Genomic DNA, 109,154 nt, shown 5'->3' with positions numbered 1-109,154 from the left:
GCCGAGGTGGTCAGCCTGATCCTGGCCGAGGTGACGCGCCTGTCTGCGGAACAGGCTACGGCGGATGAGCTGGCTCCGCGCCGGGCGACCTTGGTGGGTGGCTATGCGCGCTCGCTGGAGACGGTGGACGGTCTGGGAGGCGCGGTGGCCAATCTGGCCAACAACGGCCTGCCGATCTCGGAAATGGCCGACTATGCGGACCGGGTGCGCGGGGTTAGTGCCGCCGATATCCAGCGCGTCGCAGCCGCCGAGCTCGACCCGGCGTTGTTCTCGATCGTGGTCGTGGGCGACGCGGCCCAGTTCATCGACCAGCTCCGCGCTGCGCACCCCAATGTCGAGGTGATCCCGCTGACGGAACTGGATCTGGACAGCGCGGCGCTGCGCTAGGGACGACCGGCGGGGCATACGCGCTTTTCGACGAAAAGCCTGTGTGCCCCGCGACGTCGGTTTGCGCCCCTCTCGTCACCCTCAGGCCAAGACCCACGGCTGCCCAGGCCGCCCCGACAGGCCGCTCAATCCGACGCCCGCTCCTCGGGCCTTGGCCCGAGGATGACGCGGCGGTGAGGCCAGCCCGCGCCGTGCGCGCCGACAGACCTGAACCCGCCGCAAACGCGTCGCCGATGGGGACGGATACACCCGACTTTCGACCGTGTAATCGCGCCCTTCTCGATACAGATTTGAAGCATCGGGCCTGACCCTTCTCCTCGTCGCCTTGGGGTCCAGTAGGATGGGAGACAGGTCAGGCTGAACCTTTGGCCTGCCCTGGTGGTCTTTGCCATTGTCGTCGTTTGCAGGCCGCGCCGTTCGCGGTTCGCAATTGCCCCGCTATCGCGACCTTGTCCGCATATCCGAACCTGTGGACACCGGACTTTTCCGTCCACCGTGGAATGTCGCCCCCTTGTCCGCCTCAAGCCGCCGACAAACAGACGACCTGGGCGACCCTCAGGTCGCGTCTCAACCCATCGGCCACGGTGCCGTAGTTGTGGGTGTTGATGACGGCGCCGGGGGCATACTGGCCGGTCTGATCCACCGATTGGGTGGCCGCCGCCATGCTTTCTGCCGCGGTCGTATAGATGCGACCTCGACGGGGTGCCTCGGCGATAGTCACGGCGATGACCCTGCCTTGACTGTCCAGGGCCGGCCCTCCCGACAGACCGGACAGGGTTCCGTGAAGCCCCTCCGTCCGCCCGATCTCGGCCCAGGCCAGGACGGGCTCGTCCCTTTGGCCTCGCCCGCGAAAACGCAGGGTTTCGCGTCCGATCAGCCTGGAAGCGGCTTCGCCGGGCCGTCCCTGCGGATAGCCGGGGTGATAGGCATGGCGACCGACTCTCAAACGCTCTCGTGCCGGGCCCACGGGCAGGGCGTTCGGCCCGCCGTCCGTCGTGAGCAGGGCGATGTCGGAGTCCCTGGCCAGCTGAATGTCGGCAGCCACCGCACGGTCACCGCCGACGATCAGCGCGGCCTCTCGACAGCCTTCGACGACATGGCGGGCCGTCAGCCATTGACCCTCACCGGACACGGCAAAGGCGGTGCCGCTGGTCAGTTGGCGACGGGCATCGGGGGCCTGGACCACGACGGTCGGATCAAAGGGCGTGGCCGGCCCGAGGACGCCACCCAGTTCGTCCTCGCCGGCGACCGGAGGCGCCGGGGGCGCATCGGCGGACCGAAAGGCCAGCGACAGGGCCACGGCCCCCGCGACGAGCCCTCCATAGACCAACCAGTCCAGATGCCGTGCCATGGATCAGACAGTCACCGCCGCCGCCAGGATCAGCGCCACCGAGAGCTTGGCCGCGACCAGAAGAACGGCCGCCGATATTTCGCCGTCCCGAATTCGGTCAGGTAGCCCGGCCAGCACCATGTCGGTCATGCGGAAGGCCAGCAGTTGAACGATCACCGTCGCAAGGCCCCAGATGATAATCTCAATGGTCGAGTTGGACGCCGACAGCGACGCCGCCAACGGGATGGCCAACCCGGCCAGGACCCCGCCAAAAGCGACGGCCGCGGCAGAATTTCCGTTACGGATCAACGAGATTTCTTTCCAGGGGGTCAGGATCGCATACAGGGTCGCGCCCAGCATGAGCATGACCACCGTCACGCCGACGTGGGCCATTAGCACGGGGAATCCGGCCATGAAGGCCTGAAGCTCGGCGGCGTTGAAAAGCGACAGCAGCTGGGACTGATCCATGGGCACTACGGGTTGGCAAACGACCCAAATGGTCGCGGGACAAGCCTCCGATGCAAGCTGTGCGCCAAGCTGGTGTCCCGAAACGAAAACGCCCGACCGCTGATGCGGCCGGGCGTCCTGTGCACAGGCGGGAAAACCCGCTTATGCGAACTCAGGCTAGTCGATCGCCTTGAGATTGACGGCCGCTTCCTTGCCCGAACGCTTGTCGGCCTGAAGTTCGAACTCGACCTTCTGACCTTCGTTCAGGCTCCGCATGCCGGACGCCTCGACGGCGGTCGCATGGACAAAGGCGTCCTTGCCGCCCCCATCAGGTTGAATAAAGCCGTAGCCTTTAGTGGTGTTATACCATTTGACGGTGCCGGTAGCCATGGCAGCCTCCGATGTAGGTTGCCTCCGAAAACCGCTCCCGGAGGCTGTCGGACCTGCTGAACTTAGGCTTGGGCCAGCCAAGGCTGGACCGTCGGCATAGGCGTGGACAGTCGACGGGCGAAGATGTGACGGAAATCCACTCGCCATGCAAGCGAACGTGCGGTCTTGCAGGTTGAAGCTGGCTCGCTTTCGGCTAGTGTCCGGGGTCCAAAGATGTTGAACGGGCGCGCGAGTCGCGCTTGACGGACGAACAAGAATGCAACTGACCATCGAACGCGCTGCACTCCTCAAGGCCCTCGGGCATGTCCAGAGTGTGGTTGAGCGGCGAAACACCATCCCGATCCTGTCCAACGTGCTTTTGTCGGCCGGACGGGATCGCCTGAGCTTCGCCGCGACGGACCTGGACATGGAGATGGTCGACGAGGCCGACGCTAACGTCAGTCAGGAAGGCCAGATTACCGCCCCGGCCCATACGCTGTTCGATATCGTCAGAAAGCTGCCCGAGGGTGCCGAGGTCGAACTGAGCTATTCGGGCGACGATCCGCGCCTGACCGTCTCGGCGGGCCGTTCGCGCTTCAACCTGCCGGTCCTGCCGGCGGGCGACTTCCCGGTGATGTCGACCGAAAGCACCGGGGCCCGCTTTACCTTGCTCAAGGACGATCTGGTTCGGCTGATCGACAAGACCCGCTTCGCCGTCTCAACCGAAGAGACGCGCTATTACCTCAACGGTCTGTATCTTCACACGGTGTCCGAGGGTGGCCAGGCCCTGCTGCGTGGTGTGGCCACCGACGGCCATCGCCTGGCCCTGGCCGAGACGCCCGCGCCCGAAGGCGCCGCGGGCGGCCCCGGCGTCATCGTCCCGCGCAAGACGATCGATCAGGTTCGCCGTCTGCTCGACGCGGGCTCCGGTCCGGTCGAAATCCAGATCAGCCCCCAGAAGATCCGTTTTGAATTCGACAAGGCGTCCCTGACGTCCAAGGTCATCGACGGTTCCTTCCCCGACTATGTGCGGGTCATTCCCAAGGGCAATGACAAGCTGGCGGTGCTGGACAACGCTGTTTTTGCCCAGGCGGTCGACCGGGTTTCGACCATCTCGGCTGAGAAATCGCGCTCGGTGAAAATGGCCCTGGATCAGGGCAAGGTGACGCTGACGGTCCGCAATATGGAGGCCGGTCAGGCCACCGAAGAAGTCGAGATCGACTATAACGACGAGGGCTTCGAGATCGGCTTCAATGCCCGCTATCTGATGGACATCGCCGGCCAGATCACCGGCGACGAGGCCCACTATCGCTTCGCCGACCCGGCCAGCCCGACGCTCGTGCTCGATCCGGCGGACCCGGGGGTCCAGTACGTGCTGATGCCGCTGAGGGTTTAGGCCGTCAGTATCGCCCGCTGCCCTGAAGCCAGGCGATCCGGTCTTCATAGGTGGCGACCAGACATGAGACTGTCGTGCAGCGATTGCGATCCGCGATCCAGAGGCGCTGATTCTCGCGTAGCCGCACGCGCTCCGAAGCCGAAATCCGCCGCTGGAAGGCCCCGTATTCATGGGCCATTTCCCGGTCGAGCTGGCTGAGATAGGCATCGCCGCAAATCAGGTGCTCTACCCGTGTCCCGGCGCGTCGGCAGTTGAAGCTGGGTTGGTTTTGCTTGGTCAGCTGGCCGACATCACGGGTCGGCGCGGCGGCGGCCGGGGCCACTAGGGCGGTAGCCATCAGGCCGATCAGAAGGGGCGCGTATTTCATCCTAGCCTCACATCTCGCATTTGCCGTGCGGACCCATTAGCGCCCCGGAACATCGTTCTGGCAATCGGGCAATGACGAATGTGATCGGCGGGTGTGCGCCGGTGCGCCATCCTGCTAGGTCGGTCAGGTGATCACCTCTGTCACCCTCACGGACTTCCGCTCCTACGAAACGGCCAGGCTGGAACCTGGTGCCGGGATCACTGTGCTTCACGGGCCGAACGGGGCGGGCAAGACCAATGTGCTGGAGGCGCTCAGCTTCCTGACGCCCGGCAAGGGCCTGCGCGGTGCGGGGACCGCCGAGGTCGGGCGACGCGAGCCGGGCGAGGCCGCGGGCCGGGCCTGGGCGGTCGCGGCGGTGCTGGGCGACGACGAGCGACGCCTCGGCACCGGCATTCAGGCCCCAGGCGGTGCCCGGCGCATCGTCCGTATCGACGGCGAGCCGGCTCAGCCGGGCGACCTGCTCGACCACATTCGCCCGATCTGGGCGACGCCGGATCAGGATCGTCTGTTCTCGGACAGTCGGGCCGAGCGGCTGAAGTTCTTCGACCGGCTGGTCTTCGCCGCGCGGCCCAGTCATGCCCATGCCGTCGCGGCCTATGAAAAGGCCCTCAGGGAGCGGTTACGCCTGTTGTCGGATGCGGCGGATCGGGATGGGGTCGCCGATCCGATGTGGCTCGATGCCCTGGAGGCGCGGCTGGCTGAGCATGGGGCGTCGGCGGCGATAAACCGGTTCGAAGCCTTGGCAGAGCTGCAGGCGGCGATCGACGCCCGGACCGCGACAGCGTTTCCCCAGGGGGACCTGTCCCTGGCCGGCGAAGCGGAGGCACGGGCCGCCGATGGAGCCGGACAGGACGACATTTCAGGCTTCCTTGTCGAAGGTTTCCAACGCGCTCGGGGGCGTGACGGGGCGACCGGTCGCTCGCTCTTCGGCCCGCACCGAACCGACCTGACGGCCTTGCATCGTGAGAAAGGTCGCTCGGCCTCCGAGGGGTCGTCTGGCGAACAGAAGGCGCTGGTCCTGAACCTGATCCTCGCCCAGCTCTCGCGCCTTGCTGATGACGAGTCGAGGCCGATCCTGCTCCTCGATGAGGCCCCGGCACACCTCGACGACCGGCGGCGTGCGGCTCTGTTCGACGAGATCCAGGCCCTGGGCCTCCAGGCGGTGATGACCGGGACCGAGCGCGGCCTGTTCGCAGCCCTGGAGGGTCAAGCGACCTTCGTGCGTGTAAGCGGCGGCGGGTTCGACCCGGCTTAGCCCAACAGCCTGATGATGATGACAGCCATCAACAGGGCCAGTATGGCAAGGCCTGACAGCATCTTGGCGTTCTTCGAAGATCGCACTGTGCCCTCCATTGGTGAGTGGGCCGAGACAGGGATTCAATCGACGTAACGAAGGCGCGCGGAGAGCAAGCTGCGTCTCTCACACCGCCAGCTTGAACGACCCTTGGTTTGTGTCAATGTCGGACCCACTACGGGTTGTTGTTTTCGCCGAGTTTCCCTCGCTTTCTGAGGGTGAATCCCTATATATTCATCGTCTCGCGCGGCGCGGATTCGCTGACTGTGCACCTGACATTCTCCAGCCCCCCGACCGGGCCTTTCCGACAGATCGAATGACCGACGAAAACGACACGCCGCAGTCTGAATACGGCGCGGATTCCATCAAGGTTCTCAAGGGGCTGGATGCTGTTCGCAAGCGCCCCGGCATGTACATCGGTGACACCGATGACGGTTCGGGCCTGCATCACATGGTCTATGAGGTGGTGGACAACGCCATCGATGAGGCCCTGGCCGGGCACGCCGATCTTGTTCAGGTGATCCTGAACGAGGACGGCTCGGTCACGGTCACCGACAACGGTCGCGGCATCCCCACCGCCATCCACGAGGGCGAGGGTGTCTCGGCCGCCGAAGTCATCATGACCCAGCTGCATGCCGGCGGTAAGTTCGACCAGAATTCCTACAAGGTTTCCGGGGGTCTGCACGGCGTCGGCGTCTCGGTGGTCAATGCCCTGTCGGACTGGCTGGAGCTGGTCATCTATCGCGACGGCAAGAAACACCAGATGCGCTTTGAGCGCGGTGATACGGTCACCTCGCTGAAGGTCGTCGGCGAGGCCCCGATCCGCACCGAGGGTGAAAAGGCCGGTCAGCTGCTGACCGGCACCGAGGTCACCTTCTTCCCGTCGATGACGACCTTCAGCCATATCGATTTCGACCTGAAGACGCTGGAGCACCGCCTGCGTGAGCTGGCCTTCCTGAACTCCGGCGTGGTCATCAAGCTGAAGGACCTGCGCGGGGCCGAACCCTTCGAAGAGACGCTGCACTATGAGGGCGGCGTCGAAGCCTTCGTGCGCCACCTGGACAAGTCCAAGACGCCGCTGCTGAAGGACGTCATCGTCGTGCGCGGCAAGAAGGACGGGATCGAACTGGACCTCGCCCTGTGGTGGAACGACAGCTACCACGAGACGATGCTGTGCTTCACCAACAACATCCCCCAGCGGGATGGCGGCACGCACCTGTCGGCCTTCCGTGCGTCCCTGACGCGGGTGATGAGCGGCTATATCGAACAGGCCGGCGCGGCCAAGAAGGAAAAGGTCTCTGTCTCGGGCGAAGACGCCCGCGAAGGCCTCACCTGTGTCCTGTCGGTCAAGGTGCCGGACCCCAAGTTCAGTTCCCAGACCAAGGACAAACTGGTGTCGTCGGAGGTCCGCCCCGCCGTCGAAAGTCTGTGTACGGAAGGTCTGTCGGAGTGGTTCGAGGAACACCCGACCGAGGCCCGTCAGATCGTGGCCAAGATCGTCGAAGCCGCTGCTGCCCGCGAGGCCGCCCGCAAGGCCCGCGAACTGACCCGTCGCAAGTCGGCGCTCGACATCTCATCGCTGCCCGGCAAGCTGGCCGACTGTCAGGAGCGCGACCCGGCCAAGTCCGAACTGTTCATCGTCGAGGGCGACTCGGCCGGTGGCTCGGCCAAACAGGGGCGCAACCGTGAGAACCAGGCGGTCCTCCCCCTGCGCGGAAAGGTGCTGAACGTCGAGCGCGCCCGCTTCGACAAGATGCTGTCCTCAGATCAGATCGGGACCCTGATCCTGGCGCTCGGGGCCGGAATTGGGCGCGACGAATTCGACATCAACAAGCTGCGCTACCACAAGATCATCATCATGACCGATGCGGATGTGGACGGCGCGCATATCCGCACCCTGCTGCTGACCTTCTTCTATCGTCAGATGCCCGAGCTGATCGAGCAGGGGTATCTCTATATCGCCCAGCCGCCCCTTTATAAGGCCTCCAAGGGCAAGAGCTTCCGTTACCTCAAGGACGACGCCGAGATGAACACCTTCCTGGTCGAGGAGGGGGTAAACGAGGCTGAGCTGGATCTGGCCAACGGCGAGCGCCTGACCGGCGCGGATCTGCGCCGCCTGGTCGACGAAGCTCGCACGTTCCGCGCTCTCGTCGAACGTCTGGCCCAGCGGGCCCCGGCCTTCGCTGTCGAACAGGCGGCTCTGGGAGGGCTGTTCGCAGACGGCGGGTCGGTCGAGACGGCGGCACCGCGGTTGAACCTCTACAATGAGGAGGGCGATGGTCGCTGGTCGGGTACGCGCGGCGATGCCGGAGCCAGCGTCTTCTCGCGCGTGCGTCGGGCTGTGTCCGAACAGATTGTGCTCGAAGAGGCCCTGGTCCGATCCATGGACGCCCGTCGACTGGGCGAGCGCGCCGTCAGCCTGGCCGAAGCCTTCGCCACGCCGGCGGTCTTCCGCCGCAAGGACAGGTCGACGACCATTCGCGGGCCGCTGGATCTGGTTCAGGCGGTCATGGACGCCGGCAAGAAGGGGCTGTCGATCCAGCGTTACAAGGGCCTCGGCGAAATGAACGCCGACCAGCTCTGGGACACGACGCTGGATGCCAATGCACGCACCCTGCTCAAGGTCCGCGTGGAGCACGCCGACGATGCCGACGACCTGTTCGCCAAGCTGATGGGTGACGTCGTCGAGCCGCGCCGCGAGTTCATCCAGGACAACGCCCTGGACGCCGAGGTTGACGTCTAAGATGGATATCTATCTCCCATTCGAACTTCTTGGACTGCTTCTATCGATCCTTTCCATGGCTTCTGCCTTGGTGATTGGTTTTTCGTGGTACCGTCGCCAAGATGATCGCTGGCAATTTCAGGTACTTCTGTCGCTTCGAGATAGCATGGCCTTGCCTAGCTGGTTTTTTGAAAACATTGATACAGTCCGCATCTCATCTATAATGTTTCCGCCTTCATCGGACGTAACGGAAATAGACGGCAAGAAGAAGGTCGAACTTCTATCTTTTATGAATACGATGGAGGCCATTTCACTTGGAATAAATTCCGGAACTCTATCCGAGCGACTTTGGCATAGATATAATCGATCTTTCTTTATCAAGACATTCTCTCGTCTATCGCCGCTTATTTATGAAATAAGAAATAGTTATGGAAATAATAGATCGTATATAGAATACGAGACGCTAGTTGTTCGATGGTCCGGGGAGGGGGGTAAAAAATGACCGCTCCCTCAGGAGACGCACTCAACCGAATCCGTCAGTTTTGCCAGGCGAAGAACGCTCCTGAATCCACACAAGGGGTGATGATTTCGATATTCAGCAAGAGGCTTGAGGAGGCGATGGCCCAGCCGGGCGCCGCGCAACCAGCTTGTGAAAATACGCTCCTGACGGATGCAGGCAAAGAGGCCTTGTTTCAGTTGGCAGAGTCAAAGTTTAATGCCGACTCAAAGACTCATCGGCAAGGCCTTGGTGAACTGTGGTCGTTGCCAAATATCACTTTTGCAGTCGTGATGAATTGGGCGGCCGCAGTCCTAGCCTTTATTGTGTTGTCGATCTTAGCGTTTACATTTGACGACTTGCTTGCTCGAAACCTAGCCCGTCTAGCTGAGAAAGTTGAGACGCAGCGGAGTGCCGGTAGCGGAGATTCAACCCCCGACGCGACGTCATAAAATAAACCGCGACAGATCCGCGTCCTTGGCCAGGGCGTCGATCCGGTCGCGCACCAGCTCGGCGGTGATTTCGACCGTCTCGCCATCGTGGCTGTCGGCCTTGAAGCTCAGCTCTTCCAGCGTCTTTTCGACCACGGTCTGCAGGCGGCGCGCGCCGATGTTTTCGACGGCACCGTTCACCGCCACCGCCGCGTCAGCCAGGGCCTCGATCGCATCGTCCGTGAACTGAAGATCCACGCCCTCGGTCGCCATCAGCGCCACCTGCTGGGCAATCAGATTGGCTTCCGGCTCAGTCAGGATGCGGCGGAAGTCGTCGCGGGTCAGGGCCTTCAGCTCCACCCGGATCGGCAGGCGCCCTTGAAGCTCGGGCAACAGGTCCGACGGCTTGGCCACATGGAAGGCGCCCGACGCGATGAACAGCACATGGTCGGTCTTCACCGCCCCATGCTTGGTCGACACCGTCGTGCCCTCGATCAGCGGTAGCAGGTCGCGCTGGACCCCCTCACGCGACACATCCGCCCCGCGCGCCTCTGAGCGGGCGGCGACCTTGTCGATCTCGTCGATGAAGACGATGCCCTCACTCTCGGCCAGCCGCACGGCCTCCTGGATCAGGCTTTCCTCGTCCAGCAGTTTGTCGCTCTCTTCCGCAATTAGCGGGGTCCAGGCGTCCTTCACGGTGGTCTTGAAGGTCTTGGTCCGCTGTGGCCCCAGCTTGCCCAGCATCTCACCCAGGTTCAGCACCCCGACATTGCCGCCGGGCATGTCCAGCCCCTGCAGGGGCGTGCGCGTGTCGTTGAGCTGCAGCTCGATGTCCTTGTCGTCCATCTCGCCGGCCCGCAGCTTCTTGCGGAAGGCCTCCTTGGTCGCCTCGCCGGAGCCGGCCCCGACCAGGGCGTCGATGATACGGTTCTCAGCGGCCTGCTCAGCCTTGGCGCGCACGCCGGCCCGGCCAGTTTCGCGCACCATCAGGATCGCCGCCTCGACCAGGTCGCGCATGATCTGATCGACGTCGCGACCGACATAGCCGACCTCGGTGAACTTGGTCGCCTCGACCTTCAAGAACGGGGCGTTGGCCAACCTCGCCAGTCTGCGCGCGATCTCGGTCTTGCCGACGCCTGTCGGCCCGATCATCAGGATGTTCTTGGGCGTGATCTCGTCGCGGATGCCCTCATCCGTCCGCTTGCGCCGCCAACGGTTGCGCAGGGCCACAGCGACGGCCTTCTTGGCGTCGGCCTGGCCGACAATGAAGCGGTCCAGCTCGGAAACGATTTCGCGGGGGGAAAGGTCGGTCATTTGGGTTTGTCCGGGGAGAAATCTCGGTTCATCACGAAGCGCACGAAGCAGTCACGAAGACCACAACGGGTCAGAGAACCAGTCGGCGAAGGCCCTGTTTGAGCAGGACCGTGTTGAAGTTGATCAGGTAGCCCAACCTGACGTCTGAAAAACGCAGGTAGGTCAGGACTTGCGCTGTATGGATGGGCGCAAGCGCCTCAATGGATTTGATCTCCACAACCACAGCGCCCTCGACCAGCAGATCAAGCCGATAGCCCACTTCCAATCGCGCCTCGCCATAGAGGACCGGCACGCCGACCTGTCTCTCGACCTTCAGACCGCGCTGCTTCAGCTCTTCGGCGAGACAGGTCTCGTAAACGCTCTCAAGCAACCCCGGTCCCAACGCCTTGTGGACCGCGAAAGCCGCATCCATCACAGCACGTCCGATCCGTTCAACGTGGGCCGGAATAGGCTCGATCCCGTCGTGACCTTCGTGGGTTCTTTCTGCGCTTTGTGATGAACCCGCTTCGCCGCTCAACCCAGCGTCTCCACCGTGAGGTTTCCGTTCGTATAGACGCAGATCTCGGCGGCGATCTTCATAGCCTCACGAGCCAGCATCTCCGCGTCCATGTCGGAATGATCCAGCAAGGCCCGCGCCGCCGCCAGGGCGAAATTGCCGCCCGAGCCGACGGCGGCGACGCCGTATTCCGGCTCCAGAACATCACCGACGCCGGTGACCGTCAGAATCTGGTCCTTGTCGGCGACCAGCAGCATGGCCTCCAGCCGACGCAGGTAGCGGTCGGTCCGCCAGTCCTTGGCCAGGTCGACACAGGCGCGCGCCAGTTGATCGGGATATTGCTCCAGCTTGCCTTCCAGCCGCTCGATCAGGGTGAAGGCGTCGGCCGTGGCCCCGGCGAAGCCGGCCAGCACCTTTCCGCCGGCCAGGGTTCGCACCTTGCGGGCCGCCCCCTTGACGATGGTGGGGCCCATGGACACCTGACCGTCACCGGCGATGACGGTCTTGCCGTTCTTGCGCACAGCGAGGATGGTTGTGCCGTGCCAGTCGGGGAAGCTGTTCTGGTTCATGCTGCACAGGTGGCGGCGCACGAGGGATTTCGCAAGCCGTATGGCCTTTTCCGACGAAGAAGTTGAACGCTACGCTCGCCAACTGGTGCTGGCCGAACTCGGCGGGCCGGGACAACAAAAGCTCCAGGCGGCCAAGGTGCTGATCGTCGGCTGCGGCGGTGTCGGTGGGCCGGTGGCCTTGTATCTGGCCGCGGCTGGCGTGGGTCAGATCACTCTGATCGACCCGGATCGGGTGGCCCTGTCGAATCTGCATCGCCAGATCCAGTTCGCCACCGCCGAAATCGGCGACGAAAAAACTGAGGCGACGGCGGGGGCGATGAAGGCCATCAATCCGAATGTGCGGGTCTTTCAGATCTTCGCCGCGCTCGACGCCGACAACGCGCCGACCTGGATCGGGCAGAGTGATCTGGTCATCGACGGCACGGATGATTTTGCCACGCGGCTGCTGGTGTCTGACACCTGCACCATGCTCGACAAGCCGCTGGTGTCGGGCGCGCTCGGTCGCTGGACCGGCCAGGTCGGCGTCTTCACCGGAAAGCCCTGCTATCGCTGTCTGGTGCCGGATGTCCCGCCCGAGGCCGAGACCTGCCAGAGGGTCGGTGTCGTCGGGGCGCTGGCCGGTGTCGTCGGTTCGATGGCCGCGCTGGAGGCCATCAAGCTGATCATCGGCGCAGGCCAGCCGTTGGCCGGGCGGCTGCTGATCTATGACGGCCTCAAAGGCGAGGCGCGGACGGTCCAGGTGACCGCAGACCCGACCTGTCGCGCCTGTGGGGGTTAGGCGAAGGCGCGCTGAAGAAACTCGACGTAGCGGCGCCAGAGTTCGACATCGACGTCATCGACCCAATCGCCGTGACCGGCGTTTCGGACTCGAACGAAGTCCACTGACTTGCCGGCACCGTTCAGCGCGCTCTCCATCCGCTCGCTCTGGCTGATCGGAACGATCTGGTCCCATTCGCCGTGTACCAGAAGAACCGGGCATTGGATCTCGTTCACCCGCCGACGCGGAGAGGCTGCCTCGATCAGGGCGCGGTCGCGCTGCAGGTCGCCGATCCGGTTGGACCAGACGCCGTAGACGAAGTTGTCCGGGGTATCGTCCGTATCGCGCTCGTGCTCGAGCAGGCGGACCAGGTCGTAGTCGCCGGCGATGCCGATCGCGGCCTTGTAGAGGTCAGGGCGCAGTACGGCTCCCATCAGGGCCGCGTAGCCGCCGTAAGACGCCCCCATGATGGCGACCTTTGACGTATCCAGCCCCTTGAGCTGGATCGCGCGAGCGACTGCGTCCTCGACGTCGGTTTGCATCTTGCCGCCCCATTCGCGCCAGCCGGCTTGCGCGAAGGCCTGTCCATAGCCGCCTGAGCCGCGGAAATTGGGTTGCAGCACCCACCATCCCTGGGCCGCCAGGACCTGAACCTGACGATCCCATTCCAGAGCATCCCGGATCTCCGGCCCGCCATGAAGCAGAACGACCAGTGGCGCGGGTCGTCCGTGCAGAGGGCCGGTCAGATAGGCCCGGATGGTCCGGCCATCGCGCGTGGACACATCGATGGCTTCGGTGGGGGACAGGCGCGACACTTCAAGCGGGATACGCGCGCCCAGGGCCTCCACATGACGGCCCGCCACATCGTACAGATGCCAGGACCCGGGATCCTGGGGGCCGCTTACCCGGAGTAGCAGCCGGTTGTGATCCCGGCTGACATCCCAGAAATGGACATTGCTGTTTCCGCCAAAATAGCCGTTCAGGGCCCGATGCTGGGCCCCCAAAGGCCCGGCGATCTCATACTCCAGTCGATCAGCGTAGAAAGCCGCGCCGAGATATCGACCGGTGTCGTCAAGAACGCCGTATGACACATCGCGGTCCCGCCGCGCGGTCAACGGCGGACCGTAGGTCATAGACGTCAGATCCAGGGTGCGCACGGAGGAGGTGTCCTCTCCGTCGCGTCGCGCTGCGACCAGGATCACATTGGGGCGATCTCCGTTGGAAATGTATTCGAATTCCGGGGTTTCGGTCACCCGCCGACGGGTGAGCAGACGCCAATCGCTTGTGCCTTCGACCCGGGCGTACAAGGTCTCGTAGGTGCCTCGGGGGCTGATATCGACGCGAATGACCGGCACACCTGCGTGCGTCCGCCAACCGATCGTCTGGTCGGTCCCGGCTTCGATCCGTTCGGCATCGCCGGTGTTCACGTTCACTCGGTAGAGGGCCTGGCGCCCGGATGATGCGGGAATCCAGTAGCCCGACTGCCGCTGCCCCTCGCGCGACATCATCAGGATGTGGTCAGGGTCGCTGGGCAGGAGATCAACAACCCGTCCCAGGTCGATGGAATGGGTGAGGGCACCCGGCTGGTTCTCGAACAGGACGACCGCCCCTCCGTTGACCGTATCCAGCGAAATCATGCGCCGGCTGACGTGGGTAACCTGTTCGTCGGTGATCGTGGACCGATCGCTTCGGACACGCGCGTCGCGAGAGACGATCTGGATCAATCCGATCAGAAGTCGCTCATCGTTGGCCCAATCCATCTGATCGGCCTGGAAATCCCCGAGCCGGCTGCGACTGGTGGCCTGGCTCAGATTGTTGACAGAAAACACGTCAACCAGGGCCAGCCGCTCGCCGTTCTCGCGCGTTTCCTTGAGCAAGGCGATCTTCTCGCCGGAAGGAGACAGGGCCACGCTGATGAGGCGATCGTACTGGAAGAACTCGACGAGACTGTGGGGCGTGGCCGTCTGCGCCATGGCAGAAGGCGCGACGGTCGCCATCAGGCCCGCCGATCCAGCGACGGCGAACAGTTGGCGCCGGTCCAATCCACGCGGGCGCATACTCTTCTGATCGGTCATGGCAGCTCCTCCCAACTGATCCGCGAAACAGACAATCTGCTCGCCCTAAGGTCAAGTCAGGCCGTGCGATTCCGCCGTTCGCAAAGAGGAGGGGGTGCCTACCGCGTCCCGAATAGCCGGTCGCCGGCGTCGCCCAGACCCGGTGCGATATAGCCGTGCTCATTCAGCCCGCGGTCGATGGCGGCGGTCCAGATTGGCACATCCGGGTGATAGGCCCTCAGCCGCTCGATCCCCTCGGGTGAAGCGACCAGACAGACGAATCTCAGGTCGGTGACGCCCCGCTCCTTCAGCCGCTCCAGCGCCGCCACCGCCGTATTGGCTGTGGCCAGCATCGGGTCGACGACGATCACCAGCCGCTCGGCGATGTCGTCCGGGGCTTTGAAATAGTATTCCACCGCCACCAGGGTTTCGGGGTCACGATAGAGGCCGATGTGGGCCACGCGCGCCGCCGGGATCAGGTCCAGCATCCCGTCCATCAGGCCCACGCCCGCGCGCAGGATCGGCGCCAGCACCAGCTTCTTGCCGGCCAGCCGCACCGCCTCGGTCCGCTCAACCGGGGTCTCGATCTGGATGGTTTCCAGCGGCAGATCGCGCGTGACCTCATAGCAGAGCAGGGTCGAAATCTCGCGCAGCAGCCGCCGGAACTGGGCGGTCGAGGTGTCCTTGTTGCGCATCAGGCTCAGCTTGTGCTGGACCAGCGGGTGGTCGATCACCGTCACGCCTTGGATCGTGGTCGTCATCAGAAGACAGTCCCATCTGAGAGAATGGTCAGGGGCGGTCCGCCGCCCTCGCGTTTTGTCGCGGCGATGCGCCGACCGGCGGCCCAGGTGCCGCCCTCCAGCACGCTGGCCAGCGGCATCTCGTCGGGCGTCACGCCCAGTTCGTCTCGCACCAGCGGCGCGATCCGGTCCAGCAGCGCCACCGTCATCGACCGCCACGCCACGATCATCGGATCGGATACCGGCCAGGACTTCTCGCCGTCGGCCGGATCGGTCAGGGCGACGACGCCCATGTCCAGAAAAAGCCCGCCGTTCCGGTATTCCGCCAGGCCCGTCAGGCCGTCCAGGTCGGTGACCTCAAGCCCGGCGTCCATCAGCGGCTCGACCAGCGAATAGCTGAGCCACTGGCTGAGCTTGTGGATCGGAACCAGCCCATCGGTGGCGTCGTCGCGCTTCAGCGCCGGATGCCGCCAGGTGTCGCCCAGATCGACCCCGCCCAGCGTCAGCCGATCCTGCCAGACCGGCCCGAGCGCCTCCAGCAGCACCTCCAGGATCACGGGCGCAGCCAGTCGTCCGTCTACGGAGCATTTGCGAATTGCGTCATAGAGGCCGCCGGGTCTGGGACTGTCGGCCATCGCGAACAGGTCAGGCCGCGCCACCGCCTGCGCGCCCAGCCGGTTGAGGAGTGAGGCCCGCCCCTCTAGCCCCGCCAGCGGATTGTCGTCCGCGACCTGGAACCCTTCGGCCAGGGCGGCGGCGCTCAGTTCGATCAATCCGGCGGCGTCGGCGCGCAACGGCTGGTCGTCCCGGTCGGAGAAGGCCCCGGCCTCGAACATCCGCAAGGACGCCAGCGCCAGCCCCTCCGAACGGGTCGCCTCGATCCCCAGTGGCGCGTCGCGATAGCGCCAGCCTGGCCCGGATCCCGCGTCCAGCAACACCGACACGATGGCCAGATCAAACGCCGCCCGTGCCCGCGCATCCGCGTCGTCAAGGCGGGCTGACATCTCGGCCCACAGGTCGCGGCCCTGAAACACGAAGTGTCGCCAGCGCGCGTGGAACGGCACCTTCAGGTCCGGGTACTGGTCGCGAATGACTCCGGCCGCGAACCGCGCCGTGTCCGGCAGCCGATCCAGATCGACGCGCCAGCCCTGAACCTGACCGGCCAGGGCCAGGTCCAGCATCTCGTGGGCGCGTTCGCGCACCGCCGCCGCGTTCAACAGGCCGCGCGCGGCCTCCGTCTCAGAACTTGCCAAGATCGCGACCCACCACCTTGGTCAGATCTTCCGCGCTGGGTGGCGCGTCGGGGGTGAAATAGCCGGCGGCCTTCTTGGCCTCCATCTCCACCGAGGCGTCGTCCGGGATCAGGTCGTCGGGGATCGGCACCCGCTCACCGATCTCGATACCGGAGCCGGTCAGGGCGTCGTGCTTCATGTTCGACATGGAGACGAACCGGTCGATCCGCTCAATTCCCAGCCAGTGCAGCACATCCGGCATCAACTGCTGGAAGCGGGCATCCTGCACGCCCGCCACGCACTCCGTCCGCTCGAAATAGGTCGCCGCCTGGTCGCCGCCCGGTTGGCGCTTCCGGGCATTGTAGACGAGGAACTTGGTCACCTCGCCGAGCGCCCTGCCTTCCTTGCGGTTATAGACGATCAGGCCTGCCCCGCCGCTCTGGGCCTCGCGCACGCACTCTTCGATGCCGTGCGTCAGATAGGGCCGACAGGTGCAGATGTCCGAGCCGAACACGTCCGAACCGTTGCACTCGTCATGCACCCGGCAAGTCAGCCGCTGGGTCGGATCGCCGATCTTGGCCGGGTCGCCGAACATATAGAGGGTGATTCCCCCGATCGGCGGCAGAAAGACCTTGATGTCCGGGCGCGTCACCAGATCGGCGTACATGCCGCCCGTCTCTTCAAACAGGGTCCGCCGCAGCGCCGTCTCCGTCACCCCGAACCGCTCGGCGATGCCCGGCAGCCACCAGACCGGATCGACCGCCGCCTTGGTCACGGCCACGTCGCGGGTTTCGTGAACGATGGTTCCGTCGATGTTCAGGCGTCCGGCGTCGATGGCCTGGCTGATCTCCGGCAGGGTCAGGCGCGCCTTGGTGACGGCGATGGTCGGGCGGATATCGACGCCTTCGCGAATCTCTTCGGCGAAAGCATCAGCCACCAGATGGCCCCACGGGTCGAGCGAGACGATCTTCTCGGCATTCTTCCACTGGGGAAAGGGACCGAACGAAAACGTCGGCTGGGTATTGGTCAGGTCCGGCCGCGATCCTGCCGGCATCGCGCCCGATGAAATCGCCAGGGCGCGGTACAGGGAATAGGCTCCGCCATGGGCCCCGATAGCATTGCGATCTGCGCCGGCATGGGCCGAGCCGATGACCGGGCCTCGCTCGCGTGCCGTGGGCGCTCCCCAATGGATCGGAAAGCGTCCGGCAGCTCCGCCGCCGGGGTGGGAGTTCAGGCGAATATGCCCGCTGCGATTGGACGACATTGTTTTGATGGTTCTTGTTGTTGTTTCCTCACCCCGACACAGCCGGGGAATCTGACAGTGAGACACCGCGTGGAATGACTGTCCAGCGTGATTTCACGTCACCCCAGATTGGCTCTGACGGAATCGCTCCTTTCGGCTAAACCCAGACCATGGCCTCCTCCGCCGGACCCGAGATCGAACGCCTCATCGGCCTGTTGTCAAAGCTGCCCGGTATGGGGCCGCGGTCGGCCCGCCGCGCGACCCTGGCCCTGCTGAAAAAGCGGGAACAATTGATGCAGCCACTGGCCGATTCCCTGGCCGAGACGGCGGCCAAGGTGCGGCCCTGTTCAGTCTGTGCGGCACCCGATACGCGCGACCCCTGTTCGATCTGTTCGGATGCGAGCCGCGATTCCTCCCTGATCTGCGTGGTCGAGGAGGCCGGGGCCCTGTGGGCTATGGAGCGGGTCGGGGCCTATCGAGGGCGCTACCATGTGCTGGGCGGCTTGCTGTCGGCGCTGGACGGCGTAGGCCCGGACGCCATTCGGGCCGGTGAACTGGTCCAGCGGGTGGGGGAGGGCCTTGTCAGCGAAGTCATCCTCGCCCTGCCGGCGACGGTCGATGGCCAGACCACGGCGCACTATCTGGCGGAGCGGTTGGCAAACACAGGCGTGTCGGTGACATCCCTGGCGCGCGGCGTTCCCGTCGGCGGCGAGCTCGACTGGCTGGATGACGGCACCATCGCCCAGGCTTTGCGCGCGCGTCGCCCGGCCTGAGCCGTTCCTCAGGGCCGGGTCACGAACCGCAGCCGCAAGGCGTTGTCCTCAGTGCTGCTTTCCCGCAGGTCGCCAGGGTCGAACCTCAGGTCGAGATTGCCGCTGGAGGTACAGTGCAGCTGGCCGCTGAACACCAACCACTGATGGCCGGCCGGCAGTGGCGTGCCCTCGATATTGGGTGTTCCCAGCGCATCGCCTGTCGCCCACAGCGACCCGCCCCGCGTATCCACGTAGCGCGGCGTGCTCAGACCCCGGGTGCCGGGCCCCGAGGCCGAGAAGTGCGCGGCCGGGTCATCGACCATGAAGGCGTCGATCGCAACGGCGAACTCCATCTGGGGCGCGTAGGTGTCGCCGGCATCGCAAAGACGGACGCCCCGAAACTGGATGACGTTGGATCGATCTCTCGGAAGCTCCAGAACTAGGGGTGCGTTGAAGGAGTAGGTGATCCGGGGGGGTGTGGGTCGGCCCGCAACGCCGATCCGGTTGTCGATCCGCCGTACAGCCACATAGACCGGCGCGCTGAAGGCCAGGTTCGGTCGCGTCGCGACGCCGGGCTGGTGTTCGGTCACGCTCGGCCGCAGCGTCGCGCAGGAATGCGGGGCCGAGATCGGGGCGCTGCGCACCGCTCCGTTCAGGACAAAGACGATCTGATGGTCCGCCGAGGCTCCACCGGTCACATTCACCCGGCGGGAGAAGGTCACATAGCCGTCTCTGGCCGTCAGGGTCATGCTTCCCGCCGAAACTCCATCCACGAGGATTTCGATATCGGCCTGGTTGCTGCGCACCGGATCGGTCTGGATCGGCAGGCGGGCGCTGATGTTGTAGCTGGCGCTCGACAGGTCAGCTGAGCAACGCAGGTCGCGGGTTGTAAAGCTCTCGACTCTCAGCTCGGTCTGGGTGGGGAGGGGGCGGAGCTGTCCGTCATTGTTCCGGGGCGTAATCGGCTGGCTCGGCTGCGTCGGCAGCGGACGGCCGGTGAATGGTCCGGGGCCCGGCGGCAGGGGCTGCGACTGCGCGGCAGCGATGGACCCGGTGGCGAGCGCCACCACTAGGGTTGCGCCAAGCAGGATCGATTTAACCGCCATCTTCGTCTCCCGGCCTTGCGGATCACGCGTGATCCCCGTTCCGGCAATCAGACCCGCAGATCGGCGTTCGTCAAGATGAGCAATCCTGACGCGGCCATCACGGGTCTAGCCGCCCGGTGTGTCCTCATTGACGATCTGGCAGGTCGTGGGGCGTCCGCCGACGTGAAAGCGATACTGGGCATTGGCCGGGACCTGAACGAAGCGGGTCTGATCGCCCTCGATTTCGTAGCGGATGACCAGATCATTGGGGCGACGGCACGGGCGCATCGACGAGCGATAGGATGCACAGTGCACGACGCCCGGCCCGAAGGTCAGATCGACCATCCCCGAACTGTGGATCACCGCATCACCGCGCGCGGCACCGGCGGCGAGAGCCGCGTCGAACGCGGCCTCGGTGATCTCGGGACACGGTCGCGAGGGGGCGTTGACCGGGGCGTAGGACGGCCCGCAGCCGACCATGACGACCAGAACGAGAAGAGGACAGGCGCGCATCAGAAAATTTGCGACCACCGCCATGACACTGATCAACGCAAACATCTGGGGCTCCGCACCTGCAGGGATTCGGGCAAGATAACACGGATAGGCGATACGCCCCGTCAAGGCGTCGCGCCCTGACGATTGCATCCGGCTCAGGAGTGGCCCCGTATAGGCAGACATGACCCAGAGCTTTCATCGTCGCGGCCTCCTGCTCACCGGAGCCGCCTTTCTCACCGCCGCCTGTACGGGTGGCCGCGCCGAGGCCCAGAGCAGCGGGGCCGAAGCGGCCTACGCCAATTCGCCGTTCCGGCGCGTCACCGATGCCCAGTGGCGGGCCCGTCTTTCGCCGCTGGCCTTTCAGGTGCTCCGCCACGAGGGGACCGAGCGGCCCGGCACCAGCGCGCTGAACGACGAGCATCGACGCGGCGTCTTTCACTGCCGGGGGTGTGACCTGCCGCTGTTTCGATCCCAGTGGAAGTTCGACAGCGGCACCGGTTGGCCGAGCTTCTATCGGGTGATCGACGGTGCCATCGGAACCCGCGCTGATTTCGCCATCGGTGTGCGCCGCACCGAATACCATTGCGCCCGCTGTCTGGGGCATCACGGCCACGTCTTCGAAGACGGGCCGCGCCCGACGGGCCTCAGATACTGCAACAATGGCGTCGCCCTGAGCTTCCGGCCGGCCTGATATGACCCTGATCCTGATCGCCTATCTCGGCGGGGTGCTGACCATTCTGTCGCCCTGCATTCTGCCGGTTCTGCCCTTCGTGTTTGCGCGAGCGGGGCGGCCGTTTCTGACCTCGACCCTGCCGATGATGGCGGGGCTGGCGCTGATGTTCGCTGGCGTGGCCACTCTGGCGGCGATCGGTGGGGCCTGGGCGGTGCAGGCCAATCAGTGGGGCCGGTGGATCGCCATCGTCCTGCTGGCGGCGTTCGGCCTGATGATGCTGTTCCCCGCCTTCGGCGACCGGGTGATGACGCCGCTGCAATCGCTCGGCGCGCGGCTGAGCGAACGGGTCCGGCCCGGCGGGTCTGAGGGACTGAACGAGGTCGGCGGCTCGCTCATCCTGGGGCTGGCGACGGGGCTTCTGTGGGCACCGTGCGCGGGGCCGATCCTGGGGCTGATCCTGACCGGGGCGGCGCTGAATGGAGCCAGTGCGTCCACCAGCCTGTTGCTGCTCGCCTATGCGCTGGGCGCGGCCACCTCGATGGCCCTGGCTCTGCTGGTCGGCGGGCGGGTTTTGAAAGCCATGAAGGGCTATTTGAAGCACGAGCGGGTCGTGCGCCGGGTGCTTGGGGCTTTGGTTCTGGTCGGGGTGGCGGCGATTGCTTTGGGGCTGGATCGGGGTGTGCTGGCGCAGGTGTCCGCGGCCTCGACCGAACGCATTGAACAGGGCCTCCTGGGCACCGGCGGCATGGGCCATACGGAGCCGGAGGCCGAGGCCAACGACTTCCGCGACTATGGTGTCGCGCCGCCCATCGACGGCGTCACCGAATGGCTCCAGGGCGAGCCGACCACCCTGGAGGACCTGCGCGGCAAGGTCGTGTTGATCGACTTCTGGACCTACTCCTGCATCAACTGCATCCGCACCCTGCCTCATCTGATCGAGTGGGATCGGCTCTATCGCGAGCACGGCCTGGTGGTCATCGGCATGCACGCGCCGGAGTTCGCCTTCGAGCGGGATCCGAATAACGTCCGCCGCGCGGTTGAGGATCTCGGCATCCCCTATCCGGTCGCTTTGGACAATGAGTTCAACGTCTGGCGCGCCTATCAGAACCGCTTCTGGCCGGCCCACTATTTCATCGACGCCAACGGCCACCTGCGCCACGTCCGCTTCGGCGAGGGCGACTATGAGCGTTCCGAGGCCATCATCCGCACCCTGTTGATGGAGGCCGGTGCCACCAACCTGCCGCCGCCCGCCGGCGGGACCGAGGCCGAGGGCGCCATGGCCCCCGACAGCGGCGCCGACCGCTCGCCGGAGACGTATCTGGGCACGGACCGGGGCATGAACTTCGTCACCGGCTCCGGCCCGCTCCAGCCTGACCACTGGGCCCTCGACGGCGCCTGGACCCGCGAAGGCCAGCGCGCCGTCCTCACCGGCCCGAGCGGCACCGTCCGCTATCAGTTCCGCGGCCGCGACGTGCACCTGGTCCTGGCCTCGACCACTGACCGCCCGGTTCGCTTCCGCATTACGATCAACGGCCAGCCCCCGGGGGACGCCGCCGGCACCGACGTCTCCCCCTCCGGTGACGGCGTCATCCGCGACCAGCGCCTCTACCAGCTCGTCCGCCTCCCCAACCCCGGCGGCGGCGAACTCCGCATCGAATTCCTCGACCCCGGCGCGGCGGCGTACGCCTTCACCTTCGGCTAGGTGCGACCGCCTCTGGCGCACCCGCCATTCAGGTTGGAGCCTGGCGGGACTCTGACTAGGGTTGGATCATGGACGAACAGGCATGGATGATCGCCGCGATGGCGGCGGGGGCGTTTTCGGTGCTGGCGCTGGTGTGGGCGGTGCTGGAGCGTCGGCGGGCGTCGGCGGCGGAGGCGCGGGCCTGGTCGCTGAGCGAGGAGCACGGCCGGGCGCTGGCCCGGGCCGAGGTCATGGAGGACGCGGCCGCCACCAACGCCGAGCTGGTCCGCGCCCAGGCCGCGCAGTCCGCGCAACAGGTGGCTGAGGCCCTGCTGAAACAGGCCGATGAGCGTTTCGCCTCGCGCGATCAGCTGTCCCACGCCCGGCTGGAGGCCCAGCTCAAGCCCGTGGCCGACACCCTGACCAAGTTCGAGGCCCAGGTTCAGGCGTTGGAAAAATCGCGGGCCGAAGAAACCGGCGGGCTGAAGGCCCAGATCACCGCCCTGATGGAGGCCTCGGTGGCCACCCAGGGCGAGGCCCGCAAACTGTCGGCGGCACTCCGGCGCGGGGCCGGTGTCCAGGGTCGCTGGGGCGAACAGACCCTTCGCAACGTGTTGGAAGCCGCGGGTCTGAACAATCGCTTCGATTTCGAGGAGCAGTTCACCGTCGAAACCGACGAGGGCCGCCGCCGCCCCGACGTCAAGGTGCGGATGCCCGGCGGCGGCGTCTTCGCCATCGACGCCAAGGTCTCGCTGAACGCCTTTCTCGAGGCGCAGGAGACGGCGGACGAACAGGCGCGCGAACAGGCCCTGATCCGCCACGGCCAGAGCCTGAAGGCGCATATGCAGGGCCTGTCGGCCAAGGCCTATTGGGACCAGTTCAAGGACGAGGGGTCGCCTGACTTCGTGGCCATGTTCGTGCCCGGCGACGGTTTCCTGGCCGCCGCCCTGGAGCGCCAGCCCGACCTGATGACCGAGGCGATGGACAAGCGCGTCCTTATCGTCACCCCGACCACCTTGTTCGCCCTGTGCAAGGCCGTCGCCTACGGCTGGCGGGCGGAGGAGCAGGGGGCCAATGCGGCCAAGATCGCGGCGCTCGGCAAGGAGCTCTACAAGCGCCTGTCGGTTATGGGCGGCCACGCCGCCTCGGTCGGCAAGGCGCTCGACGCCGCCGTCGGTCGGTACAACCAGTTCGTCGGCTCGCTGGAGAGCCAGGTCATGGTCCAGGCCCGCCGCTTCGAGGACCTGGCCGTTGATCACGAGGGCAAGGACATCCCCGAGATCGCCCCCGTCGAGGCCGCGCCGCGCGCGCTCAGCCGACCGGAGCTGGTGGAACAGGCGCGTGACAAGGAAGCCGCCGAATGAACGGCTGGGTCTGGACGGCGATCCTGCTGACGATCTCGAACGCCTTCATGACCCTGGCCTGGTACGGCCATCTGAAGTTCCCGGCCAAGGCCTTGTGGCTGGTGGTCCTGGCCTCGTGGGGCATCGCCTTTTTCGAATACTGGTTCGTCATCCCGGCCAACCGCATCGGCTATGCGTCCGGGCTGAACCTGGCCCAGCTCAAGATCATGCAGGAGGTGATCACGCTTCTGGTCTTCGCCGCCTTCATGGTGCTGGTCATGGGCGAGCGGCTGAAATGGAACCACGCGGCGGCGTTCCTGTGCATGATCGCGGCGGTGGCCTTCGTTTTTCTGGACAAGCTGCGCCCGGTGTGATGCCTCAGCCGAATGACTGACGAAGACCGCAACGGCCCGCCCGACACCACCCCCCAGATCCGCGTCATCGCCATGCCCTCGGACACCAATCCCAATGGCGACATCTTCGGCGGCTGGCTGCTGTCGCAGATGGACCAGGCGGCGGCGTCGGCGGCCTATGAGGCGGCGCAGGGGCGCTGCGTGACCGTGGCCGTCGACGCCATGGTGTTTCACCATCCCGTCTATGTCGGCGATGTCGTCAGCCTGTTTGCCAAGGTGGTGCGGCGTGGGCGGACCTCGGTGGGCGTCTTCGTCGAGGCCTGGCGCAGCCCGCGCGAGCGCGAAGCCTATGAGAAGGTGACCGAGGGCGTGTTCACCTTCGTCGCCATCGACGAGAACAAGCGCCCGCGCGTGCTGCCGGACGCGTAGGAGGCCTGATGCGTCCCCCCCGCCCGCCGCCTACGGCGACAGGGAGGAGACATTGCGGTCGCCACTGGAACCCCGCCCCCGCCATCGCTATCTTTCCTCCGATGATCGACGCCCTCTACAGCGACCGGATCCTGAAGCTCGCGGCCAATATGCCGCGGGCCGGGCGGTTGGCTGCGCCGCAAGGGACGGCCGAGGGGGTCGCCAAGCTGTGCGGCTCGACGGTGGTCGTCGATGTGGTTCTGGATGATCAGGGGCGGGTCGCGGACTTTGCCCAGGACGTCCGGGCCTGTGCGCTGGGTCAGGCCTGCGCCGCCATCGTCGGTGAAAGCGTGATCGGCGCGACGATCGAGGAACTGGAAACGGCGCGCGATCAGCTCAAGGCCATGCTGAAAGAGGCCGGTCCCGCGCCGACCGGGCGCTTTGCCGGCCTGGCCATTCTGGAGACGGTGCGGGACTATCCGGCGCGCCACGCCTCGACGATGATCCCGATCGAGGCTGCGGCGGCTGCAGCACGCCAGGCGCTGGATCGAACTAGGATCGCCGGCGCGGCTTGATCCAACCATTTCGCAGGTGCGATAAGCCCGCGAACTGCTTCGTGAAATGAAACGCGCCGGCATGGGCATCTATGAATCCAGCGTCCGTGGGGCCCATCGGGCCTACAAGCTGACGCTCTCGCCGTTGATTGGAAATCAGTGCCGCTTCCTGCCGACCTGTTCGGATTATGGAGCCCAGGCGCTGATTGATCACGGGCCGGTTCGCGGCGGCTGGTTGACCCTGCGCCGCGTCTGCCGGTGCACACCATGGGGCGGATCGGGCTATGACCCGGTGCCGCCCAAGAAAGACTGAGACGATGATCGACCTGATCTTCCCCGATGGAAACAGCCGCCAGTATCCGGACGGCACGACGGCCTTTGAGGTGGCCAAGTCCATCGCGCCGTCGCTGGCCAAACGCGCCGTGCTGGCCGAGCTGGACGGTGAGTTGCGCGATCTGCACCGCGAGATCGAAAAGGGCGGGGCCTTCCGCCTGATCACGCGTGACGATCCCGAGGCGTTGGAGACGATCCGCCACGACACCGCCCACGTCCTGGCCGAGGCCGTTCAGGAGCTGTTCCCCGGCACCCAGGTGACCATCGGCCCGGCCATCGAGGACGGCTTCTACTACGACTTCGCCCGCGACGAGCCGTTTTCGACGGACGACTTCGAGAAGATCGAAGCCAAGATGCGCGAGATCGTTGATCGCGACGCCCCCATCGTGCGTGAGGTCTGGGACCGCGAGGTCGCCATCAAACATTTCGAGGATGTGGGTGAGGCCTACAAGGCCGAGATCATCCGTGATCTTCCGGCCGGCGAACCGATCACGATCTACAAACAGGGCGACTGGGCTGACCTTTGCCGGGGCCCGCACTTCCCCTCGACCAAGTCGGTCGGCAAGGCGTTCAAACTGACCAAGCTGGCCGGAGCCTATTGGCGCGGCGATCACCGCAATGCCCAGCTCCAGCGGATGTACGGCACGGCCTGGGCCAGCGAGGCGGACCTCAACGCCTACCTCGAACGCATCGAGGAAGCCGAGAAGCGCGACCACCGCAAGCTCGGCAAGCAGATGGGCCTGTTCCATATGCAGGAAGAGGGCCGCGGCATGGTCTTCTGGCATCCCAAGGGCTGGCGTCTGTGGCGCACGCTGGAAGCCTATATGCGCCGCCGCCTGGATGCCGCCGGCTATGTTGAGGTCAAGACGCCTCAGGTGCTGGACCGGTCTTTCTGGGAGAAATCCGGCCACTGGGACAAGTACCGCGAAAACATGTTCGTTTGCGAGACGGTCGAGGGCGAGACGCTTTCGCTCAAGCCGATGAACTGCCCCGGCCACGTCCAGATATTCAACGTCGGTCAGCGGTCGTATCGGGAACTGCCGATCCGCATGGCCGAGATGGGCTCATGTCATCGGTATGAGCCGTCCGGCTCATTGCACGGTCTGATGCGCGTGCGCGCCTTCACCCAGGACGACGCTCACATCTTCTGTCGCGAGGATCAGATCGAGGGCGAAACGGCGCGGTTCATCGAACTATGCCGGTCAATCCACGCCGACCTGGGCCTGGAGGCGGAATATATCTCACTGGGCACCCGGCCTGAGCTGCGGGCCGGTACCGATGAATTCTGGGACAAGGCTGAGGGCCAGATGCTGGCGGCGGCTCGCCAGGCCGGGGTTGAGCCGGTGATCACCGAGGGCGACGGGGCCTTCTATGCGCCCAAGCTGGACTTCGTCATTCGTGACGCCATCGGTCGCCAGTGGACCTGTGGCACCATCCAGCTCGACTATGTGCTGCCCGAGCGCCTGGACGCGGAGTATGTCGGCGAGGATGGTGGCAAGCACCGACCGGTCATGCTGCACCGAGCGATCCTCGGCTCGTTCGAACGGTTCCTCGGTATACTGATCGAGCACTATGCGGGGGCGTTCCCCCTGTGGCTGGCCCCGACCCAGGTGGTTGTCGCGACCATCACCTCGGACGCGGACGACTATGCCCGCCAGGTCGCAGAGCGTCTGAGCGCCGCGGGCCTTCGGGTCGAGACGGATCTCCGCAACGAAAAGATCAACTACAAGATCCGAGAGCATTCCTTGGCCAAGGCCCCCATCATTGCCGTGGTCGGGCGCAAGGAGGCCGAGGACGGAACCGTCGCCCTGCGTCGTCTGGGCACAGGGAACGCCCAGGAGTTGATTTCGCTCGACGAAGCTGTTCAGACGCTGACGATGGAAGCCACTCCTCCCGACCTGCGGTAGTCGGTTCGGGGGTGTTATGGGTCGAGACGAAGCGTACAGCCGTTGCCGGTGTGTTGGAGGCGGGAGCCACAGTGAACAAGCTCGTTCCAGTTCGGAACTTTCCCCATTTCGAGCTTGAGGACCCGTCTGCCGAAGTCTCGGTGATCATGGTCGTCTATATGACGGGCCCGGCCTTGTTCACGTCGATCGCGCGGGTTCTGGCCGATCCAGACGTCGATGATTTCGTCATCGTCGACAACGGCTCGTCCGAACCGGATCAGGCGCGGCTGTTCGCCATCAGCCAGACGGATGATCGTGTTCGTCTTCTCCAGGGGCATGGCAATATCGGCTTTGCCAAGGGTGCCAACCTGGGGGCCTCAGCCGCGCGCGGGCGCTTTCTGGTATTCCTGAACCCGGACGCCTTCCTTGAGCCCGGCTGCGTTCGTGCCCTGGTGGACTCCACCAAAGGTCAGCCCAGTCCCTGTATCGTCGGGGCACGGGTGCTGAATGAAGATCGGACCGAACAGCGGGGAGCCCGCCGCTATGAGGTGACGCCGGTAACCACGCTGCTCAGCTTTACGCGCCTGGCGGAGATGGTGCCGGCCTTGCGCAAGTTCGAGATCCACCTTGAGAGCGAGCCCCTTCCTGAAGGCCCGCTTCCGGTGCCGACCATCTCGGGGGCCTGTTTCGCCGTCGGCCGGGCCGATTTCCGATCTCTGCGCGGCTTTGACGGAGACTTCTTCCTGCACGTTGAAGACGTCGACCTGTGCTGGCGGGCGCGCAAGATGGGCGGAGCGGTCCTGTTCCATCCAAGGGCAGAGGTCGTTCACCTGGGCCACACGAGCCTGGTGGAACCCCTCTTCGTTGAGTGGTTCAAGGGGCTGGGTCTGGCCCGCTATTTCGTCAAGCGGGCCGATAGCTGGCCGCGCCGCCTGCTGGCCTACGGGCTATCGCCCCTGATCGTTGTGGCGTCGGTCAGCCGCCCGCTGCTGCGCCGTTTGACCGGGCGCAGCTAGCGGGACCGGGCGAAATCAGGCGGCGGCTTCGCCACCATCCCCCTTGCCGCCGTACCAGTCGATATTGCGGGTGAACCACATCACCGCGGCGATGGCGGCGAAGCTGGCCAGGGCACCGACGAGCAGGGCGTAATCCTCCAGCCGCATCAGGACGTAAATCAGCCCATAGAGGAAGGTGAAAGCCACCAGTGCGCGCACCCCTTGCGCCCGACTCTTGAAGGTCCAGCCCGCATAGGCGGAAATCAGCGCCACGGTGGCCGTCGCGGCGATGCCGAAGGCGATGTCGAAGCCCGTGTGCTCGGCGATCGACAGCAGCAGCATATAGAAGATCACCTGGGCCAGGCCGACCAGGATGTACTGCGCCGGGTGGACCCGCTTGCCGGTCGTCGTTTCGAACAGGAAATAGGCCAGAAACACCAGGCCGATGAACATCGGCGCGTACTTCAGGCTGCGGCTGACCGACTGATACGGATTGGCTGGTTCGATGAAGCTGACGGCCAGTTCGTTGGTGCCCAGGCGCGACAGGGTGTCGGTGCCGCCCTCTGCCGGCACGCCGCGCGCGACATAGGGGATCGACCATGCCGCCTCGAAACCGGGGCCTTGCGCTGCCGGACCCTGATCGGTCGGCAGGAAGCCGCCGCCATAGGACGGATGGGGCCAGTCGCCGGAAACGGCGGCCGTTGTTGTCCGGGCGAACGCGAGAATGGCCAGCCGCTGTGCGCCGGAGAAGTTGGCCTCACCACGCACTTCGACTGGGCCGGCGGCCCGATCCACCTCACCGAGAGGCGTCGAGAACAGGCCCAGGGTCGGTGCCCCGGCACCGCGGACCTCGGGGCTGGAATAGTTGCCGTCCGACCCGTCCAGGGAGATGTTCGACAACAGATTGGCCGGCTCAAGGGCGACCGGCTCGCCGCCGCCGACCGCGAGGGTCAGATCCGAGCGCGCGCCTCGCACACCGGAGGCACCGACGATGAGCTCCGCTCGCGACCAGTCCAGCACCGCCCCGGCTGGGGCCTCATCTCCGGCCTCGGCCAGGTTGAAGGTGGCGGCATAGGTGACGTCGGCCTCATAGACCGGCACCCGGAACAGGGACCGCTTGCGCAGTTCGGACTCGGTGCCCACCGTCATGTTTCCGGTTTCAGGATAGATGATCCAGACCGACTGCGTTGTCGTCGCCGGCTGTCCGGCCTCAGCTGCGCGCGTCAGGCTGTAGGGCACCGCGACGACCGGTCCGAGGAAGGTCTGAGGTCCGCCCATCAGACCACCAACCTCCGCGGCCACCGTCTCGGCGCGGTTGGTTCGATCCATCAGCAGGCCGAACACCATCAGGGCCGGTATGCTCATCAACAGCGCCAGCCCACAGACCAGAAGCAGCTTCAACCCCAGCGACCGGCGCGGAAAAGGCAGTTTGAGCGAATTGGTGTCGGCCATGTCGGTGTCTCCATCCCTGACGTGAGGCGACACCGCCTGTCAGGCGAAATCAAGGCCGAGGTGCGAGGAAACGGGCTGACGGAGTCTGATAGCTCTGTCTCCTCCCTGCCGCGCAGCGGTGGGGAGTGGGACCACGAAGTGGTGGAGGGGCCGGCGACCGAAGGACGCCGGTGCGGCGGAGAGAGTCCCCTTCGGCCCGTCGCGACGCACCGAACCACCTCCCCATCAAAGGTGGGGAGGAGACAAGATCGCTAGTATTTCCGCGCCATCGGCGGGAACGGCTCGACCGCGTCGGTGAGGGTGAAATCGTGAACCGGGCGCTCGCCGAGGGTCACCTTGCCCTTGTCGTCGCACCAGGCCAGCGTGTGCTTCATCCAGTTCTTGTCGTCGCGATCGGGGAAGTCCTCGCGGGCGTGAGCGCCGCGGCTCTCCTTGCGGTTTTCGGCACCTTCGATGGTGACCAAGGCCTGATCGATCAGGTTCATATATTCCAGCGTCTCGACCAGATCGGTGTTCCAGATCATCGTCCGGTCGGTCGTCTTGATGTCGTCCGAGGCGGCGCGCACAGCGCGCACGGCCTGGATGCCTTCTCTCAAAGTCTCGCCGGTCCGATAGACAGCGGCGTCCTTTTGCATGGCCTTCTGCATCCGCAGGCGCAGCTCGGCCGTGGGGGTCGAGCCATTGGCGTGGCGCAGGCGATCCAGGCGATCCAGATGCCCTTCGGTCGAGGCCGGGGCCACCTCCGGGATGGCGCCGCGCTCAACCACGTCGGCGGCGCGCAGGCCTGCGGCCCGGCCGAACACCACCAGATCGATCAGCGAGTTCGATCCGAGGCGATTGGCCCCGTGCACCGACACACAGGCCGCTTCGCCCACGGCCATCAGGCCCGGCACCACCTTGGACGAGTTGTCGCCGTCACGGGTCAGAACCTCGCCGTGGTAGTTCGTGGGGATGCCGCCCATGTTGTAGTGGACGGTCGGCAACACCGGAATCGGTGCCTTGGTCAGGTCGACCCCGGCGAAGATCTTGGCGCTTTCGGAGATGCCGGGCAGGCGCTCGTGCAGGATCTTCGGATCCAGATGGTCCAGGTGCAGGAAGATGTGGTCCTTGTTCGGGCCGACGCCGCGACCCTCGCGGATCTCCACCGTCATGGCGCGCGAAACCATGTCGCGCGGGGCCAGGTCCTTCACCGACGGGGCGTAGCGTTCCATGAACCGCTCGCCTTCGGAGTTGGTCAGATAGCCGCCTTCACCGCGGGCACCCTCGGTGATCAGGGTGCCGACGCCATAGATGCCGGTCGGGTGGAACTGGACGAACTCCATGTCCTGCAAGGCCAGGCCGGCGCGCAGCACCATGGCATTCCCATCACCGGTACAGGTGTGGGCGCTGGTGGCTGAGAAATAGGCGCGGCCATAGCCGCCAGTCGCCAGGATGACGAGCTTGGCGCGGAAGCGGTGGATGGTACCGTCATCCAGCTTCCAGGCGGTGACGCCACGACAGGCACCGTCCTCCATGATCAGGTCGAGCGCGAAATACTCGATGAAGAAGTCGGTCGAATGCTTGACCGACTGGCCGTACAGGGTGTGCAGCATGGCGTGACCGGTGCGGTCGGCGGCCGCGCAGGTGCGCTGAACCGGGCCGCCCTTGCCGAAGTCCTTGGTCATGCCGCCGAAGGCACGCTGGTAGATCTTGCCTTCTTCGGTGCGGCTGAACGGCACGCCCCAGTGTTCCAACTCGTAGACCGCCTTGGGTGCCTCGCGGCACATATATTCGATGGCGTCCTGGTCGCCGAGCCAGTCCGAGCCCTTGACGGTGTCGAACATATGCCAACGCCAGTCGTCCTCGCCCATATTGCCGAGCGAGGCGGCGATGCCGCCCTGGGCTGCGACTGTATGGCTGCGGGTCGGAAAGACCTTGGTGACGCAGGCGGTCTTCAAGCCCGCCTGGGCGCATCCGAGCGCCGCGCGCAGGCCCGAGCCGCCGGCTCCGACCACCACAACATCATAGGCGTGATCGACGATCTGATAGGTGGTCACAGTGTCAGGCTCCGGCCGGCGCTTGCGCCAGCGCGATCAGGATGATGAAGGCTAGGCCGGCGCCTGCCAGCGCCAGACAGCCGAGAAGGTTGAGCATCAGGGCCAGTTTGCCCGTCGACCCGTGGACATAGTCCTCGATGATCACGCGGATACCCAGATGGAGGTGATAGACGGCCACCAGCAATCCGACCGCCAGCAGCATGGCATTGGTCGGCATGGCCAGCCAGGCCAGCGCCTGGGCATGATCCAGTCCGGGCACGGTGGCCCCGGCCACCAGGGCCCAGAGCATCAACGGCACGAGAACGATCGCGGACGCGCGCTCCTTGATCCAGGTCCAGGCTCCGGTCTTTTCGGAGGATTTGACGTGCGAGCTGCTCATCAGGCCACCCCAGCGCGCATCAGCAGGAACCAGAACACCGCCGTGCCCCCGATGGAGAAGCCGATCGAGGCCCACGACATGGCGTCCGCTGTCCCCAGCGAGAAGCCGACGCCCGCGTCCCAAATGAGATGCCGGATGCCCGAGGCCAGATGATAGAAGGCCGACCAGGATACGCCGATCCAGACGATCAACCCGATCCAGGACCCTGAAAGGCCGGTGAAGGTTGCGTAGGCCTCGGGGCCGGCCATCAGACAGGCCAGCCAGGCCACGACAAGAACGGCCCCGACGGCCAGGCCGATTCCGGACGCGCGATGCAGGATCGACGCAGCCATGGTGACGTGCCAGCGCCAGATCTGAAGATGCGGCGATAGCGGGCGGTGTGGCGTCTCAGTCATGCGGAGCGCGACTCTCTTCCAGCGGAGCGATAAAGCGCCCCGCTTTTGGAACCCACGACCGGGCCTGTCAACGCGACGGGCCGTGCGAAACGCTCGCATCTACAGGGGCAGGGCTCTCGCGCAGCGACGGATCAGCTCCATGACGTCGGCTTCATCCTGGTAGAGGCCAAAACCGAACCGGATCGTATCGGCGCGAACGTCTGTCACAACATCGGCCGAGATGAGGGCTTGCTGCCACCCCTGGGCCTCGGGGTGCTGGAACGCCAGGAAACGCGCGCGCGGTCCGTCGCCTTCAACCGGATTGAGCAGATCCGCCCGGGTCAGGGCCCCGGCCTGTCCGCTCGTCACCGCCGTCTGGAACAGTCTCATCAGACGGGTGGCATGGTCCGAGACCGTTTCGGTTGTCAGGGCGTGATCATCCAGCATCCGCCGCACGGCATTGAACCGATACAGGCCGCTGACGTCGAAGGTCGCGCCCCAGAACCGCCCCGCGTCGAGGCGGTACTTCACCCCATTTGGCGGCCCTGCCAGATTGCCGAACTCGGCGTACCAGCCGGTCGTGACCGGTCGCGGGCAATAGCCGTCCGGCGCATGCAGGAAACAGACGCCCTCCCCACTCATGGCGTATTTGTAGCCACCGGCCAGATAAAAGACCTTGTCGGCCACGCGCGACAGATCGGTCGGGGTGGCCATGAAGCCGTGATAGCCGTCGATCACCACCCATGGCCCCGCTGGATCAGCCAGCGCCGCCAGATCCTCGATCCGGTCAAATGTCTGCCCGGTTCTGAAGAAGACCTGGCTGACCAGGATCCAGTTGAAGCGGCCCGTGCGCGCCGCCTCGACGAACCGGTCCGCGAAGGTGTCGAACGGCTCGACCGGTACGCGCACCACCTCCGCCAGGCCGGCCTCTTCCCAGCGCTCGCTCTGACGGCGGAAGGAGTGGAACTCGCCATCAGTGGCCAGAATTCGGACCGGGCGACGCTCGATCCCGGAGAACAGCCGGATCAGGAAATCATGGGTGTTGGACGAGAACACCAGGCTGTTCGGGTCCGGTAGGCCCAGCTCACGCGCGATGTGCCCCTGCGCCCGCGGGATGACCGTTTCGAAAATCGGCCTCCATTTCTCGTCCGCGTGGCGCATGGCATCGTCCCAGGCCAGCCCTTGCGCCGCGTAGGAGGCATCCGGCCACAGGTGATGGCTGTGCGCTGCGAAGTGCAGACGATTGGGGGCGAGGCCCAGTGCGCGCGAAAAGAGCGGCTTGAAGGTCACAGCGCCGTCCTGAGGGTCCACAGTTCGGGGAAGGCCCGCTTGGACAGGGTGGAGGCGAGATAGGCGACGCCCGGCGTGCCGCCCGTCCCCTTCTTGCCGCCGATGATGCGCTCAACCGTTAAAACGTGCTTGTGCCGCCAGGTGATCAGGGCGTCGTCCAGATCCACCAGCTTTTCAGCCAGCTGATACAGTTCCCAGTATTTGCGGGTGTCGCGATAGACCATCAGCCAGGCCGCTTCGACGCCTTCGGACGGCGCATAGGCCTGGGTGACGTCGCGGTTCAGCACCTCTTCGGGCACCGGCAAGCCATGCTGCGCGAGCTGGAACAGGGCATCGTCGTACAGACTCGGCTGTTCCAGCGCCTCGACCAGCGCCGCATGCGCCGCCGGCCGGTCGGTGTGGAACCTGAGGAACGCCGGATCCTTCAATCCCAGCAGATACTCCAGCCGCCGGAACTGGTCGGACTGAAACCCTGACGACCCGCCCAATTCCTCGCGGAACGACAGATAGTCCGCCGGCGTCATGGTCGAGAGGATTTCCCAGCTCTGGGTCATCACGGCCTGAATGCGACTGACCCGCGCCAGTGACTTGTAGGCGGGCACCAGATCGCCGGACCGGATCAGCCGTTTGGCCAGGCCGACCTCATGCAGAATCTGCTTGAGCCACAGTTCCTTGGTCTGATGGATGATGACGAACAGCATCTCATCATGCTGCTCGCTCTGCGGATGTTGCGCCGTCAGCACCTGGTCCAAGGTCAGGTAGCGGGCATAGGTCATATCGGTCATGGCAGGGGATTTAAGGGAAATCGCCGTCGCATGCACGGTCCCTTCGTGACCTTCGTGACCGACTTTGTGTCCGTGGTGAAGAACCGGGTGCATCACAAAGATCACACAGGACCCACGAAGAGCACAAAGGTTTCCTCGCGGAGCCTCTCAAATCCGTAAGTGGACGCCCCCGTCCCATCCCCTAAGGTCGCCGTCGTCCCTTTCGGAGAGTTTCCATGTTCGACCGTCGTTCAGTTCTTCTCGGCCTGGCCTTGTCCGCCGCGGCTCCGGCGGCCCTGGCCCGCACCGCCTTTCAGGATGGACCCGCAGCCGGTCCCGACGCCGACCTGGTCGAGGCCCTTGACGCCGCCTTCATGGAAGCCGCCCGAACCTCGCCCGAGACGCTGACCGGCCTGGGTCTCAAGGAACGCTACGGCGAGCTGGACGACTATACGCCGGGGGGCGCGGCGGCGAACCTGCTTCTGGCCGCCGCCCAGGCCTCCGACATCGTCGGACGGTTCGAAAACGCCGACCTGTCCGAGCAGGGCCAACTGTCGCTCCGCCTCCTGGCCGAGGGCGTGGTCCAGCAGCGCGCCCTGTACCGGTACCGCCAGCACCAGTATTTGATCACCAAGTCCGGCAGCGTCATGAGCGCCCTGCCGGTCATGCTGATGAACCAGCACCGCGTCGACGATGTCTCGGATGCCCGTGCCTACATCTCTCGCCTGACCGCAGTGGAGCGGGTGATGCGCGAGGTTGCTGCCGATTTCCGCGATCGCGCCGCCGCCGGCTTCGCGCCGCCGGCCCTGACCTATCAGCCGAACCTGACGACCGGCCGGGCCATCATCTCGGGGGCTCCCTTCGAAGAGGGTGCGGAGTCTCCCCTGTGGACCGACATCCAGGCCAAGGTGAATGCGCTCGACATCCCTGACGGTGAGAAGGTCGAGATCCTGGGTGACGCCCGCGCCGCCCTGACCGGTCCCTTCAAGGCCGGCTATGAGGTCTTCCTGGCCGCCATTGCCGAGGTCGGCGAGGGCCGCACCGCCAACGACGGTGTCTGGGCCTTGCCAGACGGGGCCGCCTACTACGAGGCCATGCTCGGCTTCTATAACTCCACCGACGACACCGCCGACTGGATCCACGAGACGGGCCTGGCCGAGGTCGCACGCCTGCGCGGCGAGATGGAGGTCATCAAGGACCGGGTCGGCTTTGACGGCGACCTGCAGGCCTTCTTCGAACACCTGCGGACCGACCCCCAGTTCCAGTATCCGAACACGCCCGAGGGCAAGGAGGCCTTCCTCGAGGACAGTCGCCGCTACATCGCCCAGGCCATGGACATTGCCCCCCAGTGGTTCCACACCCTGCCGCAGGCCCCGCTCGAGGTCCGCGCGGTCGAGACCTGGCGCGAACAGACGGCCTCTACCGCCTTCTACAACCAGCCCTCCCAGGACGGGACGCGGCCGGGAATCTATTACGTCAACCTGGCCGACATGACCCAGGTGTCCAAACCCTCCGCCGAGGGCATCGCCTACCATGAGGGTGCGCCGGGTCATCACTTCCAGATCGCCCGCGCCATGGAACAGCCGGGCCTGCCGATGTTCCGCAAATACGGCTTCTACGGTGCCTATGCCGAAGGCTGGGGCCTTTATGCTGAAAAGCTCGGCAAGGAGATGGGCTTCTACCAGGATCCCTATTCCGACTTCGGCCGCCTGACGATGGAGATCTGGCGCGCCATCCGCATGGTCGTGGACACCGGCATCCACACCCGCCGCTGGACGCGCGAGCAGGCGGTTCAGTACTTCACCGAGAACTCCATGGTCGCCCCCCTGACCATCGACCGCGAGATCGACCGCTACATCTGCTCACCCGGCCAGGCCACCAGCTACAAGGTCGGCATGCTCAAGATCCTGGCCCTGCGCGCCGCCGCCCGCGAGCGCATGGGCGACCGCTTCGACATCAAGGATTTCCACGAAGTCGTCCTGGGCGTCGGGGCGGTGCCGCTCGGCGTCCTTCAGGAACGCGTCGAGGCCTGGGCGGCAGAGTAGGCTTCAACAAAAAAGGCCCCGGACGCTGCCGGGGCCTTTTCGTATTCGGGGAGGAAGAAATCCTCAGCCTTCGGTCGTTTCCGGGGCTTCCGGGGCGGCCGGAACCTCGTGGACGGTGGCTTCGATTTCGGTGTTGCGGACCTGGCGTTCGGCGATACGGGCCGACTTGCCGCGGCGGTCGCGCAGATAATACAGCTTGGCCCGGCGCACGGCACCGTGGCGCTTGACCTCGATGGATTCGATCATGGGGCTCAGCACCGGGAAGACCCGCTCGACGCCCTCGCCGAAGCTGATCTTGCGGACGGTGAAGCTCTCCATCAGGCCGGCACCCGAGCGGGCGATGCAGACGCCTTCGAAGGCCTGAACGCGCTCGCGCTCGCCTTCCTTGATGCGCACGTTGACGCGCAGGGTGTCGCCGGGACGGAAGGCCGGGGTCTTGCGCTTGGCGGCCAGACGGTCGGCTTCTTCCTTCTTGAGGGTCTCAAGAATGTTGGTCATCGTCATGTCTCCTGGGCTTCATTGGCCCTTTAGCTGTAAGTTGGCGAGGTGGGCGGCCCAGAGGTCTGGACGCCGTTCCCGCGTAGCCGCTTCCCGTTGTTCCCGCCGCCATCTGGCGATCCGCTTGTGATCGCCTGACAACAGGACCTCGGGGATGTCGAGGCCCTCGAAACTCCGCGGTCGCGTGTACTGCGGATGCTCGAGAAGGCCGTCCTCGAAGCTTTCTTCCTGGGTGGATGCCGCCTCGCCCAGGACCCCCGGGATCAGCCGCACGCACGCCTCAATCACCACCATCGCCGCCGCCTCGCCGCCGGCGAGAACCGCGTCTCCGACGGAGATTTCCTCGAACCCCCGGGCGTCGAGCACCCGCTGGTCCACCCCCTCGAACCGACCACAGAGGACGACGACGCCGTCTCCCGCAGCCCATTCTCTGACACGCGCCTGGGTCAGGGGCCGGCCCCGGGCGCTCATGCACAAAAGCGGCCGCTGCGGCCCTTCCAGGCTATCGAGAGCCCGGGCCACCACGTCCGCCTTCAGTACCTGTCCTGGACCGCCCCCCGCAGGGGTGTCGTCCAGGAAGCCGCGCCTATCGGCGCTGAAGCCCCGAATGTCAAGGGTTTCCAGCGCCCAGAGTCCCTTCTCGCGCCACGCCGTCCCGATCAACGAAACGCCGAGCGGCCCGGGAAAGGCTTCGGGGAACATGGTCAGGACGGTCGCGGTAAAGGGCATGGGGCCTCTTACTCTTCGCGCCTTCAGGGGAGAAGGGGCAGGAGTAGCTTGACGAGGCGTCTCCGGCGTCAGCAGGATCGCGGGTTGTCGGGAGGAATCTATGCGCGTTCTGATTCTGGCTGCGGCCCTGCTCGTATCGGCGTGCTCCGCCTCCTCCGTCGCGGGGCCGGGACCGGCCCAGCCGGAGGTTGTGCGCATCGAACGAGCGGGAGACGTTTCCCTCATGGCTGGCAGCATTGAGGAGGGCGCGAGCTATTCCTTCAACGTTTGGTACGAGAACGCTGGGGGGCAGCTTGGCGAGCCGACCGGCGTAGGCTGGTCGATCCGGTTCGGGGCCTACTGTCGCGACCGTTTTAGTTTCGTGCAGTCCGTTCTCCTCGGGCCGCAAGGCCAGGTCTGGCGCGGGTACCGCGTGCCGGTGCCGGCCGGCCCCGTCAGGGGGCAGGATTGGTCCAGCGGTTCTGATGGAGCGGGAGCCTATGGCGGACCCGCCACGCCCGGGCTTTTGGAGGCGATGACTGAAGGTGGCCGATTTACCCTCGCGCTCGAGGACGACGAGGGCCAACGTTGGAACGCAGTCGAGATCGACACCCTGTCCTCAACCGAACGAGAGCGCATGTATCAAACCTTCATCGCCGCCAATCCGGATCCTGCGGCTGACGCCGGGAACGGGATGCTGGTGGTGGATGTGCTCCCGCCTAGCCCATCCAACCCGCCGCGAGCCTGTCCCTGACAGGCCTTCTGTGCCATTGTCGGCGCGGCTTTCAGCGGAGGACGCCATGATCGGCTATGTGACGCTCGGCACCAATGATCTGGAGCGCGGGGCGGCCTTCTACGACAAGGTCTGCGGGGCGCTCGGCACGGGGCGGATGATGGAGTGGCCCGGTGCCATCGCCTGGGGCACGGCCGGCGGCGGGGCCGGCATCGGCCTGACGCAGCCGTTCGACAAACAGGCCGCCACCGTCGGCAACGGCGTCATGGTCGCCCTGGAATGCGCCAGCCCGGCCCAGGTGCGCGAGGTCTACGACATCGCCCTGGCCAACGGCGGCACCGACGAAGGTCCCCCCGGTCCGCGCGGCGACGGATTCTACGCCGCCTATTTCCGTGACCCGGACGGCAACAAGCTGAACGCCTTCGTCATGGGGCCGGGGGCGGCGGAATGAGGCGGGCGTCGGGCGCGGCAGGGCTGCTGGCGGCGATGATGCTCGCCGCCGGGGCCGGAACAGCCCAGGCGCAGGAGCCGGAATACTCCCCCTTCGCCGAGCGGGTGTCGCTGGCCTTCCAGGCCTGGGCCGAGGTCCGATGGGCCGCCTTCTCAACGTCCCCGGCCTATGACGGTCGGGACGGCGAGGGGTGTCGCTGGGAGTTGTACGATTGGACGTCCGAGGCTCACGACCTCGAAGACCATGTCCAGATATTCCTGGGACTCGACCGCGTGATGAGCGACCCCGAGGATCTCGAGGCCCTCAGGAACCATTTCGCCCAGCTGACCGACGTTCCAGCCCATTGGCGTGATCAGCGTGAATGGCGTGTCCGCAACGCCTGCGAGCCGGAAGGCCACGATCTGACGACTTTCGACACTGTGGCCGACCGCTACGACGCCATGATCGCGGCCATGCAGGCTGCGCCCGAATGAGCTGGACCCCCGATCCCGCCTTCGAGCCCGGGTCCTGGGTGATCAAGGACCTCCCGCTGTGCCAGGTCCGGTTCCAGGACGACGCACGCTTCCCCTGGCTGATCCTTCTGCCGCGCGTTCCCCACGCGGTGGAGCTGACCGACCTGACGGCTGCGGATCGCGGGCGATTGATGGAGGAGGTCATCGTCGCGTCGATGGCCGTGCGGCGGCTGGGAGAATATCTGGAGCGCCCGGTCGTGAAGCTGAATGTGGCGACGCTGGGCAACGTCACGCCCCAGCTTCACGTCCATGTCATTGGCCGACGCCAGGACGACGAGGCTTGGCCTGACCCGGTCTGGGGGGCCGGTTCCCCCGAGTACTATCTGCCCGAACAGGTGCCGGACCTGATCGCGGCCCTGGATGGCTGGTTGGCCTGATCCATGGCTGGCATTCCCGCGTTCGCCCCTCTACATCGGGGCCGCGAGCAGGAGAGCTGACATGACGACGCGCAAGGCCAACCTCATCGGCGGAGAGTGGATCGAGGGCCAGGACTGGTCCGAGAACATCAATCCGTCCGACGTCTCGGACGTCATCGGCCAGTTCGCGCAAGCCAATGCCGAAAACGTCGATCAGGCCGTCCAGGCCGCCCGCGCCGCCCTGCCGGCCTGGAGCCGCGTTCATCAGGACCGCGCCGATCTGCTGGATCGTGTCGGCGACCGGCTGATGGCCCGTAAGGACGAGTTGGGTGAACTGCTCTCGCGCGAAGAGGGCAAGACCCTCGCGGAAGGAAAAGGCGAGGTCGAACGCGCCGCCCGCGTCTTCAAGTTTTTCGCCGGTGAGGCCCTGCGCGGCGGCGGCGACATCATCCCCGGTGCCCGCCCGAGCGTTTCCGTCGAGGCCCGGCGCGAGCCGGTTGGTGTCGTCGGCCTGATCACGCCCTGGAATTTCCCCATCGCCATCCCGGCCTGGAAGGCCGCCCCGGCGCTGGCCTACGGCAACACGGTGGTGATGAAGCCCGCCGATCTGGTCCCGGCCTCGGCCTGGGCCCTGGCCGACATCATCCGCGAGTGCGGTGCCCCCGCCGGCGTCTTCAACCTGGTCATGGGCAAGGGCTCGGTGGTCGGCGAGGCCATGCTGAACCATGCGGGCGTCGACGCCGTCTCCTTCACCGGCTCGACCGGTGTGGGCGCGCGTGTCGCTGCGGCTTGCGCGGCGGGCTTGAAGCGGTTCCAGCTGGAGATGGGCGGCAAGAACCCGCTGGTCGTCCTGGCCGACGCCGACCTGGATGCAGCGGTCGAGGCGGCGGCAAACGGTGCCTTCTTCGCCACCGGCCAGCGGTGCACGGCCTCGTCACGCATCGTCGTGGAGCGGTCGATCTACGCCGCCTTCGTCGAGAAGATGGAGGCGCGCCGCGCCGCCCTCGTCGTCGGCCATGCGCTCGACCCCAAAACCAACATCGGCCCTGCCGTCTCGGCCGCCCAGCTCAACCAGGACCTCGACTATGTCGAGATCGGCAAGGGCGAAGGGGCCAAGCTGATCGGCGGCGGTGAGCGGCTCAAGCTCGCAACCGATGGCTTCTACATCGCCCCGGCCCTGTTCGCCGACGTGGACAATTCCATGCGGATTGCCCGCGAGGAAATCTTCGGCCCGGTCGCTTCGGTCATACCGGCGGATGATGCCGATCAGGCGCTGGCCATCGCCAATGACACGGAGTTCGGCCTGTCGGCCGGCGTGTTCACGACCTCGCTGAAACAGGCCGAACGCTTCAAGCGCGAGCTTCAGGCCGGCATGGTCATGGTCAATCTACCGACCGCCGGCGTTGACCTGAATGCCCCCTTCGGTGGCACCAAGGGCTCGTCCTTCGGACCGCGTGAACAGGGGCCGTATGCCCGTGAATTCTATACGAAGTTCAAGACCACCTACACCCAGGCCTAACGCGACCTATTCGGTGGGATCGGTATGATCCAGCTGGCCGATCTCGGCACAGGCCAGGATGAAGCCGTCGCGCTGATCCTGTGAGGGGGCCGGCCAAGGCCCGCCCTGCTGGATGCCATAGAGGACGGACAGGTCGCTGGTGCGCGCCAGGTGGTCGAGAAGCGACGGGTCGATGGCGGTGCGGGCCATAACGCCGCTACCGGTCCATTGGGTGTCCGCCACAAAGCCAAAGGCTTCGTTGGCGATGCCCATGGTCATCCGTTCCTCGGAGCCGATCACGGTAAAGTCCGAGGCGATGATCTGCATCTCCCGGTCGGCGCGAAGACAGGCCATGTGGAAGATCTGGCGATTGCCTTCGCCCAATAGAACCAGGGCGGTGCCTTCGTCGCTGGCCAGGTCATTCCAGGTCAGGTTGAGATGCCCGGCTGCAGGATCCTCATCCGCGGGAGCCGGCGAGTGATCGGCCGCATCGCACCCGATCAGGACCAGGGTGGCGACGAACATTCCAGCGAAGACCAGGACAGGGACGCGCAGGCTCATGCACGTACCCTAGGCCATCCCCAGCGACTTCGTTACCAAAAACCTAACAGCGCGGGTATCTGGAGCGATGACACCCCGTACGGGCGAACGGCTTAACTCTAATGAAAAAGACCCCGCCGGGGCGCGGCGGGGCCTTCTCTTCATCGTCGCGGCAGTCGGGGGGAAATGGGCCGCGACGCTGGTTCGTTGAGGCGGTTAGTCGGCGGCGTCCTCAGCGGCTTGCTCGACGGCAGATCCGGCGGCCTGGGCATCGCGACCGACGCCCGCAATGGTATTGCAGGCGGCCACCGACAAAGCGGCGGCGGCAGCGAAGAGAACAAAGACCTTACGCATGCGGAGAACCCTTTTCTTCAAATCCTGACAGCCAAAATGCTCAGGATGGGCGTTGGTTCCGCCGACCGGCCGAATCCGTGAGCCGCTCCAGCGAAACATCCGGGATGGGGAAGGTCAGGCGGGCGCGATGCCCTCCCATTGGCCCACGATCGAAGGTGGCCTCACCTCTCAGCTGCCGGGCGAAGGCGGTCATCAGGGTGTGGCCCAGCCCGTTGACCTCGTCAGGGGTGTCGATGCCTGGCCCGTCGTCCTCGACCTCAACCGTGCTCAGGTCACCTTCGGAGTAGAAGCGCACGACCAGGCGACCCCCTCGACCCGTCAGGGCGTGTTTCTGGGCATTGGAAATCGCTTCCACCGCCCAAAGCGCCACGGGGGCCAGCTTGTCAGGGTCTACAATCAGAGGCTCGGCCTCAACTAGGGTTTCGGTGGGAGGCCCGGCGCTGGGGTCGGTCGTGATCAGTTGCGACACGAGATCGTTCAGGAAGGTTGCAACATTCACCTGCTTGAGCGTCTCGGACTGGTAGAGCGCCCGATAGATGAGAGCCAGGGCCGTGATTCGCTGGCGGGTATCGTTCATGGCGGCGCGCGCAACGGGGTCCTTGAGCGCCCGTTGCTGCATATTGAGCAGGCTGGTGATGACCTGAAGGTTGTTCTTCACCCGATGGTGGATCTCACGCATCAGCGCGTCCTTCTCATCGAGCGATTCCCTGAGGGAGGCATCCCGCGCCTCAATCGCCAGCACCATCGCATCCATCGCGGTGGCCAGGGATCGGATCTCTTCGGGGCCTTCCTGGGCATGGGTTGGGCGCACCGAGTGGCGTCCCCGGGCCTGCAAGGATGCGACGCGCTCCAAATAGGTCAGCCAACGTACGATGACCCGCTCGGTGACGACCATCACACTGACGAGGGCGGCAAACCAGGCCAGCAGGGGCAGAATGAAAACCGCCAGCGTATTGGCCATAGCCCATCGGAAAAGGTCCTGGCTGGGAGCCGTGGCGACGACAAATAGATCCTCTCCGGCGAAGGCGGCGACGGTCTGAACGCGCGCCTCGCCGCGTGCATCGCGAATTCGGCTCAGTCGCCCGACTTGCGAGCGCGGCGGCGGGCTCTGGGTGGGAAAGGCTGTGGCGTCGGTTGTGGCCAGGACGCGGCCGTCGGCGTCAACAAGCGCCACCTCGGTTCCGGGTACGTCGCTGTCCGTGAGCCCGGCCTCCTGGAGCGACTGGATGGGAACGACGGCGACCACCGCTCCGGCAAATTCGCCTGCCGGTGTTTCCCGTCGCGCGGCGGCGATAACGGCAGGCTCGTCTGACAACTGGGAGGCCGGCGATGCGCTAAGCGAGACGTCCCGACCGGATCTAACCTGCGCAAACCAGGGCCGGTCGTCGACTCGGGACCGCTTCAAGGGGCGGCTGGCGCACAGCACACGTCCCGAACGATCAATGGAGGCCAGGGCTTCATAGTGATCCCCGCTGGCGACCAACGCGGCCAGTCGGCTCGAGCAATCGGTCCCGAGGCTCTCGCGGCGAAGGGTTCGCAACGCCATGAGCGAGGCGTCCACATGAACCTGAGCCGCATGGGCACTGTCCGTCGCGGCGTCGAGCAAGTCATGCTCGACGCGATCCTCCTCCATGCGAAACGCGGCACGCGACTGGATGGCGCTCAGAATCAGGATCGGAGCCAGGGCAATGGCCATTGCCACGATCAGACGAAGCCGGATCCCCTTGAAGAAACTTCCGATCCCGCTTCGGTGCCAGCGCCGCACGGTTAACGCGGACCGGAAAGTCGATCCGCCTCAGCCAGAATTGCCCCCATGGCTTCGCCGGCGGCCCGGCCATCAGCGCTGTAGGAGCCATCCTCCAGCACGGCCTGCAAGGCGCGCCGCGCCCGGCTGACGCGGCTTTTAACCGTCCCGACCGCACAGCCGCAGATGGCCGCAGCCTCTTCGTAGGCGAACCCACCGGCTCCCACTAGGACGATGGCTTCACGTTGTTCGTCCGGCAGGGTGTTCAGCGCGCGCCGCAGTTCGTCGAGGGCCAGCGGGGCTGATGGATCATCGACAGCCACAAGCGTGCGCTCTGCGGCTTCCTGGTCGAGCTGAGTTTGTCGCCAGGACCGTCGTTTGTCCGAGTAGAACTGATTGCGCAGGATCATGAAGGTCCAGGCCTTCATATTGGTGCCGAGCTGGAAGCTGGCCCGTGCGTCCCAGGCCTTGACCATGGCGTCCTGGGCCAGGTCGTCGGCGGCCGTCGCGTCACCGGTCAAGGTGCGAGCGAAGGCGCGCAGGTGTGGGATCAGCGGAACCAGTTCCCGCTTGAACGCCTCATCGTCCTCGGGAGCACGAGGCGGCCTTGCGTCCGTCATGCACCGCCCCGATTGCGCTCGTCCGCGTTTTTCAGGATCGACAGAAATTCGTCCGGGACCGGTTCGTTCACGACCTCGTCAAACAGGTGGCGAAGACGCACGCCGATCGCCTGCTGGCGCAGGCGCGCTTCGGCAATGTCGGGCTTGGGTGGGTCGTCGTGGAGCTTGCGATCAGGCAAGGGATTGTCTTTCATGGTCGTCGTGACGCCCATCAGATTGGGGAGATTTGCACCTTGGAACGCCGAAATATCGTTGAGGTTCCGAGACTCGATGGATTTCGTACCGTACAGAATTCGTCGGGGAACCAAAATTGAGCTTGGCTGTTAAGCTCGCAACGGGCCGCGCACCGCGCCCATATTTCGTGTCGGGGTTGAAATGAGTCTAGTCGCCAAGCTGGCACCGCACCTGCCGTATGTGCGTCGTTACGCGCGGGCGCTAACCGGCGATCAGGTGTCAGGTGACAACTATGTGCGGGCATCGCTGGAAGCCCTGGCGGTCGGCGATCTGGAGTTGTCGGAAAGTGCCACACCGCGCGTGGCGCTGTATCAGGCGTTTCACGCGATCTGGGAGACAACGGGAGCCCAGCTTGAAGAGGGCGGAGCCGATACCGCCAATCCGGCGCAACGGCTGCTGCGGATTCCTCCGCGATCGCGTCAGGCCTTCCTGCTGACGGCGCTCGAAGGGTTCACGGCTTCCGAAACCGCGGCAATTCTCGACACGGACGTCACCGAAGTCGATGCCCTGATTGCTCAGGCCCAGGCCGACATTGATGCAGAGCTGGCGACCGATGTGCTGATCATCGAAGATGAGGCCGTAATCTCGGCTGACATCGAGGCGCTGGTTCTCGAACTCGGCCACAAGGTCGTCGCCGTCAGCACAACCCGGACCGAAGCTGTCGAGGCCGTGGCCCAGAAGCGCCCGGGCCTCGTCCTGGCCGACATTCAACTTGCCGATGGGTCGTCCGGTATCGACGCGGTCAAAGACATTCTCAGCATCCATGATGTGCCGGTGATCTTCATTACGGCCTTCCCCGAACGGTTGCTGACCGGTGAGCGGCCTGAGCCGACCTTCCTGATCACCAAGCCATTCCAGCCTGACAATGTGAAGGCGGCCATCGGTCAGGCCCTGTTCTTCCATCCGGCTCGACACGCCCTGCCGGCCTGATCGGGCACGCAGACAGTTTTCCACAGCGATGTCGCGTTCGTCGGGAACGGCTGTCGTTTATCGGCGTTGATGTCGTGCGGAGGCGGCGACGCCCCCCGACAAATGGCCGGCGTAGATCGGCCTGCTGCCTCCGCACCTCCTCCTCAGCTGAGTCAGCCCCCCGGACGGGCCTCAATGATGACCTCGACCCGTCGACGGACGGGCTCGCTGACGCCGCCCTCGCGTGCGCCTTCTTCACCCGCAGCCTCGACATCGAACGTCGGGGTCGGGAGCCCCGCATCGGCCAGGGCCCGGGCGACGGTCAGGGCCCGGCGCTCTGACAGCGTCATATTGGCGGCTGCGCTGCCGCTGGCGCTGGCCAGGCCGACAATCCGCACCCGGTCGATGTGGCACCCGCGCAGGGCGTCCGCCCCGTTGCGGATCAGTTCGTGTGCAGGGGCCGTCAGGCCAGCCTGACCTTCCTCAAAGTAGATCGGTACAGCCGTCTCGCGACAAGCGGTTGGATCAACCACTAGGTCGGAGCGACTTCCGAAACCCAGGCTTGAACAGCCTGACAGCCCGGCCATTGCCAGCACCGTCACCAAGATCGTCTTTTTCATCGTTACGCCCTCCCTCTGGTCGCAAAAAGCAAAAGGCGACCCACCCCGGGGGCGAGCCGCCTCTGCATTCAGTCCGTCATCCGGCGCCTAGTAGCGGCGGGTGCCGTCTTCCCAATAGCAATCGCCTTCGGGATAGCAGTAGTAGTAGCGACCGTAGCGGCTGTCGTACTGACGCGACAGGTTGCGGGCCTCGCGGTCCTGCTGCGAACCACGAACGGCCCCGGCCACGCCGCCGACAACGGCACCGATAGCCGCGCCGCGTCCGGCATTTCCGTCGCCGACATTATTGCCGATGATGGCCCCTGCCAGGGCACCAATGGCGGCCCCGCCGGCAGCATTTCGTTCGACGTTGCCGGTTGTCGTGCATCCGGCCAACGCGAGGGCGGCGGCGGCTACGACAGGAATCGTTTTGATCATGGAGTTTCTCCCTTTCGCTCCGTAGGCGAGAACGCTGGATTGCGGTCAAGGTTCCGCGACTATGCGGCAGACTTCTGTTGAGTTAACCTTACCTGGGGACCAGGTAAGGTCACATCCTAGCATACCGAGTGAGGGGGAATAGATATGGCGGATGACGGCGACAATCTGGCGGGCGCCGGCCCGGTCTGGGAACGGCGCGGACGCCGCAGTGGGTCCAATCCCTTTGTGGGGTTGATCGTGACGCTGCTCGCTCTGTTCGGGGCGCTGGTGTTGGGCCTGTCGATTGCGGGCGGTTCGGTCGCGTCGGCCGGTGGCCGCGTCGATGGCTGGATCTCGGCGGGCTGGAACATGGTGACGGGCGGCAACGCTGCGGACGCCGCGGCTGAAGCCGCCGGCGATGCGGCCGAAGCGGCCGGTGACGCTGCCGAAGAAGCCGGTGACGCTGTTGAGCAAGGTGCTGACCGCGCCGCTGAAGAGCTCAAGGGCGGCTGATCACGTCGGGTGGAACTCCCTGTTGAGCGGGGCGTTCGCCTGAGATGAAGCCTGAATCAACGCGCATTTCGACGCGACCTGGGGCGCTGCGCCTCAAACGGATCGTTGCGATCGTCAACCCGCGTTCGGGCAGCGTGTCGGAGATGGCACCCGATGACCTGCGCCAGGAACTCCTGGAGCGCGGGATCGAGGCGCGTATTCATGTGCTTGAATCGGGCAACTTCTCCGACGTGCTGGATCAGGCCTTCGCTGATAGCCCTGACCTGATCATTGTGCTGGCCGGGGACGGCACTGTTCGCGCCGTGGCATCGCGGGCCGGGCCGGACGGCCCGCTGGTCGCCCCCCTGCCGGGGGGGACGATGAATATGCTGCCCAAGGCGGTTTACGGTGTCACCGATTGGCGAGCCGCCTTGAGCCTGGCTCTTGAAGAGGGAGAGGTTCGCGAGATCGCCGGCGGTGTCGTTGACGGCGAACCCTTCTATTGCGCGGCCATCCTCGGGCCCGCGGCCTTGTGGGCCCCGGCGCGCGAAGCTCTGCGTGAAGGTCGGATCGTGCGCAGCCTTGCCCAGGCGCGCTGGGCCTTCAAAAAGGCCTTCATGGGCCGGGTGCGTTACCGGCTCGATCGTGGAGAGCTTCAACGCGCCGAGGCTTTAGTCCTAATTTCTCCGCTGATTTCGATGGCGCTGACGGACAACAGCGGCCTTGAGGCCGCGGTGATGAGGACGTCCGACGCGCGCGAGGCCTTTCGACTGGCTGCCAATGCTGTCTTTTCGAACTGGCGCGACGATCCCAGCGTAGATACCAAGATCGTCAAGCGCGCCCATGCCTGGTCACGATCTCGGATTCCGGCGCTTCTCGATGGTGAGACAACCCGATTGTCGACCGATGCCGAGATACGGTTCCTTCCGGTTGCGTTCCGGGCTTTGGCTCCCAGGGCTCAAGCTCCAGAGGCCGAGGCCTGATGGGTTGCATCATCCAATTGTCGGATGTTCATTTCGGGGCCGAGAACAAGGCCGCTGTGGCGGCGGCGACGGCCTATTGTCAGGCTGAGCAGCCGGATCTGGTGCTGATCACCGGTGATATCACCCAGCAGGGCTATCGCCGCGAGTTTGAGGCCGCCGCTGGGTGGCTGTCTGAGCTGCCCGATCCGGTCTTCGTGATCGTGGGCAATCACGATGTGCCGTACTGGAGCCTGGCTGATCGTGTCTTTCATCCCTGGCAGATGTTTGAACAGACGACGGGTCACCCCGCTCACGACCATGAGTTTGTCGGCGACGGCTTCATGGTTCGGGGGGTAACAACCGCGCGCGGTTGGCAGGCTCGACCGAACTGGTCCAAGGGCGTCATTGACCTCGAACAGACGCAGAGAGCGGCTCAGGCCCTCAAGGCTTCGGATCCGTCAACCCTGCGCATCCTCGCCTGTCACCATCCGCTCGTCGAAATGATCGGTGCGCCAATGACCGGGGAGGTCAAACGTGGGCCCGAGGCCGCTCAGATCTTTGCCGAGGCCAGGGTGGATTTGATCATGACGGGGCATGTGCATGTCCCCTTTGCCCTGCCGATCGGGGTCGGCATCACAGGCTGTCATGCCGTCGGTTGCGGCACCCTCTCAGAACGAGAGCGCGGCTTTCCGCCATCCTTCAATGTCGTGACTTGGGACGATGCGAACATCACGGTCACGGCCATGGGCTGGGTCGGTTCGGGATTTGAACCCATGCGAACCTGGCATCTGGAGCGCCGGCGCAGCTGATCGCGCCCAGGAAAAATGTCGCAGCGGTGAGCGCGCGGCACTTTTGCGTTCGTTCGGGCTTGGACCCTATCGGCGGCGTCGGGTCGGCGTTGGCCGGTCCGTCATCACGGCCGCCACCATCGTGGCGAGCGCCGGATTCCGCAGGAAAATCCAGCCGGCTGCCAGTCCGGCCACGGTCCCCAGAATTGGCCGCTGGCTGAACAGGGTGACGATCCGATCCTGAATTCCGGCGGGTTCGTCCTGAGGCTCCGGCTCACGCGGTCCGGCCATGATCAGCGCAGTTCCACCGGCAACCGCCGCGAAAAGCAGGGCGGTGACCGCCGCTGCCCCCGCCGGGATCAACCAGATCGCAAGGGCCGCATAGATGGCGAAGCCGAGCGCCGTGACGGCGACGAATACGCACGCCGCCACCGCCGCAAGGGCCGCGGCCCTCTTCACCAGGCCCTGGCCAAACATCAACGGCGGCCGCCCGCCAGCAGCAGGCCGATGATCACGCCGACGCCCAGGGCGATCCCGGTCGAAGCCAGCGGCTTCTCCTGAACGCGCTCGGACACGTAGCGTTGATACTCGTCGAACCGCTCGGCGGCATCGTCATAGTACTCGCGACCGCTTTCCACACCCTGATCGTACAGGCGTTGAGCGCGCGAGCGCAGCTCGGCCGAGCGTTCACGCACGGTCTCATCAGCCTTGGCCGCGATCTCGCGTAGGCGCTCGGCCTCTTCGCGAGATACGGCCTTGAGGTCCTCCTTCAGGGCCTTGAGGTCATTCTTGACGTCTTCACGCGCACTGGTGCTGGCGGTACGGGCCATGTCTTTGTCTCCGGCAAAGCGTTGATATCTGCCATATGGGCGAGTTGAAGATTGAACGCTAGAGCTTGTCGTGAGTTCCTTTACCGCAAACGACGATCGGGGCTAGGGCCAAGCCATGAGTGAGTATCTTTTTCCGCCCGCTGAGCGGGTCAGTGTGCCGGTGGTCGGAAGTGACCGGCGATTTGCGGTGCGTCGCGTCCTGTGCGTCGGTCAGAACTATGCCGCCCATGCGCGCGAAATGGGGGCGGACCCCGAACGGCGCCCCCCCTTTTTCTTTTCCAAGCCGGCCGATGCGTTGGTACCTCTGGGAGGCGAGGTGCCCTATCCCGGTCGTACCCGCGATCTGCACCACGAGGTCGAATTGGTGGTGGCCCTGGGCCATGGCGGCGCAGATCTGGATCCTGTATCCGCCGCCGGCCTGATCGTCGGTTGGGCCGTCGGTGTTGATCTGACGCGGCGCGATCTTCAGGCGGAGGCCAAGGCCAGCGGTCGTCCGTGGGATGCGGCCAAGGGCTTTGACTTTTCGGCCCCGATCGGCCCGATCACGCCGATACACGACCTGCCCCTGCCGATGGGCAACATCTCGTTGTCGGTCAATGGCAAGACCCGCCAGACCGGCAGCCTGTCTGACATGATCTGGGGGCCAGCCGAGGTCGTGGCCCAGGCCTCGACCCTGTGGCGGCTGGCTCCCGGTGATCTGATCTTCACCGGGACGCCTGAAGGAGTCGGCCCGCTTCATCATGGCGATCGTGTGACGGCGCGTGTCGAAGGCCTGACCGACCTTGAATTCACGCTTATCTAGGAACGACCGGAATGATCCTGCATGGCTATTGGCGCTCGGGCACGTCGTATCGCACGCGCATTGCGCTCAACCTCAAGGACCTGAGCTATGAGCAGATGCCGGTGGACCTCCGCGCCGGCGACCAGCGGTCAGAGGTCTTTTTGGCTCTCAATCCGCAGGGTCTGGTTCCCGCTCTTGAGGTCGACGGGCAGATTTTGACGCAGAGCCCGGCGATTCTGGAATGGCTTGAGGAACGCTTTCCCGATCCGCCCCTGTTGCCTGGCGATGCGGCAGGACGGGCTCAGGTGCGGGCCATGGCCGCCGTCATCGGCTGTGACATCCACCCGTTGAACAACCTGCGAGTTCTGAAAGCGGTTCAGGCCCTGGGCGGCGTCACAAATGACTGGGCCGCCAGCTGGATACGGCCCGGCTTCGATGCGCTGGAATCCCTGGTCGAGCGTCACGGCGTCGGATGGTCATATGGCGATACGCCCACCCTGGTCGACTGCTACCTGATCCCGCAGATCTATTCCGCCCGCCGCTTTGAAGTCGATGTCTCGGCCTGGCCTCGGCTGGCCGACATTGAGGCGCGGGCCAGCCAACATCCCGCGTTTCAGGCCGCTCATCCTGACGTCCAGCCGGACGCCGACTGATCAGGGTCGGGGCTAGAAGGACCCCGCGTTCCCGGCGACAAGGGCCCCGAAGCCGACCACCCAAAGAATGCAGATGACCAGGCCAATGCCCGAGGTGACGATCCCGGCAATGGCCAGACCCTGCCCACCCGGCTTTTTGCGAGCCAGGAACCCGAGGATCAACCCGATCGGGGCCAGCACCCAGGCGACGATCCCGACGAAGGGGATAATGGCGGTCACGATCGACAGGATGCCGAGCACCAGCGAGCCGATCGCCATGCCGTTCGAGGGGGCCGAAGCGGCGGATTGAAACTGGTGATCCTGATCGGTCATGCGTGATTCCTTTGATGATATGGCCAAGCTGCCGTGGCTGGCGGGCCCTGACAAGGCGCCAGTGAGCTCAGATCGCCGAACGAAGTGCATTAAGGGTCCATAAGGCTTCCGCTCAGCCACCATTAAGGTTTCTCGGCCATCATTGTTACTAGGCATAAGGCCTGGAGGACGCGCCATGACGCGCTTCAGTTTGGTTTCGACGGAGGCGGGGATCGACGCGCTCGACTACGCCTCGGTCCTGCGGTCCACGCGCTCGCGGGCTGGGTCCTGGCTGCAGGGGGCGGACGGTATTCAGCGCCTGGACCTGGTCAGTGCTGACGGAGCCATTCTGCTCGGGTGGAATGATGCCGAGGTTGAAGCCGCAGCAGCTGACCCCGCCGCTTGCGGCCTACCGGCCCGGGTTGCGGCCCGGCTCGCCGCCATGACCCCCAATGCTGAGGCTGTCGCCTTTGAAACCACTCTGGGCCACGCCGTCGCCGGTGCGCTGGTTGCCGCCCGAACCGTGACCGGACGGGACGGGGCTTACTTCTGTGACGAGGCCGTCTCGGTGGCCGGCTCGCTGGATGACCTGATCGGCCTGGTTGATGAGCGCGGCGGTGAACTGGCCGCTATCGTCATTCGTCCCCTGGACGCAGCTCCGTCCTTCCTGAAAGCTGTTCGCCGGCTGGCGGATCGCGCCGGGGCCATGCTGATCTTTGAAGAGGGGCGCTCTGCCCTGCGCGTGCATCGCGGAGGTGCCCAGGGTCTGTCGGGGGTTCGTGCCGACGCTGTGGTTTTCGGTCCGTCGCTGGCCAATGGACGCGAGCTGTGTGCCGTCACCGGCTCGGTGGAACTGCTCTCGGTGTTCGAACGCCAGGGCCCGCATCCGGATCTGGCCGCGTTTGCGGCCGCTGACGTGGTCCTATCGCGGGTGGCCCGCGATGACGTCGCGCAAGGCCTACAGGTCAACGGGGCCGAGATCGTCGCTGAACTTCAGATGCGCCTGATCGCCACGGGTGCCAACCAGATGGTGGCCCTCCACGGTGATCCGTCCTGGAGTGTCGTGGCCGGAGACACAGCCTTCGAAGCCGCCCTGTGCCAGGCGCTGGCCGCCGAGGGGGTCATGTTCCAGGGCGCTCACATCCTGTCGTCGGCGGTCGGGTCACGCGAAGTGGGGGCCCTGCTGAAGGCGTATGATCGTGTGTTGTCGCCTCTGGTCGATCAGTTTCACTGGCCGCGTCGTCGCGCAGGATGAGTTTGCATTCCGTTCCGAACCGCGCTCGCCTGGGGCTGGGGACTGCCCAGTTCGCCGAGCCGCGCGGGCGCGGCGGAGAAGCCGAGATCCGCGCCATTCTTGATACGGCGGCCCCTGCGGGTGTGACGCTGGTGGACACGTCTGCCGCCTATGGCGATGCCGAGCGGGCGCTTGGTCGCTCGTGGCCGTTCCCCAGCCCGTTTTCGGTGATCACGCGCACCGTGCGTTTGTCCGAGGGTCTGGACCGGCTGGAACATCGCGCCCGGCGTTCGCTGGAACGGCTGGGCATTGCGCGCGCCGAAGGTTTGTTGGTCCAGTCCGCTGAGGACCTGCACGGTCCCGACGGACCAGCTTTGTGGGCGCGACTGGAACGCCTGAAAGGCGAGGGCCTTTTCCAGAAGATCGGCTTCTCGGCCCACGCCGAGGATGACCCGGCCACGCTGGCGCGGCGCTACAACCCGGATGTCGTTCAGGTTCCCGTGTCGATGCTGGATCAGCGGCTCGTCGCAGACGGCACCTTGGACAAGCTCGCCGCCCAGGGCGTTGAGGTTCACCTGCGGTCGGTCTTCCTCAAGGGCCTGCTGTTCATGGACCGTGAGGCCCTGCCAGCGTGTTTGACCCATGCGGGGCCGCGGCTGTCGCGCATTCGCCGGATGCTGGCCGAAAGCGGTGCCGACCCGCTGCAGGCCGCGCTGAGCTTTGCCATGGACCGGCCCGAGGCAAGTGCCGCGATCGTGGGTGTGGCCTCGGCGGCGGAGTTGCGGGCTGTCATCGCAGCCTCACATCAGCCAGCCCCCCGGCTGGATTGGGCAGCCCTGTCCCTGGAGGACCGAACTGCCCTGGATCCACGCCAGTGGGTCAGTACCGCAGCCTGACGCCAACGTAGGCCGTCCGGCCCGGCTCGCCATAGCCCAGTAGCTCCTGATAGTGCGCATCGGCGAGGTTCTCGACGCGCAGGGTCAGCTCGACGTTCTCATTGATGGCATAGCCGCCGGAGAACCGACCCGTGACGAAGCCCTCGCGGGTTCCGCCGGCATCCAGCATGTCGCTCTCGGCGCGGACGGTCAGGGCACCTCGCCATGCGCCGTCCGACCAGTCGAGCGTGACCGAGCCCGCGTGCTCTGGAACGCGCAGAAGGCGCGCACCCGTGATCCCGTCCTGGGCGTCGGTGTAGGTGTAGCCCCCGCTGAGGCCGAAGCCCTGGCCCAGCTCGACATCGCCTTGCAGCTCCAGACCTGTCGATTCCGTGCGGGCGAGGTTGACGTAGTAGCTGTCGAAGGTCGTCGTATCGAAGAAGAAGATGATCTCGTCCTCAACCTCCAGACGGAAGGCCGTGGCACGAAGACCCAGGCGATCATCACCGGACCGCCAGGCCAGGCCCAGGTCGAACCCTTCAGCGCGCTCGGGCCGCAGCTCCGGGAAGGGGATGAAGGCGAAGCAGAAGTCACAGAGCGTCTGGCTGATCGTCGGGGTCTTGAAGCCCTGACCCCAGGAGCCGGTGACGGTCAGGCCGCTGCCCAGGTCATAGGCCAGGCCGGCCCGGAAGGTCGCCTCGGCGTCGTATTCATCCGGGTCGTCCAGGCGGGCGCTCAACGAAGCGGTCAGGCGCTCGGTGGCATCGAAGCGTGCGGCGGCGAATGCGGATGTGGCCCCCAGGTCCTCGGCGATGCCAGTCGACAGATCGCCGGTGGTGTGCTCGCGTTCGAGGCCGACGACGACACCGAGGCGGTCGGTGACCCGGTCGTTCGTGGCCTGCCAGCGCCAGGTGGCCCGGTCGGCCGTGTAGCGCGAGGGGAAGGCCCCGCCGGTTATCGAGCGATCGAGCGTGGACCGGGACCAGCTCAGGCTTTGCTCAAAGCCGAACAACTCGGCACGGGCGCGGACGAAGCCGGAGACGCCTTCACTGTCCGACACTTCAGGGGTGTCGGCCAGAAGGTAGGCGGGGGCAGGAAAGCCGTCGATATCCGCCTCGGCGGTGTTGTAGCGAAGCCGGCCGTCGAGGATGAGCGGACCGAAATTGAGGCGGCCATTCACCCCCGCAGAATAGCTCTCGAAACCATCGACCTCCGGGTTGCCGTCGGCCTCGTCGGCCTTGGAAATTCCGTCTGTACGGATGGCCGAGAGGAAGACGCCGAAGGCTCCGCGCGCGTTGGCGGTGCCGACCGCCGCGGAGGTGTTGAGGGTATTGAGCGACCCGGCCTCCAGATCGAGGCGCGCGCCGTTCAGCTCCCGGCTGGTCAGGGAGATGACGCCGCCGATGGCGTCCGAGCCCCAGAGCGAGCCCTGCGGTCCGTTCAGCACCTCGATGCGCTCAATGTCCGCCAGCTCGAGCGAGGCAAAATCGTAGCCGCCGGACGGCTGCGAGGGATCGTTGAGGCTGACCCCATCGAGCAGAACCAGGGTCTTGTCCTGACCGGTACCGCGCATGCGGATGCCGGCCACGCCGCCAAAGGGGCCACTGCGGTAGACGCTAAGGCCGGGCACCTCACTGAGGATGTCGACGGCCAGGACGTGGCCGCTTTGTTCGATCTGGACCGCGTCGATGACATAGGCACCGGGGGTGACATCGATCGGTGCCGGCAGACGGGTTGCCGTGACGATGACCTCATCGACTTCGACTGGAGCGGTCGCTTGGGCCAGGGCGGGGGTTGAGAGGGCCAGGCTGATCGCCGTGGCCAGAAGGAGGGCGCGTTTCATGACGCTTGGGTTCCATCGCAGGGTCCCGCGAGGCCGCGCGTGGGACCGGCTCAGCGACAGCGATCCTCCGAAGCGAAGGGCGGCCGATCGCGTCGCTGCGACGGAGTTCCCGGCCTGGCGTCTGATCCCGGACGCAAGACGAGCGACGTAAACGACCGGGCATTCGGACTGGGCGGACCGAGGTCCGCTTACCGTTGCGGGCACAGTGGCGGTTTCTCACCGCCTTCCCCCGAACCGTTCGACCGTGTCTGTATTGATTCCGGATCCAATTGAAAACCCCCGCCAGAGCACTGACGGGGGCTTTCAAGTGCAGGTCGTGACGCCCTACACCGTCGCCGACCGTCGGATGATCCAGCTATAGAGGCCGAAGGTCAGCGCCGCGAAGACGACGATACCGACGATCATGGCGGGCCAGCCTTCGCTGAGCGGGAGGACGGCGGCCCAGTCGGCGTTCTGGGTCGCGACGATGGTGGCGGCGTTGAAGACGCCGAACAGGCTCTCGCCGACGATCAGGCCGGACGCCAGCAGCACGCCCATGCGCCGGGCGACCTCGCCATAGGACCGACCTGCGACCGTACGGTTGTAAAGGAAGCCACAGACCGCGCCGATGACCAGCATGAAGGTCACCGCCGCCGGCAGATAAAAGCCGATGCCGACGGCCAGCGGCGGAAGTTTGATCTTGTCACCACTGGTGCGGCGCAGGATCTCATCGAGGATGATGACCGCAACGCCGATGGCGGCACCGACGCCGATCAGGTCCCAACGCAGATCACCGGAGATGACGCCGCGCGCCAGGGCCGAAATCAGCGTTGCCTGGGGCGCGGCCAGCGGTTGGTCGGCGATACCGGCGGGACCACCTTCAAAGCCGAAAGCGGCGTTCAGCTGGTTCAGCACGAAGGGAATGACCAGGGCCCCGGCCACACAGCCGATGATCAGGGCCACCTGCTGGCGCCAGGGGGTGGCTTCTACCAGCTGGGCGGTTTTGAGGTCCTGAAGGTTGTCGTTGGCGATGACGGCCACGGCGAAGACGATGGCGGTGACGATCAAGGCGAAGGCGACGACGGACGGGTCCGCCGGCAGGCCGGTGATGCCCAGCACCACCAGCATAAGGAGCGAGGCGACGACGATGGCCAGGATGCCGACGCCCGACACCGGGCTGTTCGATGAGCCGATCAGACCCGCCATGTATCCGCAGATGGCGGCCACGGCGAAGCCGATGACGACGACATAGATCAGGCCACCGATGACCAGCAGCGGCCCGGCGGAGCCAAGGCCCATGCTGTTGGCCACCACCGTCAGCAGCACACCAATGCCGCCCAAGGACGCCAGGGACAGCATGGCCACCCAGGTAATCGGAATGTCCTGTTCGACAATATCCAGCGTCTCGCCCGACTGGCGCGCCTTGTTGGCGGCGAGGGCTCCGATGACGCCGCCGACCAGCGGTCCGGCCAGCTTGATCAGGGTCCAGATCGCGGCGACGCCGATGACGCCGGCCCCCATGAAGCGCACTTCACGCGCCCAGACCGTCCCGGCCAACTCTTCTGCCGGAGCGCCGGCCAGGCCGGCGGCGATGGAATCGAGCCCCAGGCTCTGACACCAGGCGATGTACTCAAGCGAGGTCATGATCGGCACGGCGATGGCCCAGGCGAGGAACAGGCCGAACAGCTGGGCCAGGCCGACCGCCAGACCAATCAGGTGGCCGGCCCCCAGCAGCGCGAACTGCATGCCAACGCCGATGCCGGTGGCTCCGCCCCCCAGCGCCGCCGGCAGGCTGACGAAACGTGCGGCTTCACCTGCAAAGGCGCGGGCAGACACGCCGAGCGCATAGGCGGCTGAGACGATGGCCCCCCAGACCACGACCCAGAGACCGGCCTTGTTCTCCCGCACGGCCTCGTCGCTCTGGTCCGCGCCCGGCGAGCCGACCTTAAGCACCTCGGCCGCCGCCACGCCTTCCGGATAGGGCAGGCCGCCGTTGACCACCAAGGCGCGGCGCAGCGGGATCGAGAAGGTCACCCCCAGGATACCGCCGAGCACGCAGATCAGCACCGATTCCCAGAAGGGGAACTCCAGCCACCAGCCGACCATGACCAGACCGGGCAAGACGAAGATGATCGCGCTCATGGCCCCACCGACCGAGGCCACGGTCTGGACCGTCATATTTTCCCAGATCGTCGAATTCTTCAGTGCCCTGAGCAGGGTCATCGAGATGACCGCCGCCGGGATGGCCGAGGCGAAGGTCAGGCCGACCTGAAGCCCCAGATAGGTGTTCGCGGCGGTGAAGATCACCGCCAGAAGGCACCCGAGAACCACAGCCCGAAGGGTCAGTTCCAATCGGCGTGCGGGGGCGGCGGTGGTCTGGTCAGTCATCGGGTCCCTCCCAAAGGATGGCTGACCTAACCGCAACCTCGTTGTTCACGCAACGGAAAGTCTGTGAATCAGTCCAGCGCAGCAATTCCGGGCAGGCCGCGCATCCTGCCGGCCGAATCCAGACCGTAGCCAACAAGGTAGCGGGCCGGAGCCTGCCAGCCGACAAAGTCGGGTTCCAGGGCGCGGGGCTCGGGCCACGGCTTGGAGGCGAACACGCAGGTCACGACCCGGGTGGCCCCCTTGGTCTGGATGATCTCGACGGCGCGCTTCAACGACAGCCCGGTGTCGAACACATCATCCAGGATCAGCACCGTCTTGCCGGCGACGTCGCGCTGCAGACCAGCGCGCTCCTCGATGGTTCCGCGCGACGTCTTGCCGTCGCCATAGGAGGCCAGCCACAGGGCATCGAAGCCCACCATGCGGCCTTGCCGCGCCAGGGCCCGCGTCAGGTCTGCGGCGAACCAGATGCCGCCGGTCAGCAGGCAGACGGCAATCGTTTCGTCATCGATCTCCGGCGCGATGCGTTCAGCCAGTGTTTCGACGGTGGCGCGAACGGCCTCTTCGTCGAGCAGGATTTCGGGAGCGTGGGGATCAGCCATGATCCCCGGCGGATACCGCCGGGCGTAGTCCGTTGTCGAGAGCTGCTGGATTATGGGTTTCGATCGGTGTGGCTTCTGGGGCCCCGTGCGCGGTCGCATCCATATGCTCGGTGGGCCTAAGCCCCGCCGACTCGCTGGTCTGTGCCGCTTCGACCGGTGGATGCTCGGGGCCGGGGTGGTCTGCGGCCGGTCTTGCGGCGGCGTCTTGCCGGATCGGGCGTCGGGCTTCTGGCGCAAAGGCCAGGTCGACGTCGGTTCCATGTCCTTGCGGGTCGGGAACGACAGCGATCAGATTGACCACATGACCGGCGGGCACCGGCTCATGGGGCGGATAGACGATGCGGGTGTCGATGCGCTCGCCATGCTCGTCGACCAGGGCGACGCGAACCGGCAGGGCGTGTCGGGGCGCGCCGCGGACGTTGCGCAGCCGGAAGCTGACCTCGACAGCGGCCGAGCCGTCGGGGGCGGGGCGTGCGGCGATGTCCTCGAACTCCAGGCCGGTGGCGTTGACCGGCAAGCCAACGGCCGCATAGGCCGCCGCGGTGCGTGGGGCCGTTTCGACAATATCGACCCGAAAGAGATAGGCCGAGGCCATGACGCCCAGCCCGAATATGGCCAGGACCGACCAGACCGCGCCCTGGATGACGGCCTTGTGGATGCGCCGCTTCTCGACGACCTTGGCGCGGAAGGCCTTGGGCAGTTCGGGAGCCGTCAGTGGTGGCCCGACATCGGACGCGAGGCTCGCAGAGCCGGACAGCACGCCATTGTCGGATGCGGAATCCGACACCAGATCGAGGGTCACTTCCCCCTCAGCGCGCCAGGCGAATCCGCAGGAGGTACAGCGAACCGTGCGGCCATTTGGGCCGACCGCTTCATCGGGAACAAAATAGCGAGTGGAACAGTCGGGACAGGACAGTATCATGGCGTCGCGGGCGTCGCGCCCCATCTCCCCGAGTTCGCCCGTCCCATCATGCCTTCACCTGCCTCCGCGCCCATGAGTTCCGCCGTCCGGTTTGAAACCGTCGGGCTGCGCTATGACGCTTATGGCCCCGAAGTCTTGCGGGACGTCGATTTCACCTTGCCTGCCGGCTCTTTCCACTTCCTTACCGGGGCGTCTGGAGCGGGAAAATCGAGCCTTTTGAAGCTGATTTATCTCGGTGCGGCCCCCAGTCGAGGGCAGGTGACGGTGTTCGGTCAGGAAACGACTCGAATCAGTCCGGCCGACCGCACGTCCCTGCGCCGCCGCATGGGAGTCGTTTTCCACGACTTTCAGCTGATCGATCATCTGACCGCCTTCGACAATGCGGCCCTGCCGTTGCGGGTGGCGGGCCAGAAGCCCAAGGCCTATTCCGAAGACGTGCAGGAGTTGCTGAACTGGGTGGGTCTGGGAGCGCGCATCGAAAGCTATCCGCCGGCCCTGTCGGCGGGCGAGAAGCAACGGCTGGCCATTGCGCGCGCCGTGGTCGGTCGTCCGTGGCTGATCCTGGCTGACGAACCGACCGGAGCCGTCGACGACGATATGGCCGTTCGGATTCTCAGACTGTTCGTTGAGCTGAACCGACTGGGAGCGACGGTGCTGATTGCGACCCATGACCATGAGCTGGTCGGGCGCTCGGGCATGCCGTCGCTCCATCTCGATCGTGGTCGGCTGACTCAGGTGCCGGCATGAGGTCCTATCGCCCTGGTCCATTGCTGCCGACGCGCGAGGGGCGCGATGTCGCCCTGTTCGCCGTGGTGGCCATCCTGTGTTTCCTGGCCACCTTTGGCGCGATGGCGGCGGCGGCGGCCCAGCGGGCGGCTGATGGTTGGTCGAGGGCCATGGCCGCAGAGGCCACGGTTCAGGTCAATCCGCGCCCGGACGAGAGCGGAGATCAGGCGGCGGCGCGCGCGGCGGAGATCCTGGCGGCTGTCCCGGGTGTGATCGAGGCAGAGGCCCTCGAGCGGGCGGAGGCCGAACGTCTGTTGCGGCCCTGGTTGGGCGAGGCGATCCTGCCAGACCTGCCGTTGCCGCATCTTGTTGTTGTGCGCCTGGACCCGGATCAGCCGGCACAGGCGGCCGCCCTGAGCCGCGCCCTCGCCGAGGCCGGGCTGGATGCCCGCGTTGACGACCATTCCGTCTGGCGATCAGATGTCGGACACGCGGCCCAGACCGCCACCTTCGCGGCCATCGGGCTGGCAGGGCTGGCGGCGCTGGCGGCGGGTTGCGCGGTGATTTTTGCCTGTGGAGCCGCCCTTCAGGCGCGTCACGAGATGGTCCAGGTGCTCAGTCTGACCGGGGCGACCCATGCCTATATCGCCAATCTGTTTCAGGCGCGCTTCGCCTGGCTGGCGGCGGTGGCCGGCGCGGCCGGCGCGCTGGGTGCGATCGGTCTGTTGGCGGCGGTGATTCTCGGCGGTGGCGACCAGGGGCTGACGCCCGCGCTACCTTTTGACTGGTCGGATATTGTCATGGCCGCCCCAACGCCGGTGCTGGCGGCCGGCTTGGCGGCCCTGGCGGCACGCCTTACGGTCCGACGCCTGTTGCACGTCGCTTACCGGACGGAGACGAGAGGATGAGGTATCTCGCAGCCCTTGGCGTGATCCTGATCATCTGGCTGGCGGGCCTGTTGGCCTTTGCCGACCGGATTGAACGCATGACACCGGCCACGGACCCGGGCCGGGCCGACGGCATTGTCGTGCTGACGGGCGCTTCGGATGCGCGAATCAATGAAGCCTTGCGTCTTCTTGCCGGCGGTCGGGGTGAGCGCCTGCTCGTCTCGGGCGTCAATCGCCAGGTTCAGCGCGGCGAGCTTCGCGAGGTCACGGCGGGGTCGAACCGCCTGTTCGATTGCTGCGTCGATCTGGGGTTCGAGGCCGAAGACACCGTCGGCAATGCGCAGGAAATTGCGGCCTGGTCAGAGGCCAAACGCTACGACAGCCTGATTGTGGTCACCAGCGACTACCACATGCCGCGCGCCATGCTTGAAATCCGCGGTCAGATGCGAAACGCCGAGCTGCTGCCCTATCCTGTGGCGACGCCCTCGCTGCATGCGGACAGTTGGTGGCGCACGGGAACGGGCCAACGCCGGATGGTCGTCGAATACAGCAAATATCTTGCGGTCCTCGTGCGCGAAGCTGTCGCTCGCCTGTTCCATCCCAGCGATGCGGTCGAACCGACCGAGCCGGAGCCATCCCCTGATGCTTAGCCTTCGTCGGCTCCTGTTTGCAGCCTGGCTTTACCTGTCGATGCCGATCTGCGCGATCGGCCTGTCGCCGGCGCTGTTGATGCCCCATCGCCCGGCTATGGGCGTGATCAAGATCTGGGCTCACGTGGTGCTGTTTGGGCTGCGCTGGATCATGGGTGTGACCGTCGAGGTCCGAGGCCTGGAAAACCGTCCGAACGGGGCCGCTCTCATTGCGCCCAAACACCAGTCGATGCTCGACATCGTCGTGCCGTTCACGGTGCTGAGGGATCCGTGTTTCGTCCTCAAGAAGGAACTGATGATCGTTCCGTTCATCGGCTGGTTCGCCTGGAAGACGAAGATGATCCCGGTAGACCGTGGAGCCCATGCCAAAGCCCTCAAGGACATGGTGCGCAGCGCCCGTGATCGGCTGGCCGAAGGCCGGCAGATTCTGATCTTTCCAGAGGGGACGCGGCAACTGCCTGGAGCGGCGCCTGACTACAAGCCTGGCGTCGCGGCCATCTATCGTGATCTGGACGGCCCTTGCTGGCCTGTCGCGACGAATGCCGGCGAGCACTGGCCGGCCAAGGGCATAGGCTTCACCCCGGGCGTCGTCGTGGTGGAGTATCTGCCGCCGCTCCCCGCCGGCCTGAAACGCGCGGAATTCATGGCGCGGCTGCAAGAGGCGGTGGAAACAGCGTCGGACCGGCTGAGCGGTCGGGCCGGATCCTAATCCAGCCCCAACTCCCGCCGCACCTTTTTCGTCAGCTTGGCGGCGATCAGGCCATGGGCAATCCGCAGATGCTCGGCCAGCTCGTCGTCGGGCCAGTCAGACGGGTCATCCAGGTTTATCCATTTGGCCCGCGCCATGTAGGGGGCCGGCCTGGCCCGGCCGCTCTGGGTCAGCACTTCATAGGCGATATCCGACACCTTGAAGCTGATGGCGCCCATGCCCCCGATAACGGCGAACATCTTGCCACCGACCTTGTAGGCGTCGTGGTCGGGGTCCCACGGATGGTCCAGGGTCGCCGCCGGCAACGCCAGGCAGACCTGCTTGACGCCCTGACGATCCATCAGGCCTCAACCCCGAGGCCAGCGGGGCACGGCACGCCAGTCCCGCCGATGCCGCAATAGCCGTCCGGGTTCTTGGCCAGATAGCCCTGATGGTAGCCTTCGGCGAAGTAATAGGGTGGGCGCGGCGTGATTTCGGTGGTGATCGGTCCCCGCCCGGCGGCGGTCAACGCTGTCTGATAGGCTTCACGGCTGGCCGCGGCGGCGGCGCGCTGGGCGTCGTCGGCATAGTAGATGGCCGAGCGGTATTGGGTGCCGATGTCATTGCCCTGACGGTTGCCTTGCGTCGGGTCGTGGTTTTCCCAGAAGACCTTGAGCAGGTCGCCATACGAAATCACCGCAGGGTCAAAGATGACCTCTACGACCTCAGCGTGGCCCGTTTCACCCGAACAGACCTCACGATAGGTCGGATTGGGCGTCTGGCCACCCGCATAGCCCACGGAGGTCACCCACACGCCTGACAGCTTCCAGAACACGCGTTCGACACCCCAGAAACAGCCCATGCCGAATACGGCCGACTCCAGACCGGCGGGGTAGGGGCCCTTCAGGGGGTGCCCCAGAACGAAATGGGTTTCGTCGGTCGCGATCGCATCGGGGCGGCCAGCAGGTGCAGTCATGGCGGGTACTCCTTCGCGACAGATATGGGCGGTACCGGCGAACTTTGCACCCTCCTACCTTGCCCCAGGCCGCGCTGTGGGCTAGTTCCCCGCCTCGCCATGCGGGGCGTCCTTGTTGATGCCGACGCAGCGGGTGATGGACAGGTGGCCGAGTGGTTGAAGGCGCACGCCTGGAACGCGTGTATAGGTGCAAGCCTATCGAGGGTTCGAATCCCTCTCTGTCCGCCAGCCAGTCCGCCAAACTGTCTCTCTACGATCTAGCGCTGGCTAACCCGCCAAAATGTCGCGGGAACTCCCGCCAATTCCCTACCGACCGGCTGATTTCTGGGGCTGGTATCGCCCGTATTCATGCATTTTGGGCCGGGCAGTCTCCGTCTGTCCCAGTTCCCTTGAGTTTCCCTGGTAACAGCGAACTTATCAGCGAAACTTCGACCCTCGATCCGCGCGATGGGCTTCTGAACCCCAGTGTAGGCTTGGAAATGCGAGTGAGCGGAACGCATTCTGGCCCACCTTGGCAGGGAAATATTTTAGCCAGATCAGGGAATGACCCGTGCGCCAGCAGTGAACGCTGCGAAGACTCTATGGGAACGCCTGATGCTGGTCCGCCCAGGCAAACGGCACGGCGCCCGCCATCAACTGTTCCAGCTGCCATCGCGCCGGCTGCGAGCCTTCCAGGATCGCAGCCTGAAGGTCCGGGGCGAGGAAGGCCATTGATACGAGGATGCGCTCGTATGGATTGGTCGGTGATCGCTCGAGCAGGGCTGTTGGGCTGGCATGGGCCCGAGCAATCCGATGAGCGGATTTCAGCGCGCGGGCCAAGGTGGCGTCGAACCGTCGCGGGGCTTGGGCTGCTCCTTCGATCCAGGCCCGGCCGCCCCGGAACTGAAGCTGTCGATCAATCCGCACCCACCACAGCGCGCCATCGTCCTCGAACTCTTCGCCCTCATGAAGGGCGGCGATCAACCGCTTCTGTGCATCCTGTCTTTCACAGGCTCGTTGGCTGAGCCGATCTGGATGGATGGCCAGGTGGACAGACGCTGCTCGAACCTCGAGGCGCTCCAACGCCGTCTGCCCATCGTGGCTTGGCAACAGCCGGCCGAGCTGGTCACGCACCCAGCTTTCAGTCGCGCTCGCGGGAAGCCGGCTGATCGTTTCCGAACGAACCTTCCCGCCTTGCTGCAACGGCGCCGAGACGTAGTAGCGATAGCGCTTGCCACCCTTACCTCTGCCATGGGTGGGAGACATCCGATTGCCTTCGCTGTCGAAGATGATGCCGGTGAGAAGTGAGGTCTGGCGAGCCGTGGCGGTTCTCACCACCCGCGCGCCATCCAGTTTCGCCTGCACCGCGTCGAAGAGGGCAGTATCGAGGATCGCCGGATGGACGCCGGGATGCTTGATCCGCTTATGCGTGATGCAACCCAGATAGACGGGGTTGCGCAGCAGATGGAGGAGGGGGCCTCGCCCGATCACCTTGCCGCCGATCTGGCGACCATCCCGCGTCAACCGGCTCTTGGACCGGAACCCTTCTCGCGCCAGCTCTTCGTGGAGATCATTGACCGACCTGACTTCGAGGTACCGGCGGAAGATGTGGCGGACCGTCTCGGCCTCCGCTTCGTTGATCACCAGGGTGCGGTCCTTGGGATCATATCCAAGCGGCGGATTGCCCCCCATCCAGAGCCCCTTGGCCTTGGACGCCGCGATCTTGTCGCGGATCCGCTCGCCGGTGACCTCGCGCTCGAACTGGGCGAATGACAGCAGCACGTTCAGCGTCAGTCGGCCCATGGAGGTGGTGGTGTTGAAGGCCTGGGTGACCGAGACGAACGAGACCTGGTGCTTGTCGAACACCTCCACGATGCGGGCGAAGTCGTGGAGCGACCGTGTCAGGCGATCGACCTTGTAGACGACCACCACATCAATCTTGCCGGCTTGAATGTCGGCCAGCAGCGCCTTCAGGCCATCGCGCTCCATCGTGCCGCCCGAGACGCCGCCGTCATCATAGGTGGTCGCGAGCGCTGACCAGCCTTCTCCGACCTGAGACTTCACATAGGCCTCGCAAGCCTCCCGCTGGGCGTCGAGGCTGTTGAACTCCTGATCCAGTCCCTCTTCGGAGCTCTTTCGCGTGTAGATGGCGCAGCGGAGGACCTTCTTCGTCATGACGCCTCATCCCGTAGACCGAAGAAGCGAGGGCCGTTCCAACGGATGCCCGTGATGGCCCGCGCCACGGCCGAGAGGCTCTTGTAGGTCTGGTCGTTCCATTCCAGGCCCGCGTCCGTTACCCGCACGACCTGCGGCTCTCCCTTCCACTCGCGCGTCAGCTTGGTCCCCACCATCAGTTGGGGGCCGGCTTTGATCTTGCCGGGCGCCCGCAGCTTCGCCTTCACCTCAGGGGTCAGCCCGCCGAAGGCGTCGGCCTGGATCTTCCAGGCCAGTTGCAGTCCAAGCAGTTCGCGCGAACGGAGCTTGGGCGGTTCGCCGTAGCGCTTTCGCCATTGATCACGCAGGGCGTGGAGGTCCAGGCGCTCCAGCGCCCGGACCTCGTCGTAGATCGCCTCGGGGTTCACGCCGCCTGATCTCCTGCAATGCGGTAGACGCGGCCGGCCTCGCCCTTCTCGGAGGTGATCGTCAGGCCGTGCTTCCTCTTGAGCGCGCCCGACATGGCGCCGCGCACTGAGTGCGCTTGCCAGCCGGTGGCCTCGCTCATCTGCTGGACAGTGGCGCCCTCAGCCCGCCGCATCAGCTCGACGACCGCGCCGAGCTTGCCGGTCGGGGCCGCGGCCGTCGTCTCCACAGGGACTGCGGCTGCTGGCTTGCGCGGCGAAGTCGCCTTCGGCGGAGTAGCCTTGGCCGTGGCTGCCTTCTTCGGCTGGGCCGACTTGGTCTTCTCGGGTTGGGTGGTCATCGTCATTCCTCGGTCTGTGAGGCGCGACCATCGCGCCCCTACCGAGGCGAGCCCGCGAGCGCGGGCGACAAGCCACTGATGCTTCCAATGAGCGTGAAGTCCAGTCGCCGCTTAGGACTTTGTTAAGAGATTCGAGTTCCTCATATGTTCCGGCCGCTCCCTTCGGGTTTGAGCGCCGACGTTTTCAAATCTGGGTCGCGAGCACGTCCTCCCCCGCGCGGCCTGAAAGTGCGTTCGCACCATGTCGGTGTGAGCGAAATCGGTCAGTTCGGCCGATGAGCAGAAGGGGATAGGCATGTCTCGCAGCAACAATCTGTCGATCGAGTACGTCCCGATCGATCAGATCAAGATCAATCCAAAACACGCCCGGCAAATTACTCGCGCGCAGATCGAGCGCGTGAAGCGGAGCGTCAGGACGCATCAGTACAATGTGCCACTGCTCGCTCAGGATGACTGGACCATGATCTCCGGTCATGTGCGGTTGATCGCGTGTCGCGAGCTGGGCATGGACGAGGTCCCGGTCATTCGTCTCAGTCACTTGTCGCCAGCCCAAGCCCAGGCATTCGCAATCGCCGAGAACCGGCTCGTCGAGACCGGCTCCTGGGACGAGCGAGCGCTTGGCGAGATCTTCTCCGAATTGTCGGACCTGAAGCTCGATTTCAGTCTGGAGGACACCGGCTTTCAGATGGGAGAGATCGATCTCTTCATCGAAGGTTTGAGCGAGGCCGCGCCGGCCGAGGAAGAGATCCTCCCCGAGCCGGGACCTTCCGTGACGCGACCCGGGGATCTCTGGGTCCTGGGCGATCACCGGCTGATCTGCGGGTCGTCGCTCGAAGCGACGACGTACCAAGCGCTCATGGACGATGAGCGGGCGTCGGTCGTCTTCACCGATCCACCGTACAACGTGCCCATCACCGGCCATGTGAGTGGCAAGGGCAAGCGCAAGCACCGCGAGTTCGCCATGGCCGCCGGCGAGATGTCAGAGCCGGACTTCAATGCCTTCCTGCACACTGCCAGCCGGCTTATGGCCGACTGGAGCGCGGATGGCAGCCTGCACTACGTCTGTATGGACTGGCGCCACCTCCATGGTCTGCTGGCCGTGGTGCGGTCCGTCTACGACGACCTGATCAACATCTGCGTCTGGTCCAAGTCCAACGGCGGGATGGGGTCACTTTACAGGTCCGCGCACGAGATGGTCGTGGTTGCGAGGAAAGGCGCAGGGCATCATCGCAACAACGTCCAGCTGGGCCGGTTTGGTCGCAATCGCACCAACGTCTGGAACTACCCCGGCGCCAACACCTTCCTGCGCTCGGGCGAGGACGCGGACCTGGCCGGACAACATCCGACACCCAAGCCCGTGCAGCTCATCGCTGACGCCTTGCTGGATTCGTCGGCCCGCGGCGATGTGGTCCTGGACCCCTTTGGCGGGTCTGGCTCCACCCTGCTGGCTGCCGAGCGCACCGGGCGACGCTGTCGCATGATCGAACTCGATCCGGCCTATTGTGATCTGATCATCCGCCGCTGGCGTCGCCACGGAGGGGGCCAGGCGGTCCGCTCGGACGGCGCCCTGTTCGATTGGCTCGAGCTGGAGGACGCGGCATGAGCGACTATGAGGTTGGATACAAAAAGCCGCCCAAGCACTCGCAATGGCCGAAAGGCACATCCGGAAACAAGAGTGGTCGGCCCAAGCGCGAAAAGGATCCCCTGGAGGTGCTGACCAAGGCGGCCAGTCAGCGGGTCACCGTCACCGAGAATGGCAAGAGCCGGCGGATCAGCAAGCTGAAGGTGGCGGCCACCCAGATCGTCAACAAGGCGGCCGGGGGCGACCTGCGCGCCAGCAAGATGCTGCTCGACTATCTCGTCGCGGCCAGTGGATTGGCGCCGGACGAGGTCGCGCCCGCGGAACTTCAGGAGGCGCTCGATGAGGCGCTGCTGAAAGACCTGTCGCGCCGTCTTCGTGGATCAAATGATGGAGGTTCCAATGGATGATCCGATCCTTCGCAGGGCCGAACGTCTGGCGCTCGTGCGCCGAGACTTCGCCACTTTCGTCAAGCTCGTGTTCAAGGAGCTGAACCCCAGGACCCCGCTGATCTGGGATCCGTATCTGGACGTGGTGTGCGCCAACCTCGGGGCCATCGTGCTTGGGGAAACGCGGCGCATGGCCCTGGCGCTTCCACCGCGTCATCTAAAGTCGGAGTGCGGGACGATCGCTCTTTCGGCGTTCTTCCTTGGGCATTTCCCCGACAAGACGGTGATGGCGGTCAGCTATGGGCGGGACCTTGCAATCACCCTGGCGCGCAAGACTCGCAAGGTGATGCAGAGCGCCTGGTACAAGGAGGCTTTCGCGACCCGCCTGGAAGATCCGCGTGGCGCGGTCGACATGATGAGGACGGTTCAGGGAGGCCTGCGGCAAGCCACCTCCATTGAAGGTGCAGCCACAGGCTTCGGCTCCGATCTCATGATCTTTGACGACCCCCAGAAGGCCGCGGATGTCGCCTCTGAAGCTCTGAGGACAAGCGCGAACAATGCCTTCTCCGGGACGTTCCAAAGCCGGCAAAACTCGCCTGACGAGTTCCGGGTGGTCATCATCCAGCAGCGGCTCCATGAGGACGACTTCCTCGGCCACGTGACGAAAAAGGGCCGGGGCTGGTCGATCCTGTCGCTCCCGGCCATCGCGGAGCACGACGAGGAGCATCGCTACTTGAACTGGGCCGGCGAGGAGATGGTCTGGCGTCGCCAGCCCGGGGATCTTCTCCATCCCGGTCGGTTCTCCAGGGACAAGCTCGACGAGTTCAGGCTGGACGTCGGCGAAGCCGTGTGGGCCGCCCAGTACCAGCAACGACCCGCGCCGGCCGGCGGGGGTATCGTCAAGATCGGCTGGTTCCTCACATACAAGGACCGGCCTGTCCGCTGTGATCGGGTCGTTCAGAGTTGGGACACAGCCAGCAAGACCGGTCTGCGCAACGACTTCAGCGTTTGCGTGACCTTCGGCCAGGTGGGAGACCAGATATTTGTGCTCGATATCTATCGCGAGCGCCTCGAGTATCACGACCTCAAAGCCAAGGTTGCGTCTCTGCAGGCGGCTTTCCGTGCGGACGTCGTGGTGATCGAGGATGCTGGCGTCGGCACTGCGCTGCTTCAGGAACTGGCCAAGGCCCAGTTCTTCAAGACCCACCCGGTCAAGCCGCACCGGTCAAAACAGGTTCGGATGGAGGGCCTGACCGGGCATCTGGCTGCCGGCAGGGTGCTGGTGCCCGAACAGGCCGTTTGGGTACCGGATTTCCTCTACGAGGCTGAGGTGTTCCCGAATGGCCGCTTCGACGATCAGGTCGACGCCTTCTCCCAGGGACTGGAGTACCTGCAGTACTTCACCGTGCCACATTCGGGCCTGCTGGAATGGTACCGCCGTGAAGCAGAAGCCCTGACCAATCCGCCACAGGAGGCGCAGGAGGATTTGGTGCCGTTTAGGTCGGACAATAGTTCCACCTTCTACACCCAGCAAAGTAAGCGGATCAGACCGGATCTCCACGGGATCTTCTGGATCCCGGAGAGCAGCACGCGGAACTGCATCCCATTTCGTGGATGGCATAGGGTGAGCGAAGAGGAGCTGGAACAGCTGGGAGCCTCGCCTCCCATGGCTGCCTAGAGAGACCGCTCGCCGCGCCGGGTCAGCACCTCCATCGCCGCCGCGAGCGCCGAGACGTCCCGGCCTGCGGTGGCGAGGGTGACGATCCGGCAGCGGTCCTCGGTGTTGTCGTCGATCGAGGCGTCCACGTGGACGTCCTCAAGGATCTCGGTGATGGCGGTGGCGAGAAGGCGCGTTCCCTCCGAGACGACCTCGCGCCCGATCATGAGCAGGCGTCCAGGATGCGGGCGGTGACCTCCGCGGACCCGGTGAGATCGAACACCGTCTCGCGCGGGTCGAAGTACTGGGGCAGGACCCGCACCGCCAGCTGGCGGCTGCGGCCGATCTGCTCGATCAGGGCCCGGCCCTGCCGGTCGTCGAACCGGCCGATGGCCGTGCCCGTCGTGCTGGTCTGCCAGGTCTCGGTGCGCACCTCTCCGCTGTCGAACCGGTAGGAGACCCGGCCCCGGTTCAGACCCAGATAAAGCGGCCAGCCCATAAAGGCGGAGAGCGAGCCGTCCTGGCAGCGGATGAACAGCTCAACGGGCTCGGGCGCTCCCCCGATGTTAGCGACCTCCGTGGAGGAGGTCAGGACCGCCGCCAGGGTTCGGGTCCCTTCCAGCGGCGAGACGATCTCCTCGAACCGCCAGCCGCCGATCGCAGGATCGGTGGCGGAAGCCTCAGCCTCCACCGGCCCTTCCGTCGCCGCCTCCTGCGCCGACCCGTGTCCCGCCGAGATCGCCAGCAGCATCGCGCCGCCCGCCAACATGGCGGCGCGCTTCGAATTCTTGGTCATGATTGCATCCTATAAGTAACAGCCATGTCCAGCGACGAGCCATCGGTCGGGCGGGCAGTCAAGTCGCATTGTGACTCATCGGATGTAGCCCGATCAGCTTTATCGGGGCCTGCATGCCGAGATGGATGTACAGCGCCGACTCGGACTCCAGATCCAGCGGCTGAGAACAGCGAAAGGCTGGTCTCAGGAAGAACTGGCGTACCGCGCTGACATCCACCGCACCTACATCTCCGGTCTCGAGCGCGGCACGCGCAATCCGACCGTCACGGTCGTGGAGCGGCTGGTGAAGGCGCTGGGCTGCACCTGGTCGGATTTGCTCGACCGGACCACCAGGCGCGCGGCTGACAGGAAGTCGGAGGACTGATAGCTAGACTCATCGTCTGCACGACGAGGGGGAGCTGCATGTCTGAAGGCACGGTCTACATCCTGACCAATGCGTCCATGCCGGACTACATCAAGATCGGCTTCACCCAGGCCGACGATGTGAACCAGAGGCTTCGCCAGCTGGATAACACCTCCACCGCGCTTCCCTTCGAGATCTTCTATGCCGCCAGGGTCCCGGACTGCCGGCGGCTGGAGAAGACGCTGCACCTGGTGTTCGGAGAACAGCGCGCCCGGCTGAACCGGGAGTTCTTCACCGCCAACCCGGATCTGGCCAAGGCTATCATCCAGCTGGTCGAGATCACCGAAACCACGCCGTCAGACGCCGAACAGGCCATCACGCCGGAGCAGCGTCAGGTGATCGAGGAGGAGAAGGCCAAGCGCGCCCAGCCGCTGACGTTCGATCGGCTCGGGCTGGAGGTCGGGACCGTCCTGGCCTTCGCCAAGGATTCGGCCCAGACCTGCACGGTGGCCGGGCCCAGAACCGTGTCATTCCGCGGGCAGGAGATGAGTCTGAGCCAGTCAGCGCTGATCGTGCTTCGAGAGATGGGGTACGAGTGGTCGACCGTCCGGGGCTCGGACTACTGGACCCATGACGGGGTGAAGCTGACGGCGATGGCGGCGGCGGAGTAGGGCTGGTTCGCGCCAGAAGCGGACGTTACCTCGACCGCGAGAATCGGACCTTGTTTGTCATCACCAATCCCTTAGCTGAGCCATGGTCGGCCTCAAACGGCATTGACACCCCTGACGCGACCGTCACGACCGAGGCGGACGCGCAATCGTCGGGGCGATCGCGGGCGAAACCGCAGAAAGGCGTCCCGCCTGGCGCGGGCCCCCACAGAGGCCGCAATGTCGGCGCGGGTGGCGAAGAGCGCCACACAGACGCCAGTTGGATTCTTGGTGCTCGGGTAGAGGACGCCGTCGAGCCGATCACCGGCCGCCGTCCGGTAGACCCGCCGGATATATTCAGTGACGATCTGGGAGGGGACATAGTCGATGTGCTCGCGGCCGTCGCGGGTCACTGGTCGGGCGATCTCGTCGCGGAAGGCCTCGACGAAACCGGGCAGACCCCTCGCCAGCGCGCTCGCATTCTCGAAGATGGTCGGCGCCGGAACCGGCCGGTCGGCCCGCAGATCGAGCACTTTCAACGGTCGGAGCGGCGAGAATACCCCGAGCGAGGCTTGTCCGGTGCGGGTCATCACCTCCGCTAGGGCGGTGGTCTCGTCGAAGGCACCATACAGGATGGGGATGCCGGCGGGGCTCATCCGACTGGCCGGGGGACCGGTGTCCGACTTCGGCGGGGGACCGAGAGTGTCGGCCGTCTCGTGCCAATCACCGTTTTCGACCGGTCGTGCCCGAAACAGCTTAATTCGCACCGAGAGCGTCTGGATCAGGCTGCTGGCCTCGATCGTCTCTCCGAACAGATCCAGCATTTCGGTGGAACGGACGAGCGTACTGTCCTGCTCGTCGGCCAACCGCCGGCCCGCCTCGTCCGGACGCATGAACATGAAGCGGGAGGTGTGTTTGACGTAATCGCAGAAGGTTTCCCAACTGACCCGCAGATGATCCTCCGGCATGAACAAGGCCGGCTCGCCTTCACACCACTGCAGATCCGTGTCGAAAGAGCCGATGAGTGCCTCGACGACCCGTTCGTCGGCCCAGACGGTATCCTCGAGCAGTTCCCTGTTATCCCAGACGTCGCCCGCCCAGCCGGTGTCGCTCTCGGCGTCGTAGAACAGGACATTCTCCGGCTGATCATAGTCGGCCCTCAGACAGCCTTCGACGAAGCGCGCCAGTTCATACAGCGGCGCTGCGAAATCGACCGGAGAGCGTCGACCGCAGAAGTCACAGGTCCGCGCCACCGCGGCCCAGCGCACGAACCGCTTTAGGCCGCGATCGTGCACGCAGCCCCAGCAGACGCGCCGCGCATCCTCGGGATGCTGTCTGGCCCGCGCCGTGACCATGTCGACCCAGTCAGGGTAGCCGAGGTCATCGGCAATCCGCCGCCGAGGCCGCTCTTCCTCCTCCCAATCATCCGCACGCGCAACTACATCGTCCCACCACAGCCCTCCTGTCATGGTCAGTCCTCTTCACTCGAAGCGGCGCAGACGCCGCCGGCCGCGAGGGGTACCGCATCACGCCAGAGGAGGGCACCGTCATGTCTCGTCTAGCGGCCGTCATAGACGAAGGGAGATCGTTCGCCAGCACGGCAATCAGGACTTGAAATCGGACATTATCCAGCTACCGAAGGCCCACTCTACGGGGCCGGCCTTCGACGGTGCCGCCGCTTGGCAGAGCCCGTAGGCTCATTGATGTCGCCCAGCACCTCAGCAAACAGTTCCTTGATTCTTGGCAGTCGCTGCTCGGCGTCTTTCAGATAGTCATAGGCCTCGTCACGCAGACGGACCGGGTCATGAGTTGCAACCGGCGAAGCCAGATGGCGTCTTGGACTCCATGTTTCAGCCTCCTTGAGGCTGGCGTAACTGACATCCTGGCATTTGTCTGGGTCGCCCGCTTCAAATGCCTCCCGTATTGCCGCGAGGACTTGGCTACTTGTCCTCAGTCCGCGCACGTTTCGAAAACGAGCGCCGTCAAACATGCGGACGGATTGGTTTCGCTTCCCGCGTGATAGCACCAAAATCGCCATGTCGGTGGCGGTCCAAGCCATTGCGCTCGCTGGTAGGGCGATCACGGCCTCGAGTTCTGCGTTATCCAGAATCTGCTTGCGAAGAATACTTTCTGCACCACGGCGGGATAGAACCGCTTGCGTCACTAGGACTACGGCGCGTCCCCCGCGCGCCAATGCGTCCAACGATCGCTCCAAAAACAGGGTCTCAACCCTCCGGCCCGCCTGTGCTCCGCGACGGCCCGCTACATCCACGTAGTAGCCGAGCGGCGGGTCGCAAAGGACCCGATCGAACTGCCCTGAAGCGAACGTCTGCAGAGAGTCCTCGCGCGAAATGTCAGCAGGCGCGTGCAGCAGGGCAAACCGGAGCTGGGCAAGAGCGGCCGAGGTCGCGTGAACTTCAGATCCACGAACTTTAGCCTTCGGCTCCACCTGCCAGGCTTCGGCAAGCAGACCGCCTTGACCGCAACAGGGATCGAAGACCGTTTGGCCCGGTCTGATATCCGCAAGTTGGACCATGAACTCCGCCAGATGTCGCGGCGTGCTGACCTCAGACGCAAGCGGTCCGGCCATCACTGTCTGGTCGAGCCTGTCGCTGAACCATCGACCGAACTCCTCTTCGGGCGCGGACAGTGGAAGGGAGGTCAGTATGCTAGCGGCGTAATCTAGACCCTGTTCCCAACGGCTCTGCAAAACATCCGGAATGAGCGTGGAGCGGAATGCTTCGACCATGTCGCCCGGAACGTCGCCAATCTGCTCGATGGCGGTTCGGAATACGCTGTAGCGTGACGCATCCATAGCGGACCCGGCGGCACCTCGCAGGGCCATAGCGAGTAGTGTGTTGTACCGAGCCAAAGCAACGATCGTTAGAACACGGCGCCCGATGGCGAAATGGTCGACGCTCCGCAAACGCATCAGCATCCGCTCGAACGCGATCGTTGCCGGCCTGAAATCGAAGTCCGGCGCAGAGGCCTCGGTCATGCTGTAGGCTCGACATTGAGGTTAGTGAATACAGTTTCGATTGCGGCGGCGGTTAACCGATTGGCTCCGGCTTGAACCTCCCAGACATAGGTGTCGGTCTCGTCCATGAGTTCGGCGAGGCGGTCCGCCTGCTCGGCCGTGATGTCTTTCAGCTCTAGGGATCGCAGGTTTTCCATGGAGAAGCCTGGCGTCCCCGCCGTCATCGTATCTTGTAGCAGTCGTGCCTCCACGGCGGGGTGACGCAGAAACGCAGCCAAGAGCGCCGAAGGGTAGTCCGACTGCGGTCGGATCATCATGAGGTTGGGACCGAGCAAAACGCCGGCGTGTTCCTCGTAGGCCACTGCCGCCCGAACACGGCCACGGCTCGTGACCACGATGTCGCCGGCCTGGATCCTACGTCGGGGATCGGGCTCTCCGCCGACCGGAACGGTTTCCAGATGGGCTCTGGCGATGATTCGGGTGCCGACATCGCGCATCGCCACGATAGGAACGACGCTTGTCCGCTCCCCGTCTTCGACCCGCTGCGCAGGACGTCCCGAAAAAACCTCAGCGATTTCAGACAGTCGCATTTTTTCCCCTCAGATATCCGCACATCGCCATGGCGAATAACTCACTTACATTGACTTTGCAAAGCCGCTGAACTACTTACGCTTCCCACATTGGCACACGGGGAGGATTCCGGCCTACGGCGGGTAAACGCCGCAAAAAGAAAAAGGGACGAGCCAAAGGCCCGCCCCCTACAGTTTTGTGACGCCCACACCAACCGCAGGCGGCCGGGGCGGCGCCGGAAGATGAAGTAGATAACTCCAACTCAGCAAAAAACGGAGTATCGCCTCGTCCCACGGCTTGCAAGGCCACCTGCTCAGACCCTGCAAGAGAATGAGCATTGAAAAGAAGCCGGGCGAATCGTCCGGCAAGAGCGGCGGCATCTACCGTGAGGTAGGTCCCCGTGGCGGCAAGCATGACAACTGGGCGACCGTCCCCGACGGCCGGACCCTGCCGCCGACGCAGAGCCCCGGTTCGACGTGGCGGCGCGAGCGCCGCACGCCCGACAGCAAGCGCTGAAGGGAGCGAACATGTCATCGATGACGCAGTTCGCGGGTGCTGAGGGGCGGCCGCGCTTGATCCAAGCCCTCCGCGCCCAGACCCTCGTACGCCACGATCAGAGCGTGGCCGAGGCGCTGGCCGACCTAGGCGAGCTGATTTCGGTGAGGACCGGGGACAATCTCGTTCGTGAGGGCGAGACCGGTATCGATTTCTACTTCATCCTGGAAGGTGCCTTCGCCGTTCTGGTGAAGGGCAACCATGTGAATGTCCGTAAGTACGGCGACCATGTCGGCGAGATCGCCGGGTTGGATCCCGGCCAAAAGCGCAGCGCCACCGTGACCGCCACTGAGCCGTCCGTCGTGTTGCGCGTGCCCGGCGAAGGCTTCAGGGATCTCGCCCGAAGCCACACCGACTTGATGGAGGCGGTCGCGCTGGAGGCGAACAAGCGGCTCGCTGAGCGAGGCGATCGCGAGTGCCAGCGCAATGAAAAACCCCAGATCCTCGCCATCAGCGCCTCGGAAGCCCTGCCGGTGGTGAGGGAAGTCGAGAGTCTTCTGCGGGACGACGACTTTCGGTTCCGGCCGTGGGATCAAGGCGGCGTCTTCGCCATCTCCAGCTATCCGGTAAACGCCCTCGTCAATGCCCTGAAGGAGGCGGACTTCGCACTCGTCGTGGCGACGCCGGAGGACAAGGTGCGGTCGAGGGGCAAGACCATTCCGGTGCCCCGCGACAACGTCACCTTCGAGATGGGCATGGCCATCGGCGTGCTCGGTCTTGACCGGGTCATCGTGGTCACCCCCGCCGCGCATACGCACCTCACAACCGACATGAACGGCGTGACCGTGCTGCGCTACCGGACCGATCGTGAACTGGACGAAGCGCTCCGTCCGATCGTCAACGACCTTCGCAAACACATTGCCCTTCGCGGCGTCCTCACCTGAGCATCAAGAAAACCCATGAGCTGGACTGAAGAAAAAAGCCGGGAGCGCATTCGTCGCTTCCAGAACAATGTGCCCGAGACCGATATCCAGGTCGAGGAATTCGAACGCGACTACATGCCCCGCCGTCGCGAGGCGCTGGCAAAGGCTATGATGCTGACGGAGGCCTCCGCCGCCGCGATCGTCGATATTCCGCGGAACCGGGCGGTTCTCACGGACGGCGTTCATGTCTACGTCGAACTGATGGATTTCAGCACCCAGCTGTCATCTGAGCGCGATACAGAGGCGGCTTACCGCCGGGCCCTGACCTTCCTTCACCTCTACTACGGCGGGTCCGATCGCCTGATTGAGGCCTTCGGTCTGCAGCGTGTCGACTTCCACGGCGCGCGCCTGCACGCCGTGGTGTTGACGCCGACGGGAGCCGACAACGCCCTCGAGCGGATCGGTCGCGCAGTGGCCTTTGCGCGTACGATCATCGCCATGGTCGCGCGGATGGGCGGGCGCTTCAACGGGCGCTACGAGACCCGCGTCGCCATTGGCATCGATGCTGGTCGCGCCGTTGCTATCAATAGCGGCCGTGGCGACGAGCACGAGCCCCTGTTCATCGGCCGGCCCGCCAACCATGCCGCCCATTTGGCTGCGTGCGGGCTGCCGGGTATCCATCTTAGCGAACGGGTCCGCCGGGCTCTCGCGCCGCTAAGCTTCACCGCGGCCCAAGGGCTTGACCCGTTCGAAGATTTGGTGCGCCGCAGTGGTTCAACTCGCGCCGCTGGCGGGTTCAGGACGTTGCAGGAAGCGGCCGATGACGAAATCGCCAAATACGATGTCGAACTGGCCGTAGCGGAATCGCAAGGCAGCCTGCCGGTATTCAACTTCCACCAACACACGCCGCCTCTGAAGACGCTGGACTTCAAGCTCCTGGTGCCGAGCCGATCAGTGCTGATGGCCATGGCGGCATTGTTCGCGGACCTCGACGGCTTCACCGACTATGTCGATGTGAGCTTGGCGAGCGGCCGCGTCAATCAGGCCGTGGCCAACCTTCACGTCATGCGCGGCGAGTTCGCCGCCACAGTCCGGGAGGACTTCGATGGACGCAAGGTGCGCTTCATCGGCGATTGCCTGAAGGCCGTTGTTGCGGAGGGCGACGCCAGCGCGGTCGACCCGACCAAGACCATCGACACCGCATTCCTGCTGGCCGGTGCGCTTCGCTCGTCCTTCCTGCTGTGCAAGGCGGAGCTCCCGGGAATTGAAGATCTCGGACTGGCGATCGGCGTGGATTACGGGACGACCCCGGCCTGCCGCATTGGCCTGCGTGGTGCCTCCGGCGTACGTTGCGTGACCAGCGCGGCGACCTGCGAGTCCGAACGTCTGCAGCGGACCTGCGATGGACGCGGGACCGTTTTCGGAGAGGGGGCTTTCGACGCGGCGGGTCTCGCCGTCCGACAGGCACTGCGTGGATCCAGGACGGTTTCGAACCTCACATATCCGAACGCAGTCCGTCTGGTGAAGGGCGTGGCGCCGGCCAACATCGGGTCAATCGCCGGCCCGTTGGTACAGGCCCACAATCGCTGATGCCTCAGAGGCTGGTCTTTCTGGAAATGACGACGCCGGCTTGGTTCACGGCGGAACCCCAGTCGGCTCCGGACGCCTTGTCTGGCGTCGCCCGCCCCGCGGACACCGTCTGGGCGCAGGGTGGGCTTGCCCTCATCCTGCGAACGGATGGCGACCGGATCGCGGTGTCCGAGCCCGTCCCCGGCACGCGACTACCCGGCCGGTGCGCGGAGCGCCACATCCAGAGGGACCGGACCTTCTGTCTCGGTCTCGATGCGCTCGGGGCAGGGTCGATCGACGAAGCTCGGATCTGGTGGGCGCATCTTGAACAATGGCTGCAGTTGCAGTCCCTCGCAGACGAAACGGGCCTTTGGCCCGACGCTCATGCGCTCGACCATGGCCACGCCGGTGAATGGCAGCGAGCGGCGCAACGGCTCGCCGACGAGCTGGGGTTCGGCGAGGAATACCGGCGCGCTCATGCAGGACTCCCGTCTTGGATCACGAATCCAACGACGCGTGTAGCCAAGGATGACGGGACTCCGATCAACGGGCGCGCTCCTTGCCCGCGTGGCTGTGAAAAAACGCGAGGACGGCGACGCAGACGGATTCTTTGGGGCGAGTGCGAGCGGCGGGCGGCTATCGCTCGGCTAGTGGCTATGGAGCTGCACCGTCGACGGGCCCTCGATCGCTATTGGAAATCAGAGCAAGGGCAGCCTTGTTGCGGTACGATGATAAACTGCCCGCTGCGTCCGGCAGGCCAGCCTCCGCGCCAGTGGATGAAGAGTGATCTGAGAATTCAGTAGTGCGGTTCGATGCCCAAAGGGGGCGCTCCAGAAGGCCGCATAAGTCCCAGCCTATCCGGCAGCGCCGACGCCTGGTGCCGAGAGCGGACGCTTTGAACCGCCGCTATGAGCCCATTTCGGACCTTCGCGCCGTGGATCCCTTAGTGTCGCCTTTGGGCTCTTAGCCGACGTTGGGAAGGTCCGCATTCGAGTTCGCTCGGGGCCAAACTCGCATGGACAAATGGTGGGTAGGATCTATTCGGACGAGCCGCATTGACGGAAACTCCCGAGCGCTTGGGGCCGTCAGCCTGCCAACTGCCCATGCCGTTCGAGGAGCCGCATCAACACTGCGTTGGCGTGGGTGAAGTTCGGGAGCTGGTCCTGGAGCTGGTAAGCCCACTTCTCGCCGTGGAACAGATTGTTGCGAAAGCGCCAGACGATCATCAGCACGGTCAGCAGGCGATCGCGCGGGTCGTCGTTGCTTCCTTCGAGGACCGACCGGACTAGGTCGGGCTGATCGGCTGGGCGAAGATTCAGGTAGGCGAAGTGTGGGGTGAACTGCCCGTCAGCGAAGTAGCGCTGCCGAAAGTAGGCCAGCTCTCCTTCATAGTGGTCGGCGTCGAGCGTACCCGCGTCTCGCCACTCGTCTGCCTTCACGCAGATGAGATCCGGGCGCGCAAAATTGCCCATGACCTGGGCCTCGAACAGGCTCCACAGGAAGGTGAAGTTGAAGATCGCCGCGCGGTCCTCGTCGGGCAGCGCGTGGAATCCCGGTGCTCGCGCCAACAGCCATTGTATGCTCATGTTATGCCCCCACTCGTTGTTGGTCTTGAGGGTACCCAGTCCTCTGGCCCGTCGTAGTCATCCGGGGACAGTTCCGAGAAATCGGTGAGCGTGTCGCACTGGATGCAGTAGTACATCTGCGAGGCCTCCTGAAAATGCATGCCGCACAGGCATCCGCAGAAGGGACAGCATTCGTCGATTTCGAGGTAGGCCCATTCCCACACGCCGAGATATTCAGGGATGGCGTCGCGATCGTAGCCGGTGATCTCGAAGGCATCGGCATTCTTCGCGACGAAACCGCGCTGTCCGACCTCCATCAGGGACGGCAGGACGTCGGCCGGCTCGATGCAAAACCACTCGCCGCGGCAGCGTCGGGAAGCGAGGCGACGATGCAGATCGCGCTCGGTCTCGAAATCGTCGGCCGACGTGATCCAACCGAGGAGTTTGAGTGCAAGCGGATTGCCGGTCTGCAGGTCGCTCTTCCGCCGGCCAATGTCCTTCGCGAGACCGACCTTGATGGGTGAGCACCCGTTTTCATCCTCGCCTATGAAGTAAACCGGCATAGGCCTGCCCCGTTGCGTCTGACTCCATTGGCCATCAGTCATTCCCGTAGTCCGGCTCGTATTCCATCTCACGTTCTTGTTGGTCCTCATGGATGTAGTTCAGGCCCGAGGCGTCGATTTCGTCGCTTCCCATCAACGTCAAATCGCATGTCGGGCAGCGAAACTCTTCACCGACGAACTCGCGGTCGACGACTTCCCAGATCGCATGCTCATCGCGCTCCTCACTGATGTCTTCGCCGGTTTGCTCGCCGGTCATGAAGGCCCGGCATTTGCAGGCCGGGCAGCTCTCCGCCCAGATCTCGTCGTAGCGGCCCTTGAAGATTCCCGTCTGGTGCTGCGGTTTGCGCAATTCCGCTTCGGCCGTAAGGCGTTCGCGCTCTGCCTTCTTTAACGCCTCGAATTGCTCCCGGGCGGCCTCGACGCGCAGCTTGACAGCGGCCGCAAGGGCCTTGGCGGCTTCATCGAGAAGCTGGCGAGGCGCCTTTGCATCGGCCGCGCCGAGCCACTGCTCCAAGGATGAGCTCATCTGGTGCAAGATCGTGTCGCACGCATGCCAATAGCGTGCCTCCCAGGCGTCGAGTCGCATTGTCCGGAACGGAAGATCGGCCGAGTGCAGCTCGGAGTTTCGGCGCTCGGCAATGTCCTGGCAGAATTTCTGGACCGTCTTGTCGAAGCGAGGAACGAGATGGGCCATGCGTTCGAACAAGGTCTTGGCGGTGATCGTCTTCACGTCCGTCGTGACGTTGATGCCGGCGGCGACGAACATCGACTGCCAGTGCGTCGGATCGACGACGAGGCTCGGATGCTTGCGCGCGAGTGCGGCCTTGCCGAGCAGCTCGAGCGCGAGGGACGCCCAGAGCTGATACTCGTCGAGATCGCCGGCGCCTTTGCGGGCCAGCGCGCGGCCGACGTAGACCTTCGATTTTGCATGAAGCGCGTCGCCGTTTATGGCGATGAAGATGTCGTCAGGCATCAATGAGAATCCTTGCGAGGCGCCTGCCGGACCCTCGGTCCGACGAGCTGCGCCCGTGAAGGACGCGCCAGTTGTCGATGATGAGGATGTCGGCCCGGTGCCAGTGGTGGACTTGGGGCGAACCGGCGGCGATCCGGTCCTCGACCAGCGCCAAGGCGATGCGGCCACGCTTGTCCACGGCTTCGAGACAGCTGGGATCGTATCGCAGGAAGACTCCACCTGGCGCGAGGATCGTCGCGTAGAAGGAACGCCGGCCGCTACGAACGAGCACCGCCGTTCCTTCGAGAAGGTCAAGCTCTTGCGATGAAAAGCCGAGCGTTCGCCAGTCGAGGAGGATTGTTGCGGCAGTTAGCGCCCCTGGGTCGATACACCCGAGGAGAAGGTAGCGGCATGGTCTGGTGCGGTGGCTGAGCTCCGTGTGGAACGGAAGGGCGCCCAGACCGTAGCGGGCGCTCAAGGATCGTGGATGCGCATCGTCGGTGCCTTGAGGCTCGATGACCTCTTCGAGTGAGCCAGCGCGGCCGGGAACGCGAGTGCCGAGGCGATCGCCGAGCTTGCTCAACTCGCTCACTGTCGCGTCGGCGTCCACGCCTTCGCCGCAATGAAGAGACCAGCCGCGCTCCGCCAGCGGGCCGAGAGGCTGTCGCGTATCGGAGATGGCGATGTCGCGTTCGGCCATCTCGCTGTCCTATCGTTCGAGGCGGACGCGGAGACGCCGGGCGCGCTCGCGGAAGGCGGCTTCGCCGCCTTCGAGGATGTCGCAGACCGCCTTGCGGATTGCAGCATTTTCCAGCCCACCCGCCACGTAGCTGATCGGGGGCAGGCCGCCCGATGGATGCGGCCCTGCTTCGGCGACGATGATCTGATCCGCGTCTGTGTTGATCACGAGGTTGGCGTTGTGCGTGACCATGATCACCTGTCGCTTCGCCTTCGCGGCAATGAAGAGCGCGACCAGCTCGTCGAATACGGACTTCGGATCGAGGTTCTCCTCAGGCTGGTCGATGATCAGCGGCCGATCATCGGAATCGTCGAGCGCCAAGTAGAGCAACAGCAGCACGATACCGCGCGTGCCGGGTGAGAGCTTGCGGATGTCCACGCCGTCATAGGAGATCTCGTACCGGACGGTGATGTGGTCGGTGCCGAAAAGCCAGTGCGCGAACTGTTTCGACCAAGCCCGGAATTCGGTCTGCTGCGTCGGCGCATAAGGCGCATGGGACAGAAGGTCTCCGAGGTATTTCGCCATGAAGGCCATCATGGCAGCTTGGACCTCGGCCGCCGATCCAGTTTCCCACGCCGGCTTGAGCGCTTCCATGGCCGCGGCGATCAGCGAACCGCGCCCGTAGAAGGGTCCGGTCTTGCGACGGTCGAGAAGCTCTTCCTCCGCGAAGGTTCCCCAAGCCTGAACGTCGGCGATCCGTCGGACTGAGAAGCTAAGCTTCTTTAGCGTCCCCGACGAAGCGGCAAGGCGCGCCATCAGGGGCGCGTAGAGCCCCGCGAGCGCGTTCTGTTCACTGATGATCGCCTCGAAAACCCGGCCATAGGTATCATCGCGCTCGGTCTGGAGATCCTTGCGCCGCGCGGCGGCACCCTGCGCATCGGTAAGGCGGGTTTCGAGGGTCTGACACGCCGAATTCTCCTGCGCGATGCGCGCAGTCAATGCCGCGTATTGATCGCGCACCAGCTTGTCAGCGCTGAACAGCGCTTCGAGGCGGGTCATCTCGGCGGCGATCGGCGCAAGCGGCAGCGTCGTGATGTCGGCAGTATCGGCGATCAGCGGGACGTTCGGATCGCCGGGCACGGGCGGAACGCCATTGAGTTCGCGAACTTTGCCGTCCGCCCAGGCGACGTATGCGGTCAGGCTTTTGTCCACGTCGCCCTTGTAGATCAGCAGGAAGTCGTCCCACTGCTTGGCGTCGAGGCCGCTATTGGTATGGCGTGCCTGGGCCTGTCGAAGCATCTCGGGCGCGCCCGTAGCCCGCATGCTGCGGACTTCGTCCTGCAGGGCTACAAAGGTGCGGCGCTGATTGCCGTAGCTCTGGATCTTGTTTCGGAGCTTTTGGGCCGCCTCGCTGAGTTGGGTATGGCGGGCGACCTGAGCTTCGGTGCCCTTGACCACGAGCTTCGCGCGGTCCGTCGTATAATCTGCGATCAACTTCTTCTTCTGGCCGACCTGGGTGGTCAACGAGACGACGAGGCTCTCTTTCTCTAACTCGGTGGCGATGCGATCCGAGATGTCTGAGATCGCCTCGGCCTCGCGCTCGCGCGCCTGCTGAAACCGTGACGTCTGCTGATCACGCAACTCAGCGAAGTCGAGGGCCCATTCGCGATCGTCCTGCGAATGCGATTCGAAGATCACGCGCTCGATTTCGTCGACCAGGCCGTCGGACACACCTTTGGCCGAGCAAAGCTCCTCGACGAACTGCTGCGACAGGTAGCGGGCCCGCGGAAACGACATATGGCCGTTGGCGTCGCTGCCATCGAGTGCGCGCGTAACCGTCGCGCCGCCGCCCCAGGTCAGCGTCGTCGTCGCGTCGCCAATCAACCGTCGCGCACGCGCCAGGAAGGATGGGCTGATGTTTTCGTCCGCGTCCCATCCGGATGGCGTGATCGCATCGCAGCCGGCCGCGATGACGTCGGCCAGGGCCGTCTTGCCCGAGCCCCGAGCGCCGATGACGGCGACAAGGCCGGGATTGAGCGGAATGTCCGGCGTGGACGCCCAATCCGCATAGTCGATCCTAACGTGCGAGATCACTTGTGACGGCATCGCGGAGCGCGGCGGGTGTTCGCCGACATAGGCGCGGCCCTCGGGATCGATGCAGGCTTGGCGGAGGGTGTCGAACTCCAAGGCGCCCTTGATCCACGAAAAGCGGTTGTCGACGGGCTGGCCCACGGATTTCTGGTCATGGGAATCGCTGCCGTGAAGGCAGGGTTTGCAGCCGTCATATCGTGTGCGCAGCTCCTCGATCGTCACGCCGCGTTGGCCGATCCAGAACTCGCGCTGCGCCGGACTGCTCGAAAAGATGATGTGCGCGAACTTCTCGATCTCTTGCCGCACCGTGGCGTCGGCGGCTTCCCCATGCACAGGATAAGGTGGATGAGACGGTATCCGGCCAACACTACGACGCCACGCAGGTTGCGCGCCATTCCGCAAAAGCTCAGGAACTCGTCGAGCGATTCTAGTGGCTCGTCAGAACGACCCACCTACCGTTCAATTGAGCAAGTTCAGTGCCATTAGCACGATTGCGTATCCGTAAGCAGCGACCATCGGGAGAGCGGTCACGGCTACACCAAAAGCACGGCCGCCGGCGCCGTGCGGATAGCCGCGCAAGAAAGTCGCGCGTCCGATCGCAAAGAGGATGACTCCGCCGACGATCAGCGAGAGATCGTCGCGGGGCGCAAGAGTCGCCAGCGCCAGATAGGCCCCGATCGCCATGACCGCCTGCTCAAGCGTGTTCTGGAGGAAGGCGACCTTTATGGCCAAAGCTGGGCTGGGCGGGCCATAGGCTGAGCCCCGGTAATCCTCGGCGAAGCGATATCGACCGCTGGCTACAAGCCGCACCCCGATCACAACCCACAGCAGGACGAAGACGGCTGCCTGGAGCGCGAATGCGATGCGCTCCGCCAATCCGTCGGGGAACGTCCAGACGAGTGGCAAGTACCAGCGCGCGAGGACTAAGACCGTGGCGCAGAAAAATAAGGCGCGAACCGCTTGCCGCCTGACGCGGTGTTGCTCGATGCGAAGCTCTTCGGGCGTCAATGGCATCATAGCGGTCGTGTGGCCTTATAGAGGGATATGGAGCCGGTCGGCGTCGGGATAACCCTGTATTCGACTACATCGGAAAAGCCCGCCTCGCGCATCAGCTGAGGCAACATTCCGCACGCGTTCGGCTCCGTATTCTCAACCCCATCGAGGGCCTGGATGATCCGAAAGAGGGCGCGCATGGGGGCGGTTCGCTGCTCTCCGTAGTCGGCTATGTGAAGTTGGCCACCCGGTTTCAGCGCCGCAAACATTGCGGCGAAACCGGCCCGCTTTTCAGCCATCGGCACCTAATGAAACACGAGGCTTGAAACGATCTTGTCGAAGCCAAAGCCGGCACTCGCCGCGTCCCTCGCGAAGCCGGGGAGGAACGTAACGCTCGCTGCGAACGCCGCAGCCTTCGCTCTGGCTCGCGCGAGGATGGCGGGGTCGGGGTCGAGCCCGACTATGCGGGCTCCGGGCGCAGTCCTTGCGAGGAGAACGGCCAGAGTTCCGGTGCCGCAGCCCACATCCAGGATAGTGTCTTCTGCCTCGGGCGCGACCGCATGCGCCAAGGCGACGCGCCACCGCCGTTCGCGGGTGAGAAGAGGAAGCGCCAGATCGTACAGACCGGTCCACTCAGCGCGTCCTGATGCGGGCGTGTAGGCGGTCGTGCTCATAGCGACGTTCGGTGACTGGACTCCCAAACCAAGAGTCCTACCCCGACCACGATGGCGCTATCCGCCAGGTTGAAGCTCGGCCAGTGGACGCCCCCGGCATGGAAATCCAAGAAATCTGTAACGGCTCCCCGCAACACGCGGTCGAGCAGATTGCCGACAGCGCCCCCTACCAGTAGGGCCAGAGCCCCGCGCATGACGTTGTTCGTCTCGCGGAATAGCCAGATCGAAAAGCCGATGGCGATCGTCGCCGTCAGAACGATCAGCGGCCACGGGCCCCAGCCAAGGTCAGCGCCCATGCCGAAGACCACGCCTTCGTTAAAACCGAGCGTCAGGTTGAAAAAGGGCGCGACCTCGACCGGACGCCCAGGGGTCAACGCCTCGCGGGCCATAGCCTTGGTTAGCTGATCGATTGTGCTGACTGCCGCGATGGCGGCGATCGGGAATGCGTCTCTCATGCGCGCGCCTTCCGCAAATCCTTGCGGGCATCCCGAACGATTTCAGTGGCGGAGTGAAGGAACAGGAGCGCGATGCCGAAACCGACCACTACGTCCGGCCAACGGGTCGCTGTCACGACCACCAGTCCAGAAGCGGCGAGGACCGCAATATTTCCGATGGCGTCGTTTCGACTGTAGAGCCACACGGCCCGTACGCTCGCGTCTCCTTTCCGGTGCTTGAGAAGGAGCAGCGCTGCTCCGACGTTCACGGCGAAGCCGAGAATGCCGTAAAGGCCCATCCCGAACGGCTCGGGAACGTCTCCGGAGAACACGCGCAGAATCGCTGATCCCAGCGCGAACAGCCCAAGCGCCCCGAGCGCCAGGCCCTGCCATAGACTGGCTGCTGCCCGGATGCCCGCAGCCTTACCAACCAGCAGCAAGCCAATGCCGGTCGCGAGCGCGTCCCCCAGGAAGTCGAGCAGGTCGGAGCGTACCGACACCGACCCGCCGGTGGCGGTCACGACCACACCGACCACGAACATCGCCGCGTTCATCGCCACGACGAGCCAGAGGACACGAACATATTCGGGCGTGTTCGCCGCCTCCACGGCCTTCGCGCCACATCCGTCTTCACATCCCGCCATGACCACCTCGCTCATTGAATCATTGTACGCTACATCCTCCAGTCACTAGAGGATCAAGCACATGCCGGGGATGTCGATCGGAGCGGTGTCGCGGCGAATCGGGGTGAAGGTTCCTACGATTCGTTTCTACGAGGAGGCGGGCCTTCTGCGACCGCCGCCACGCGCGGCGAACGGTCGTCGCCAGTTCGGCCATAGCGATGAACGGAGGCTCATGTTCGTTAAGCAGGCGCGTCATTTGGGGTTCTCGCTCGACGAGGTTAGGTCGCTGCTACGTCTCGCCGATCATCCGGAACAGCCGTGCGAAAGCGCGAGCGAGCTCGTTGCGCGACATCGAGCGGCCGTGGAAGAGCGTCTCTTGCAGTTGGAGGCGCTCAAGCAGGAGCTTGACGCCCTGGACGTGAACTGTTCCGCCGTGGGGCGGGACTGCCGCATTGTCGAAGCTCTGACGGCTGGGCTTGACGACAATGGCAAGCCCAAGGTCGCCGGCCTCTCCGACGCAGGAAACTAGACTTTCGATTCCGACACGCGAGGTTTTTGGGATCTTGCTTAGGATCGGGATTTCGGCGCGTCAGACGACCCCGCCCGACGATAGCCCTGTCTGCATTAGCGGGACTGTTCCGCTCCCCGCGACACAGGCTTTTCAAACAAGGCCGTATAGTTCCATTTCGGCCCCTGCCGACCGAGAGGGCGAAATCCCGCCCCGGTCATCAGGTGGCCGAGCCGGGCTGGCCAGATAATGTCCGGGTCGGGCAACTGCTCGTGGACTGCGATCATGCCGCCAGGTCGCAGCACCCGGTAGAAGGAAGCCAATCCGTCCTTTGGGCAGGGCAACTCCCCAAGGACAGTCACGAGCACGACGACATCGAAGCTGGCATCGTCGAATGGGAGCGGGCCGCAGGCGTCCGCTGCGATGCTTTGCACATGCCCCGGAAGCTGGCCGCCAAATTTTTGCGCCGCTTGCGCCAGCATTTCGGGCTGCAAATCTAGCAGTTGGAGACGCCCCTCGGGAACGCGACGCGCAAGCTCAAGACTGAAGTATCCGGAGCCTGGACCCACCTCTAACACCCGGCTTGTGGAATTGAGCCGAAGGCGATCAGCCAGGGCTGCCGGGGTGATCATCAGACGCCGCAGCGGATTATCGAGGAACAACGAAAGCTGATGAGGAAATACCCCTCGCCGGACAGCCCCCCAAAGGCTTGGCCCCGTCATTGCTCGTGAGTCCTCTCCGTCCGCGGCTACTCTGCGTTCTCGGTCAAGCTTGAGCAAGACACCATACTTGCTGCCGCCATGTTGAAGAGCCCCGGCCTGCCTCGATACCTTCTGCCGGCCTACAACGAATGCTGGAGGGGAGGCCCGGCTAGTGGCGTGCTTTTTTCACGTCAGCGGTGCAGCCCTCCGGCATCAGCGCTCGTCGGCTCGATCTGGATGGTCGAGTGATGCACGCCGAACTGCTCTTCGAGCAGCCTCTTTATGGCTGTGCGCACCCCATCGGCATCCACGCCTTCCCGGACTACGGCGTGCACCGTCGCACTGGGTTCGTCCGCGCCGGTGATCCAGACGTGCAGGTCATGCAGGCTGGTCACGCCGTCGATCGCGCTGAGAGCCGCCCTGACCTCGACGACGTCGGTCCCGCGCGGCGCTCCCTCCAGAAGGACATGTGTAGTGTTGCGCAGGAGCACCCAGGTTCTCGGCAACACCCAAAAGCCGATGCCAATCGCCACGACGGGATCGATCCATCGCCAGCCTGTCAGCATCATGGCCACCGCCGCGCCGATGACGCCGACAGAGCCCAGCATGTCGGCCCAAACCTCCAGGTAGGCTCCCTTTACGTTGAGGCTCTTGTCCTTGCCCGCCGACAGGATGCGCATGGAGATCAGGTTGACCGCCAACCCCGCGCTCGCGACGAGCAACATGCCGAGTGACTGAACCGGCTCAGGGTCCGTGAAGCGCTTTACGCCTTCATAAAGCACATAAAAGGCGACACCGAAGAGCAGGATCGCATTGAACGCCGCCGCCAGAACCTCAAAGCGCCGATAGCCGAAGGTGCGCCGATCATCCGCTGGCTTTTGACCGATCCTGATCGCCGCCAAGGCGATGGCGAGCGCGACCACATCGGTGAACATGTGTGCGGCGTCTGACAGCAAAGCGAGGCCGTTGAAGACGAAGCCGCCGACCACCTCGGCGACCAGGAAGGCGGTAGTGAGGAGGAGCGCAATCGTGATCTGCCGGGCGCTGGCCCCGGCGGTGTGATCGTGAGCCTCGCCGTCGGCGTGTTGGTGCCCGGCCATCAGCGCGCCCTTTCCACTTCGCGGGCCTCTCGCAGGATTTCCACGCCGCCCTTCAAGCCAATCGCCGCCACGATCAATCCGACCAGGAGGTCGGGCCATGACTGGTCGAGCCACATGACCAAGCCACCGGCGAGGAGGATGCCGCCGTTCGAGGCGAAGTCGTTGAGGCTGAAAGTCTCGGCTGCTTTCATATTCACGTCTTTGCTCTTCTGCCGTCGGATCAGGATCAGGCACGCGAGATTTATGGCGGCGGCCACCAACGCCAGGCCCATCATCGTCCAGCCGACGGGTTCGGCTCCCATGATAGCCCGCCGCACCACGTCGATCAGGACGCCAGCGGCCAAGATCAGCAGCATGATCCCCGACACCCTCGCCGCCCGCGTCTTCCAGACCAGCGCACGGCCCACGGCGAGGAAGCTGATGAGATAGACCGCCGCGTCCGAGGCGTTGTCGAGGGCGTTGGCGAGCAAGGCGCTTGAGTCCGCCGCCAGGCCCCCAAAGCCGAGCCCGACGGCCAAGAGCGCGTTGAGGATTAGAACCGCGAGCAAGGTGCGGCGCTGTAGCGGTTCATCGTCGGAGCAGCCCATCAGTCCTCGATCCCTTCTGCTTTGCGGTGCTTCACGGCCTTGGCCGCGAAGGTCGGGAGCACAAACAATGTCAGCAGCGTCGCTGTCAGAAGACCACCGATCACTACGGTCGCCAGCGGTTTCTGGACCTCGGCTCCTGCCCCGTGCGCAATCGCCATGGGAATGAAGCCGACGATGGCGACCAGGGCGGTAGTCAACACGGCTCGCAGACGGCTGGCGGCTCCCTGTATGGCGGCTTCCACGGCCGGGAGCCCCTGATCGAGGCGCTCGCGGATGGCCTGCATCAACACCAGTCCGTTCAGGGTGGCGACGCCGGAGACGGCGATGAAACCGACCGCAGCGGACACCGAGAAGGGCATCCCCCTGAGCAGGAGCGCCAAGGCTCCGCCCACGAGGGCGAGCGGCACGCAGGCGAAGACGAGACCCGCCTCCGCGAATGATCCCAGCGCCATGAAGAGGAGGAGGCCGATCAGGATGAACACCACCGGGACGACGAGCCCCAGCCGCTGCTCCGCGCGCTGAAGGTTCTCGAACTGACCGCCCCAGTCCAGATAATATCCGGGCGGAAGGTCGATCTCGGCCACGCGCTCCTGGGCCTCGGTGACGAAACCGCCGAGATCGCGGCCTCGGACGTTGGCCTGAACGACCATCCGACGGCTGCCGTTGTATCGGCTGATCTGGTTCGGGCCTTCCTCCGTCTGGATTTGAGCGACCGACGACAAGGGCACGACCTGCCCCGTTTCTGTGACCACGGGCAGCGCCGCCAGGGCGGCGGGATTGCTCCGCGCCGCATCCGGGAGACGCACGACGACATCGAACCGTCGGTCGCCTTCAAAAATCTGACCCGCCTCCGCTCCGCCCACCCCCGCCGACACCGCTTCGGAGACATCGGCGGCGGATAGGCCGTAGTTGGCGGCGGCGAAGCGATCCACGCTTACCGTCAGGGTCGGCAGACCCGACGCCTGTTCCGCCCGAACATCGGCGGCTCCCGGCGTATCATTGAGCACCTCTGCGACCTGATCTGCGATCTGCTGGAGGGTGTCGAAATCCTCGCCATAGACCATGACCGCCATGTCGGTGCGGACACCGGAGATCAGTTCATTGAACCGGAGTTCGATGGGCTGGCTGAACTCGAAGGCGTTCCCAAGCTGCTGGGATGCGGCTTCCTCGATGCGTTCGATCAGTTCCTCCTTCTCAAGGCCCGGATCAGGCCAGTCGGAGCGATCCCGGAGATTGATCACAGCGTCCGTGATGTTGGCGGGCATGGGATCGATGGCGGCCTCGGCTGTTCCCGTGCGCGAAAACACGGTCTCGACCTCGGGCATGGCGGCTATGGTGCGCTCCAGGTTCATCTGCATCGCCAGCGACTGTTCAAGCGACGTAGAAGGCACCCGGATCGCCTGCATGGCGATGTCACCCTCATCCAGCGTCGGGATGAACTCTCGTCCGAGAACCGCGAAGGCAGTTCCGCCTATGGCGAGCGCGGCCACCGCGCCGATCAGCACGGCCCTGGGACGGGCGACGGCCTTCCGGATCGCAGGCTCCAGGCGACGGCGAACGAAGCCGATGATTCGCGTCTCGTGCTCGCCGTGTCCGTCCGCAGCGAGTTTGGGCTCGCGGACTAGCAGCGCCGCCATCGCCGGGACGAATGTGAAGGAGAAGATGAAAGCGCCGACAAGGGCCAGCATCACTGTCGCGCCCATCGGGATGAAGGTCTTGCCCTCGACACCCTCCAGCAGGAGCAGGGGCGTGAACACCAGCAGGATGATCAACTGACCGAAGGCGGCAGGGCGCACCATCTGCCGCGCCGACTGGACCGCCACATCGAGCCGCTCTCGCCGGGTCAGCAACCGGCCGAGGTCGGCCCGCCGCTGAGCCAGCATCATCAGGGTGTTCTCGATCACCACCACCGCGCCATCTACGAGAAGACCGAAGTCGAGTGCGCCCAGGCTCATCAGGTTTCCGCTGATCCCGAAGCGGTTCATGCCGATGACCGCGAACAGGAAGCTGATCGGAATCATGAGAGCCGTGATCGAAGCGGCCCGGATGTTGCCGAGCAGCAGGAAGAGCACGAGGATGACCAGCAGAGCGCCCTCGGTCAGGTTCCGCGCCACCGTCTGGATGGTCGCGTTCACCAACGCGCTGCGGTCCAGCACCACCTCCGCCTCGATGCCGGGCGGAAGCGATGACGACACCTCCTCCAAGCGTTCTCGTGCTGCTTGGGCCACCGTGCGGCTGTTGCCGCCCGCGATCATCAGCGCGGTGCCAAGGACCGCCTCGTGACCATCCCGGCTGGCCCCGCCCAGGCGGGGAGCCTGCCCGAGTTCGACCGTCGCCACATCCGCTACGCGAACGACAAGCCCCGCCCGGTTGACCACGGGGGCCTGGGCCAGATCTTCGACTGTGGAGGCCAGCGCGTCCGTGCGAACGACTAATGCCTCCCCTGCCCTCTGGATGAACCCCGCGCCCGCTTGGGTATTGGCGCGTTCCAGCGCCCTAACGAGATCGCCGACGCCCAGGCCGTAGCTTGAAAGGCGACCCGCGTCGGGCCGAACGGCGTATTCCTTCACGTAGCCGCCGTTCGTATCAACCCCGGCGAGGCCGGGCGTGGAGCGCATCTGCGGCGCGATGATCCAGTCCTGGACCGTTCGGAGATATGTAGCCCGCTCTGCGGGCGTCCTTAGAAGGTCGCCCTCCGGGGTGAGAAAGAGACCACCCGCCTGCCAGCCCGGCTGGCCCGGCTGGGCCATGTTGTCGGCGTTGAACGGCGTGAAATCGACGGTCCACATCAGGACTTCGCCAAGGCCCGTAGTAATGGCCGACAACATGGGTTCTGCGCCGTCGGGCAGGTCTCCCTGGACCTGTTCCATCCGCTCAGACACCTGCTGCCGAGCAAAGTAGATGTCCGTCTGATCAGTGAAGATGACAGTGATCTGAGAAAAGCCGTTGCGGCTGATCGAACGTGTGCTCTCCAGGCCCGGTATCCCCGCCATGGCCGTTTCGATGGGGTAGGTGACTTGGCGCTCGATCTGCTCGGGCGCGAGCGCTGGCGCCACGGTGTTGACCTGCACCTGACGGTTGGTGATGTCGGGCACCGCGTCGATAGGCAGCCTTGTCAACTCGAACAGCCCGTAGGCCGAGACGACCGCGACGGCGAGCACGACGAACCAGCGAAAGCGGACGCTGGCCTCGATGATGAACTTGAACATCCGCGCCCCCTTAGTGACCGTGCTCGGCGCTGCCCGCGCCCAACTGAGCCTTCAGAAGGAAGGCGTTGCGTCCCGCGATGCGCTCGGTGCCAGTTAGGCCCTGAACGATCTCGACGCGGTCCCCGGACGCGCGGCCCGTCAAGACCGGCACGGCTCGGAAGCCGTCGTCGGTGCGCACGAAGACGACCGTGCGCCCCTCGACCGTCTGGACCGCATCGGTCGGCACGGTGAGGCCGTTCGTCGAGCCGGTCACGACCGCGCCCGTTACCGCCGATCCCGCCGGGAGGGCGATGATGCCGTTGGCGCGCGCGCGAATGAGCGTGGCGTTGCTCTCCTCTCCCGTGTCGGCGGCGACGCCGGTCACAGTAGCTTGGAAGCCGCCGTTGGGACCATCAACCCGCAGCGTCGATCCTACCTGCACCTGAGACGCTACTGAGGGCGGCGCGTTGAAGATCAGTTCGAGACGCGAGGGATTGGACACCTCCGCCACGATCCCCGCCTGAGGCACGAAGCCGCCAGGGCCGACCTGGACGTTGGTGACGACGCCGGAGATCGGGCTCACGACCTGGACCCGTCCAGAGGCTGACGGGCCTCCGGCCGCTTCAACCCGCGCGCGGGCGGCGCGAGCGGCGGCCTGGGCGCTTAGCGCCTCCGCATGAGAGACCTCCGCTTCGCGTTGAGCGACCACGCCCTGTTCGGCCAGTTCCTCGTCTCGCGTGTGAGCCTGTTCGGCGGCCACATAGGCAGCCTGAGCCGCGTCAGCTTCTGCGCGAAGGCTCGCCGCGTCGCCGCTGACCAGAATGACGAGCGCCTGTCCGGCGCGCACCGACTGGCCAGGGGCGACCAGCACCCGCTCCACCCGTCCGCCTATGTAGGCTGCGACCGCAGCGCGGGCATCCACCATCGGTTCGACGCGGCCAGCGATGTGGGTTTCTTCACCGCCGCCGCGCCCGACGGCGACCACCTCGATGTCGGCTGCCTCGATCTGTGCGGGCGTCAGGTCGATGTGACCTTCTTCGCCCCCCTCTTCAGCGTGACCGTCCTCTCCATCGGCATCTTCGTCTTGGGCGGCCTCGGGAGCGCCCATCATGCGGAAGGCCGCATAGCCGCCACCCACGACGACAACGGCGGCGATGGCACCGGCGATCAGCCAGCGCGGAGATGTGAACGAGCGCATTAAAGCGAGCCTCCAAACGGGATGCGGCCATCAAGCCGCGCAAGATCGATTTCCGCGCGGACGCGGGCGAGACGGGCGTCGATGGCGGCGTTGCGCGCTGCAATCAGGGCCGACCTGGACGCGCGCAGTTCAAGCTGGGAAATGCGACCGGCCTCGAAGCCAATCCGGGTGAGCCGATACGCTTCCTCAGCGGCCGTAACCCCGCCGTCAGCCGCGCGCACTCGGCTGGCGGACCCGGCCAGACGCGCCATGGCGGCGGCCCTGTCGGCGACAGCCTCCTGTCGGGCCTGATCGACGCGCGCCTCGGCGGCGCGAAACTCGGCATGGGCGGCGTCGATGTTGCCTCTGTTCCGGTCGAACAGCGGAAGTGGAACACTGACCCCGAAGGTCAGGGCGGTGGCGTCCTCCGCCTCGAACCGACGAAAGCCAACCGAGGCCGTCACATCCGGGAGCGCACGGACGCGCTCCACTTCAATGCGTTCCTCGGCCACGTCTCGTTCGGCTTGCGCCACCTGGACCCCAAGGGTCTCGGAGGCCGTCACTCCGCTGGATGACGGAGCGCGATCCAAGAGGCTGTCTTCGATGGACGTGATCGGGGCAACGAGCATGGCGACTGCCGTGAGCCGGGCGAAGGCGGCGTCCCGTTCCGCCTGGGCTTCGTCATAGGCCGCGCGGGCGGCGGCCACTTCGCTTTCCGCCTGGAGCCCGCGCACGAGAGGCTCGCGGCCCTCCTCGACCAAGGCAAGGGCCGCGCGCCCGTCTGCCAAGGTAATGCTGAGCATTTCTTCGGTGAGAGCGAAGCGCCGTTGAGCGGCCTCCGCCTCAGCATAGGCTAGGGCAAGGCGCGAAGCCGCTTCCACGCCCGCCGCGTCTCGCCGCAGCCCGGCGACCCCGGCTTCTGCACGAGCGACATCGATGCGCGCCCGCCGTCGCCCGAATAGTTCGAGGTCTTGGGAAACCGACAGCGTCGTCTCAGCTGCGCCGTAACCTGTGAAGGGACCGGAGCCGAGCGCGTTCTCAATGTCCAGCGAGAGTTCGGGATTTGTCCGAACGCCTGCCTGTCGGACACGAGCCTCCGCCGCCTCGGCCAAAGCTGCGGCTTCAAGGTTGAGAGGGGCCGCGTCGGATTGGCCGACGAGACTGTCATAGGAAGGAGCGGGGTCGGCGAGCGCCTGACCTGCGTAAGCTGCGATCAACGCGGCTACGGCGCATCCCGTCGCGCGAAGCGACGAGGAGACGTGGATTGTCATGGATGTGTCCCGATGAGCATGAATGACGAACGGCGCGCATCAGCGCGCGGAGCGTCAGGCTCTCGGGGGGCGGATCAAACCGTCGGGGGCCAATGAAGCGAACAGAAGGCCGGGAGGAAGCGTAAGGCTCACGGCAATCGTCGCCGGTTCGGGATCGTCCGAACCCATAGGCGGCACATCAGCGAACCCATGGCAGTGGCCGTGCCCGCACCCGTGCGCCACATCTGACGTATGAGAAGCGTCATCCTGGGAATGGACGCCATCGGTCATAACCGCCTCGCAGCGATCCACCCCTTCCAGTCCACAGGTCGCCGTATCCACCAACGGTCCGGCCACAAACAGGCCGAGGATCAACGCGAAAAGCGCTGACACAAGAGGGGAACGGGTGCGGGTGAGGATCACAAGGCGGCCATAGCACGCGGGACTGGCGCAGTCCAGGACAGTCCGATGTTGATCAGGCTTCGCCAGCTATGAGCCGATGCGCCTCGGCAAGGAGCGTGAGCGTCGAGCCAGCGTTGTCAGCTTAACTGAGCGGGCTCGCACCGAGGTCTGGGTGCGCTTGTCTTATGCCGCTGCGCTCGCTTGGGTCCAAACGTCATTCGCCGCGCTGCGGAAGGTCCGGAGGGTGTCTCGGCTGATCAGGTGACGCTGGGTGTAGAAGGTGTTGTAGACGCTGGCGTGAGTGGTGAGGAGACGTTGGGCTGAGCTCTGTGACTTGAAGAGTTGCATCTTCCGCTCCCGCCGTCGGATCGGCAGGTGCGAGTTCTCCGCCCTGTTGTTCTCTCGGAGCCGGCCGGGACGGTGGACACCATCGAGTCCAAGTTCCCGCAGAGCCGAACCGTATGACGCCAGGCCGTCGGTCACGATCACCTCGGGCTTTACAGGCTGGTTGCGCAGCAGGCGCTTCAGCAGCTTGAGCGCCGCGTCATGGTCGCGGCGCTTCTGCACCACGACATCGAGCACCTCGCCCTCATCGTCCACGGCGCGCCAGAGGTACATGCGCTTGCCGCCGATGTTGCAGACCACTTCGTCCAGATGCCAGCGAGGGGAGGGGGCCGATCGCCTCCGCTTTAGGTTCCTGGCGATCAGCGGGCCGAACTTGACCGTCCAGCAGCGGATGGTCTCGTAGCTGACCTCGATGCCCCGCTGGGCGAGCATCTCTTCGACGTCCCGAAAGCTCAGCGTGAAGCGGAAATAGAGCCACACCGCATGACGGATGATATCCGGCGGGAAGCGGTGCCGCTTGAACGATATAGGACGCATCAAACCCTTGCCTCACAGGGCTCTCAGCGGCCCTAGTGGAGACAAGTTAGCGTTAGACTGACAGCACCCCTCCGAGACACGCCCGAGCGTCAGAGCCGGAAAGGCGACTCTCACAAGTTCCAGTGCGAGACGTTCGAGGCCGCCGAGAACTTGGCCCACGATTTCGTGCCGGACGAAGTCGAGGTCTGCAAAGTGTGTCTGGGCAGCTACCACCGTCTCGACACCGGTCGCGGACGTGGCGGTAACAATCTCAAGCACTGACGCGCGTTAGGAGCAGCATTGTCGCGGCAGACGACAGCCTAGTGTGGTGCTTCGATTTCGATCGAGAACAGGGACTCGATAATCGGGCAGTCGGGCGTCGAGCCGTCGGCGCAGCGGGCCACCATTTCGGAGAGAACTCGCTCCATCGCCCGCAAGCTGGCGATCTTGGAGCGCACATCGGTCAAGTGCCCGGCGGCCACTTCGCGGGCTTCGGAACAGGGTCGATCCCGTTCTTCCGCCAAATCCAGCAGGGCTCGAACCTCGTTGAGCGTGAACCCGAGATCACGAGCCCGCCGAACGAAGTTTAACCGAAGAAGGTGGCCCCCGCCGTAGAGGCGGTGCCCGCCCTCGCTACGAGCGGGCGCGGGGATCAACCCGATGCGCTCATAGTAGCGAACGGTTTCGATGTTGACGCCGGTGCGGCGCGACAGCACGCCGATCGCGAACTGCGGCGTCGTGTCACGCAGAGCCAACTTGTCCATCGCCATTAAACCCCTTGTATCTGTAGTCACTACAGACCCTATCTTGCCTCCATCGACATGTGAAGGAGTGCGCAATGGCCGCCACGAACGGCATCGAAGAACCCAACGGAAACCCCGTGACCCCAGCCGACAAGACGTCCGGCCGTGTCTGGCTAGTGGTCGGAGGCTTCGCCGCCGCGATCGGCGCATCGTCCTGTTGCGTTCTGCCGCTCGTGCTGTTCGCGCTCGGCGTCAGCGGTGCCTGGATCGGCAACGTCACGGCCCTCGCGCCTTATCATCCCTACTTCGTCGTCGCGGCGATCGCATTCCTGGGGGTTGGTTTCTTCCGGGTCTATCGTCGTCCTCGCGGCGCGTGCGCCGAAGGCGAGACCTGCGCCCGACCGGGCTCTAGCCGACTCGTCAAGATCGCGCTTTGGACGGCGACCGTGCTCGTCGCCATCGCCGTCGTGTTCCCTTATGTTGCGCCGCTGTTCATCGGCGCGTGAGTTCCTGGAGATGAAGACTATGACCCTTTCCATCCGCGCCGCTCTCGCCGTTGCAGCGGCTCTTTTCAGCACCGAAACGGCTCAGGCCGCCGAACGCACGGTGATCCTGGACGTCACCAACGTGTCCTGTGTGACATGCGCCCCCATCGTTCGACGCACGATCTCGCGCGTTCCGGGCGTCACGGCCGTATCCGTGAACGCTGGAGCCGCCGGACGGGCCGTGGCGACCGTGACCTACGACGACGTGCGAGTGACGCCGGCGGCCTTGGCTCAAGCCTCGACTAACGCAGGCTATCCCGCTCGTGTTCGGGCAAGTCGGTAACGGCAGCCTCGTTTCGCTTCTTGTTGGCATCATCGGACGAACATCCGCGATGTCATGCAGCGTTACTTCCTAGCGCGCTTACCCGTTACGGACCCGCCCGTCGTCGCTCCCGTCGTGGGACGCTAGGTCTGTTCACTTGTCGAACGCCGCCCAATGGCGGGCACATGATTTGAAAGCATCGAGCAGTATGAGTGAATGTTGCCCTCCCTCGCAGGACGCCGCAGAGACCTATGATCTGGTCGTGATCGGCGCGGGCTCGGCTGGCTTCTCGGCCGCCATTACAGCGGCCGAGCAGGGCGCAAAGGTGGCGCTGGTCGGCGCCGGAACGATCGGCGGAACTTGCGTGAACGTCGGCTGTGTCCCGTCGAAAGCGTTGATCCGAGCGGTCGAACCCCTGCACCAAGCGCGGGCCGCGAGCCGTTTCGACGGTGTGAACGCCAAGGCCGAGATTAGCGCGTGGTCCCAGGTCACTCGCCAGAAGGACCAACTGGTCAACGATCTGCGCCAGGCGAAATACGAAGATGTCCTGCAAGGCTACGACGCCATCACCTACTACGAAGGCGCGGCGAGACTCGTCGAGGGCGGCGTAGAGATCGACGACGTCCGGCTCACCACCGACAGGGTGATCATCGCGACCGGATCGCGACCAGCGATCCCCGCGATCGCTGGGATCGACTCCGTCCCCTATTTGACCAGCACGACCGCGCTAGAACTAGAGGCTCTGCCGCAGTCCATGCTGGTGGTAGGCGGCGGATATATCGGAGTGGAACTGGCACAGATGTTCAGCCGGGCGGGCGTGGGGGTCACGCTCGTGTGCCGGTCGCGACTTCTGCCGGAAGGTGAACCCGAGATCGGCGAAGCGCTGCAAGGCTATCTGTCAGACGAAGGCGTCACCGTGGTCGCGGGGGCGGTCTACGAGGCCATCAGCCATTCCGAAACCGGAGTGTCGCTCGCCCTTACGCAAGGCGGCAGCCGAAGACTTCTCACCGCCGCGCGCGTGCTCTTGACGACAGGCCGGGTTGCCAACTCGGATGGCCTCGGTCTTGCTGAGTTAGGGGTCCGCGTCTGCGACAACGGAGGAATCGTTGTGGACGACCGGATGCGCACGACTCGCCCCGGCGTCTACGCCGTCGGTGATGTCACCGGGCGCGACCAGTTCGTCTATATGGCGGCCTACGGCGCCAGGCTGGCCGCCCAAAACGCCCTCAACGGCGACAGTCTGTCATACAACAACCTAGCGATGCCGGCGGTGGTGTTCACCGATCCCCAAGTCGCCACGGTCGGGCTCACGGAAGCCGCCGCGCGGGCGGCCGGGCATGATGTTCAGACTTCGATGATCACCCTGGATCACGTTCCTCGTGCGCTCGCGGCCAGGGACACGCGGGGGCTCATCAAGTTGGTGGCGGATCGCGGCACGCGGCGCCTCCTCGGCGCGCACATTCTTGCGCCGGAAGGCGCCGACAGCATCCAGACCGCAGCGGTGGCCATTAAGTGCGGAATGACGGTGGAGCAGTTGGGCGACACGATCTTCCCCTATCTCACGACCGTCGAGGGCCTGAAGCTGGCCGCGCTGACGTTCAACAAGGACGTCACCAAACTTTCCTGCTGCGCCGGTTAAGGGGCGAGACCCGATGCTTTCCGGTGCGCCACCTGTCGGCTGCTGTGCGCTTGATCCAGTGATCTTCGGCGTCCTGGGACTCATGCTCGTCGTCACGGCTCTGGCTGGTTGGTTGATCGCGCGTCTTCAGGCTCGGCTCCGACGCCAGCGTTGTCAGCTTAACCCCCGCCGGCCAAACGCAGCCCTCTCCTCCCCGCTTAAGCAGCGGCGGCCGCCCACGCGCCATGCGCCTCCGCGCGGAAGCGACGGAGGGTGTCTCGGCTGATCAAATGTCGCTGGGTGTAGAAGGTGTTGTAGACGGCGGCGTGGGTGGAGAGGAAACGCTGGGCTGAGGCCTGGCTCTTGAACAGCTGCATCTGCCGTTCTCGTCGTCGGATCGGCAGGTGCGAGTTCTCCGCCCTGTTGTTCTCCCGTAATCGGCCGGGGCGGTGGAGATGGCGCAGGCCGAGCTGGTCCAGCGCGGCCGTGTAGGACTGCAAGCCATCGGTGACGATCACCTCGGGCTCCACAGCCTGATTACGCATGAGCCCGCGGAGCAGCTTCAAAGCGGCGTCAGTATCCCTGCGCTTCTGGACCACTAGGTCCAGCACCTCACCTTCGTCGTCGACCGCTCGCCAGAGATACAGGCGTTTACCGCCGATCGTGCAGACCACCTCGTCCAGGTGCCACCGTGGTGAAGGGGCATGACGCCGGCGCTTCAGGTTCCTGGCGATCTGCGGGCCGAACTTGATCGTCCAGCAGCGGATGGTCTCGTAGCAGACATCGACGCCGCGCTGAGCCAGCAGCTCCTCGACGTCCCGGAAGCTCAGGTTGAACCGAAAATACAGCCACACCGCGTGGCGGATCACGTCCGCCGGGAAGCGGTGTCTTTTGAACGAAAGCGCAGTCACGAACCCCAGCCCGATAAGGGCTCTCAGGCGGCCCTCAGTGGAGACTTGTTAGCGTTAGACTGACAGCACCGCCAGCCCCCGCCAGAAAAACGGTGCTGTCAGGGTAACCGCCTCCGCCAAAGCTAGCCCAACCCCCGCTGTTCTACGCGGTAGCCGCCGCCCATGCGGCATCCGCTTCGGCGCGGAAGCGGAGAAGGGTGGGGCGGCTGATCAGGATCCCTGGACGTTGAGCGTGTTGTAGACGCCGGCGTGGTTACCGAGGAATTGCTGGGCTGAGGACTGGCTCTTGAAGCGCTGCTGTTGCCGTTCTCGCCGTCGGATCGGGAGGAGGGAATTCTCGATCCGATTGTTCTCCCCCAACCGGCCCGGCCGATGGATCTGCCACACCGCATGACGGATCACGTCAGGCGGCAAACGGTGGTGCTTGAACGAGATCGGCGGCATTGATCCCTGTTCCAGAAGGCCCCTGCGGTGCTTCTCACCGGAGACGTCCTGGCGTTAGAGTGACAGAAGCTCTGCAGGAGGTTTTGGGGCGGCATGTCGTGTGACGAGACGAGCTGGATTGTCCGGGCACCGGGCGACCTCGAACGGTTTGAAGCATGCCTGAACGGGGCAGCCTACGGTCCACACCGGCACGACACCTACGCCATCGCCATAACCGTCGCGGGGGTGCAGAGCTTCTCCTACCGCGGATCGCGGTGCCATTCGCTGCCCGGTCAGATCGTGGTTCTCCATCCCGATGAGATGCATGACGGTCACGCCGGGGACGGGGGACACTTCCGGTACCGGAGCGCCAGCGTCGCACCTTCCGCGCTTCAGGAGGCGCTCGGCGGACGCGCTCTTCCTTTCGTTGCCGAGGGCGTTTCTGACGACGCGCGACTTCACGCGGCCGCCACGGCCCTGATCGGTGATCTCAACCAGGCCCTCTGTGGGTTCGAGTATGATCAGGCCATGCTCGACCTCGCAGAGGCCCTGTCAGAGCTTGGGAGTGAACAGATGTATCACGGGCGGGTCGACCTCCAGGCGGTGGCGGTGGCGCGCGCGTTCATTGACGCCCACCCGGACACCAATGTCCGACTTGATGATCTCGAACGCGTCAGCGGACAGGATCGTTGGCAGCTCTCGCGCGGATTCCGGGCGCTGCTGGGCGTCAGTCCCTATCGCTATCTGATCTTCCGCCGCCTCGACACAGCGCGGGCCATGATGAACGGCAGAACCCCGCTTGCAGAAATCGCCGTTGCCAACGGGTTCTCTGACCAGAGCCACCTGACGCGACATTTTCGGAGCGCCTACGGCCTGACGCCGGCGCAATGGCAACGTTTGAATCGGTCGGGACCGGAATGAGACGATTTCGAAAGCGGCGACCTCGAAACCACCGCCCCGCGTGAGTGCGTGCGGCCGCGCACGATCATTCTATAACGGACGCGCGCCCTGGTTCAGTCTTCGGGTATGAACCTCAAAACCATTTACAGCACCTCTCCCGCGCGCGGCTGGCTTCCATGGGGACTTCTCGCTCCCGTCATCTGCCTCGTTCTCGCCATCGTCACCGACATTCCGGCCAGCCTATTGCTTGAGCGGCTCGGCTTTGTTGATGCGAGCGGCGAACCCGTCGGCTCCCAAGGCCTTATGGCGTTGCTTCTGGTGTCCTTCACCGCCTGGATGCTCGCCGTTGCAGCGTGGATAGCCTTCGTCGAGCGGCGCAATGCCGGCACGATCGGCCTCACGAGACCAGGTGCGGCGGCCGGGTTCTCCGGCGGCCTGGTCGCTGGCGTTGTCATGCTGTCGGCTTTGGTGGCATGTATCTGGTTGGCTGGCACCTACCAACCTGGCGCCCTGTTTCCGGCCGCTCAGTCCCCTGGGGCGCTTGTCGCGATCGCCGGACTCTTCGTGTGCTTCACCGTTCAAGCCAGTATCGAAGAAATCATTTTCCGTGGCTGGCTCATGTCGGTCATCACACGCCGCATGAACCTCATCCTTGCCGTCCTGCTATCGTCGCTTTGTTTTACCCTGCTTCATTTTTCCCGGGGGCAGCCCTGGCTCGTCACCGGCAATATTCTGCTGTTCGCTCTCTTCGCAAGCGCGTGGTCAATCTCATCCAACAACATCTGGGGCGTGATGGGATGGCACGCGGGATGGAACTGGATATTGGCCACCGGCTTCGATCTGCCGGTCACCGGCCTCGACGCGGGCGTGCCCGCGCTCACCGTCGCGCTGGACCCAACTGGAACGGACCTTCTGACGGGCGGCGCGCAGGGCCCGGAGGGAAGCATCGTCTGCACGCTATTCCTCGTCTGCGGCATTATCTTCTTTGCGTGGCGCATCGCCCGAAAACGCAGAGACGTTGGATCGGACGACGGCACACCTGCGGGCGCGCAGACTTGACGATGCGGCCAGGCGCATCCACGGTATTCTCCCCCACGCCATTATCCTTGATGTGAATATCTGGTTGGGGCCGTGATTTATCCCGATCATCATTGCCGACACGGGCCGCGCCTACTGGACCTTCCGCGGCAGGGCTCCCCACGCGGGGTCCGCTGATGTGGCGTGGCGTCGGGCAGGGCTTTTGGTTTTGCGGGCTGGGGGCGGCGGGGATCCGCGCCCTGGCGATCGCAGCCCGCTTGCTGCGGGCGATCATGCGGGCCGTCGCGGCCTGATCCCGTCGACCGAAAGAGAACCCGGCTCACATCTGGTCAGCTAAGCTCTGTTCAAGCGCCCGTCGCAATTCATCGGGCCATGGCACGGGTCGGTGCGTCTCCAGCGACGTGGCCACGACCCGGTGGTCTGCGCGCCACAGCACCTCGCCATTGGCCACGACCCGATGGCGCAGATCCATTGACGTTCGCCCCACCTTCACGACCTCCAGGTGAAACGTCATGTCATCGCCGTGGAACCCTGGCTTTTCGAACGTCAGGTTCAGGGTCACGGTCGGCGTGCCGATCTTCTGTTCGGTCACCATCTGGGGCCACGGGTGGCCGAGGTCGGCAAAGAAGGCCTCCAGCACCTTGACCAGATAGTCCAGATAGGTCGGGAAATAGGCGATGCCGGACGGGTCGCAGTCGCCGAACGCCAGGGTGCGGGAGGTGGAAAAGCCAGCCATTTGCGGTCATCCCACGACTAAGGCGCGCATGCCAGCTTGAACCTTGGCGACAGGGCGTCCACTGTCCGGCTCATGCGCATCGTTTGTATCGGCGGCGGCCCGGCGGGGCTCTATTTCGCGCTTCTGATGAAGCGGCGGCATCCCGAACATCAGATCACCGTGGTCGAGCGCAACCGACCCTATGACACCTTCGGCTGGGGCATCGTCTTCTCCGACCAGACGATGGACGCCATGCGCGTCTGGGACCCCGAAACCGCCGCCGAAATCGAGGACGCCTTCAACCACTGGGACGACATCGAGCTGGTGTTCAAGGGCCGGCGCCAACGCACCACGGGGCACGGCTTCGTTGGCATCGGTCGCAAGCGGATGCTCAACATCCTGCAGGATCGCTGCAAGGCCCTGGGCGTCGAGCTGGTGTTCGAACGTGAGGTCAGAAGCGACGAAGAGTTCCCCGACGCCGACCTGATCATCGCCGCCGACGGGGTGAATTCGGTCATCCGCAACCGCTATCCGGAGGTCTTCGAACCCGACCTTCAGGTCCGGCCCAACCGCTATATCTGGCTGGGGACCGACAAGGCGTTCGAGGCCTTCACCTTCGACTTCCGCCGCACCGAGCACGGCTGGTTCCAGGCCCATATCTACAAGTTCGACGAGACAACCTCGACCTTCATCGTCGAGACGACCGAGGAGGCCTTCGAGGCCCACGGTTTGGGCGACATGGATCAGGATCAGTCCATCGGCTTCTGCCAGGACCTGTTCGCCGAAACGCTCGACGGCCATGCCCTGATGTCGAATGCGCGCCATATGCGCGGCTCGGCCTGGCTGAACTTCCAGCGGCTGGTTTGCGCCCGCTGGAGCCATTTCAACGGACGCAGCCATGTCGTGCTGATGGGCGACAGCGCCCACACCGCCCATTTCGCCATCGGTTCGGGCACCAAGCTGGCGATCGACGACGCCATCGAACTGACCCGCCAGTTTGAGATCTTCGGCCACGACGCCGACCAGATCCCGGCGGTGCTGAAGGCCTATGAGGCCGAGCGCCGCATCGGCGTCATCCGCATCCAGAACGCGGCCAGGAACGCCATGGAATGGTTCGAAGTCGTCGGGCGCCGCTACGCCGACCAGTTCGAGCCGGAGCAGTTCATGTATTCCATGCTGACCCGCTCCCAGCGCATCAGCCATGAGAACCTGCGGCTGCGCGATCCTGTCTGGCTGGAAAACTACGAACGCTGGTTCGCCGCGCGCGCCGGCATGGACCCCGGACCCAGCAAGCCGCCGCCGCCGATGTTCACCCCCTATCAGGTGCGCGGGCTGACGTTGCCCAACCGGATCGTTGTCTCGCCCATGGCCATGTATTCGGCGACGGATGGTGTGGCCGACGACTTCCATCTGGTCCACATCGGCGCGCGCGCCATGGGTGGAGCCGGACTGATCTTTCCCGAGATGACCTGTGTGTCGCCGGACGCGCGCATCACGCCGGGGTGCCTCGGTCTTTGGAACGAGGACCAGACCGCTGCCTTCCGCCGTATGGTCGACTTCGTCCACGACAAGACGTCCGCAAAGATCGGCATTCAACTGGGCCATGCAGGCCGCAAGGGTGCCACGCGCGTCGCCTGGGAGGGCATGGACGAGCCGCTGGACGACGGTGGCTGGCCGCTGATCTCAGCCTCGCCGATCCCCTATCTTCCGCAGTCTCAGACGCCCGGCGAAATGACCCGCGCCGACATGGACCGCGTCACCGCCGACTTCGTCGCCGCCACCCGCCGCGCCGCCGAGGCCGGGTTCGATATTCTGGAATTGCACGCCGCCCACGGCTATCTGCTGTCGAGCTTTCTGTCGCCCCTGACCAATCAGCGGACCGACGAGTACGGCGGTGACCACGCCAACCGCGCCCGCTATCCGCTGGAGGTGCTGCGCGCCATCCGCGAGGTCTGGCCTGACGAGCGACCGATCTCGGTGCGCCTGTCTGCCCACGATTGGGCCGAGGGCGGCAACACCGCTGAGGACGCTGAGATCTTTTCGCGGATGTTCAAGGACGCGGGGGCGGATCTGATCGACTGTTCCTCCGGCCAGGTCGTGACCGAGGCCCAGCCGGCCTACGGCCGGATGTACCAGACGCCGTTCTCGGACCGTATCCGCAACGAGGTCGAGGTCGACACCATCGCCGTCGGTGCCATCTCGGAGGCGGACCACGCCAATTCGATCATCGCCGCAGGCCGGGCCGATCTGTGCGCGGTGGCGCGGCCGTTCCTGGCCGACCCGGCCTTCGTGCTGCATGAGGCGGCAAAGATCGGCTATGGCGGTCTTGAGTGGCCCAAACAGTATCTGTCGGCCCGTCAGCAGTACGAAACCAACCTCGAGCGCGCCGCTGCCGAGGCCGCTGGAGCCAAGCCATGAGCCGACCCGCCCTTATCACCGGCGCCGGGACCGGCATTGGTCGGGCCGTCGCCCTCAGGCTGGCCGCGGCGGGCCATCCGGTCGCCCTGGCCGGGCGCCGCGCCGCGCCGCTGGAAGAGGTCGCGTCCGCCATCGCCGGCGAGAGCCTGGTGCTGGCCGGCTTTGACGTCACCGACGCCGCCTCGGTCGAGGCGGGCGTGACCCAGGTTCTGGAGCGGTTCGGCGGCCTGGCTGTGCTGGTCAACTGCGCTGGTGAGGCCCCCTCGGCCCCGTTCAACAAGACGAGCCGCGAGGTCTGGGATCAGGCGCTTGGCGTCAATCTGACGGGAACCTTCTTGGTCACCCAGGTGGCGCTGGCGTCGATCAGAAGCGCCGGGAACGGTCGGATCATCAACATCGCCTCGACGGCGGGGCTGACCGGCTATCCCTATGTCAGCGCCTATTGCGCGGCCAAGCATGGGGTGGTCGGCCTGACGCGGGCGCTGGCGCTGGAGCTGGCCGCGACCGATGTGACCGTCAACGCCGTCTGCCCGGGCTTCACCGACACACCCCTGGTCGACGGTGCCATCCAGACCATCATGGACAAGACCGGTCGCTCGGCCGACGACGCGCGCAAGGCCCTGGCGCGCAGCAATCCGCAGGGCCGGCTGGTGACGCCGGACGAGGTGGCCGATACGGTGGCCTGGCTGGCGGGCGAGGGTGCCTCGGCGATCACGGGCCAGGCGATTGCGGTCGCCGGCGGCGAGGTCCTGGCCGGCTGATGGGAGAGACGATGACCAACGCCATGCAGGCCAAGCGCCGCGCCTTCAAGGACCACGCGGCGACGCATTTCCGCTTCGAGACCGACGCCGACGGCCGGGTGGCGACCCTGACCTTGAACCGGCCCGACAAGAAGAATCCTCTGACCTTCGACAGCTACCAGGAGCTGACGGACCTGTTCCGCGACCTGGCCCATGCCTCGGACGTGCGTGTGGTGGTGCTGACGGGCGAGGGCGGCAACTTCTGTTCGGGCGGTGATGTGTTTGAGATCATCGAGCCGCTGACCCGCATGGCCATGCCTGACTTGATCGCCTTTACCCGCATGACCGGCGATCTGGTGCGCCAGATACGCAGCTGTCCCCAGCCGGTGATCGCCGCCGTCGACGGCGTGTGTGCGGGCGCCGGTGCCATCCTCGCCATGGCGTCGGACTATCGGTTGGCGACGCCGGAGGCGAAGACCGCGTTTCTGTTTACCCGTGTCGGCCTGGCCGGAGCGGACATGGGCGCCTGCGGGATCCTGCCGCGCATCATCGGCCAGGGCCGGGCCGCCGAGCTGTTGTTCACCGGCCGCGCCATGACGGCGCAGGAGGGTCACGCCTGGGGCTTCTACAATGGGCTGCACGCCCAGGCCGATTTGTTGGGCACCGCCCAGGATTTCGCCCGCAAGCTGGCCGACGGTCCCTGGTTCGCCCACGCCATGACCAAGAAGATGCTCGATCAGGAATGGTCCATGGGCATCGACGAAATGATCGAGAGCGAGGCCCAGGCTCAGGCCATCTGCATGGCCACCGGCGATTTCCGCCGCGCTTTCGAGGCCTTCGCGGCCAAGGAGAAGCCCCGGTTCGAGGGGAACTGAACCCATGCTGACGGGGCCTTCGCGCGAACATCTGGACTGGCCGTTTCTGGGCCATGAGCACCGGGCGCTGGCGGCGGATCTCGACGCCTTCATCTCTGGCGGCGGGCTGGGCGAGATCGATCACCACGACGCCGACGCGGCCTGCCAGGCGCTGGTCAGGCGGCTGGGGCAGGGCGGCTTCTTGCGCCACTGCGTGCCGGCGGCCTTCGGCGGCGCCTCCGAGAGGATCGTCAGTCGGTCCCTGTGCATCATCCGCGAGACGCTCGGCTGGCATGACGGCCTGGCCGACTTCGCCTTCGCCATGCAGGGGCTGGGCACCGGTGCCATCAGCCTGGAAGGCCCGGACGCGCTCAAAACCGACATCCTGCCCCGCATCGCCTCCGGCGAGTTGATCTCCGCCTTCGCCCTGACCGAGCCGGAGGCCGGATCGGACGTCGCGGCCATGACCACCGCCGCCCGGCTGGATGGCGACGCCTATGTGCTGGACGGCGAGAAGATCTTCATTTCCAACGGCGGCATCGCCGACGTCTATACGGTCTTCGCCCGCACCGGCGAGGCGCCGGGCACGCGCGGCATCTCGGCTTTCGTCGTCTTTGCTGACACGCCCGGTTTCGAGATCGTCGAACGCATCGAGACCCTGGCCCCGCATCCCTTGGCCCGCATCCGCTTCAACGGCTGCCGCGTCCCAGCCGCGAACCTGCTCGGCAAGCCCGGCGAGGGCTTCAAACTGGCCATGCGGACGCTCGACATCTTCCGCCCCTCGGTCGGGGCGGCGGCGCTGGGGTTCGCGCGCCGGGCGCTGGACGAGGCGGTGGCTCACGCCCGCACCCGTCCGATGTTCGGCGCCACCCTGGCCGACCTGCCGACGGCCCAGAGCACGCTCGGCGAGATGGCGACCGCCATCGACGCGGGCGCCCTTCTGACCTTCCGCACCGCTTGGCGGCGTGACGTGCAAGGACTGAACACCACCAAGGAGGCGGCGATGGCCAAGCTGACCGCCACCGAAAACGCTCAGTGGGTGATCGACCAGGCCCTGCAGATGTTCGGCGGCCGCGGCGTCCGCTCAGGCGAGATCACCGAGCGCCTCTATCGCGAAATCCGCGCCCTTCGCATCTATGAAGGGGCCACCGAGGTGCAGAAGCTGATCATCGGCCGCGAGTTGATGAAGGCGGCCAAGGGATGAACCGATGACCGACACCCCCCACCGCATCCTCCAGCCCGAGGGCTGGGCCCGACCGGTCGGCTACGCCAATGGCGTGGAGGCGCGCGGGCGCCAGGTCTTCGTGGGCGGCCAGATCGGCTGGAACAGCCAGTGCCGCTTCGAGGTCCGCGACTTGCCCGGCCAGGTGCGCCAGGCGCTCGAGAATGTCGTCGCCATCCTCGCCGAGGCCGGGGCGGGGCCTGAGCACGTCACCACCATGACCTGGTATGTCGTCGACCGGAAAGCCTATTCCGCCTCCACCAAAGAGATCGGCGCGGCCTGGCGCGCGACCAT

General features: G+C 65.1%; 121 protein-coding genes, 1 tRNA gene and 1 riboswitch (2 of these 123 running past the window's edge). Of the genes, 57 read left to right on the top strand and 65 right to left on the bottom strand.

Features of this window, described 5'->3' with window-relative positions; all coding sequences use genetic code 11:
• Positions 1-387, top strand: partial view of a M16 family metallopeptidase gene (locus G391_RS0101440; protein ID WP_029085931.1) — the 3' portion only. 2,457 nt of this gene lie to the left of the window's left edge; 387 of the gene's 2,844 nt are visible here — the last part of the coding sequence; the start codon falls outside the window, past its left edge; its stop codon occupies positions 385-387.
• A 520-nt stretch (positions 388-907) separates the two neighbouring features.
• Here the strand turns inward: G391_RS0101440 and G391_RS0101435 are convergent.
• The 3 genes from G391_RS0101435 to G391_RS0101425 form a co-directional block, all read right to left on the bottom strand.
• A complete protein-coding gene (locus tag G391_RS0101435) occupies positions 908-1,738 on the bottom strand; it encodes a S1 family peptidase (protein ID WP_029085930.1) in 831 nt (276 codons plus the stop codon).
• Between the two features lie 3 nt (positions 1,739-1,741).
• Positions 1,742-2,185 carry a DUF350 domain-containing protein gene (locus G391_RS0101430; RefSeq protein ID WP_029085929.1) on the bottom strand — a complete coding sequence of 148 codons (444 nt, stop codon included), beginning with the start codon at positions 2,183-2,185 and terminating at the stop codon, positions 1,742-1,744.
• A 156-nt stretch (positions 2,186-2,341) separates the two neighbouring features.
• Entirely contained in the window at positions 2,342-2,554 is a 213-nt protein-coding gene (locus G391_RS0101425) for a cold-shock protein (RefSeq protein WP_029085928.1), read from the bottom strand.
• A 256-nt stretch (positions 2,555-2,810) separates the two neighbouring features.
• Here G391_RS0101425 and dnaN point away from each other — a divergent pair, with 256 nt between their 5' ends.
• On the top strand, positions 2,811-3,929 hold the full coding sequence (dnaN, locus tag G391_RS0101420) for a DNA polymerase III subunit beta (protein ID WP_029085927.1): 1,119 nt from the start codon (positions 2,811-2,813) through the stop codon (positions 3,927-3,929).
• A 4-nt stretch (positions 3,930-3,933) separates the two neighbouring features.
• On the opposite strand, the gene G391_RS13490 is transcribed toward dnaN, so the two are convergent.
• Positions 3,934-4,296, bottom strand: coding sequence for a lysozyme inhibitor LprI family protein (locus tag G391_RS13490; protein WP_051257039.1), 363 nt, complete (start codon positions 4,294-4,296; stop codon positions 3,934-3,936).
• A 127-nt stretch (positions 4,297-4,423) separates the two neighbouring features.
• Here G391_RS13490 and recF point away from each other — a divergent pair, with 127 nt between their 5' ends.
• From recF to G391_RS0101395, 4 genes are all read left to right on the top strand, one after another.
• On the top strand, positions 4,424-5,551 hold the full coding sequence (recF, locus tag G391_RS0101410; RefSeq protein ID WP_029085926.1) for a DNA replication/repair protein RecF: 1,128 nt from the start codon (positions 4,424-4,426) through the stop codon (positions 5,549-5,551).
• 355 nt (positions 5,552-5,906) lie between these two features.
• The gene (gene gyrB, locus G391_RS0101400) at positions 5,907-8,333 is read left to right on the top strand and encodes a DNA topoisomerase (ATP-hydrolyzing) subunit B (protein ID WP_029085925.1); all 2,427 of its coding nucleotides are present in this window, start codon (positions 5,907-5,909) and stop codon (positions 8,331-8,333) included.
• A gap of 1 nt (position 8,334) precedes the next feature.
• Positions 8,335-8,814, top strand: a complete 480-nt coding sequence (locus G391_RS15975; RefSeq protein WP_084169090.1) for a DUF4760 domain-containing protein — start codon at positions 8,335-8,337, stop codon at positions 8,812-8,814.
• Positions 8,811-9,260 carry a hypothetical protein gene (locus tag G391_RS0101395; RefSeq protein ID WP_156893816.1) on the top strand — a complete coding sequence of 150 codons (450 nt, stop codon included), beginning with the start codon at positions 8,811-8,813 and terminating at the stop codon, positions 9,258-9,260. Before G391_RS15975 ends, G391_RS0101395 begins: the two co-directional genes overlap by 4 nt.
• On the opposite strand, the gene hslU is transcribed toward G391_RS0101395, so the two are convergent.
• From hslU to hslV, 3 genes are all read right to left on the bottom strand, one after another.
• Entirely contained in the window at positions 9,255-10,553 is a 1,299-nt protein-coding gene (gene hslU / locus G391_RS0101390) for an ATP-dependent protease ATPase subunit HslU (protein ID WP_029085923.1), read from the bottom strand. The two genes, G391_RS0101395 and hslU, sit on opposite strands and share 6 nt — an antisense overlap.
• Before the next feature lie 70 nt (positions 10,554-10,623).
• Positions 10,624-11,070 (bottom strand): GxxExxY protein, encoded by a 447-nt coding sequence (locus G391_RS0101385; protein ID WP_281168393.1) that lies wholly within the window; start codon positions 11,068-11,070, stop codon positions 10,624-10,626.
• Positions 11,067-11,618, bottom strand: a complete 552-nt coding sequence (gene hslV, locus G391_RS0101380) for an ATP-dependent protease subunit HslV (protein WP_029085921.1) — start codon at positions 11,616-11,618, stop codon at positions 11,067-11,069. The genes G391_RS0101385 and hslV overlap by 4 nt, the downstream gene beginning before the upstream one ends.
• A 40-nt stretch (positions 11,619-11,658) precedes the next feature.
• Here hslV and G391_RS0101375 point away from each other — a divergent pair, with 40 nt between their 5' ends.
• Positions 11,659-12,396 (top strand): HesA/MoeB/ThiF family protein, encoded by a 738-nt coding sequence (locus G391_RS0101375; RefSeq protein ID WP_029085920.1) that lies wholly within the window; start codon positions 11,659-11,661, stop codon positions 12,394-12,396.
• Here G391_RS0101375 and G391_RS0101370 read toward each other — a convergent pair.
• The 4 genes from G391_RS0101370 to G391_RS0101355 all read right to left on the bottom strand — a co-directional run bounded on the left by G391_RS0101370 (position 12,393) and on the right by G391_RS0101355 (position 17,665).
• A complete protein-coding gene (locus G391_RS0101370; protein WP_029085919.1) occupies positions 12,393-14,450 on the bottom strand; it encodes an alpha/beta hydrolase family protein in 2,058 nt (685 codons plus the stop codon). The genes G391_RS0101375 and G391_RS0101370 overlap by 4 nt on opposite strands.
• A 98-nt stretch (positions 14,451-14,548) precedes the next feature.
• Positions 14,549-15,178, bottom strand: a complete 630-nt coding sequence (upp, locus tag G391_RS0101365; RefSeq protein ID WP_029085918.1) for a uracil phosphoribosyltransferase — start codon at positions 15,176-15,178, stop codon at positions 14,549-14,551.
• Positions 15,179-15,189: 11 nt separating this feature from the next.
• Entirely contained in the window at positions 15,190-16,422 is a 1,233-nt protein-coding gene (locus G391_RS0101360; protein ID WP_029085917.1) for a DUF1688 family protein, read from the bottom strand.
• Positions 16,409-17,665, bottom strand: coding sequence for a GTP cyclohydrolase II (locus G391_RS0101355; protein ID WP_029085916.1), 1,257 nt, complete (start codon positions 17,663-17,665; stop codon positions 16,409-16,411). Before G391_RS0101355 ends, G391_RS0101360 begins: the two co-directional genes overlap by 14 nt.
• A gap of 149 nt (positions 17,666-17,814) precedes the next feature.
• Between G391_RS0101355 and recR the strand changes: the two genes are divergently transcribed.
• Positions 17,815-18,417 carry a recombination mediator RecR gene (recR, locus tag G391_RS0101350; RefSeq protein WP_029085915.1) on the top strand — a complete coding sequence of 201 codons (603 nt, stop codon included), beginning with the start codon at positions 17,815-17,817 and terminating at the stop codon, positions 18,415-18,417.
• An 8-nt stretch (positions 18,418-18,425) separates the two neighbouring features.
• On the opposite strand, the gene G391_RS0101345 is transcribed toward recR, so the two are convergent.
• Entirely contained in the window at positions 18,426-19,502 is a 1,077-nt protein-coding gene (locus G391_RS0101345) for a hypothetical protein (protein WP_029085914.1), read from the bottom strand.
• 105 nt (positions 19,503-19,607) lie between these two features.
• Positions 19,608-20,039 carry a hypothetical protein gene (locus G391_RS0101340; RefSeq protein ID WP_029085913.1) on the bottom strand — a complete coding sequence of 144 codons (432 nt, stop codon included), beginning with the start codon at positions 20,037-20,039 and terminating at the stop codon, positions 19,608-19,610.
• 118 nt (positions 20,040-20,157) lie between these two features.
• Between G391_RS0101340 and msrB the strand changes: the two genes are divergently transcribed.
• The 9 genes from msrB (at position 20,158) to G391_RS13485 (ending at position 28,223) form a co-directional block, all read left to right on the top strand.
• Positions 20,158-20,667 (top strand): peptide-methionine (R)-S-oxide reductase MsrB, encoded by a 510-nt coding sequence (gene msrB, locus G391_RS0101335; RefSeq protein WP_029085912.1) that lies wholly within the window; start codon positions 20,158-20,160, stop codon positions 20,665-20,667.
• A 1-nt stretch (position 20,668) separates the two neighbouring features.
• Positions 20,669-22,351: a cytochrome c biogenesis protein DipZ gene (locus G391_RS0101330; protein ID WP_029085911.1), complete on the top strand. Its 1,683-nt coding sequence runs from the start codon at positions 20,669-20,671 to the stop codon at positions 22,349-22,351.
• Between the two features lie 68 nt (positions 22,352-22,419).
• Positions 22,420-23,694 (top strand): DNA recombination protein RmuC, encoded by a 1,275-nt coding sequence (locus G391_RS0101325; RefSeq protein ID WP_029085910.1) that lies wholly within the window; start codon positions 22,420-22,422, stop codon positions 23,692-23,694.
• Entirely contained in the window at positions 23,691-24,047 is a 357-nt protein-coding gene (locus tag G391_RS0101320) for a DMT family protein (protein WP_029085909.1), read from the top strand. The genes G391_RS0101325 and G391_RS0101320 overlap by 4 nt, the downstream gene beginning before the upstream one ends.
• A 12-nt stretch (positions 24,048-24,059) precedes the next feature.
• The gene (locus G391_RS0101315; protein WP_029085908.1) at positions 24,060-24,455 is read left to right on the top strand and encodes an acyl-CoA thioesterase; all 396 of its coding nucleotides are present in this window, start codon (positions 24,060-24,062) and stop codon (positions 24,453-24,455) included.
• 101 nt (positions 24,456-24,556) lie between these two features.
• Positions 24,557-25,009, top strand: a complete 453-nt coding sequence (locus tag G391_RS0101310) for an iron-sulfur cluster assembly scaffold protein (protein WP_029085907.1) — start codon at positions 24,557-24,559, stop codon at positions 25,007-25,009.
• 61 nt (positions 25,010-25,070) lie between these two features.
• Positions 25,071-25,301, top strand: a complete 231-nt coding sequence (yidD, locus tag G391_RS0101305) for a membrane protein insertion efficiency factor YidD (protein ID WP_029085906.1) — start codon at positions 25,071-25,073, stop codon at positions 25,299-25,301.
• Between the two features lie 4 nt (positions 25,302-25,305).
• Positions 25,306-27,228 carry a threonine--tRNA ligase gene (gene thrS, locus G391_RS0101300; RefSeq protein ID WP_029085905.1) on the top strand — a complete coding sequence of 641 codons (1,923 nt, stop codon included), beginning with the start codon at positions 25,306-25,308 and terminating at the stop codon, positions 27,226-27,228.
• Between the two features lie 71 nt (positions 27,229-27,299).
• On the top strand, positions 27,300-28,223 hold the full coding sequence (locus G391_RS13485) for a glycosyltransferase family 2 protein (RefSeq protein WP_245572013.1): 924 nt from the start codon (positions 27,300-27,302) through the stop codon (positions 28,221-28,223).
• A gap of 15 nt (positions 28,224-28,238) precedes the next feature.
• On the opposite strand, the gene creD is transcribed toward G391_RS13485, so the two are convergent.
• The 6 genes from creD to G391_RS0101265 form a co-directional block, all read right to left on the bottom strand.
• Positions 28,239-29,654 (bottom strand): cell envelope integrity protein CreD, encoded by a 1,416-nt coding sequence (gene creD, locus G391_RS13480; protein ID WP_051257038.1) that lies wholly within the window; start codon positions 29,652-29,654, stop codon positions 28,239-28,241.
• Between the two features lie 251 nt (positions 29,655-29,905).
• A complete protein-coding gene (sdhA, locus tag G391_RS0101285; RefSeq protein ID WP_029085904.1) occupies positions 29,906-31,690 on the bottom strand; it encodes a succinate dehydrogenase flavoprotein subunit in 1,785 nt (594 codons plus the stop codon).
• 4 nt (positions 31,691-31,694) lie between these two features.
• Positions 31,695-32,069 (bottom strand): succinate dehydrogenase, hydrophobic membrane anchor protein, encoded by a 375-nt coding sequence (gene sdhD, locus G391_RS0101280; protein WP_029085903.1) that lies wholly within the window; start codon positions 32,067-32,069, stop codon positions 31,695-31,697.
• A complete protein-coding gene (sdhC, locus tag G391_RS0101275; RefSeq protein ID WP_029085902.1) occupies positions 32,069-32,464 on the bottom strand; it encodes a succinate dehydrogenase, cytochrome b556 subunit in 396 nt (131 codons plus the stop codon). Before sdhC ends, sdhD begins: the two co-directional genes overlap by 1 nt.
• 99 nt (positions 32,465-32,563) lie before the next feature.
• Positions 32,564-33,733: a kynureninase/PvdN C-terminal domain-containing protein gene (locus G391_RS0101270; RefSeq protein ID WP_029085901.1), complete on the bottom strand. Its 1,170-nt coding sequence runs from the start codon at positions 33,731-33,733 to the stop codon at positions 32,564-32,566.
• Complete coding sequence (locus G391_RS0101265) at positions 33,730-34,518, bottom strand: tryptophan 2,3-dioxygenase (protein ID WP_029085900.1); 789 nt, start codon at positions 34,516-34,518, stop codon at positions 33,730-33,732. The genes G391_RS0101270 and G391_RS0101265 overlap by 4 nt, the downstream gene beginning before the upstream one ends.
• A gap of 215 nt (positions 34,519-34,733) precedes the next feature.
• Here G391_RS0101265 and G391_RS0101260 point away from each other — a divergent pair, with 215 nt between their 5' ends.
• Positions 34,734-36,542, top strand: a complete 1,809-nt coding sequence (locus G391_RS0101260; protein WP_029085899.1) for a DUF885 domain-containing protein — start codon at positions 34,734-34,736, stop codon at positions 36,540-36,542.
• Between the two features lie 63 nt (positions 36,543-36,605).
• Here the strand turns inward: G391_RS0101260 and rplS are convergent, their stop codons facing one another.
• A complete protein-coding gene (gene rplS / locus G391_RS13475) occupies positions 36,606-37,040 on the bottom strand; it encodes a 50S ribosomal protein L19 (RefSeq protein ID WP_051257141.1) in 435 nt (144 codons plus the stop codon).
• A gap of 18 nt (positions 37,041-37,058) precedes the next feature.
• Complete coding sequence (gene trmD / locus G391_RS0101250; RefSeq protein WP_029085898.1) at positions 37,059-37,769, bottom strand: tRNA (guanosine(37)-N1)-methyltransferase TrmD; 711 nt, start codon at positions 37,767-37,769, stop codon at positions 37,059-37,061.
• 100 nt (positions 37,770-37,869) lie between these two features.
• On the opposite strand from trmD, the gene G391_RS0101245 reads away from it, so the two are divergent.
• From G391_RS0101245 to G391_RS0101225, 5 genes are all read left to right on the top strand, one after another.
• Positions 37,870-38,502, top strand: coding sequence for a hypothetical protein (locus G391_RS0101245; RefSeq protein ID WP_029085897.1), 633 nt, complete (start codon positions 37,870-37,872; stop codon positions 38,500-38,502).
• Between the two features lie 46 nt (positions 38,503-38,548).
• The gene (locus tag G391_RS0101240; protein ID WP_029085896.1) at positions 38,549-38,932 is read left to right on the top strand and encodes a VOC family protein; all 384 of its coding nucleotides are present in this window, start codon (positions 38,549-38,551) and stop codon (positions 38,930-38,932) included.
• The gene (locus G391_RS0101235) at positions 38,929-39,405 is read left to right on the top strand and encodes a hypothetical protein (protein WP_029085895.1); all 477 of its coding nucleotides are present in this window, start codon (positions 38,929-38,931) and stop codon (positions 39,403-39,405) included. Before G391_RS0101240 ends, G391_RS0101235 begins: the two co-directional genes overlap by 4 nt.
• Positions 39,402-39,821 (top strand): HIT domain-containing protein, encoded by a 420-nt coding sequence (locus G391_RS0101230; RefSeq protein ID WP_029085894.1) that lies wholly within the window; start codon positions 39,402-39,404, stop codon positions 39,819-39,821. The genes G391_RS0101235 and G391_RS0101230 overlap by 4 nt, the downstream gene beginning before the upstream one ends.
• 61 nt (positions 39,822-39,882) lie before the next feature.
• Positions 39,883-41,319, top strand: coding sequence for an aldehyde dehydrogenase family protein (locus tag G391_RS0101225; protein WP_029085893.1), 1,437 nt, complete (start codon positions 39,883-39,885; stop codon positions 41,317-41,319).
• Between the two features lie 6 nt (positions 41,320-41,325).
• Here G391_RS0101225 and G391_RS0101220 read toward each other — a convergent pair whose 3' ends face one another.
• The 5 genes from G391_RS0101220 to nepR all read right to left on the bottom strand — a co-directional run bounded on the left by G391_RS0101220 (position 41,326) and on the right by nepR (position 44,768).
• The gene (locus G391_RS0101220; protein ID WP_029085892.1) at positions 41,326-41,859 is read right to left on the bottom strand and encodes a hypothetical protein; all 534 of its coding nucleotides are present in this window, start codon (positions 41,857-41,859) and stop codon (positions 41,326-41,328) included.
• Positions 41,860-42,054: 195 nt separating this feature from the next.
• Positions 42,055-42,192, bottom strand: a complete 138-nt coding sequence (locus tag G391_RS0101215) for an entericidin A/B family lipoprotein (protein ID WP_029085891.1) — start codon at positions 42,190-42,192, stop codon at positions 42,055-42,057.
• A gap of 40 nt (positions 42,193-42,232) precedes the next feature.
• Positions 42,233-43,888, bottom strand: a complete 1,656-nt coding sequence (locus tag G391_RS13470) for a sensor histidine kinase (protein WP_156893814.1) — start codon at positions 43,886-43,888, stop codon at positions 42,233-42,235.
• A 71-nt stretch (positions 43,889-43,959) separates the two neighbouring features.
• On the bottom strand, positions 43,960-44,556 hold the full coding sequence (locus G391_RS0101205) for a sigma-70 family RNA polymerase sigma factor (RefSeq protein ID WP_029085890.1): 597 nt from the start codon (positions 44,554-44,556) through the stop codon (positions 43,960-43,962).
• A complete protein-coding gene (gene nepR / locus G391_RS0101200; protein WP_245572012.1) occupies positions 44,553-44,768 on the bottom strand; it encodes an anti-sigma T factor NepR in 216 nt (71 codons plus the stop codon). Before nepR ends, G391_RS0101205 begins: the two co-directional genes overlap by 4 nt.
• Positions 44,769-44,931: 163 nt before the next feature.
• On the opposite strand from nepR, the gene phyR reads away from it, so the two are divergent.
• Positions 44,932-45,720: an anti-anti sigma factor/receiver protein PhyR gene (phyR, locus tag G391_RS0101195; protein ID WP_029085888.1), complete on the top strand. Its 789-nt coding sequence runs from the start codon at positions 44,932-44,934 to the stop codon at positions 45,718-45,720.
• Positions 45,721-45,872: 152 nt separating this feature from the next.
• On the opposite strand, the gene G391_RS0101190 is transcribed toward phyR, so the two are convergent.
• A complete protein-coding gene (locus tag G391_RS0101190) occupies positions 45,873-46,319 on the bottom strand; it encodes an OmpA family protein (RefSeq protein ID WP_035303463.1) in 447 nt (148 codons plus the stop codon).
• An 87-nt stretch (positions 46,320-46,406) separates the two neighbouring features.
• Positions 46,407-46,736: a YMGG-like glycine zipper-containing protein gene (locus G391_RS0101185; protein ID WP_029085886.1), complete on the bottom strand. Its 330-nt coding sequence runs from the start codon at positions 46,734-46,736 to the stop codon at positions 46,407-46,409.
• 144 nt (positions 46,737-46,880) lie between these two features.
• Between G391_RS0101185 and G391_RS0101180 the strand changes: the two genes are divergently transcribed.
• Genes G391_RS0101180 through G391_RS0101170 form a run of 3 tightly spaced genes read left to right on the top strand, consistent with a single transcriptional unit; the run spans position 46,881 to position 48,978 of the window.
• Entirely contained in the window at positions 46,881-47,228 is a 348-nt protein-coding gene (locus tag G391_RS0101180; protein WP_035303462.1) for a hypothetical protein, read from the top strand.
• 44 nt (positions 47,229-47,272) lie between these two features.
• Positions 47,273-48,190, top strand: a complete 918-nt coding sequence (locus G391_RS13465) for a diacylglycerol/lipid kinase family protein (RefSeq protein WP_051257036.1) — start codon at positions 47,273-47,275, stop codon at positions 48,188-48,190.
• Positions 48,190-48,978: a metallophosphoesterase family protein gene (locus G391_RS0101170; RefSeq protein WP_029085884.1), complete on the top strand. Its 789-nt coding sequence runs from the start codon at positions 48,190-48,192 to the stop codon at positions 48,976-48,978. Before G391_RS13465 ends, G391_RS0101170 begins: the two co-directional genes overlap by 1 nt.
• Positions 48,979-49,044: 66 nt before the next feature.
• On the opposite strand, the gene G391_RS0101165 is transcribed toward G391_RS0101170, so the two are convergent.
• Positions 49,045-49,416: a hypothetical protein gene (locus tag G391_RS0101165; RefSeq protein WP_245572011.1), complete on the bottom strand. Its 372-nt coding sequence runs from the start codon at positions 49,414-49,416 to the stop codon at positions 49,045-49,047.
• Between the two features lie 17 nt (positions 49,417-49,433).
• On the bottom strand, positions 49,434-49,787 hold the full coding sequence (locus G391_RS0101160; protein WP_029085882.1) for an ElaB/YgaM/YqjD family protein: 354 nt from the start codon (positions 49,785-49,787) through the stop codon (positions 49,434-49,436).
• A 115-nt stretch (positions 49,788-49,902) separates the two neighbouring features.
• Here G391_RS0101160 and G391_RS0101155 point away from each other — a divergent pair, with 115 nt between their 5' ends.
• Entirely contained in the window at positions 49,903-50,589 is a 687-nt protein-coding gene (locus tag G391_RS0101155; protein WP_029085881.1) for a fumarylacetoacetate hydrolase family protein, read from the top strand.
• Positions 50,590-50,600: 11 nt separating this feature from the next.
• Positions 50,601-51,221, top strand: coding sequence for a maleylacetoacetate isomerase (maiA, locus tag G391_RS0101150; protein WP_029085880.1), 621 nt, complete (start codon positions 50,601-50,603; stop codon positions 51,219-51,221).
• A 12-nt stretch (positions 51,222-51,233) separates the two neighbouring features.
• Here the strand turns inward: maiA and G391_RS13460 are convergent, their stop codons facing one another.
• Positions 51,234-51,533: a DUF4190 domain-containing protein gene (locus G391_RS13460; RefSeq protein ID WP_051257035.1), complete on the bottom strand. Its 300-nt coding sequence runs from the start codon at positions 51,531-51,533 to the stop codon at positions 51,234-51,236.
• A gap of 175 nt (positions 51,534-51,708) precedes the next feature.
• On the opposite strand from G391_RS13460, the gene G391_RS0101140 reads away from it, so the two are divergent.
• Together G391_RS0101140 and G391_RS0101135 are read left to right on the top strand one after the other, a co-directional pair.
• Positions 51,709-52,767, top strand: a complete 1,059-nt coding sequence (locus tag G391_RS0101140; RefSeq protein WP_029085879.1) for a PLP-dependent aminotransferase family protein — start codon at positions 51,709-51,711, stop codon at positions 52,765-52,767.
• Positions 52,764-53,642 carry an aldo/keto reductase gene (locus G391_RS0101135; protein WP_029085878.1) on the top strand — a complete coding sequence of 293 codons (879 nt, stop codon included), beginning with the start codon at positions 52,764-52,766 and terminating at the stop codon, positions 53,640-53,642. The genes G391_RS0101140 and G391_RS0101135 overlap by 4 nt, the downstream gene beginning before the upstream one ends.
• Here the strand turns inward: G391_RS0101135 and G391_RS0101130 are convergent.
• The 4 genes from G391_RS0101130 to G391_RS0101115 all read right to left on the bottom strand — a co-directional run bounded on the left by G391_RS0101130 (position 53,626) and on the right by G391_RS0101115 (position 59,376).
• The gene (locus tag G391_RS0101130; RefSeq protein ID WP_029085877.1) at positions 53,626-55,464 is read right to left on the bottom strand and encodes a TonB-dependent receptor plug domain-containing protein; all 1,839 of its coding nucleotides are present in this window, start codon (positions 55,462-55,464) and stop codon (positions 53,626-53,628) included. The two genes, G391_RS0101135 and G391_RS0101130, sit on opposite strands and share 17 nt — an antisense overlap.
• A gap of 82 nt (positions 55,465-55,546) precedes the next feature.
• Positions 55,547-55,760, bottom strand: a riboswitch (cobalamin riboswitch).
• 28 nt (positions 55,761-55,788) lie between these two features.
• On the bottom strand, positions 55,789-57,831 hold the full coding sequence (locus tag G391_RS0101125) for an OPT family oligopeptide transporter (protein WP_029085876.1): 2,043 nt from the start codon (positions 57,829-57,831) through the stop codon (positions 55,789-55,791).
• Positions 57,832-57,899: 68 nt separating this feature from the next.
• Entirely contained in the window at positions 57,900-58,430 is a 531-nt protein-coding gene (locus tag G391_RS0101120) for a phosphoribosyltransferase (protein WP_029085875.1), read from the bottom strand.
• A complete protein-coding gene (locus G391_RS0101115; protein WP_051257034.1) occupies positions 58,423-59,376 on the bottom strand; it encodes an MJ0042-type zinc finger domain-containing protein in 954 nt (317 codons plus the stop codon). The genes G391_RS0101120 and G391_RS0101115 overlap by 8 nt, the downstream gene beginning before the upstream one ends.
• 48 nt (positions 59,377-59,424) lie before the next feature.
• Between G391_RS0101115 and G391_RS0101110 the strand changes: the two genes are divergently transcribed.
• The 4 genes from G391_RS0101110 to G391_RS0101095 are packed head-to-tail and all read left to right on the top strand — an operon-like array spanning position 59,425 to position 62,324.
• Complete coding sequence (locus tag G391_RS0101110) at positions 59,425-60,099, top strand: cell division ATP-binding protein FtsE (RefSeq protein ID WP_035303459.1); 675 nt, start codon at positions 59,425-59,427, stop codon at positions 60,097-60,099.
• Positions 60,096-60,986 carry a cell division FtsX domain-containing protein gene (locus G391_RS0101105; RefSeq protein ID WP_029085872.1) on the top strand — a complete coding sequence of 297 codons (891 nt, stop codon included), beginning with the start codon at positions 60,096-60,098 and terminating at the stop codon, positions 60,984-60,986. The genes G391_RS0101110 and G391_RS0101105 overlap by 4 nt, the downstream gene beginning before the upstream one ends.
• Entirely contained in the window at positions 60,983-61,615 is a 633-nt protein-coding gene (locus tag G391_RS0101100) for a YdcF family protein (RefSeq protein WP_029085871.1), read from the top strand. The genes G391_RS0101105 and G391_RS0101100 overlap by 4 nt, the downstream gene beginning before the upstream one ends.
• Positions 61,608-62,324 (top strand): lysophospholipid acyltransferase family protein, encoded by a 717-nt coding sequence (locus tag G391_RS0101095; RefSeq protein ID WP_029085870.1) that lies wholly within the window; start codon positions 61,608-61,610, stop codon positions 62,322-62,324. The genes G391_RS0101100 and G391_RS0101095 overlap by 8 nt, the downstream gene beginning before the upstream one ends.
• Here the strand turns inward: G391_RS0101095 and G391_RS0101090 are convergent.
• Together G391_RS0101090 and msrA are read right to left on the bottom strand one after the other, a co-directional pair.
• Positions 62,321-62,665: an MmcQ/YjbR family DNA-binding protein gene (locus tag G391_RS0101090; protein WP_029085869.1), complete on the bottom strand. Its 345-nt coding sequence runs from the start codon at positions 62,663-62,665 to the stop codon at positions 62,321-62,323. The two genes, G391_RS0101095 and G391_RS0101090, sit on opposite strands and share 4 nt — an antisense overlap.
• Positions 62,665-63,279: a peptide-methionine (S)-S-oxide reductase MsrA gene (gene msrA / locus G391_RS0101085; RefSeq protein WP_051257033.1), complete on the bottom strand. Its 615-nt coding sequence runs from the start codon at positions 63,277-63,279 to the stop codon at positions 62,665-62,667. The genes G391_RS0101090 and msrA overlap by 1 nt, the downstream gene beginning before the upstream one ends.
• Positions 63,280-63,417: 138 nt before the next feature.
• Here msrA and G391_RS0101080 point away from each other — a divergent pair.
• Positions 63,418-63,507 (top strand) — tRNA-Ser (locus G391_RS0101080).
• A gap of 351 nt (positions 63,508-63,858) precedes the next feature.
• Here the strand turns inward: G391_RS0101080 and G391_RS13450 are convergent.
• From G391_RS13450 to G391_RS15005, 3 genes are read right to left on the bottom strand one after another with little or no spacing between them, the layout of a single operon-like run.
• Positions 63,859-65,433, bottom strand: a complete 1,575-nt coding sequence (locus tag G391_RS13450; RefSeq protein WP_035303458.1) for a recombinase family protein — start codon at positions 65,431-65,433, stop codon at positions 63,859-63,861.
• A complete protein-coding gene (locus tag G391_RS0101070) occupies positions 65,430-65,840 on the bottom strand; it encodes a DUF2924 domain-containing protein (protein ID WP_029085867.1) in 411 nt (136 codons plus the stop codon). Before G391_RS0101070 ends, G391_RS13450 begins: the two co-directional genes overlap by 4 nt.
• Entirely contained in the window at positions 65,837-66,178 is a 342-nt protein-coding gene (locus G391_RS15005; protein WP_211226460.1) for a DUF3489 domain-containing protein, read from the bottom strand. Before G391_RS15005 ends, G391_RS0101070 begins: the two co-directional genes overlap by 4 nt.
• Positions 66,179-66,473: 295 nt before the next feature.
• Here G391_RS15005 and G391_RS0101060 point away from each other — a divergent pair, with 295 nt between their 5' ends.
• From G391_RS0101060 to terL, 3 genes are read left to right on the top strand one after another with little or no spacing between them, the layout of a single operon-like run.
• A complete protein-coding gene (locus G391_RS0101060; protein WP_029085865.1) occupies positions 66,474-67,781 on the top strand; it encodes a site-specific DNA-methyltransferase in 1,308 nt (435 codons plus the stop codon).
• Complete coding sequence (locus G391_RS15000) at positions 67,778-68,167, top strand: DUF5681 domain-containing protein (RefSeq protein ID WP_051257032.1); 390 nt, start codon at positions 67,778-67,780, stop codon at positions 68,165-68,167. Before G391_RS0101060 ends, G391_RS15000 begins: the two co-directional genes overlap by 4 nt.
• Positions 68,160-69,824, top strand: a complete 1,665-nt coding sequence (gene terL, locus G391_RS13435) for a phage terminase large subunit (RefSeq protein WP_051257031.1) — start codon at positions 68,160-68,162, stop codon at positions 69,822-69,824. Before G391_RS15000 ends, terL begins: the two co-directional genes overlap by 8 nt.
• On the opposite strand, the gene G391_RS0101045 is transcribed toward terL, so the two are convergent.
• On the bottom strand, positions 69,821-70,030 hold the full coding sequence (locus tag G391_RS0101045) for a hypothetical protein (protein WP_029085864.1): 210 nt from the start codon (positions 70,028-70,030) through the stop codon (positions 69,821-69,823). The two genes, terL and G391_RS0101045, sit on opposite strands and share 4 nt — an antisense overlap.
• A complete protein-coding gene (locus G391_RS0101040) occupies positions 70,027-70,599 on the bottom strand; it encodes a hypothetical protein (protein WP_029085863.1) in 573 nt (190 codons plus the stop codon). The genes G391_RS0101045 and G391_RS0101040 overlap by 4 nt, the downstream gene beginning before the upstream one ends.
• 121 nt (positions 70,600-70,720) lie before the next feature.
• On the opposite strand from G391_RS0101040, the gene G391_RS0101035 reads away from it, so the two are divergent.
• The gene (locus tag G391_RS0101035; protein WP_029085862.1) at positions 70,721-70,963 is read left to right on the top strand and encodes a helix-turn-helix domain-containing protein; all 243 of its coding nucleotides are present in this window, start codon (positions 70,721-70,723) and stop codon (positions 70,961-70,963) included.
• A 38-nt stretch (positions 70,964-71,001) separates the two neighbouring features.
• Positions 71,002-71,613, top strand: a complete 612-nt coding sequence (locus G391_RS13430; protein ID WP_035303457.1) for a GIY-YIG nuclease family protein — start codon at positions 71,002-71,004, stop codon at positions 71,611-71,613.
• A gap of 92 nt (positions 71,614-71,705) precedes the next feature.
• Here G391_RS13430 and G391_RS14995 read toward each other — a convergent pair whose 3' ends face one another.
• The 3 genes from G391_RS14995 to G391_RS0101015 all read right to left on the bottom strand — a co-directional run bounded on the left by G391_RS14995 (position 71,706) and on the right by G391_RS0101015 (position 75,063).
• Positions 71,706-73,058 (bottom strand): HEPN-associated N-terminal domain-containing protein, encoded by a 1,353-nt coding sequence (locus G391_RS14995; protein ID WP_029085861.1) that lies wholly within the window; start codon positions 73,056-73,058, stop codon positions 71,706-71,708.
• Positions 73,059-73,237: 179 nt separating this feature from the next.
• Positions 73,238-74,587, bottom strand: a complete 1,350-nt coding sequence (locus G391_RS0101020; RefSeq protein WP_029085860.1) for an HsdM family class I SAM-dependent methyltransferase — start codon at positions 74,585-74,587, stop codon at positions 73,238-73,240.
• Positions 74,584-75,063, bottom strand: a complete 480-nt coding sequence (locus G391_RS0101015) for a restriction endonuclease subunit S domain-containing protein (RefSeq protein ID WP_156893813.1) — start codon at positions 75,061-75,063, stop codon at positions 74,584-74,586. Before G391_RS0101015 ends, G391_RS0101020 begins: the two co-directional genes overlap by 4 nt.
• A 403-nt stretch (positions 75,064-75,466) precedes the next feature.
• On the opposite strand from G391_RS0101015, the gene G391_RS0101010 reads away from it, so the two are divergent.
• The 4 genes from G391_RS0101010 to G391_RS15970 all read left to right on the top strand — a co-directional run bounded on the left by G391_RS0101010 (position 75,467) and on the right by G391_RS15970 (position 78,926).
• Positions 75,467-75,652 carry a hypothetical protein gene (locus G391_RS0101010; RefSeq protein ID WP_035303456.1) on the top strand — a complete coding sequence of 62 codons (186 nt, stop codon included), beginning with the start codon at positions 75,467-75,469 and terminating at the stop codon, positions 75,650-75,652.
• A gap of 56 nt (positions 75,653-75,708) precedes the next feature.
• A complete protein-coding gene (locus G391_RS0101005; protein WP_169719083.1) occupies positions 75,709-76,575 on the top strand; it encodes a TIR domain-containing protein in 867 nt (288 codons plus the stop codon).
• Positions 76,576-76,725: 150 nt separating this feature from the next.
• The gene (locus tag G391_RS13420; RefSeq protein WP_156893812.1) at positions 76,726-78,144 is read left to right on the top strand and encodes a nucleotidyl cyclase domain-containing protein; all 1,419 of its coding nucleotides are present in this window, start codon (positions 76,726-76,728) and stop codon (positions 78,142-78,144) included.
• Positions 78,144-78,926 (top strand): E2 domain-associated cysteine-rich protein, encoded by a 783-nt coding sequence (locus G391_RS15970; protein WP_084169086.1) that lies wholly within the window; start codon positions 78,144-78,146, stop codon positions 78,924-78,926. The genes G391_RS13420 and G391_RS15970 overlap by 1 nt, the downstream gene beginning before the upstream one ends.
• A gap of 282 nt (positions 78,927-79,208) precedes the next feature.
• Here G391_RS15970 and G391_RS0100990 read toward each other — a convergent pair whose 3' ends face one another.
• The 9 genes from G391_RS0100990 to G391_RS0100950 form a co-directional block, all read right to left on the bottom strand.
• Positions 79,209-79,709, bottom strand: coding sequence for a hypothetical protein (locus G391_RS0100990; RefSeq protein WP_211226458.1), 501 nt, complete (start codon positions 79,707-79,709; stop codon positions 79,209-79,211).
• A complete protein-coding gene (locus G391_RS13415) occupies positions 79,706-80,251 on the bottom strand; it encodes a GIY-YIG nuclease family protein (protein ID WP_051257029.1) in 546 nt (181 codons plus the stop codon). The genes G391_RS0100990 and G391_RS13415 overlap by 4 nt, the downstream gene beginning before the upstream one ends.
• 34 nt (positions 80,252-80,285) lie before the next feature.
• Entirely contained in the window at positions 80,286-81,224 is a 939-nt protein-coding gene (locus G391_RS0100980) for a hypothetical protein (protein WP_029085854.1), read from the bottom strand.
• Positions 81,217-81,903: a TauD/TfdA family dioxygenase gene (locus G391_RS0100975; RefSeq protein WP_029085853.1), complete on the bottom strand. Its 687-nt coding sequence runs from the start codon at positions 81,901-81,903 to the stop codon at positions 81,217-81,219. Before G391_RS0100975 ends, G391_RS0100980 begins: the two co-directional genes overlap by 8 nt.
• A 9-nt stretch (positions 81,904-81,912) precedes the next feature.
• Positions 81,913-84,306 (bottom strand): TrlF family AAA-like ATPase, encoded by a 2,394-nt coding sequence (locus tag G391_RS13410; RefSeq protein WP_211226457.1) that lies wholly within the window; start codon positions 84,304-84,306, stop codon positions 81,913-81,915.
• Between the two features lie 126 nt (positions 84,307-84,432).
• Positions 84,433-84,990, bottom strand: a complete 558-nt coding sequence (locus G391_RS0100965; RefSeq protein ID WP_029085852.1) for an MAPEG family protein — start codon at positions 84,988-84,990, stop codon at positions 84,433-84,435.
• A 281-nt stretch (positions 84,991-85,271) separates the two neighbouring features.
• Positions 85,272-85,640 carry a class I SAM-dependent methyltransferase gene (locus G391_RS15740; protein ID WP_211226456.1) on the bottom strand — a complete coding sequence of 123 codons (369 nt, stop codon included), beginning with the start codon at positions 85,638-85,640 and terminating at the stop codon, positions 85,272-85,274.
• The gene (gene lspA, locus G391_RS0100955) at positions 85,637-86,095 is read right to left on the bottom strand and encodes a signal peptidase II (RefSeq protein WP_029085851.1); all 459 of its coding nucleotides are present in this window, start codon (positions 86,093-86,095) and stop codon (positions 85,637-85,639) included. Before lspA ends, G391_RS15740 begins: the two co-directional genes overlap by 4 nt.
• Positions 86,092-86,733 carry a cation efflux transmembrane domain-containing protein gene (locus tag G391_RS0100950; RefSeq protein ID WP_211226455.1) on the bottom strand — a complete coding sequence of 214 codons (642 nt, stop codon included), beginning with the start codon at positions 86,731-86,733 and terminating at the stop codon, positions 86,092-86,094. Before G391_RS0100950 ends, lspA begins: the two co-directional genes overlap by 4 nt.
• Before the next feature lie 46 nt (positions 86,734-86,779).
• Between G391_RS0100950 and G391_RS0100945 the strand changes: the two genes are divergently transcribed.
• Positions 86,780-87,226: a MerR family transcriptional regulator gene (locus G391_RS0100945; protein WP_029085849.1), complete on the top strand. Its 447-nt coding sequence runs from the start codon at positions 86,780-86,782 to the stop codon at positions 87,224-87,226.
• 95 nt (positions 87,227-87,321) lie between these two features.
• Here the strand turns inward: G391_RS0100945 and G391_RS0100940 are convergent, their stop codons facing one another.
• From G391_RS0100940 to G391_RS0100915, 6 genes are all read right to left on the bottom strand, one after another.
• Positions 87,322-87,867 (bottom strand): class I SAM-dependent methyltransferase, encoded by a 546-nt coding sequence (locus G391_RS0100940; RefSeq protein ID WP_169719082.1) that lies wholly within the window; start codon positions 87,865-87,867, stop codon positions 87,322-87,324.
• Positions 87,868-88,097: 230 nt separating this feature from the next.
• Positions 88,098-89,006: a cation diffusion facilitator family transporter gene (locus tag G391_RS0100935; RefSeq protein ID WP_035303454.1), complete on the bottom strand. Its 909-nt coding sequence runs from the start codon at positions 89,004-89,006 to the stop codon at positions 88,098-88,100.
• The gene (locus G391_RS0100930; RefSeq protein WP_035303452.1) at positions 89,006-89,593 is read right to left on the bottom strand and encodes a cation efflux transmembrane domain-containing protein; all 588 of its coding nucleotides are present in this window, start codon (positions 89,591-89,593) and stop codon (positions 89,006-89,008) included. Before G391_RS0100930 ends, G391_RS0100935 begins: the two co-directional genes overlap by 1 nt.
• Positions 89,593-92,802, bottom strand: a complete 3,210-nt coding sequence (locus tag G391_RS0100925) for an efflux RND transporter permease subunit (protein WP_029085845.1) — start codon at positions 92,800-92,802, stop codon at positions 89,593-89,595. Before G391_RS0100925 ends, G391_RS0100930 begins: the two co-directional genes overlap by 1 nt.
• Positions 92,803-92,812: 10 nt before the next feature.
• Entirely contained in the window at positions 92,813-93,979 is a 1,167-nt protein-coding gene (locus tag G391_RS0100920; protein ID WP_029085844.1) for an efflux RND transporter periplasmic adaptor subunit, read from the bottom strand.
• On the bottom strand, positions 93,979-95,229 hold the full coding sequence (locus G391_RS0100915; protein WP_029085843.1) for a TolC family protein: 1,251 nt from the start codon (positions 95,227-95,229) through the stop codon (positions 93,979-93,981). The genes G391_RS0100920 and G391_RS0100915 overlap by 1 nt, the downstream gene beginning before the upstream one ends.
• A 231-nt stretch (positions 95,230-95,460) precedes the next feature.
• On the opposite strand from G391_RS0100915, the gene G391_RS15530 reads away from it, so the two are divergent.
• The gene (locus tag G391_RS15530; RefSeq protein WP_156893811.1) at positions 95,461-95,598 is read left to right on the top strand and encodes a hypothetical protein; all 138 of its coding nucleotides are present in this window, start codon (positions 95,461-95,463) and stop codon (positions 95,596-95,598) included.
• Positions 95,599-95,793: 195 nt separating this feature from the next.
• Here G391_RS15530 and G391_RS0100910 read toward each other — a convergent pair whose 3' ends face one another.
• Together G391_RS0100910 and G391_RS0100905 are read right to left on the bottom strand one after the other, a co-directional pair.
• A complete protein-coding gene (locus G391_RS0100910; protein ID WP_029085842.1) occupies positions 95,794-96,492 on the bottom strand; it encodes an IS6 family transposase in 699 nt (232 codons plus the stop codon).
• Positions 96,493-96,791: 299 nt separating this feature from the next.
• Entirely contained in the window at positions 96,792-97,235 is a 444-nt protein-coding gene (locus tag G391_RS0100905) for a MerR family transcriptional regulator (RefSeq protein ID WP_029085841.1), read from the bottom strand.
• A gap of 74 nt (positions 97,236-97,309) precedes the next feature.
• Here G391_RS0100905 and G391_RS0100900 point away from each other — a divergent pair, with 74 nt between their 5' ends.
• From G391_RS0100900 to merA, 3 genes are all read left to right on the top strand, one after another.
• Positions 97,310-97,720: a mercuric transporter MerT family protein gene (locus G391_RS0100900; RefSeq protein ID WP_035303450.1), complete on the top strand. Its 411-nt coding sequence runs from the start codon at positions 97,310-97,312 to the stop codon at positions 97,718-97,720.
• A gap of 19 nt (positions 97,721-97,739) precedes the next feature.
• Complete coding sequence (locus G391_RS0100895) at positions 97,740-98,042, top strand: heavy-metal-associated domain-containing protein (protein ID WP_245572010.1); 303 nt, start codon at positions 97,740-97,742, stop codon at positions 98,040-98,042.
• Between the two features lie 136 nt (positions 98,043-98,178).
• Positions 98,179-99,660: a mercury(II) reductase gene (gene merA, locus G391_RS0100890; RefSeq protein ID WP_281168388.1), complete on the top strand. Its 1,482-nt coding sequence runs from the start codon at positions 98,179-98,181 to the stop codon at positions 99,658-99,660.
• 197 nt (positions 99,661-99,857) lie between these two features.
• Here merA and G391_RS0100885 read toward each other — a convergent pair whose 3' ends face one another.
• Together G391_RS0100885 and G391_RS15965 are read right to left on the bottom strand one after the other, a co-directional pair.
• A complete protein-coding gene (locus tag G391_RS0100885; protein ID WP_029085837.1) occupies positions 99,858-100,550 on the bottom strand; it encodes an IS6 family transposase in 693 nt (230 codons plus the stop codon).
• Positions 100,551-100,760: 210 nt separating this feature from the next.
• Positions 100,761-100,994, bottom strand: coding sequence for a hypothetical protein (locus G391_RS15965; protein WP_029085836.1), 234 nt, complete (start codon positions 100,992-100,994; stop codon positions 100,761-100,763).
• Positions 100,995-101,087: 93 nt separating this feature from the next.
• Between G391_RS15965 and G391_RS0100875 the strand changes: the two genes are divergently transcribed.
• Complete coding sequence (locus tag G391_RS0100875; RefSeq protein ID WP_029085835.1) at positions 101,088-101,894, top strand: AraC family transcriptional regulator; 807 nt, start codon at positions 101,088-101,090, stop codon at positions 101,892-101,894.
• Between the two features lie 105 nt (positions 101,895-101,999).
• Positions 102,000-102,932 (top strand): CPBP family intramembrane glutamic endopeptidase, encoded by a 933-nt coding sequence (locus G391_RS0100870; RefSeq protein WP_029085834.1) that lies wholly within the window; start codon positions 102,000-102,002, stop codon positions 102,930-102,932.
• A 298-nt stretch (positions 102,933-103,230) separates the two neighbouring features.
• Here G391_RS0100870 and G391_RS0100860 read toward each other — a convergent pair whose 3' ends face one another.
• The gene (locus G391_RS0100860; RefSeq protein WP_029085833.1) at positions 103,231-103,647 is read right to left on the bottom strand and encodes an acyl-CoA thioesterase; all 417 of its coding nucleotides are present in this window, start codon (positions 103,645-103,647) and stop codon (positions 103,231-103,233) included.
• A 72-nt stretch (positions 103,648-103,719) separates the two neighbouring features.
• Between G391_RS0100860 and G391_RS0100855 the strand changes: the two genes are divergently transcribed.
• The 5 genes in view from G391_RS0100855 to G391_RS0100835 are tightly spaced (at most 11 nt apart) and all read left to right on the top strand, a layout consistent with a single transcriptional unit that may run on beyond the window.
• Entirely contained in the window at positions 103,720-106,044 is a 2,325-nt protein-coding gene (locus G391_RS0100855; RefSeq protein WP_029085832.1) for a bifunctional salicylyl-CoA 5-hydroxylase/oxidoreductase, read from the top strand.
• A complete protein-coding gene (locus G391_RS0100850) occupies positions 106,041-106,805 on the top strand; it encodes an SDR family NAD(P)-dependent oxidoreductase (RefSeq protein WP_029085831.1) in 765 nt (254 codons plus the stop codon). The genes G391_RS0100855 and G391_RS0100850 overlap by 4 nt, the downstream gene beginning before the upstream one ends.
• An 11-nt stretch (positions 106,806-106,816) precedes the next feature.
• Positions 106,817-107,659: an enoyl-CoA hydratase family protein gene (locus tag G391_RS0100845; protein WP_245572009.1), complete on the top strand. Its 843-nt coding sequence runs from the start codon at positions 106,817-106,819 to the stop codon at positions 107,657-107,659.
• A 4-nt stretch (positions 107,660-107,663) separates the two neighbouring features.
• Positions 107,664-108,842, top strand: coding sequence for an acyl-CoA dehydrogenase family protein (locus G391_RS0100840; protein ID WP_029085829.1), 1,179 nt, complete (start codon positions 107,664-107,666; stop codon positions 108,840-108,842).
• Positions 108,843-108,846: 4 nt separating this feature from the next.
• Positions 108,847-109,154, top strand: the 5' portion of a protein-coding gene (locus G391_RS0100835) for a RidA family protein (protein ID WP_029085828.1). Its footprint extends 100 nt past the window's final position; only the first 308 of its 408 coding nucleotides appear in the window; its start codon is at positions 108,847-108,849; its stop codon lies off the right edge, out of view.

It is taken from the genome of Brevundimonas aveniformis DSM 17977 (genome assembly GCF_000428765.1).
Classification (GTDB): Bacteria; Pseudomonadota; Alphaproteobacteria; order Caulobacterales; family Caulobacteraceae; genus Brevundimonas; species Brevundimonas aveniformis.
The sequence above is the reverse complement of the archived record's forward strand: the minus strand, read 5'-3'. Positions and strand labels throughout refer to the sequence as shown.

Excerpts from the sequence above, each read along its gene's own strand:
- G391_RS0101105 (WP_029085872.1), top strand. The coding sequence starts at position 60,096 with ATGAGGTCCTATCGCCCTGGTCCATTGCTGCCGACGCGCGAGGGGCGC.
- G391_RS13430 (WP_035303457.1), top strand. The coding sequence starts at position 71,002 with ATGTCTGAAGGCACGGTCTACATCCTGACCAATGCGTCCATGCCGGAC.
- G391_RS0101120 (WP_029085875.1), bottom strand. The coding sequence starts at position 58,430 with ATGGCTGATCCCCACGCTCCCGAAATCCTGCTCGACGAAGAGGCCGTT.
- G391_RS0100920 (WP_029085844.1), bottom strand. The coding sequence starts at position 93,979 with ATGCGCTCGTTCACATCTCCGCGCTGGCTGATCGCCGGTGCCATCGCC.
- hslV (WP_029085921.1), bottom strand. The coding sequence starts at position 11,618 with ATGAACCAGAACAGCTTCCCCGACTGGCACGGCACAACCATCCTCGCT.
- G391_RS0101345 (WP_029085914.1), bottom strand. The coding sequence starts at position 19,502 with ATGGCGGTTAAATCGATCCTGCTTGGCGCAACCCTAGTGGTGGCGCTC.
- recR (WP_029085915.1), top strand. The coding sequence starts at position 17,815 with ATGGCCTCCTCCGCCGGACCCGAGATCGAACGCCTCATCGGCCTGTTG.
- G391_RS0101325 (WP_029085910.1), top strand. The coding sequence starts at position 22,420 with ATGGACGAACAGGCATGGATGATCGCCGCGATGGCGGCGGGGGCGTTT.
- trmD (WP_029085898.1), bottom strand. The coding sequence starts at position 37,769 with ATGCCCTTTACCGCGACCGTCCTGACCATGTTCCCCGAAGCCTTTCCC.
- G391_RS0100910 (WP_029085842.1), bottom strand. The coding sequence starts at position 96,492 with ATGCGTCCTATATCGTTCAAGCGGCACCGCTTCCCGCCGGATATCATC.
- G391_RS0100850 (WP_029085831.1), top strand. The coding sequence starts at position 106,041 with ATGAGCCGACCCGCCCTTATCACCGGCGCCGGGACCGGCATTGGTCGG.
- G391_RS0101155 (WP_029085881.1), top strand. The coding sequence starts at position 49,903 with ATGAGTGAGTATCTTTTTCCGCCCGCTGAGCGGGTCAGTGTGCCGGTG.
- G391_RS0101010 (WP_035303456.1), top strand. The coding sequence starts at position 75,467 with ATGAGCATTGAAAAGAAGCCGGGCGAATCGTCCGGCAAGAGCGGCGGC.
- G391_RS0101020 (WP_029085860.1), bottom strand. The coding sequence starts at position 74,587 with ATGACCGAGGCCTCTGCGCCGGACTTCGATTTCAGGCCGGCAACGATC.
- G391_RS0101235 (WP_029085895.1), top strand. The coding sequence starts at position 38,929 with ATGAGGCGGGCGTCGGGCGCGGCAGGGCTGCTGGCGGCGATGATGCTC.
- G391_RS0101170 (WP_029085884.1), top strand. The coding sequence starts at position 48,190 with ATGGGTTGCATCATCCAATTGTCGGATGTTCATTTCGGGGCCGAGAAC.
- lspA (WP_029085851.1), bottom strand. The coding sequence starts at position 86,095 with ATGAGAGACGCATTCCCGATCGCCGCCATCGCGGCAGTCAGCACAATC.
- G391_RS0100860 (WP_029085833.1), bottom strand. The coding sequence starts at position 103,647 with ATGGCTGGCTTTTCCACCTCCCGCACCCTGGCGTTCGGCGACTGCGAC.
- G391_RS0101035 (WP_029085862.1), top strand. The coding sequence starts at position 70,721 with ATGGATGTACAGCGCCGACTCGGACTCCAGATCCAGCGGCTGAGAACA.
- G391_RS15970 (WP_084169086.1), top strand. The coding sequence starts at position 78,144 with ATGCCTCAGAGGCTGGTCTTTCTGGAAATGACGACGCCGGCTTGGTTC.
- G391_RS13490 (WP_051257039.1), bottom strand. The coding sequence starts at position 4,296 with ATGAAATACGCGCCCCTTCTGATCGGCCTGATGGCTACCGCCCTAGTG.
- G391_RS0101225 (WP_029085893.1), top strand. The coding sequence starts at position 39,883 with ATGACGACGCGCAAGGCCAACCTCATCGGCGGAGAGTGGATCGAGGGC.
- G391_RS0101320 (WP_029085909.1), top strand. The coding sequence starts at position 23,691 with ATGAACGGCTGGGTCTGGACGGCGATCCTGCTGACGATCTCGAACGCC.
- G391_RS0101190 (WP_035303463.1), bottom strand. The coding sequence starts at position 46,319 with ATGAAAAAGACGATCTTGGTGACGGTGCTGGCAATGGCCGGGCTGTCA.
- thrS (WP_029085905.1), top strand. The coding sequence starts at position 25,306 with ATGATCGACCTGATCTTCCCCGATGGAAACAGCCGCCAGTATCCGGAC.
- G391_RS0100935 (WP_035303454.1), bottom strand. The coding sequence starts at position 89,006 with ATGGCCGGGCACCAACACGCCGACGGCGAGGCTCACGATCACACCGCC.
- G391_RS13465 (WP_051257036.1), top strand. The coding sequence starts at position 47,273 with ATGAAGCCTGAATCAACGCGCATTTCGACGCGACCTGGGGCGCTGCGC.
- G391_RS0101180 (WP_035303462.1), top strand. The coding sequence starts at position 46,881 with ATGGCGGATGACGGCGACAATCTGGCGGGCGCCGGCCCGGTCTGGGAA.
- nepR (WP_245572012.1), bottom strand. The coding sequence starts at position 44,768 with ATGGGCGTCACGACGACCATGAAAGACAATCCCTTGCCTGATCGCAAG.
- G391_RS0101220 (WP_029085892.1), bottom strand. The coding sequence starts at position 41,859 with ATGAGCCTGCGCGTCCCTGTCCTGGTCTTCGCTGGAATGTTCGTCGCC.
- G391_RS0101245 (WP_029085897.1), top strand. The coding sequence starts at position 37,870 with ATGCGCGTTCTGATTCTGGCTGCGGCCCTGCTCGTATCGGCGTGCTCC.
- G391_RS15965 (WP_029085836.1), bottom strand. The coding sequence starts at position 100,994 with ATGCCGCCGATCTCGTTCAAGCACCACCGTTTGCCGCCTGACGTGATC.
- G391_RS0101330 (WP_029085911.1), top strand. The coding sequence starts at position 20,669 with ATGACCCTGATCCTGATCGCCTATCTCGGCGGGGTGCTGACCATTCTG.
- maiA (WP_029085880.1), top strand. The coding sequence starts at position 50,601 with ATGATCCTGCATGGCTATTGGCGCTCGGGCACGTCGTATCGCACGCGC.
- G391_RS0101100 (WP_029085871.1), top strand. The coding sequence starts at position 60,983 with ATGAGGTATCTCGCAGCCCTTGGCGTGATCCTGATCATCTGGCTGGCG.
- G391_RS0101355 (WP_029085916.1), bottom strand. The coding sequence starts at position 17,665 with ATGTCGTCCAATCGCAGCGGGCATATTCGCCTGAACTCCCACCCCGGC.
- yidD (WP_029085906.1), top strand. The coding sequence starts at position 25,071 with ATGGGCATCTATGAATCCAGCGTCCGTGGGGCCCATCGGGCCTACAAG.
- hslU (WP_029085923.1), bottom strand. The coding sequence starts at position 10,553 with ATGACCGACCTTTCCCCCCGCGAAATCGTTTCCGAGCTGGACCGCTTC.
- G391_RS13420 (WP_156893812.1), top strand. The coding sequence starts at position 76,726 with ATGCTGACGGAGGCCTCCGCCGCCGCGATCGTCGATATTCCGCGGAAC.
- G391_RS0101375 (WP_029085920.1), top strand. The coding sequence starts at position 11,659 with ATGGCCTTTTCCGACGAAGAAGTTGAACGCTACGCTCGCCAACTGGTG.
- creD (WP_051257038.1), bottom strand. The coding sequence starts at position 29,654 with ATGGCCGACACCAATTCGCTCAAACTGCCTTTTCCGCGCCGGTCGCTG.
- G391_RS0101115 (WP_051257034.1), bottom strand. The coding sequence starts at position 59,376 with ATGGGGCGCGACGCCCGCGACGCCATGATACTGTCCTGTCCCGACTGT.
- gyrB (WP_029085925.1), top strand. The coding sequence starts at position 5,907 with ATGACCGACGAAAACGACACGCCGCAGTCTGAATACGGCGCGGATTCC.
- G391_RS0101045 (WP_029085864.1), bottom strand. The coding sequence starts at position 70,030 with ATGATCGGGCGCGAGGTCGTCTCGGAGGGAACGCGCCTTCTCGCCACC.
- G391_RS15740 (WP_211226456.1), bottom strand. The coding sequence starts at position 85,640 with ATGAGCACGACCGCCTACACGCCCGCATCAGGACGCGCTGAGTGGACC.
- G391_RS0101230 (WP_029085894.1), top strand. The coding sequence starts at position 39,402 with ATGAGCTGGACCCCCGATCCCGCCTTCGAGCCCGGGTCCTGGGTGATC.
- G391_RS15530 (WP_156893811.1), top strand. The coding sequence starts at position 95,461 with ATGAGAAGCGTCATCCTGGGAATGGACGCCATCGGTCATAACCGCCTC.
- G391_RS0100980 (WP_029085854.1), bottom strand. The coding sequence starts at position 81,224 with ATGCCTGACGACATCTTCATCGCCATAAACGGCGACGCGCTTCATGCA.
- G391_RS0101125 (WP_029085876.1), bottom strand. The coding sequence starts at position 57,831 with ATGACTGACCAGACCACCGCCGCCCCCGCACGCCGATTGGAACTGACC.
- terL (WP_051257031.1), top strand. The coding sequence starts at position 68,160 with ATGGATGATCCGATCCTTCGCAGGGCCGAACGTCTGGCGCTCGTGCGC.
- dnaN (WP_029085927.1), top strand. The coding sequence starts at position 2,811 with ATGCAACTGACCATCGAACGCGCTGCACTCCTCAAGGCCCTCGGGCAT.
- G391_RS0101315 (WP_029085908.1), top strand. The coding sequence starts at position 24,060 with ATGACTGACGAAGACCGCAACGGCCCGCCCGACACCACCCCCCAGATC.
- G391_RS0101260 (WP_029085899.1), top strand. The coding sequence starts at position 34,734 with ATGTTCGACCGTCGTTCAGTTCTTCTCGGCCTGGCCTTGTCCGCCGCG.
- G391_RS0101395 (WP_156893816.1), top strand. The coding sequence starts at position 8,811 with ATGACCGCTCCCTCAGGAGACGCACTCAACCGAATCCGTCAGTTTTGC.
- G391_RS0100905 (WP_029085841.1), bottom strand. The coding sequence starts at position 97,235 with ATGGACAAGTTGGCTCTGCGTGACACGACGCCGCAGTTCGCGATCGGC.
- G391_RS13450 (WP_035303458.1), bottom strand. The coding sequence starts at position 65,433 with ATGACGAAGAAGGTCCTCCGCTGCGCCATCTACACGCGAAAGAGCTCC.
- G391_RS0101370 (WP_029085919.1), bottom strand. The coding sequence starts at position 14,450 with ATGACCGATCAGAAGAGTATGCGCCCGCGTGGATTGGACCGGCGCCAA.
- G391_RS0100950 (WP_211226455.1), bottom strand. The coding sequence starts at position 86,733 with ATGAGCGAGGTGGTCATGGCGGGATGTGAAGACGGATGTGGCGCGAAG.
- sdhD (WP_029085903.1), bottom strand. The coding sequence starts at position 32,069 with ATGAGCAGCTCGCACGTCAAATCCTCCGAAAAGACCGGAGCCTGGACC.
- G391_RS0101205 (WP_029085890.1), bottom strand. The coding sequence starts at position 44,556 with ATGACGGACGCAAGGCCGCCTCGTGCTCCCGAGGACGATGAGGCGTTC.
- G391_RS15975 (WP_084169090.1), top strand. The coding sequence starts at position 8,335 with ATGGATATCTATCTCCCATTCGAACTTCTTGGACTGCTTCTATCGATC.
- G391_RS0101240 (WP_029085896.1), top strand. The coding sequence starts at position 38,549 with ATGATCGGCTATGTGACGCTCGGCACCAATGATCTGGAGCGCGGGGCG.
- G391_RS0101095 (WP_029085870.1), top strand. The coding sequence starts at position 61,608 with ATGCTTAGCCTTCGTCGGCTCCTGTTTGCAGCCTGGCTTTACCTGTCG.
- G391_RS0101135 (WP_029085878.1), top strand. The coding sequence starts at position 52,764 with ATGAGTTTGCATTCCGTTCCGAACCGCGCTCGCCTGGGGCTGGGGACT.
- G391_RS0101015 (WP_156893813.1), bottom strand. The coding sequence starts at position 75,063 with ATGCGCGATGTCGGCACCCGAATCATCGCCAGAGCCCATCTGGAAACC.
- G391_RS0100925 (WP_029085845.1), bottom strand. The coding sequence starts at position 92,802 with ATGTTCAAGTTCATCATCGAGGCCAGCGTCCGCTTTCGCTGGTTCGTC.
- G391_RS15000 (WP_051257032.1), top strand. The coding sequence starts at position 67,778 with ATGAGCGACTATGAGGTTGGATACAAAAAGCCGCCCAAGCACTCGCAA.
- G391_RS0101130 (WP_029085877.1), bottom strand. The coding sequence starts at position 55,464 with ATGAAACGCGCCCTCCTTCTGGCCACGGCGATCAGCCTGGCCCTCTCA.
- G391_RS13460 (WP_051257035.1), bottom strand. The coding sequence starts at position 51,533 with ATGACCGATCAGGATCACCAGTTTCAATCCGCCGCTTCGGCCCCCTCG.
- G391_RS14995 (WP_029085861.1), bottom strand. The coding sequence starts at position 73,058 with ATGACAGGAGGGCTGTGGTGGGACGATGTAGTTGCGCGTGCGGATGAT.
- G391_RS0100900 (WP_035303450.1), top strand. The coding sequence starts at position 97,310 with ATGGCCGCCACGAACGGCATCGAAGAACCCAACGGAAACCCCGTGACC.
- G391_RS0101060 (WP_029085865.1), top strand. The coding sequence starts at position 66,474 with ATGTCTCGCAGCAACAATCTGTCGATCGAGTACGTCCCGATCGATCAG.
- G391_RS0100840 (WP_029085829.1), top strand. The coding sequence starts at position 107,664 with ATGCTGACGGGGCCTTCGCGCGAACATCTGGACTGGCCGTTTCTGGGC.
- G391_RS0101140 (WP_029085879.1), top strand. The coding sequence starts at position 51,709 with ATGACGCGCTTCAGTTTGGTTTCGACGGAGGCGGGGATCGACGCGCTC.
- G391_RS0100915 (WP_029085843.1), bottom strand. The coding sequence starts at position 95,229 with ATGACAATCCACGTCTCCTCGTCGCTTCGCGCGACGGGATGCGCCGTA.
- G391_RS0101160 (WP_029085882.1), bottom strand. The coding sequence starts at position 49,787 with ATGGCCCGTACCGCCAGCACCAGTGCGCGTGAAGACGTCAAGAATGAC.
- G391_RS0101430 (WP_029085929.1), bottom strand. The coding sequence starts at position 2,185 with ATGGATCAGTCCCAGCTGCTGTCGCTTTTCAACGCCGCCGAGCTTCAG.
- G391_RS0101185 (WP_029085886.1), bottom strand. The coding sequence starts at position 46,736 with ATGATCAAAACGATTCCTGTCGTAGCCGCCGCCGCCCTCGCGTTGGCC.
- G391_RS0100975 (WP_029085853.1), bottom strand. The coding sequence starts at position 81,903 with ATGGCCGAACGCGACATCGCCATCTCCGATACGCGACAGCCTCTCGGC.
- G391_RS0100945 (WP_029085849.1), top strand. The coding sequence starts at position 86,780 with ATGCCGGGGATGTCGATCGGAGCGGTGTCGCGGCGAATCGGGGTGAAG.
- G391_RS0101435 (WP_029085930.1), bottom strand. The coding sequence starts at position 1,738 with ATGGCACGGCATCTGGACTGGTTGGTCTATGGAGGGCTCGTCGCGGGG.
- phyR (WP_029085888.1), top strand. The coding sequence starts at position 44,932 with ATGAGTCTAGTCGCCAAGCTGGCACCGCACCTGCCGTATGTGCGTCGT.
- G391_RS0100990 (WP_211226458.1), bottom strand. The coding sequence starts at position 79,709 with ATGAGCATACAATGGCTGTTGGCGCGAGCACCGGGATTCCACGCGCTG.
- G391_RS0101040 (WP_029085863.1), bottom strand. The coding sequence starts at position 70,599 with ATGACCAAGAATTCGAAGCGCGCCGCCATGTTGGCGGGCGGCGCGATG.
- G391_RS0100965 (WP_029085852.1), bottom strand. The coding sequence starts at position 84,990 with ATGATGCCATTGACGCCCGAAGAGCTTCGCATCGAGCAACACCGCGTC.
- G391_RS13415 (WP_051257029.1), bottom strand. The coding sequence starts at position 80,251 with ATGCCGGTTTACTTCATAGGCGAGGATGAAAACGGGTGCTCACCCATC.
- G391_RS0100930 (WP_035303452.1), bottom strand. The coding sequence starts at position 89,593 with ATGGGCTGCTCCGACGATGAACCGCTACAGCGCCGCACCTTGCTCGCG.
- G391_RS15005 (WP_211226460.1), bottom strand. The coding sequence starts at position 66,178 with ATGACCACCCAACCCGAGAAGACCAAGTCGGCCCAGCCGAAGAAGGCA.
- G391_RS0101340 (WP_029085913.1), bottom strand. The coding sequence starts at position 20,039 with ATGTTTGCGTTGATCAGTGTCATGGCGGTGGTCGCAAATTTTCTGATG.
- G391_RS0101265 (WP_029085900.1), bottom strand. The coding sequence starts at position 34,518 with ATGACCGATATGACCTATGCCCGCTACCTGACCTTGGACCAGGTGCTG.
- G391_RS0101310 (WP_029085907.1), top strand. The coding sequence starts at position 24,557 with ATGATCGACGCCCTCTACAGCGACCGGATCCTGAAGCTCGCGGCCAAT.
- msrB (WP_029085912.1), top strand. The coding sequence starts at position 20,158 with ATGACCCAGAGCTTTCATCGTCGCGGCCTCCTGCTCACCGGAGCCGCC.
- rplS (WP_051257141.1), bottom strand. The coding sequence starts at position 37,040 with ATGACCAACATTCTTGAGACCCTCAAGAAGGAAGAAGCCGACCGTCTG.
- G391_RS0101090 (WP_029085869.1), bottom strand. The coding sequence starts at position 62,665 with ATGGATCGTCAGGGCGTCAAGCAGGTCTGCCTGGCGTTGCCGGCGGCG.
- G391_RS0100855 (WP_029085832.1), top strand. The coding sequence starts at position 103,720 with ATGCGCATCGTTTGTATCGGCGGCGGCCCGGCGGGGCTCTATTTCGCG.
- G391_RS0101425 (WP_029085928.1), bottom strand. The coding sequence starts at position 2,554 with ATGGCTACCGGCACCGTCAAATGGTATAACACCACTAAAGGCTACGGC.
- G391_RS0100875 (WP_029085835.1), top strand. The coding sequence starts at position 101,088 with ATGTCGTGTGACGAGACGAGCTGGATTGTCCGGGCACCGGGCGACCTC.
- G391_RS0100845 (WP_245572009.1), top strand. The coding sequence starts at position 106,817 with ATGACCAACGCCATGCAGGCCAAGCGCCGCGCCTTCAAGGACCACGCG.
- msrA (WP_051257033.1), bottom strand. The coding sequence starts at position 63,279 with ATGACTGCACCTGCTGGCCGCCCCGATGCGATCGCGACCGACGAAACC.
- G391_RS0101215 (WP_029085891.1), bottom strand. The coding sequence starts at position 42,192 with ATGCGTAAGGTCTTTGTTCTCTTCGCTGCCGCCGCCGCTTTGTCGGTG.
- sdhC (WP_029085902.1), bottom strand. The coding sequence starts at position 32,464 with ATGACTGAGACGCCACACCGCCCGCTATCGCCGCATCTTCAGATCTGG.
- G391_RS0101110 (WP_035303459.1), top strand. The coding sequence starts at position 59,425 with ATGAGTTCCGCCGTCCGGTTTGAAACCGTCGGGCTGCGCTATGACGCT.
- G391_RS13470 (WP_156893814.1), bottom strand. The coding sequence starts at position 43,888 with ATGGCCATTGCCCTGGCTCCGATCCTGATTCTGAGCGCCATCCAGTCG.
- G391_RS0100870 (WP_029085834.1), top strand. The coding sequence starts at position 102,000 with ATGAACCTCAAAACCATTTACAGCACCTCTCCCGCGCGCGGCTGGCTT.
- G391_RS0100895 (WP_245572010.1), top strand. The coding sequence starts at position 97,740 with ATGACCCTTTCCATCCGCGCCGCTCTCGCCGTTGCAGCGGCTCTTTTC.